Origin of the sequence: Listeria sp. PSOL-1 (assembly GCF_902806445.1) — a bacterium.
In the GTDB taxonomy this organism is placed as follows: Bacteria; Bacillota; Bacilli; order Lactobacillales; family Listeriaceae; genus Listeria.
In genome coordinates this window covers 1,787,812-1,903,154 of record NZ_LR760298.1, presented here as the reverse complement: position 1 = coordinate 1,903,154, position 115,343 = coordinate 1,787,812, and the positions used below count along the sequence as shown (strand labels likewise).

104 protein-coding genes, 2 pseudogenes and 1 other annotated feature (2 of these 107 only partly in view) are annotated in these 115,343 nt (G+C 36.6%); of the genes and pseudogenes, 84 read left to right on the top strand and 22 right to left on the bottom strand.

Annotated elements, in window-relative coordinates; all coding sequences use genetic code 11:
* The 23 genes from G6Q10_RS09170 to G6Q10_RS09060 all read left to right on the top strand — a co-directional run.
* Nucleotides 1–324: the end of an immunoglobulin-like domain-containing protein gene (locus tag G6Q10_RS09170; protein ID WP_163655325.1), read on the top strand. It extends 5,712 nt beyond the left edge of the window; only the last 324 of its 6,036 coding nucleotides appear in the window; the start codon falls outside the window, past its left edge; the stop codon is at nucleotides 322–324.
* A gap of 31 nt (nucleotides 325–355) precedes the next feature.
* On the top strand, nucleotides 356–826 hold the full coding sequence (locus tag G6Q10_RS09165) for a DUF4352 domain-containing protein (RefSeq protein WP_163655323.1): 471 nt from the start codon (nucleotides 356–358) through the stop codon (nucleotides 824–826).
* Nucleotides 827–863: 37 nt separating this feature from the next.
* On the top strand, nucleotides 864–1,562 hold the full coding sequence (locus G6Q10_RS09160; protein WP_163655321.1) for a YveK family protein: 699 nt from the start codon (nucleotides 864–866) through the stop codon (nucleotides 1,560–1,562).
* A 13-nt stretch (nucleotides 1,563–1,575) separates the two neighbouring features.
* On the top strand, nucleotides 1,576–2,238 hold the full coding sequence (locus G6Q10_RS09155; RefSeq protein ID WP_163655319.1) for a CpsD/CapB family tyrosine-protein kinase: 663 nt from the start codon (nucleotides 1,576–1,578) through the stop codon (nucleotides 2,236–2,238).
* Nucleotides 2,239–2,267: 29 nt separating this feature from the next.
* Complete coding sequence (locus G6Q10_RS09150; RefSeq protein ID WP_232057812.1) at nucleotides 2,268–2,906, top strand: sugar transferase; 639 nt, start codon at nucleotides 2,268–2,270, stop codon at nucleotides 2,904–2,906.
* Nucleotides 2,896–3,657, top strand: coding sequence for a WecB/TagA/CpsF family glycosyltransferase (locus G6Q10_RS09145; RefSeq protein ID WP_197914092.1), 762 nt, complete (start codon nucleotides 2,896–2,898; stop codon nucleotides 3,655–3,657). The genes G6Q10_RS09150 and G6Q10_RS09145 overlap by 11 nt, the downstream gene beginning before the upstream one ends.
* Nucleotides 3,641–4,168 (top strand): acyltransferase, encoded by a 528-nt coding sequence (locus tag G6Q10_RS09140; protein WP_163655315.1) that lies wholly within the window; start codon nucleotides 3,641–3,643, stop codon nucleotides 4,166–4,168. The genes G6Q10_RS09145 and G6Q10_RS09140 overlap by 17 nt, the downstream gene beginning before the upstream one ends.
* Before the next feature lie 4 nt (nucleotides 4,169–4,172).
* On the top strand, nucleotides 4,173–4,679 hold the full coding sequence (locus tag G6Q10_RS09135; protein ID WP_163655313.1) for a hypothetical protein: 507 nt from the start codon (nucleotides 4,173–4,175) through the stop codon (nucleotides 4,677–4,679).
* 65 nt (nucleotides 4,680–4,744) lie between these two features.
* Complete coding sequence (locus tag G6Q10_RS09130; RefSeq protein ID WP_163655311.1) at nucleotides 4,745–5,422, top strand: O-antigen ligase family protein; 678 nt, start codon at nucleotides 4,745–4,747, stop codon at nucleotides 5,420–5,422.
* Nucleotides 5,415–6,815, top strand: a complete 1,401-nt coding sequence (locus G6Q10_RS09125) for a lipopolysaccharide biosynthesis protein (protein ID WP_163655309.1) — start codon at nucleotides 5,415–5,417, stop codon at nucleotides 6,813–6,815. Before G6Q10_RS09130 ends, G6Q10_RS09125 begins: the two co-directional genes overlap by 8 nt.
* Nucleotides 6,812–7,882, top strand: a complete 1,071-nt coding sequence (locus G6Q10_RS09120; RefSeq protein ID WP_163655307.1) for a glycosyltransferase family 4 protein — start codon at nucleotides 6,812–6,814, stop codon at nucleotides 7,880–7,882. Before G6Q10_RS09125 ends, G6Q10_RS09120 begins: the two co-directional genes overlap by 4 nt.
* Nucleotides 7,883–8,730: 848 nt before the next feature.
* Nucleotides 8,731–10,491 carry an ABC transporter ATP-binding protein gene (locus G6Q10_RS09115; RefSeq protein WP_163655305.1) on the top strand — a complete coding sequence of 587 codons (1,761 nt, stop codon included), beginning with the start codon at nucleotides 8,731–8,733 and terminating at the stop codon, nucleotides 10,489–10,491.
* A 299-nt stretch (nucleotides 10,492–10,790) separates the two neighbouring features.
* Nucleotides 10,791–11,465: a cyclic nucleotide-binding domain-containing protein gene (locus tag G6Q10_RS09110; protein WP_163655303.1), complete on the top strand. Its 675-nt coding sequence runs from the start codon at nucleotides 10,791–10,793 to the stop codon at nucleotides 11,463–11,465.
* 36 nt (nucleotides 11,466–11,501) lie between these two features.
* Complete coding sequence (locus G6Q10_RS09105) at nucleotides 11,502–12,770, top strand: nucleotide sugar dehydrogenase (protein WP_163655301.1); 1,269 nt, start codon at nucleotides 11,502–11,504, stop codon at nucleotides 12,768–12,770.
* Between the two features lie 3 nt (nucleotides 12,771–12,773).
* The gene (locus G6Q10_RS09100) at nucleotides 12,774–13,220 is read left to right on the top strand and encodes a hypothetical protein (protein ID WP_163655299.1); all 447 of its coding nucleotides are present in this window, start codon (nucleotides 12,774–12,776) and stop codon (nucleotides 13,218–13,220) included.
* Nucleotides 13,221–13,437: 217 nt separating this feature from the next.
* Nucleotides 13,438–13,611 (top strand): hypothetical protein, encoded by a 174-nt coding sequence (locus G6Q10_RS09095; RefSeq protein WP_163655297.1) that lies wholly within the window; start codon nucleotides 13,438–13,440, stop codon nucleotides 13,609–13,611.
* 58 nt (nucleotides 13,612–13,669) lie between these two features.
* Entirely contained in the window at nucleotides 13,670–17,773 is a 4,104-nt protein-coding gene (locus G6Q10_RS09090; protein WP_197914091.1) for a SpaA isopeptide-forming pilin-related protein, read from the top strand.
* Nucleotides 17,774–18,176: 403 nt separating this feature from the next.
* On the top strand, nucleotides 18,177–19,643 hold the full coding sequence (locus G6Q10_RS09085; protein ID WP_163655295.1) for a catalase: 1,467 nt from the start codon (nucleotides 18,177–18,179) through the stop codon (nucleotides 19,641–19,643).
* 143 nt (nucleotides 19,644–19,786) lie between these two features.
* Nucleotides 19,787–20,887 carry a redox-regulated ATPase YchF gene (gene ychF, locus G6Q10_RS09080; protein WP_163655293.1) on the top strand — a complete coding sequence of 367 codons (1,101 nt, stop codon included), beginning with the start codon at nucleotides 19,787–19,789 and terminating at the stop codon, nucleotides 20,885–20,887.
* Between the two features lie 552 nt (nucleotides 20,888–21,439).
* Complete coding sequence (locus tag G6Q10_RS09075; protein WP_232057811.1) at nucleotides 21,440–22,819, top strand: DUF6020 family protein; 1,380 nt, start codon at nucleotides 21,440–21,442, stop codon at nucleotides 22,817–22,819.
* Nucleotides 22,820–22,889: 70 nt separating this feature from the next.
* The gene (locus G6Q10_RS09070) at nucleotides 22,890–23,111 is read left to right on the top strand and encodes a DUF2829 domain-containing protein (RefSeq protein ID WP_163655289.1); all 222 of its coding nucleotides are present in this window, start codon (nucleotides 22,890–22,892) and stop codon (nucleotides 23,109–23,111) included.
* The gene (locus G6Q10_RS09065; protein ID WP_163655286.1) at nucleotides 23,111–23,836 is read left to right on the top strand and encodes a 3-oxoacyl-ACP reductase; all 726 of its coding nucleotides are present in this window, start codon (nucleotides 23,111–23,113) and stop codon (nucleotides 23,834–23,836) included. The genes G6Q10_RS09070 and G6Q10_RS09065 overlap by 1 nt, the downstream gene beginning before the upstream one ends.
* Before the next feature lie 116 nt (nucleotides 23,837–23,952).
* A complete protein-coding gene (locus G6Q10_RS09060) occupies nucleotides 23,953–24,447 on the top strand; it encodes a QueT transporter family protein (protein ID WP_232057810.1) in 495 nt (164 codons plus the stop codon).
* A gap of 73 nt (nucleotides 24,448–24,520) precedes the next feature.
* On the opposite strand, the gene G6Q10_RS09055 is transcribed toward G6Q10_RS09060, so the two are convergent.
* Together G6Q10_RS09055 and G6Q10_RS09050 are read right to left on the bottom strand one after the other, a co-directional pair.
* Nucleotides 24,521–25,432 (bottom strand): helix-turn-helix domain-containing protein, encoded by a 912-nt coding sequence (locus tag G6Q10_RS09055; protein WP_163655282.1) that lies wholly within the window; start codon nucleotides 25,430–25,432, stop codon nucleotides 24,521–24,523.
* A 349-nt stretch (nucleotides 25,433–25,781) separates the two neighbouring features.
* Nucleotides 25,782–26,030 (bottom strand): hypothetical protein, encoded by a 249-nt coding sequence (locus tag G6Q10_RS09050; RefSeq protein WP_163655280.1) that lies wholly within the window; start codon nucleotides 26,028–26,030, stop codon nucleotides 25,782–25,784.
* Between the two features lie 81 nt (nucleotides 26,031–26,111).
* Here G6Q10_RS09050 and G6Q10_RS09045 point away from each other — a divergent pair, with 81 nt between their 5' ends.
* Nucleotides 26,112–26,711 (top strand): hypothetical protein, encoded by a 600-nt coding sequence (locus tag G6Q10_RS09045; RefSeq protein ID WP_163655278.1) that lies wholly within the window; start codon nucleotides 26,112–26,114, stop codon nucleotides 26,709–26,711.
* Between the two features lie 97 nt (nucleotides 26,712–26,808).
* Here G6Q10_RS09045 and gshAB read toward each other — a convergent pair whose 3' ends face one another.
* On the bottom strand, nucleotides 26,809–29,157 hold the full coding sequence (gene gshAB / locus G6Q10_RS09040; RefSeq protein WP_163655276.1) for a bifunctional glutamate--cysteine ligase GshA/glutathione synthetase GshB: 2,349 nt from the start codon (nucleotides 29,155–29,157) through the stop codon (nucleotides 26,809–26,811).
* 164 nt (nucleotides 29,158–29,321) lie between these two features.
* Between gshAB and G6Q10_RS09035 the strand changes: the two genes are divergently transcribed.
* The 5 genes from G6Q10_RS09035 to pbpD1 all read left to right on the top strand — a co-directional run bounded on the left by G6Q10_RS09035 (nucleotide 29,322) and on the right by pbpD1 (nucleotide 36,042).
* The gene (locus G6Q10_RS09035) at nucleotides 29,322–29,978 is read left to right on the top strand and encodes a DUF1129 domain-containing protein (protein ID WP_163655274.1); all 657 of its coding nucleotides are present in this window, start codon (nucleotides 29,322–29,324) and stop codon (nucleotides 29,976–29,978) included.
* 39 nt (nucleotides 29,979–30,017) lie between these two features.
* Nucleotides 30,018–30,542 carry an O-acetyl-ADP-ribose deacetylase gene (locus tag G6Q10_RS09030; RefSeq protein ID WP_163655272.1) on the top strand — a complete coding sequence of 175 codons (525 nt, stop codon included), beginning with the start codon at nucleotides 30,018–30,020 and terminating at the stop codon, nucleotides 30,540–30,542.
* A gap of 153 nt (nucleotides 30,543–30,695) precedes the next feature.
* Nucleotides 30,696–32,480, top strand: a complete 1,785-nt coding sequence (recQ, locus tag G6Q10_RS09025) for a DNA helicase RecQ (protein WP_163655270.1) — start codon at nucleotides 30,696–30,698, stop codon at nucleotides 32,478–32,480.
* Between the two features lie 7 nt (nucleotides 32,481–32,487).
* The gene (locus G6Q10_RS09020; RefSeq protein WP_163655268.1) at nucleotides 32,488–34,650 is read left to right on the top strand and encodes a DNA topoisomerase III; all 2,163 of its coding nucleotides are present in this window, start codon (nucleotides 32,488–32,490) and stop codon (nucleotides 34,648–34,650) included.
* 51 nt (nucleotides 34,651–34,701) lie between these two features.
* A complete protein-coding gene (pbpD1, locus tag G6Q10_RS09015; RefSeq protein ID WP_370519533.1) occupies nucleotides 34,702–36,042 on the top strand; it encodes a D-alanyl-D-alanine carboxypeptidase PBPD1 in 1,341 nt (446 codons plus the stop codon).
* A gap of 88 nt (nucleotides 36,043–36,130) precedes the next feature.
* Here the strand turns inward: pbpD1 and G6Q10_RS10180 are convergent.
* Nucleotides 36,131–36,338 (bottom strand): annotated as a pseudogene (locus tag G6Q10_RS10180) (IS3 family transposase).
* A gap of 23 nt (nucleotides 36,339–36,361) precedes the next feature.
* Nucleotides 36,362–36,583, bottom strand: a complete 222-nt coding sequence (locus G6Q10_RS10175; RefSeq protein WP_370519532.1) for a DDE-type integrase/transposase/recombinase — start codon at nucleotides 36,581–36,583, stop codon at nucleotides 36,362–36,364.
* 919 nt (nucleotides 36,584–37,502) lie between these two features.
* On the opposite strand from G6Q10_RS10175, the gene G6Q10_RS09005 reads away from it, so the two are divergent.
* The 9 genes from G6Q10_RS09005 (at nucleotide 37,503) to G6Q10_RS08965 (ending at nucleotide 52,581) form a co-directional block, all read left to right on the top strand.
* Complete coding sequence (locus G6Q10_RS09005) at nucleotides 37,503–37,709, top strand: hypothetical protein (protein ID WP_163655264.1); 207 nt, start codon at nucleotides 37,503–37,505, stop codon at nucleotides 37,707–37,709.
* Between the two features lie 551 nt (nucleotides 37,710–38,260).
* The gene (locus G6Q10_RS09000) at nucleotides 38,261–40,057 is read left to right on the top strand and encodes an adhesive domain-containing protein (RefSeq protein ID WP_163655262.1); all 1,797 of its coding nucleotides are present in this window, start codon (nucleotides 38,261–38,263) and stop codon (nucleotides 40,055–40,057) included.
* A gap of 173 nt (nucleotides 40,058–40,230) precedes the next feature.
* Nucleotides 40,231–43,389: an isopeptide-forming domain-containing fimbrial protein gene (locus tag G6Q10_RS08995; RefSeq protein WP_163655261.1), complete on the top strand. Its 3,159-nt coding sequence runs from the start codon at nucleotides 40,231–40,233 to the stop codon at nucleotides 43,387–43,389.
* Nucleotides 43,390–43,461: 72 nt separating this feature from the next.
* A complete protein-coding gene (locus G6Q10_RS08990; protein WP_163655259.1) occupies nucleotides 43,462–44,286 on the top strand; it encodes a class A sortase in 825 nt (274 codons plus the stop codon).
* Nucleotides 44,261–46,807 (top strand): YfhO family protein, encoded by a 2,547-nt coding sequence (locus G6Q10_RS08985; protein WP_163655258.1) that lies wholly within the window; start codon nucleotides 44,261–44,263, stop codon nucleotides 46,805–46,807. Before G6Q10_RS08990 ends, G6Q10_RS08985 begins: the two co-directional genes overlap by 26 nt.
* A complete protein-coding gene (locus tag G6Q10_RS08980; protein WP_163655256.1) occupies nucleotides 46,804–48,639 on the top strand; it encodes an LTA synthase family protein in 1,836 nt (611 codons plus the stop codon). Before G6Q10_RS08985 ends, G6Q10_RS08980 begins: the two co-directional genes overlap by 4 nt.
* Nucleotides 48,608–50,287 carry a glycosyltransferase family protein gene (locus tag G6Q10_RS08975; protein WP_163655254.1) on the top strand — a complete coding sequence of 560 codons (1,680 nt, stop codon included), beginning with the start codon at nucleotides 48,608–48,610 and terminating at the stop codon, nucleotides 50,285–50,287. Before G6Q10_RS08980 ends, G6Q10_RS08975 begins: the two co-directional genes overlap by 32 nt.
* A gap of 65 nt (nucleotides 50,288–50,352) precedes the next feature.
* Nucleotides 50,353–50,901 (top strand): cysteine hydrolase family protein, encoded by a 549-nt coding sequence (locus G6Q10_RS08970; protein ID WP_163655252.1) that lies wholly within the window; start codon nucleotides 50,353–50,355, stop codon nucleotides 50,899–50,901.
* Between the two features lie 696 nt (nucleotides 50,902–51,597).
* Nucleotides 51,598–52,581 (top strand): pectate lyase-like adhesive domain-containing protein, encoded by a 984-nt coding sequence (locus tag G6Q10_RS08965; RefSeq protein WP_163655250.1) that lies wholly within the window; start codon nucleotides 51,598–51,600, stop codon nucleotides 52,579–52,581.
* 119 nt (nucleotides 52,582–52,700) lie between these two features.
* On the opposite strand, the gene G6Q10_RS08960 is transcribed toward G6Q10_RS08965, so the two are convergent.
* Nucleotides 52,701–54,032, bottom strand: a complete 1,332-nt coding sequence (locus tag G6Q10_RS08960) for an Ig-like domain-containing protein (RefSeq protein ID WP_163655248.1) — start codon at nucleotides 54,030–54,032, stop codon at nucleotides 52,701–52,703.
* Nucleotides 54,033–54,292: 260 nt separating this feature from the next.
* Between G6Q10_RS08960 and G6Q10_RS08955 the strand changes: the two genes are divergently transcribed.
* Nucleotides 54,293–54,913 (top strand): acetyltransferase, encoded by a 621-nt coding sequence (locus G6Q10_RS08955; protein ID WP_163655246.1) that lies wholly within the window; start codon nucleotides 54,293–54,295, stop codon nucleotides 54,911–54,913.
* Nucleotides 54,914–55,075: 162 nt separating this feature from the next.
* Here G6Q10_RS08955 and G6Q10_RS08950 read toward each other — a convergent pair whose 3' ends face one another.
* From G6Q10_RS08950 to G6Q10_RS08940, 3 genes are all read right to left on the bottom strand, one after another.
* Nucleotides 55,076–56,155, bottom strand: coding sequence for a cell wall anchor protein (locus G6Q10_RS08950; RefSeq protein WP_163655244.1), 1,080 nt, complete (start codon nucleotides 56,153–56,155; stop codon nucleotides 55,076–55,078).
* 111 nt (nucleotides 56,156–56,266) lie between these two features.
* Complete coding sequence (gene pabB, locus G6Q10_RS08945) at nucleotides 56,267–57,976, bottom strand: aminodeoxychorismate synthase component I (RefSeq protein ID WP_163655242.1); 1,710 nt, start codon at nucleotides 57,974–57,976, stop codon at nucleotides 56,267–56,269.
* The gene (locus G6Q10_RS08940) at nucleotides 57,976–58,554 is read right to left on the bottom strand and encodes an anthranilate synthase component II (RefSeq protein WP_163655240.1); all 579 of its coding nucleotides are present in this window, start codon (nucleotides 58,552–58,554) and stop codon (nucleotides 57,976–57,978) included. Before G6Q10_RS08940 ends, pabB begins: the two co-directional genes overlap by 1 nt.
* Nucleotides 58,555–58,678: 124 nt before the next feature.
* Nucleotides 58,679–58,886, top strand: a binding site (T-box leader).
* Nucleotides 58,887–58,938: 52 nt separating this feature from the next.
* On the opposite strand from G6Q10_RS08940, the gene serS reads away from it, so the two are divergent.
* On the top strand, nucleotides 58,939–60,228 hold the full coding sequence (serS, locus tag G6Q10_RS08935; RefSeq protein WP_163655238.1) for a serine--tRNA ligase: 1,290 nt from the start codon (nucleotides 58,939–58,941) through the stop codon (nucleotides 60,226–60,228).
* 161 nt (nucleotides 60,229–60,389) lie between these two features.
* Here serS and G6Q10_RS08930 read toward each other — a convergent pair whose 3' ends face one another.
* The 5 genes and pseudogenes from G6Q10_RS08930 to G6Q10_RS08910 all read right to left on the bottom strand — a co-directional run bounded on the left by G6Q10_RS08930 (nucleotide 60,390) and on the right by G6Q10_RS08910 (nucleotide 76,401).
* Nucleotides 60,390–63,065, bottom strand: a complete 2,676-nt coding sequence (locus G6Q10_RS08930) for an alpha/beta fold hydrolase (RefSeq protein ID WP_163655236.1) — start codon at nucleotides 63,063–63,065, stop codon at nucleotides 60,390–60,392.
* Between the two features lie 129 nt (nucleotides 63,066–63,194).
* Complete coding sequence (locus G6Q10_RS08925; RefSeq protein WP_163655234.1) at nucleotides 63,195–63,476, bottom strand: acyl carrier protein; 282 nt, start codon at nucleotides 63,474–63,476, stop codon at nucleotides 63,195–63,197.
* On the bottom strand, nucleotides 63,464–67,792 hold the full coding sequence (locus tag G6Q10_RS08920; RefSeq protein ID WP_163655232.1) for a type I polyketide synthase: 4,329 nt from the start codon (nucleotides 67,790–67,792) through the stop codon (nucleotides 63,464–63,466). The genes G6Q10_RS08925 and G6Q10_RS08920 overlap by 13 nt, the downstream gene beginning before the upstream one ends.
* Before the next feature lie 208 nt (nucleotides 67,793–68,000).
* Nucleotides 68,001–72,608: pseudogene (locus G6Q10_RS08915) on the bottom strand (SDR family NAD(P)-dependent oxidoreductase); the annotation flags it as partial.
* Nucleotides 72,609–74,703: 2,095 nt separating this feature from the next.
* Nucleotides 74,704–76,401 (bottom strand): glycosyl hydrolase family 28-related protein, encoded by a 1,698-nt coding sequence (locus G6Q10_RS08910; RefSeq protein WP_163655228.1) that lies wholly within the window; start codon nucleotides 76,399–76,401, stop codon nucleotides 74,704–74,706.
* Nucleotides 76,402–76,715: 314 nt separating this feature from the next.
* On the opposite strand from G6Q10_RS08910, the gene G6Q10_RS08905 reads away from it, so the two are divergent.
* On the top strand, nucleotides 76,716–77,144 hold the full coding sequence (locus G6Q10_RS08905; RefSeq protein WP_163655227.1) for a hypothetical protein: 429 nt from the start codon (nucleotides 76,716–76,718) through the stop codon (nucleotides 77,142–77,144).
* Nucleotides 77,145–77,309: 165 nt separating this feature from the next.
* Here G6Q10_RS08905 and fsa read toward each other — a convergent pair whose 3' ends face one another.
* Nucleotides 77,310–77,957, bottom strand: coding sequence for a fructose-6-phosphate aldolase (gene fsa, locus G6Q10_RS08900; RefSeq protein ID WP_163655225.1), 648 nt, complete (start codon nucleotides 77,955–77,957; stop codon nucleotides 77,310–77,312).
* A 220-nt stretch (nucleotides 77,958–78,177) separates the two neighbouring features.
* Here fsa and G6Q10_RS08895 point away from each other — a divergent pair, with 220 nt between their 5' ends.
* From G6Q10_RS08895 to G6Q10_RS08850, 10 genes are all read left to right on the top strand, one after another.
* A complete protein-coding gene (locus G6Q10_RS08895) occupies nucleotides 78,178–79,098 on the top strand; it encodes an NmrA family NAD(P)-binding protein (protein ID WP_163655223.1) in 921 nt (306 codons plus the stop codon).
* A 1,080-nt stretch (nucleotides 79,099–80,178) separates the two neighbouring features.
* Nucleotides 80,179–81,525 (top strand): RNA polymerase factor sigma-54, encoded by a 1,347-nt coding sequence (gene rpoN / locus G6Q10_RS08890; RefSeq protein WP_163655221.1) that lies wholly within the window; start codon nucleotides 80,179–80,181, stop codon nucleotides 81,523–81,525.
* Nucleotides 81,526–81,864: 339 nt separating this feature from the next.
* On the top strand, nucleotides 81,865–82,911 hold the full coding sequence (locus tag G6Q10_RS08885) for a sugar-binding transcriptional regulator (RefSeq protein WP_163655220.1): 1,047 nt from the start codon (nucleotides 81,865–81,867) through the stop codon (nucleotides 82,909–82,911).
* A gap of 35 nt (nucleotides 82,912–82,946) precedes the next feature.
* Nucleotides 82,947–83,957 (top strand): type I glyceraldehyde-3-phosphate dehydrogenase, encoded by a 1,011-nt coding sequence (gap, locus tag G6Q10_RS08880; RefSeq protein WP_163655218.1) that lies wholly within the window; start codon nucleotides 82,947–82,949, stop codon nucleotides 83,955–83,957.
* 81 nt (nucleotides 83,958–84,038) lie between these two features.
* Nucleotides 84,039–85,229 (top strand): phosphoglycerate kinase, encoded by a 1,191-nt coding sequence (gene pgk / locus G6Q10_RS08875; RefSeq protein ID WP_163655216.1) that lies wholly within the window; start codon nucleotides 84,039–84,041, stop codon nucleotides 85,227–85,229.
* Between the two features lie 27 nt (nucleotides 85,230–85,256).
* On the top strand, nucleotides 85,257–86,012 hold the full coding sequence (gene tpiA / locus G6Q10_RS08870) for a triose-phosphate isomerase (protein WP_163655214.1): 756 nt from the start codon (nucleotides 85,257–85,259) through the stop codon (nucleotides 86,010–86,012).
* Entirely contained in the window at nucleotides 86,013–87,545 is a 1,533-nt protein-coding gene (gpmI, locus tag G6Q10_RS08865; protein WP_163655212.1) for a 2,3-bisphosphoglycerate-independent phosphoglycerate mutase, read from the top strand.
* A gap of 183 nt (nucleotides 87,546–87,728) precedes the next feature.
* Nucleotides 87,729–89,021, top strand: coding sequence for a phosphopyruvate hydratase (gene eno / locus G6Q10_RS08860; protein ID WP_163655210.1), 1,293 nt, complete (start codon nucleotides 87,729–87,731; stop codon nucleotides 89,019–89,021).
* 244 nt (nucleotides 89,022–89,265) lie between these two features.
* On the top strand, nucleotides 89,266–89,463 hold the full coding sequence (locus G6Q10_RS08855) for a hypothetical protein (protein ID WP_163655209.1): 198 nt from the start codon (nucleotides 89,266–89,268) through the stop codon (nucleotides 89,461–89,463).
* Between the two features lie 120 nt (nucleotides 89,464–89,583).
* On the top strand, nucleotides 89,584–90,066 hold the full coding sequence (locus tag G6Q10_RS08850) for a GtrA family protein (RefSeq protein ID WP_163655207.1): 483 nt from the start codon (nucleotides 89,584–89,586) through the stop codon (nucleotides 90,064–90,066).
* 5 nt (nucleotides 90,067–90,071) lie between these two features.
* Here G6Q10_RS08850 and G6Q10_RS08845 read toward each other — a convergent pair whose 3' ends face one another.
* From G6Q10_RS08845 to G6Q10_RS08820, 6 genes are all read right to left on the bottom strand, one after another.
* Nucleotides 90,072–91,007, bottom strand: a complete 936-nt coding sequence (locus G6Q10_RS08845) for a glycosyltransferase family 2 protein (RefSeq protein ID WP_163655205.1) — start codon at nucleotides 91,005–91,007, stop codon at nucleotides 90,072–90,074.
* A 118-nt stretch (nucleotides 91,008–91,125) separates the two neighbouring features.
* Nucleotides 91,126–91,701: a TetR/AcrR family transcriptional regulator gene (locus G6Q10_RS08840; protein ID WP_163655203.1), complete on the bottom strand. Its 576-nt coding sequence runs from the start codon at nucleotides 91,699–91,701 to the stop codon at nucleotides 91,126–91,128.
* Between the two features lie 46 nt (nucleotides 91,702–91,747).
* Nucleotides 91,748–92,728, bottom strand: a complete 981-nt coding sequence (locus G6Q10_RS08835) for a polyprenyl synthetase family protein (RefSeq protein WP_163655201.1) — start codon at nucleotides 92,726–92,728, stop codon at nucleotides 91,748–91,750.
* A 20-nt stretch (nucleotides 92,729–92,748) separates the two neighbouring features.
* Nucleotides 92,749–93,285, bottom strand: a complete 537-nt coding sequence (gene eetB / locus G6Q10_RS08830; protein WP_163655199.1) for a flavinylation system FAD exporter subunit EetB — start codon at nucleotides 93,283–93,285, stop codon at nucleotides 92,749–92,751.
* Nucleotides 93,286–93,318: 33 nt separating this feature from the next.
* Nucleotides 93,319–93,750: a NusG domain II-containing protein gene (locus G6Q10_RS08825; RefSeq protein WP_163655197.1), complete on the bottom strand. Its 432-nt coding sequence runs from the start codon at nucleotides 93,748–93,750 to the stop codon at nucleotides 93,319–93,321.
* 93 nt (nucleotides 93,751–93,843) lie between these two features.
* On the bottom strand, nucleotides 93,844–95,733 hold the full coding sequence (locus tag G6Q10_RS08820; RefSeq protein ID WP_163655194.1) for an FAD-dependent oxidoreductase: 1,890 nt from the start codon (nucleotides 95,731–95,733) through the stop codon (nucleotides 93,844–93,846).
* A 370-nt stretch (nucleotides 95,734–96,103) separates the two neighbouring features.
* On the opposite strand from G6Q10_RS08820, the gene pplA reads away from it, so the two are divergent.
* The 32 genes from pplA to rplQ all read left to right on the top strand — a co-directional run bounded on the left by pplA (nucleotide 96,104) and on the right by rplQ (nucleotide 113,663).
* Nucleotides 96,104–97,003 (top strand): extracellular electron transfer flavoprotein PplA, encoded by a 900-nt coding sequence (gene pplA / locus G6Q10_RS08815; RefSeq protein WP_163655193.1) that lies wholly within the window; start codon nucleotides 96,104–96,106, stop codon nucleotides 97,001–97,003.
* 296 nt (nucleotides 97,004–97,299) lie between these two features.
* Nucleotides 97,300–98,256 carry a 1,4-dihydroxy-2-naphthoate polyprenyltransferase gene (menA, locus tag G6Q10_RS08810; RefSeq protein WP_163655191.1) on the top strand — a complete coding sequence of 319 codons (957 nt, stop codon included), beginning with the start codon at nucleotides 97,300–97,302 and terminating at the stop codon, nucleotides 98,254–98,256.
* Between the two features lie 18 nt (nucleotides 98,257–98,274).
* On the top strand, nucleotides 98,275–99,075 hold the full coding sequence (locus G6Q10_RS08805; RefSeq protein ID WP_163655189.1) for an energy-coupling factor transporter transmembrane component T family protein: 801 nt from the start codon (nucleotides 98,275–98,277) through the stop codon (nucleotides 99,073–99,075).
* Between the two features lie 234 nt (nucleotides 99,076–99,309).
* Nucleotides 99,310–99,618, top strand: a complete 309-nt coding sequence (rpsJ, locus tag G6Q10_RS08800) for a 30S ribosomal protein S10 (protein ID WP_025729837.1) — start codon at nucleotides 99,310–99,312, stop codon at nucleotides 99,616–99,618.
* A 39-nt stretch (nucleotides 99,619–99,657) separates the two neighbouring features.
* The gene (rplC, locus tag G6Q10_RS08795; protein WP_163655187.1) at nucleotides 99,658–100,287 is read left to right on the top strand and encodes a 50S ribosomal protein L3; all 630 of its coding nucleotides are present in this window, start codon (nucleotides 99,658–99,660) and stop codon (nucleotides 100,285–100,287) included.
* A gap of 25 nt (nucleotides 100,288–100,312) precedes the next feature.
* Nucleotides 100,313–100,936, top strand: coding sequence for a 50S ribosomal protein L4 (gene rplD / locus G6Q10_RS08790; protein WP_163655185.1), 624 nt, complete (start codon nucleotides 100,313–100,315; stop codon nucleotides 100,934–100,936).
* Complete coding sequence (rplW, locus tag G6Q10_RS08785) at nucleotides 100,936–101,220, top strand: 50S ribosomal protein L23 (RefSeq protein WP_163655183.1); 285 nt, start codon at nucleotides 100,936–100,938, stop codon at nucleotides 101,218–101,220. Before rplD ends, rplW begins: the two co-directional genes overlap by 1 nt.
* A 43-nt stretch (nucleotides 101,221–101,263) precedes the next feature.
* Nucleotides 101,264–102,097 carry a 50S ribosomal protein L2 gene (gene rplB, locus G6Q10_RS08780; RefSeq protein ID WP_163655181.1) on the top strand — a complete coding sequence of 278 codons (834 nt, stop codon included), beginning with the start codon at nucleotides 101,264–101,266 and terminating at the stop codon, nucleotides 102,095–102,097.
* 89 nt (nucleotides 102,098–102,186) lie between these two features.
* Nucleotides 102,187–102,465 carry a 30S ribosomal protein S19 gene (gene rpsS, locus G6Q10_RS08775; protein WP_163655179.1) on the top strand — a complete coding sequence of 93 codons (279 nt, stop codon included), beginning with the start codon at nucleotides 102,187–102,189 and terminating at the stop codon, nucleotides 102,463–102,465.
* 21 nt (nucleotides 102,466–102,486) lie between these two features.
* Nucleotides 102,487–102,843: a 50S ribosomal protein L22 gene (gene rplV / locus G6Q10_RS08770; RefSeq protein WP_163655177.1), complete on the top strand. Its 357-nt coding sequence runs from the start codon at nucleotides 102,487–102,489 to the stop codon at nucleotides 102,841–102,843.
* Nucleotides 102,844–102,845: 2 nt separating this feature from the next.
* Nucleotides 102,846–103,502 (top strand): 30S ribosomal protein S3, encoded by a 657-nt coding sequence (gene rpsC, locus G6Q10_RS08765; protein ID WP_163655175.1) that lies wholly within the window; start codon nucleotides 102,846–102,848, stop codon nucleotides 103,500–103,502.
* Nucleotides 103,503–103,504: 2 nt separating this feature from the next.
* Nucleotides 103,505–103,939: a 50S ribosomal protein L16 gene (gene rplP / locus G6Q10_RS08760; protein WP_163655173.1), complete on the top strand. Its 435-nt coding sequence runs from the start codon at nucleotides 103,505–103,507 to the stop codon at nucleotides 103,937–103,939.
* Entirely contained in the window at nucleotides 103,929–104,120 is a 192-nt protein-coding gene (gene rpmC / locus G6Q10_RS08755; RefSeq protein WP_163655171.1) for a 50S ribosomal protein L29, read from the top strand. Before rplP ends, rpmC begins: the two co-directional genes overlap by 11 nt.
* 29 nt (nucleotides 104,121–104,149) lie before the next feature.
* Nucleotides 104,150–104,413: a 30S ribosomal protein S17 gene (gene rpsQ, locus G6Q10_RS08750; protein ID WP_163655169.1), complete on the top strand. Its 264-nt coding sequence runs from the start codon at nucleotides 104,150–104,152 to the stop codon at nucleotides 104,411–104,413.
* Between the two features lie 65 nt (nucleotides 104,414–104,478).
* Nucleotides 104,479–104,847, top strand: coding sequence for a 50S ribosomal protein L14 (gene rplN, locus G6Q10_RS08745; protein ID WP_163655167.1), 369 nt, complete (start codon nucleotides 104,479–104,481; stop codon nucleotides 104,845–104,847).
* 34 nt (nucleotides 104,848–104,881) lie between these two features.
* The gene (gene rplX, locus G6Q10_RS08740) at nucleotides 104,882–105,193 is read left to right on the top strand and encodes a 50S ribosomal protein L24 (protein ID WP_163655165.1); all 312 of its coding nucleotides are present in this window, start codon (nucleotides 104,882–104,884) and stop codon (nucleotides 105,191–105,193) included.
* 28 nt (nucleotides 105,194–105,221) lie between these two features.
* Entirely contained in the window at nucleotides 105,222–105,761 is a 540-nt protein-coding gene (gene rplE, locus G6Q10_RS08735; RefSeq protein WP_163655163.1) for a 50S ribosomal protein L5, read from the top strand.
* 29 nt (nucleotides 105,762–105,790) lie between these two features.
* Nucleotides 105,791–105,976 (top strand): type Z 30S ribosomal protein S14, encoded by a 186-nt coding sequence (locus G6Q10_RS08730; RefSeq protein WP_099222915.1) that lies wholly within the window; start codon nucleotides 105,791–105,793, stop codon nucleotides 105,974–105,976.
* 29 nt (nucleotides 105,977–106,005) lie between these two features.
* Entirely contained in the window at nucleotides 106,006–106,404 is a 399-nt protein-coding gene (gene rpsH / locus G6Q10_RS08725; protein WP_163655161.1) for a 30S ribosomal protein S8, read from the top strand.
* Between the two features lie 30 nt (nucleotides 106,405–106,434).
* Entirely contained in the window at nucleotides 106,435–106,971 is a 537-nt protein-coding gene (gene rplF, locus G6Q10_RS08720; RefSeq protein WP_163655160.1) for a 50S ribosomal protein L6, read from the top strand.
* 37 nt (nucleotides 106,972–107,008) lie between these two features.
* The gene (rplR, locus tag G6Q10_RS08715; RefSeq protein WP_163655158.1) at nucleotides 107,009–107,368 is read left to right on the top strand and encodes a 50S ribosomal protein L18; all 360 of its coding nucleotides are present in this window, start codon (nucleotides 107,009–107,011) and stop codon (nucleotides 107,366–107,368) included.
* 23 nt (nucleotides 107,369–107,391) lie between these two features.
* Nucleotides 107,392–107,895 carry a 30S ribosomal protein S5 gene (gene rpsE / locus G6Q10_RS08710; RefSeq protein WP_163655155.1) on the top strand — a complete coding sequence of 168 codons (504 nt, stop codon included), beginning with the start codon at nucleotides 107,392–107,394 and terminating at the stop codon, nucleotides 107,893–107,895.
* Nucleotides 107,896–107,911: 16 nt separating this feature from the next.
* Nucleotides 107,912–108,091 carry a 50S ribosomal protein L30 gene (gene rpmD, locus G6Q10_RS08705; RefSeq protein ID WP_163655153.1) on the top strand — a complete coding sequence of 60 codons (180 nt, stop codon included), beginning with the start codon at nucleotides 107,912–107,914 and terminating at the stop codon, nucleotides 108,089–108,091.
* A gap of 51 nt (nucleotides 108,092–108,142) precedes the next feature.
* Nucleotides 108,143–108,583, top strand: coding sequence for a 50S ribosomal protein L15 (gene rplO, locus G6Q10_RS08700; RefSeq protein ID WP_163655151.1), 441 nt, complete (start codon nucleotides 108,143–108,145; stop codon nucleotides 108,581–108,583).
* Nucleotides 108,583–109,878, top strand: coding sequence for a preprotein translocase subunit SecY (gene secY / locus G6Q10_RS08695; RefSeq protein ID WP_163655149.1), 1,296 nt, complete (start codon nucleotides 108,583–108,585; stop codon nucleotides 109,876–109,878). Before rplO ends, secY begins: the two co-directional genes overlap by 1 nt.
* A 64-nt stretch (nucleotides 109,879–109,942) precedes the next feature.
* On the top strand, nucleotides 109,943–110,590 hold the full coding sequence (locus tag G6Q10_RS08690) for an adenylate kinase (RefSeq protein WP_163655147.1): 648 nt from the start codon (nucleotides 109,943–109,945) through the stop codon (nucleotides 110,588–110,590).
* A 342-nt stretch (nucleotides 110,591–110,932) separates the two neighbouring features.
* Entirely contained in the window at nucleotides 110,933–111,151 is a 219-nt protein-coding gene (gene infA, locus G6Q10_RS08685; RefSeq protein WP_163655145.1) for a translation initiation factor IF-1, read from the top strand.
* 101 nt (nucleotides 111,152–111,252) lie between these two features.
* Nucleotides 111,253–111,366, top strand: coding sequence for a 50S ribosomal protein L36 (rpmJ, locus tag G6Q10_RS08680; protein ID WP_003156543.1), 114 nt, complete (start codon nucleotides 111,253–111,255; stop codon nucleotides 111,364–111,366).
* A gap of 19 nt (nucleotides 111,367–111,385) precedes the next feature.
* Nucleotides 111,386–111,751, top strand: a complete 366-nt coding sequence (gene rpsM, locus G6Q10_RS08675) for a 30S ribosomal protein S13 (RefSeq protein WP_163655143.1) — start codon at nucleotides 111,386–111,388, stop codon at nucleotides 111,749–111,751.
* A 32-nt stretch (nucleotides 111,752–111,783) separates the two neighbouring features.
* Nucleotides 111,784–112,173 carry a 30S ribosomal protein S11 gene (rpsK, locus tag G6Q10_RS08670; protein ID WP_163655141.1) on the top strand — a complete coding sequence of 130 codons (390 nt, stop codon included), beginning with the start codon at nucleotides 111,784–111,786 and terminating at the stop codon, nucleotides 112,171–112,173.
* Nucleotides 112,174–112,284: 111 nt separating this feature from the next.
* Nucleotides 112,285–113,229 (top strand): DNA-directed RNA polymerase subunit alpha, encoded by a 945-nt coding sequence (locus G6Q10_RS08665; RefSeq protein ID WP_163655139.1) that lies wholly within the window; start codon nucleotides 112,285–112,287, stop codon nucleotides 113,227–113,229.
* Nucleotides 113,230–113,255: 26 nt separating this feature from the next.
* Entirely contained in the window at nucleotides 113,256–113,663 is a 408-nt protein-coding gene (gene rplQ / locus G6Q10_RS08660; RefSeq protein WP_163655137.1) for a 50S ribosomal protein L17, read from the top strand.
* A 248-nt stretch (nucleotides 113,664–113,911) separates the two neighbouring features.
* On the opposite strand, the gene G6Q10_RS08655 is transcribed toward rplQ, so the two are convergent.
* Nucleotides 113,912–114,574, bottom strand: a complete 663-nt coding sequence (locus G6Q10_RS08655) for an MgtC/SapB family protein (RefSeq protein ID WP_163655135.1) — start codon at nucleotides 114,572–114,574, stop codon at nucleotides 113,912–113,914.
* Between the two features lie 125 nt (nucleotides 114,575–114,699).
* Between G6Q10_RS08655 and G6Q10_RS08650 the strand changes: the two genes are divergently transcribed.
* Nucleotides 114,700–115,343, top strand: partial view of an energy-coupling factor ABC transporter ATP-binding protein gene (locus G6Q10_RS08650; RefSeq protein ID WP_163655133.1) — the 5' portion only. 196 nt of this gene lie beyond the right edge of the window; only the first 644 of its 840 coding nucleotides appear in the window; its start codon is at nucleotides 114,700–114,702; the stop codon falls past the right edge of the window.

The window sequence follows — 115,343 nt, the reverse complement described above, 5'->3', positions numbered from 1 at the left end:
AGTGTTTTAGCTTACAATTCAGAGGGCGCATTAGTTGATACGAAATCAGTTACAGTTAAACCAAAAAGCGTTCCAACCGTAACGATCACACCTGATGCATATACGCTTAACACAAACAACGTCACAGGAACTTATACAGGCGGCATAGCACGAATAGCTTTACAAGTAGGCTCAACTGTTTATGGTATGGTTCCAGTTGCAGCAGATGGAACATTTAAATATTATGCTAAAAATATTATCACAAGCGCAACAGATGTTGTACAGGTTATCGCTTATGCTAACGATAATACAGAACTAGGTAGAAAAACAGTTACAATTAACTAACTTTATGAATTACGTTTGAAGGAGATTTAATATGAAAAAATTCCCGTTACTATTTATGCTGCTTGCTGCAATTATGCTAGTTACAGCATGTGGTCAAAATGAAAAAGCCGATAAGAAAACAACGGAAACAAACCATACAAAAAGTGTCAATGGCGTCGAAATGAAAGTTGAAAAACTAAAATTAACAGAGGATGGGGCAACAAAAAACCATCTTCTACAAATTGCTATGAAATTTAAAAATAATAACAAAACAAATTTCGGAATAGGTGCAGGCGATTTTAAGCTAAAAGATGCCGACGGTAAAGAATTAAAATTAAAAACCGAAGCTCCGAATTTTGGTGATGAGATCAAAAGCGATAAAGAGTTAACCGGGAATGCATATTTTATTGTCCCTAAAACGATAAAAACAGCAAAACTAATCTATCAGCCAGTTACTACGGTAAAGTCAAAGAAAAAGGAAACAGAAGTATCCTGGAATTTGACTTTGCCTGAGCTGGACTGATAAAAGCAGATGATTTACAGGGAGAAAAGTGAGACAGATGATGAATTTTAAAAGAATATTAACGTTGCTCAAGAAAAACATCTTATTTATCTGTGTATTAACAATGACAATGCTTGTGTGTATGAGTACGTATCTTTATTTTGCAACACCAGTATATGAAAACACAGTACAATTGCTTATTAACCAGACGCCAGTTACAAAAGATGGACTAAATAAACAAGCCATTGAAACCGATTTGCAACTAACAGATACGTATACAACGATTATTAAAAGCCCAAGGATCCTTACATTAGTAAAAAAGAAATTAAACAGCAAGTACACATTAGATGAACTATCAAACATGGTTAGCGTTGAGAACAAAACGAATTCGCAAATTATCTCTATTTTAGTAAAAAATGAAAGTAAACAACTAGCAGCAGATATAGCTAATGAGATAGCAACTGTTACAAAAGCAGAGATACCTAAAATAATGAAAATCAATAATGTCACGACACTTTCTCCCGCCTTAGCAACGGAAAACCAAAAGCCTGTAGCTCCTAAAAAAGCTTTTTTGCTTATTTTAGCTGCGGCTTTTGGCATCGTTGCTAGCGTTACGTTCATTTTAATTAAAGAGATGTTAAACCGAAAAATCAATACAACAAATGATATTACTGAATTACTTGATGTTCCTGTTATGGGAATGATCGGAAGCATTGCAAATAATGATGTAAAATCGAAACAACGCAAGAAGAAATAAGGAGATTGCAGTTATGAAACGAAATAATAAGAAGCAATTAATTTCTTACTACAGCAATAAGTCATATGTTACGGAACAGTTTAAAGCAATCCGCGCACAAATAGAATTCGCTTCTTTTGAAAAGGATTTTCAAGTGGTCTTAATTACTTCTCCTGAGCCAGAAAGCGGAAAAACTACAATTGCAGCCAATTTGGCAACTGTATTCGCTAAGCAAGGAAAAAAGACACTATTAATTGACGCTGATATGCGTAGACCAGCTGTTCATCGTATTTTTAATATGACAAATAGACACGGATTATCAGAACTAATCGTTACAAAAACTGCTGATGCACATGACTTTTACCGAGAAACAATGGTTGAATCGTTATTTGTTATGACAAGTGGGCTTATGCCACCTAATCCTAATGAACTTTTATCATCTAATAGAATGAAATCGATTTTGCAAGATTTGGCTGCGGAATTTGATCGAATTATTATTGATACGCCTCCAGTTTTAGCAGCTTCTGATGCACTTGTTCTTGCACCGAGTTTAGATGGGGTCTTACTTGTTTTAAGAAGTGGACATACACTTTATGAAAATGCTAAGAAAGTGGTTTCAGAATTAAAACAAGCTCGTGTTCCTCTGATAGGAGCCATTTTAAATGATGTAAAAGAAATTAAAAAATTTGAATACTAAATTATATGATTAGGCAAGGAGGAATTAAAATGAAGCTACCTTACCTAATGCTTGCTGAAAAAAAGGGTTATTTTAGAGCGAAGCGTTGGTTAGATATGGTTTTATCGTTTATTGGTATTGTTATACTTAGCCCAATTTTTATCATTGTGGCTCTAGCAGTCAAGTTAACGGAACCTAAAGCACCAGTTTTTTTTAAACAAGTAAGGGTTGGTAAAAATATGGTACCATTTACTATTTATAAATTTCGTACAATGGTCACGGATGCAGAAGGGCAATTGGCGGAACTTTTACCGCTTAATGAGGTAGAAGGAGCTATGTTTAAGCTGAAAAATGATCCACGTGTAACAAAAATTGGCCGCTTTTTGCGAAAAACAAGTTTAGATGAATTACCACAGTTATTCAACGTATTAAAAGGTGATATGTCACTTGTAGGACCGCGTCCACCTCTTGAGTCGGAAGTGGCACAGTATACATCCTATGAAAAACAGCGCTTAAATGTTTTACCAGGATGTACAGGGGTTTGGCAAGTTACAAAACGTAATAGTGCTCGGTTTAGTGAAATGGTTGAATTGGATTTGTTTTATATTAAAAACATGTCGTTATCACTAGATCTTAAAGTTATTTTTCAAACAATTTTAATTATGGTTGTGCCTAACCATGCGTATTAATGAAAGAATTTATTTGTTAGGTAGCAATTTAGATCTTTACACAAAAGAAGAATCTGTTCGCCGATTATGCGGGTTTATTGAAGATAGAAAAATGATACAACACGTAGTCATCAATGCAAATAAAATAAATTTAATGCAAACAGATACTGAGCTGCAAAAAATTGTCAATTCAGCGCCGATTATAAATGCGGACGGAATGTCAGTTGTTTGGGCAGCAAGGTTGTTAAAATATAATATTAAAGAACGTGTAACCGGAATTGATTTATTTGAAGAAATGGTCGCTATATGTGCTGAACGAGGCTATCGTCCTTTTTACTTTGGGGCAACGGAAGAAGTTGTTAAAGAAGTTGTAAATAAACATCAAGAAAAATATCCTTCTCTTAAAATAGCTGGTTATCATCATGGTTATTTTAAGGATTCAGAGTCAGTACAAATAGCTGAAATAATTAAAGCAAGTTCTGCAGATATTCTATTTGTTGCTTTTTCAAGCCCTAAAAAAGAATACTGGATTAATCAATATAAAGAAATTATGCAAGTACCTGTATCAATGGGTGTTGGTGGAAGTTTTGATGTCATTGCAGGCAAGACAAAACGAGCACCAATTTGGATGCAAAAACTTGGACTTGAATGGTTTTATCGACTCTTACTAGAACCACGGAGAATGTTCAAACGCTATCTATTTGGAAATTGTAAATTTATCCAACTTGTGATTAAAGAAAAGGTGAAACAATTATATGAAAAAAATAGCTAAACTTTGTTTTCTCTTATTAAATAAAATGCCAATGTCAAATAAATTTTGGTTTGGCAACTTCATTAAAAAAACAAAGGCGCGGCTTGGAAAAAGATTATTTGGCGAATGTCATCTTTCTAGTAATATTCGTCCGCATGTTAAGTTAGTTGGTATGGAAAATATTTTTTTGGGAACACATTCTGGCATAGGTGATGGAGCTCGTATTATCGCAAAAGATTCAGTTAAAATTGGCGATAATGTCCTAATGGCACCGGATGTTGTTATTTTGACAGAAAATCATGTAGTTGATCAAGAAAAAGAAATCCTTTTAAGTGGAACAGAAACAAAAAAAGTTGTTATTGGTTCAGATGTTTGGATTGGAATTCGTGTTATTATTTTACCCGGAGCAGAGATTTCAGATGGTTGTATTATTGCAGCAGGCGCAGTTGTTCCTGGTAAATATTATCCACCATATACCTATATTGGTGGAAATCCTGCTAAAGTCATTAAAAATCGTCGAACGGAGGAGTAAAGCAGTGGTTTTGTCAAAAAAAGCAGTTCAAATAACATTGTTGTTTATTTGTTTCTTTCCAGTAATTGACTGGTTAAACGGGTTTTTTATCTATTTAGGATTTAGTAGTTCAATCGGTAGTATGTACCGCTTAGCCTGCTTTTTTTTGTTACTTTTTATGATCATCAGAAAAGGTTTTTATTTTCGTAGTTATGATGTGTTTACGATATTACTATTCTGCAGTATTTGGCTGTTATCTCTTGCCCAAACAATTACTCTAGGGAATGATCAATCTTCTTTGGCCTATGATTTATCCAATCTTGTTAAATTATCGTTTTGGATTGGAATTCCTTATTTTGTTTATCAGAATAAAGAGCAGATTACAGCATCTTTTTTTGAAAGGCTTTTTATGATGATTAGTAGTTTTTTTGTTAGTGGTCTTCTGGTTCCTTATTTGCTAGGGATTGGTAAAAGCACTTATGTGGGTGCAGGATTCAAAGGTTTTTTTTTGCAACGAATGATACAGCAGTAGCACTAATTAGTACACTTGCTTTTATTGGTTGGTATATTCTCAGCCGATTAAGCAAGCTTAGTTTTTTGAAAATCATACTTTTTCTTGTCTTATATACGATGAATTTATTTGCACTCGTGATATTGGGAACAAAAATGGGCTTAATTATTGGGGTTATCGTGACACTTTTTTATCTTTGTCAATTTTTCTTGAAAAATAAATATGAAATTCCCGTTGTCGTTAAAGTGCTGAGTGGCTTATGGGGCGCTTTTTTCCTTTTTATCTTTGCAGATAAAATTAAATCTATTGTTTTAGAAAGTTTATCAGGACTTTTTATTAGGCTATCTTACTTTTATCAATTTTATGGTGGTCAAATTATACAGCTTATTACGAGTTCTCGACTAACTTTTTTAGATGAAGGCTGGAAGTACTTTATTAGTTCTGATCACTTAGGTCAATTTTTAATTGGCTATGGGTTTTCTTATCGCCTAGCTAATTGGGGTTCAGGCGATTATATTGAAATGGATTTTTTTGACAGTTTATTTTCATTAGGCCTTATTGGTTGGTTGTTGTTAACAGCTTTCATTTGTTATTTTGCAGTGATTGCTTGGAAGCAAAAGAGTATTTATAGTGGCATTTTTTATTTGCTTTTAATCTATTCTTTTTTTGCAGGACATGTTGCTTTTTCGGCGCTTTCGGCAACACTAATCGGACTTACTTGCGCGGGTATGAATTTATTGAAGAAAGTGGATAATCATGAATAAATTATTGACACAGTTTTTGAAATACAGTATCGGTTCTTTAGGTGCAGCAGCTTTAAATTTTTTAACGATTCCTATTGTTACGTACTTTATTTCACCAACGGAATATGGAAAGACAAGTATGTTTTTTTTGGTTCAAACCATTTTACTAAGTGTGATTTACTTAGGTTTTGATCAGGCTTTTGCTAGAGAATTTTATGAAGTCAATCAGTTGAAAAAGCTGCTTTTTAACGCGATGGCATTGCCTATTATTATTTCTTTTTGCTTAGTTTTTTTCCTTTTGACATTTAAAAAGCAAATCTCTACATTGCTTTTTTCAGATACAAATGCGGATGGCGCTATTTATTTACTTTGTTTAATGATTTTTGCTTTGATCTTTGAACGATTCTTATTTTTGCTTATGCGTGTAGAAAATAAATCACTAGAGTTTTCGTTCTTTAACATTTTAGTCAAATTCGCCATTCTTGTATGTACGTTGTTATTTTTAATTTTTCAAAGTCACACGTATATCGCTGCGATTTATGGCACAATTATTGGTCAATTAGTAGGGGATTCAATACTTGTTATTCGGAATTGGCGACTTTTTAGTGTTTCTTTTGCTTTATTTGATAAAAAAATATGGATGTCTTTGTTTAAGTTCGCGTTACCTATTTTTATCGCTACAGTGATATACAGCTCATTCACAGTTTTTGACAAAATTATCATTCGAGCTTTTAGCGGATTTGCTGCGTTAGGATTATATACAGCAGCATTTAAAGTGGCCAGTGTACTTCTTATCGTGCAAACGACTTTTGCTAACTTTTGGATGCCAACTGCTTATGAATGGTATAAAGAAAAGCGGCCGATTAAAGATTTTCAATTTGTTAGTGAAATCGTGTTATTGCTTATCTCCATTTTATTCGTCTTCATGTTGATGTTTAAAGATGTTCTTATTTTTCTTTTATCACCTGAGTACAAAGAAGCCAAATATATTTTTCCATTTTTATGCTTTTATCCACTGATGATGACACTAAGTGAGACAACTAATTTAGGCATTGTATTTTTAAAAAAGGGCTATTTAAATATTTTCGTTTCAACATCGGCTTTGATCGTCTCCATTATATTGAATTTGACACTTATACCTTCTTTTGGACCGATTGGAGGGGCAATAGCAACAGGTAGTTCGTATATTGTCTTCTTTTTTATCCGTACTTACTTTGCAGGACGCGCTTGGCAACCAATTAAGATAAAAAAACATATGATTATCATTCTTTGTTTATTGATTTTAGCGCTATGTAATGTTTTCATTCATGATACTTTATTCCTTGTAACCTTAGAAGTAGTGACGATTTGCATTATTATATTACTATTTTTACCTTTACTAAATTTAATTTGGAAACGAGGCTTTAACAAATGAAAATCGCGTTAATCTCAAATATGTATCCATCGAAAAAGTTTCCCGCATATGGTATTTTTGTAAAAAACCAGTATCAACTCTTGGAAAAAGATCATGAAGTGACATTGATCGTTATGCAGAAAGAACCTCATCATTTACGAAAATTAATTGCCTATATTAAGCACTATCTAAAAATTATTTGGCTGTTACTTTTTCAAAATTATGATCTAGTTTACGTTCATTATGCAACACATCATGCCATTCCGGTGTTGTTTGTTTCATTGTTGCGGCCAAAGTTGCGTATTCTTGTGAATGTACATGGTTCGGATATTTTGCCCAATACAAAAATTCAAATTATCTTGCAGTTTTTTAGTCGGCATTTATTTAGACGAGCACAGGCTCTTGTTGCTCCGTCGCTTTTTTTCAAACTAATTCTTGTAAAAAATTGGCATATTCCACGAAAGAAGATTTTTGTATCTCCTTCAGGTGGTATTAATCGTGCAGTTTTTTCTCCTGTTCAGAAGAAACCGATTAAACAGGCCTTTATGCTTGGTTATGTTGGCCGAATTGATCATGGTAAAGGTTGGGATGACGTACTGTATGGCTTTTATCATGCAATGGAAACAACTGATATAAAAGCAAAATTAATTATGGTTGGAAATGGCGCAGAAAATGAAGCTAAAAAAGCATTAATTAAGGAACTTCAATTAGAAGAACAAGTAATCTGTCATGATTTTTTATCACATCAAGAGTTAGTAGAGATCTATAATCAGTTGGATGTTTTTGTTTTTCCAACTTGTAAATATGAAAGTTTAGGATTAGTAGGTTTAGAAGCGATGGCGTGTGGCGTTCCAATTATTGGTACAAAGCGTGGAGGTTTGGCCACATATATGAAAGAAGACGTCAACAGCTTGTCTTACCCTGCTGGAAACAGGCAAGTTCTTGCAGAAAAATTAATTTATCTTGTTAAAAACCAAGATAAACTAGGAAAATTAAAGCAGGGCGCTCTAAAAACGGCAGCAGAATATGATAGCAAAGTTGTGCATCATCATTTCCTAACCTTTTTGAGACATACGTTTAGCCAATAAAAACTAGAGTATAGAGCACTTTATACTCTAGTTTTTATTTCATTTAAAAAGCAAAGGCGAAAATTGGGTTAATAGGCCAAAAATAGCGGTAATTGTTCATAAAATATTTACAGAATTTGCGCACAATTTTCCTTACAATAAATAGAGAAGGGAGGTAGATGAGATGGATTCCTTATTAAAGCTTTTTTCAAACACAAAACTTTTTACTAATGGCCAAATAAATTGGAACGTTGTAAAAGAATTAGTTGGATTTCTTTTTTAAATGATTAATTAAGAAAAACAAGGAGGTGAAAAAAATGAAACTAGCAGAAATTTTAAGCACTATTCAAAAATGGAAAGCAGATCTAATTAGCTACATTAATGGCTTATTCCAGTAATAAATCGTGTCAAGTCTTTTTTTTTGAGAATTAAGGCCTAAAAAGCAACAATTGTTCAAACTTAGTCTACAGATTTATTGCCAATAAAGAGATAAACTATAAATATAGCACAGGAGGTGAAACATAATGGAATTTTTAGCATTAGCACAAATTGTACTAGCTTACTTGATGAAATTTGCAAATATGACATCTTGATTTCACAACAAACACTTTAGGGGAGGTGAAAAGAATGGGAGTACTTCAAGGTATCGTAGTATGGATTGGCTTAGCAGTTGCAGGTCTTAAATCTGCATTTTTAGGTCTTATCAATATTCTTGTTTAGTTATTACAAAGAGATAAACGCTTAATGCGTTTATCTCTTTAACTAACACTTTTATTAAATAGTTAGATCGTACTTTTAGAACAATAAACTCAAAAGAAAGCTGTGTACAAATTTATTTTTGTATACAGTTCTTTAGTAAGGATGGAAAAATGAAAAGTCAAGAGAACAAGTACAGTTGGAAAGAATTCGGCAACTTAATTTCACAAAAAACAATTTCAAAACCACTATTTTGCATTGCGATCGTTTTTTCAGTTATATCAACTATCGTTTCGTTATTCGTTCCGCTTTTCGCTAAAAACTTTATCGATGGTTTTATGGGTAAAAATTTCAACTACATAATTGTTTTTTATCTATTAATCCTATTTATCGTACAAGTTATTTTAAGTGGGGTTTCGCTTTATTTGCTTAATTTAATTGGTTTGAAACTTGTACTAGCAATACGAAATAAGTTATGGAATAAGATTTTATTTTTGCCGATTCGTTATTTTGATAGTACTAACTCTGGGGAATTCGTAAGCCGGATGGTCAATGACACAGGTTTGATTAAAACGCTTGTTTCAGATCAATTTCCACAAATTATTAATGGGACGATTACATTAGTAGGAACAATAACCATCCTACTTGTTATGGATGTCAAACTTACAGTAATTTTATTTATTGCTATTCCTATTTTAATTTTATTTGTAGCGCCTCTTGGGAAAAAGCTATTTGCGATTTCAAAGGGACTACAAGCAGAAACTGCTGCATTTAGCACAAAAATTTCACAAGTAGTAAGTAATATTCGACTAGTAAAAGCAACAACATCCGAAGAAGCCGAGGTAAAAAGCGGAGAACGAGGTTTAAACAACCTTTTTCAATTCGGTAACCGAGAAGCGAAAATTAATGCAATTATTAGTCCGATAACTGTATTTGTTGTTATGGGTATTTTGGTGGGCATCATTATTTATGGTGGTGTTCGTGTCAATGCGGATACGTTAACAATCGGTACGCTAATTGCGTTTTTAATATATGTATTTCAATTGCTTGTTCCTATCACTGCTTTCGTTACATTTTTTTCACAACTACAAAAAGCAAAAGGAGCAACGCATCGTATTTATGAGATTATTAACGAAGATTCAGAAGAACTTCATCATGGAGGCACAATATCACTCTCAGATAAAAGCTTATCTGCAACTAATTTAACGTTTTCATATGATGGAAAACATCGAGTAATTGATGGCATTTCATTTGAAAGCAGCCCTGGAGAAATGATTGCTTTTGTTGGCCCGAGTGGTGCAGGGAAATCGACTATTTTTTCACTACTTGAAAGGTTTTACCAGCCAACTGAAGGCGATATTTTTGCTGGCGATCAGTCAATGAAAGGGATATCCTTAAATTCTTGGCGTTCACAGTTTAGTTATGTTTTACAAGATAATCTCTTATTATCAGGTACTATTCGTGAAAATCTTGTTTACGGACTAAAGCATGATGTGACGGAAGAAGAATTATGGCAAGCTTTGAAGTTAGCTTATGCAGCGGATTTTGTAGCTGAGTTACCAAAACAGCTAGAAGAAGAAGTTGGCGAACATGGCGTTAAACTTTCTGGTGGGCAAAAGCAGCGAATTACCATTGCTAGAGCGTTTTTGAGCAAAGCACAAATTTTGCTTTTAGACGAAGCAACAGCAAGTCTGGATGTGCGAACAGAGCAATACGTACAGAAATCATTATTAAACTTGATGAAGCAAAAAACGATTTTCATCATCGCTCATCGTATTGATACAATTAAACATTCAGATAAAATTATTTTTATTGACAAAGGTCGAGTTACAGGGCAGGGAACTCATGATGAATTGATTGAGAGCCATGAACTTTATGCTTCTTTTATACAAACACATTTTACAACTAAAGATGTTCAAGGAGCTAACGTCTAAATAAAACACACGATGAAAGTATTAAAAGGATATCACTATTGAGGTTTTTATTAGATAGTTGAATAAAATACTAAAAAGATATCCTTAGTGCTTTTCATTAAGTATTAAATTATATTCAATAAAGTAAAAAGCCTAAATTTCAATTTATAATTGATTATTTTTTGGGTTTTTAAAAGAAACAACATCAAATTGTGAACAAATTTAGGCTAAACATCTTAAAAATTGATAATTATAACCCTAAAAGGTCTTAATATTAAGGTCAATTAGCTATATTATTATTTTTGAGGAGGTGATTTAGGATGAACTTTTTTGAATTACAAGATTTGTTAGAAAAGGATAATGTGATCATTGATTACATTTTAGTAAAATGCCAATATAAAGAAAAATATGTAAAGGAACACCAACGCATTAAATTTGAAGAAAATAAAATTTACATTCAAAAATCGGGTTATTTCCAAATTACGTATATTGAAAATAAAGAAATGAAACAAATTTCTTTTAAGAATACGATTTGGCTGGGGCGTTTTTATCATAGTAAAAATAATTTAATCGTTGAAGCATTAACACCTGCAACGTTAATTGTTTTGGATACAGATGAAGTATTTGACCTTTTGGAAAAAGATAAGTTATTAGCACATCTATTTTTCCTGCTTTTAGCCCAAATCAGAGGTAACTTTGAAATGTTTGAGTTACAATTTCAATTTCGTCCTAAAGAAAGAGTGGTTCGTTTAATTAAGATTATTAGCGATAAAATGAATTGGGCCACGGAGACGGAGAAAGAATTACCAAGATTTTTTACAATGGATTTTGTAGCTGCTTGTTGCTGCTGTTCAAGAAAAGTTGTATCTAAAGCGCTAAAAGAATTGGCTTTAGAAGGAATTTTGGATATTTCAGCAAAACCATGGGTGATCTTAGATCCAGAAAAATTGGATAACTATACAACACGTCTACATCTTGCAGCTGTGAACGAGTAGAGGCTGAGGTTAAATGAATAGAAAAAAGGTGTTTAAATGAAAATAAACGTAATAGGTTTAGGTTATATTGGGCTTCCTACAGCGATGATGTTTGCAAGCTGTGGGCATCAAGTAGTAGGCGTAGACAATAACGCTGAAATCGTTCGAGAATTAGGTCAAGGGAAGATTCACATTGAAGAGCCAGGTGTAAAGGAAATTTTGCAATCAACATTAAAAAAACAGACCTTTAAAGCAGCTGAAAAGGCTGAAAAAGGTGATGTTTTCATTATTGCAGTACCAACACCAAACCGACAAGATGAGCTACATTCTTGTGATTTAAGCTATGTAACTCAAGCTGTTTTCTCAATTCTTCCATTTCTTGAAAAAGGTAATACGGTTATTATCGAGTCAACGATTGCACCGAATACAACAGCAAAGTATATTGCACCTATCTTGGAACAACAAGGTTTTTGTATTGGGGAGGATCTATTTCTGGTTCATTGTCCAGAACGAGTTCTTCCTGGAAAAATTATCAATGAACTAGTTTATAACAATCGTATCATTGGAGGCGTTACTCCAAATTGTACAAAACAAGGTAAAGCTATTTACCAAACTTTTGTTAAGGGAGAATTGATTGAAACAGACGCAACGACAGCAGAGCTTTCTAAGCTGATGGAAAATACATTTAGAGATGTTAATATCGCTCTTGCCAACGAGCTTGTTCAAATTTCTAATCACTTAGAGGTAAATGCTATTGAAGTTATTAAAATGGCAAACAAGCATCCACGTGTAAATATCCATCAACCTGGCCCGGGAGTTGGCGGACATTGCTTAGCCGTCGATCCCTACTTTATTATTGCTACAGCAGAACATGTATCGCCGCTTATTCAACAAGCACGAGCGATTAATTCAGCTATGCCAGCATTTGTTGTTCAAACGATTGAACGCTTACTAGATAGACCACCAACAAATGCTACAATTGCACTCTTAGGACAAGCTTATAAAGGAAATATTGATGATAAACGTGAGAGTCCAGCAGTTGAAGTTTTTCAATTATTGAAAGCACAAGGCTATAATTTAAAAGTGTTTGATCCACATATCTCAGATCCAAGTTACGAAGAGAGTTTGGAAAGCGCTACTGCGGGAACAGATTTAGTCGTTATCTTGACTGATCATACTGAATTTCTGAAGTTAAATACGATCAAGGTTACTGCACCAATTTATGATACACGGGCGTTTTTAAACGTTGTAGAGTCGCCTAATCTTATTTATAATTTTGGCAACCAGTATAAATACTCAAAAGAATTAGTTAACATAGGAGATTGATAAATGAAAAAGAAAGGTTTGTGTATACTTATGGCACTTTTTTCCATTAATACTTTGCTTGGTGGTTGTGGAGATTCTGAAAAACCAACTAAAAAAACAGAAACGCAAGCAAAAAAAGTAGATGTAGAAGATAAAAATGTAGCAAAAATTAAGAAACTGCTTAGTAAAAGCTTAGGTGATAATGCTTCAATAAATTATGTTGCCGACAAAAAACAATTTGACCTTATCGCAACAAGTGATCAGTTGAAACAGGCACTTACTAAAATCAAAGACGAAAATACTGGTGAAAAAGAATGGCAAACGCTTGTTCAAGCTTTTAAACAAATTTCACTGCAAATAAAAGCGGCCTATAAAGAAGATTACAGTGTTCGCCTAGCTGACCCTAATGATACCAAAGAATCACTATTAACGGTTCGTAATGGTGAAGTAATTTACAATTTTAAGAAGTAAATATAATTTATCCTGAATTTTTAGCCCTAGTGGTTAAGAATTCAGGCTTTTTTTATAGAAAGAACTTTAAGAATATAATAGGTGAAACAATTTTACTATTGTATACTGTAGATAACAGATGTATAATGAAACCACTTCGAGCGTGTTTTGCGGCATCTTATGTGAAATGACGTGCAATAACAGGACGTTTAGCCAGGTATTAGAAAGGGTGGATAGGATGAAAAGATCTCGTATTTTAACAATATTGGTGAGCTTAATTATAATTATCGGACAATTAAGTGGGTCTATCAGTGCCTTTGCAGAAACTAAAGGGCATGATATCACTACAAAGGATTTATTTTTTGAGGAAAATGGTAAAAAGATAGACCAATTAGATTTGACAAAAAAATGAAAAGAAAACAATTTCTTTTGTAACGACCAATCCGGATGACAAAGAAATTACAATTAATTTGCCAAAATCGGTTCAATTAGTACAAACTTCAAAAAAACAAAATGAAATTGTTGCTTATGACCAGGATAAAAATCAAGTTACCCTTCAACTAAAAGATCGTCGCAAAGTGGATTTGTCATTACAGGGGGTTACTGCGAGTAAAGGTCAAACAACACAGCCACTCTATGCAAAAACAACACGTTCTGATGGCATCAATTACCTATCAAAAGAGGTAAATGTTATTGTCTCTGAAAAAAACACTCCGCCTGTTCAAGCAAAACAACAAGTACGTGCTAGCAAGTATTCAGCCAAAATTACTTCCCCAAGTGAAGTAACAGTAGGTAGTGATATTACTTATGAAATTACAATAAATTCTGATGCGGTAACAATGGATCCGCTCAAAGGTGTTGAACTAACTGTTGAAATTCCAGAAGGGTTTGATTTTAGTACCCTTGCGGATAATCCTTATGTGGATTCGTATACGTATGATGCAGCTACACATAAAGTCGTGTTCAAGTTAAAAGATATTACAGATGGTGTAATTAGTTTTACTTTTAATGCGAAGACAGTAAATGATAATGATAAATATAATGGAATGCCCGCTAATGCAATGCTGAACGGAAATGATGTGGGAAATGGTGCACCTGATGAAAGTACAACAGAAACAACCATTGTTGGCGATGTGGATTATAAACCATCAAAGAACTTTACAACCATTCCAGGATCAGGGAAGCGTGCAGTTACGTATTCTTTTAATATTGTATCGTCTAGCGATAAAGGCCAATTTTCGACATGGAAACAAGTTATTACGGATAATATTCCTGCAGGTGCACAAATTATCAGCAATGAAGGTAAAATAGGTAAATGGGAAATTACTGGCAACGAAGCATCAGGTTGGCAAGCTGTATGGACATCGAATAAACTACACAAACCAGGAGAAGATTTAGGTAATGAAAAAGATTTTCCAACTTTGACGGTTTATTATCCAGAAGATCAATTTCCAAATGGAACACGTCCACCGGTTAATACAGCAGGTCTAAAAGTTTACGATAAAAATAACCAAGAATATGATGGCGGCCAGTCGGACACTCAAGGTCCAGAAATGTCAACAGGCACTGAAGAGGGTGTTGATGCTGATAAGCGTAGTGGGACGAATCAAGGTGGAGGCACATGGTATGATGGCATGTATAATCGTCATTTCCAAGTTGACGGAAGCTTTATTTCAACTTCAGGAAAAACAGCACGTGAACTTACAGTAGAAGATGAGCGTGATAAATACGCCAACAAGGATTTCTGGGATCGCGTAAATGTATATCAAGTTGATGTGATTTTTAATGCAAAAATGACATCTGCGGCAGCGGATTATCGTTTAGAGTATAAGAGTAACAAACATCTGTGGGAAGAAGCATTTTCTGGTAATACCGCAAAAAGCAGTAGTGCAGTCACTTTTCAACCAGCGGATTCTGTAGGTTACGGGACAGGTGATAAGCGCGTTACACTAGCAAAAGGGGAACGTGTTACAGGAATACGAGTAATCATTGGGAATCAATACGACGACTCAGTTAAAATTTCAAGTACGTCTGTTGCAACGCTTGATTTTTATTTGTATCCTTCTTATAATAGTCGCGAAACAAATACAGGCGGGGATGATAACAAGCTTTGGGATAATCATGCAAGCGTTCAAGGCTATTATGGAGTTGATGCACCGACTAATAACACAGTTGTTGGCTACGATGTTCATATAAAAAGAAATGTAAGCTTAGGAACGGCTATTAAAGCCCCTGCAACAATGAATGTAGGACAAGATAATCAGTATACTGCTTATATAAATAATCAGAGTGCTTCATTTGATTATAAAAATGCAATTATGAAAGTTGTGCTACCAGCTGGTATTTATTACGATAAAGCAAAAGGTGTTTCACCTGTAGCGCAAAATTCGGATGCACCATATAACTTACCAATTCCTAAACCAGGTTCTGGTGTAACGATTAGTACTCAAATGATAGCACCGACTGCAAATGATCCTCTTGGGCATCAGGTTGTTGTCTTTAAATTTAACGAGGTAATTCCAGCGATGAGATTAGCTGGGAATGGTACAGATAGGCATATTGAAGATAAGGGGTTTGGCTATAATATCCCTGTTCAAGTGACAAATGACGCTTATGTTAACAATCGTAACGGAGCGGATGCTACTTCTTGGGCAACAACAGAAGATCCAAACTTTAACGGTGTAGCATTTAATAATTATGCTAATTTACTTCATCAAGATGATTATAATTTTGATGCCACTCGTGATAAAATTGCGTGGGCAGTGGGAGAAAGCCAAATACTAACAAAAGGTGGATTATTATTAACTAAACTTGTTAGTAATGAGAGAGCCCCCTCTTTCACAACGGATCAATTAGCTTTTGCTAAGGATAAAATGCACTGGCAATTAAAACTCCAAAATGTCTTGCCAGAGGATGTAAGTAATGCTCAGGTTTTTGATAGGTTACCGCAAAAAGACGATGACAACGGCTTTTCAACGGAACTATCTGGCCCTGTTACAGGTATCCCAAGTGGAGCTACTGTTGAGTATTCAAAAGATGCAACCAGTGCCACAAATGGCTCATGGTCAAGTGATTGGCAAGGAGCAAAGGCTTTTCGTGTTACTATCCCGAAAGTAACTGCAAACCAAACCATCACAATGGATGTTCCTTTTGTTATCCCGAATGATGCAAAAGCACAAGACCAAATCAAAAATACAGCAACAGGTACAGGAGTTTATGATGGAGACAATGTTTCCTATAATTCAAACGAGGCAACAGTTTTAATTACAAATGGCTCAGTAGAACTGATAAAAACGGATAGTAAGACAAATGCTGCTTTACAAGGAGCCGTATTCGAACTTCAAGATGATACTGGCAAAACACTCCAGCAAGGCTTAACAACGGATGAAAACGGTAAGATAACAGTAGATGGATTAGCACCTGGAAATTATCAATTTATAGAAACTCAGGCACCGACTGGCTATGAGCTGGATCAAACGCCCGTGAAGTTTATTATTAAAGAAGACCAGACTACAGCAGTTCAAGTTAGCATGAAAAATAAATTAATTTCTGGCGGCGTTGTATTAACTAAAACGGACAGTCAAACAGGAGCTGTATTGCAAGGCGCGGTGTTTGACCTCCAAGATAGCACCGGCAAAACCCTGCAACGTGACTTAACGACAGATCAAAGTGGTAAGATTTCTGTGGACGACTTAGCACCAGGTGATTATCAATTTGTGGAAACCCAAGCGCCAACTGGTTATGAGTTAGATCAGACCCCAGTGAAATTTACTATCCAAGAGGGTCAGACAAGTGCGGTGCAAGTTAGTAAGGAAAACAAGTTAATCCCAGGTAGTGTTGTGTTAACTAAAACGGATAGCCAAACAGGAGCTACATTACAAGGAGCAGTGTTTGACCTTCAAGATGAAGCCGGCAAAACCCTGCAAAGTGGCTTAACAACAGGCCAAAGCGGTAAGCTCTCTGTGGAAAACTTAAGTCCTGGAAACTATCAATTTGTAGAGACTAAAGCGCCAACTGGTTATGAGCTAGATCAGACCCCAGTGAAGTTTACTATCCAAAAAGGTCAAACAAGTGTCGTGCAAGTTAGTAAGGAAAACAAGTTAATTCCAGGCAGCGTTTTATTAACGAAAATAGATAGTCAAACAGGGGCTGTACTACAAGGCGCGGTGTTTGAACTCCAAGACGGTACGGGCAAAACGCTTCAGCGTGATTTAACGACAGACCAAAGCGGTAAGATTTCTGTGAAAGACTTGGCTCCAGGAGACTATCAGTTTGTAGAAACTAAGGCACCAACTGGTTATAAATTAGATCAAACCCCAGTGAAATTTATCATTGAGAAAGGTCAGCCGGATGCTGTGAAAGTAATTGCAACAAATCAACGCCTAGGTAAAGATAAGGATCATTCAAAACCAAATCAACCGCCAACACAAGGCAATGATCCATCGAATAGTTCTTATCAAGGCACACTTCCTAAGACTGGCGACGGAGGATTTGATCTGTTAATAAGTCTTTTAGGCGCTTTAATCTTAGTAACATTAGGTTTTGGTATCTATAGGAATCGAAAAGTAAACTAAAAAACACCCCACTAATTCATTGTAAAATAAATTAGTGGGGTGTTTTTATTTAAGACAATAAAACACTCGCATGGTAAAAGGGAGAACCATGCGAGTGAAAAAGGGAGTTTTGAAAATCAACCATTCAAAAAAGGGAGTAAAAGAATGAGTTAATTTCAATTTATAAATATATAATAACGGTTTAAGTTTAAAATTTACTTTAGTTTATCTAAGAATTGCATGAGAAATATATTTGCAATTTTGTGTAAACTTTTATATAGGTGAATGATATCTGAAAAAATATAATCAATGACGATGTTTCCAAGACGCTGAAATCGGTTTGTTAACTAAAAACTTTGGGTATATTTAGAAAGAGTAATTTGACCATGAGATAGTCAATAGAAAGTAAAAACGGAGGGATAACATGACCGAGAAAAAGAATTTAACAACAAACCAAGGGACCCCTGTCGGTGACAACCAGAATTCAATAACAGCAGGAATAAAAGGTCCAACTTTACTAGAAGATTATGTTCTTATTGAAAAATTGGCTCATTTTGATCGTGAGCGTGTGCCTGAACGTGTTGTACATGCGCGAGGAGTGGGTGCACATGGTAAATTTATTACAAAGAGAAGTATGAAAAAGTATACGATGGCTGATTTTTTACAAGAAGAAGGAGAAGAAACGGAGGTATTTGTGCGAATTTCGACTGTTATACATGGCATGCATTCTCCGGAAACATTACGTGACCCCCGAGGGTTTTCCGTGAAGTTTTATACAAAAGAAGGAAATTATGATTTTGTTGGGAATAATTTGCCAGTTTTCTTTATTCGAGATGCAATAAAATTCCCGGATGTTATTCATTCACTTAAGCCAGCGCCAAATACGAATATTCAAGATCCAAATCGATATTGGGATTTCTTTAGCTGCAGTCCAGAATCTACGACAATGATTACTTATTTATTTAGCGACGAAGGAACTCCGGCATCTTATCGCGAAGTTCGTGGTTCGAGTGTCCATGCCTTTAAGTGGATCAATGCAGAAGGAAAAACGGTCTATGTGAAATTGCGCTGGTTACCGAAAGCAGGCATTGTAAATCTTTCTACTGAACAAGCTGCTAAAATCCAAGCAAAAGAATTTAACCATGCGACACGTGATCTTCATGAAGCGATTGAAAAAGGTGAATATCCGGAGTGGGATTTGTATATTCAAGTACTTGACCCTGCTGATTTGGATAAATTTGATTTTAATCCTCTTGATGCAACAAAAGATTGGTTTGAGGATGTTTTTCCATATGAATTTGTAGGGACGATGATTTTAAATCGTAATCCTGAGAACGTGTTTTCTGAAACCGAATCGGTTGGTTTTAATCCAGGTGTCCTTGTAAGAGGCATGCTTCCTTCTGAAGATCGTTTGCTTCAAGGGCGGTTATTTTCCTACTCAGATACACAGCGTCACCGCATTGGGCCAAACTACTTGCGTCTACCGATTAATCATCCAAAAGCAGAGGTAACAAATAATATGCGTGACGGTGCAATGCCAATTGGTCAGCCAACAAGCACTATTAATTATGAGCCAAACAGCTATGAATCAGAGCCAAAAGAAAATCCGGCATTTACAGAACCTGAGCAGGAGATCCGCGGCGATATTGTAGGCCGTCTAGCAGCTGAAAAACCAAATAATTTTGGGCATGCAAGAGAAGTTTGGCGTCGTTATTCTGATGACGAACGGAAAGCATTGGTTAAAAATATTGTAGAAGATTGGGAAACGGTACGCGACGATATTAAAATTCGCAATTTACGTAATTTCTACCAAGTCGAACCAGAATTTGCTGAACGTGTGGCTAAAGGAACAGGTATTGATTTAGAAAAGCATATTAGCGATTTAAAATAAGGAAATGGCTTTGAACTTTCATTTCGAGAAGTTCAAAGCTTTTTCTATCTATGCCAACAAGTCAATTTAAGAACAAGCTGGTTTTTTAGCTAAAAAACATTTATAATAAGAATTATCAATGAAAAAAGGAGCTAATAATTATTATGGCACTAACAGCAGGTATTGTTGGTCTTCCAAACGTTGGGAAATCAACACTTTTTAATGCAATTACAAAAGCCGGTGCAGAAGCCGCAAACTATCCTTTTGCAACAATTGATCCAAATGTTGGCGTTGTGGAAGTACCGGATCATCGTTTAAATAAATTAACTGAACTAGTTGAACCTAAAAAGACTGTACCAACCACTTTTGAATTTACTGATATTGCTGGTATTGTAAAAGGCGCAAGTAAAGGAGAAGGATTAGGAAACAAATTTTTATCACATATTCGTCAAGTAGATGCGATTTGTCATGTAACTCGCTGTTTTGATGATGAAAACATCACGCACGTTGAAGGGCGCGTGGACCCATTAGACGATATTGCGACTATTAATTTGGAACTGATCTTGGCTGATTTAGAAACAGTGGAGAAACGTATTGGACGCGTGGAAAAGCTAGCAAAACAAAAAGATAAGGACGCTGTTGCGGAGTATCAAGTCCTTACTAAATTAAAAGCGGCTTTTGAAGATGATAAACCAGCACGTGCGATTGAGTTTTCAGATGATGAAGAAAAAATCGTACGCAATTTGTTTTTACTTACTAGAAAACCTGTTTTGTACGTTGCAAATGTGAGTGAAGAGGATGTTGCAGATCCTTCTAGCAATAAGTATGTAAATCAAGTGAAAGAACTTGCTACAAGCGAAGGTGCTGAAGTTATTGTTGTTTGTGCGCGTGCAGAAGAAGAAATTGCGGAATTAGAAGAGGAAGATAAAGCTGAGTTTTTAGAAGCTCTAGGAATTGAAGAGTCTGGCTTAGATCAGTTAATTCGTTCGGCTTATTATCTACTAGGTTTGGCAACTTACTTTACTGCGGGCGTTCAAGAAGTACGGGCTTGGACTTTTAAAAAAGGTATGAAGGCTCCCGAATGTGCAGGGATTATTCACACTGATTTCGAGCGTGGCTTTATTCGTGCTGAGGTTGTTGCATATGATGCGCTTGTGGAACATGGTTCAGAACAGGCGGCTAAAGAAGCTGGGAAAGTTCGTTTAGAAGGCAAGGATTATATTATGCAAGATGGCGATGTCGTGCATTTTCGTTTTAACGTTTAATATAAAAATGTTTCACATGAAACATTTTACTCTGCGTAACCATTTGGTATGTTGCGCAGAGGTATTGGAGGAGGGGATATTTTGAGCTTTGTTAGAGAGAAGTGGTTTTTGATATCTAATATCATAGCATTTATTTGTTTATTAGGATTTTATAGGTATCAATTTATTAGTTTTTTAGTGCTAGTATCATTAGCAGCAATGGTATTTTTGTATTTCAGACAGCGTCACTCTTTAGTGTTCAATCCAGTATATTTTGTGGGATCGATATGGATCTCCGCTTTTTGGTTAGCTTCTACATACGTTAAAGCTAGTTTCACACCTCCCTTGGTTAGTATCCTTTATATTCTAGGGGCATTATATTTTCTTTCCTCGCTTTTTTATCTAGCCATATTAGAGCTTTCAAAGACATTTTCTAAGGGAACGGGAGAAAAAAGTGAAATACGTAAGCGTGAGTTATTTTTTTATGCAGGGATCCCTTTTGCTTCTTGGCTAATTTCGTTTTTAGCCTATTTCCCTGGGAAAATGACATTCGATTCATATTGGCAGTGGGGCATGACTCAAGGTTTACGTAGTTATAATGCGTGGCACCCAATACTTCATACTTTATGGATAAAAGCGACAACCCTTATTTATAATTCACCTGCAAGTTATATTTTTTCACAGATTATTGTTGTTGCACTTTGTGTTGGTTTTGCCATCTATACGTTAACAAAATTAGGTTTGCCAAAATTTCTAGCCTATTTACTTTCGCTTTTCTATGCACTTTGGCCGGTTATGATGTTTTATAGTGTGACGATGTGGAAAGATATTCCTTTTGCTGCATTTATTTTACTATTTACTACGCTATGGATTAAGGTCATCTTTTCAAAAGGAGCATGGCTGAAACGTCCAATAAATATGATAGCTATTATTTTGGTTGGATTTGTTGTTATTAATTTACGGAATAACGGATCTTTTGTCGTTATAGGAACGTTGATTATGTTTGTTATCTTTTTACGAGGTTTTCGGATTAGATTGGGTCTTATTTTGATCGGTGTGCTAGCGGTTAATATGCTATTTACGACCGTTATAAATAATATACTTCACGCAACTCCTAATCCGCTAAATCAAGCATTAGCTGTTCCCTCGCAGCAAATAGCAGCAACATTTTATAACAATGGAAAAATATCTAATGAATTAAAGGCTTATTTTACAAAAATACTCCCTGAAGAAAATTGGAAAAAGGATTATAACCCGTATACAGTCGATCCAATTAAACATGATGAAAAATATAATTCTAAACCAATTGATCAAGATTTCGGCTTATATATCAAAAATTGGGCTAAACTTATGAAAGATAATTTCACTATCTATGTTAAAGCTTATTTACACCAAACCAGCGCGATTTGGCGATATCAATCACCGAATCATCATAAAGTGTTTTTTGGGACAAAACAAGATCTAGAAAAAGCAAATTATGATGTTCGCGTTTTTGCGCTATATTATGGTGGCGGGAAAAACAATGACTATATTAACATGAGAGCCTATGCTAAATATAAAGACGATATAAAATTAACTGGGCAAACTGCTGTATCTTTTAATGAATATGTCAAGCATCGAGCTGAGACCTCAAAAGACACACTTGTTTCTGATTCAAAATTTAAGCTATATAATACTTTTTTAAATAAGCTATATGACAAAATACAAACAAGCGGGCAAAATATTTTCTTAAAAGGTGCTATTCCCTTGCTTCTTTTATTCCTCGCTTTTGTAGCTAATCTAAATCGTTCTAAAGGGGAGAATTGGTTGATCTTCCTCCCTATTGTCATTACAATTATTACGATTGCGATTGCTATGCCGGCAACAGATTTTCGTTATAGCTTCAGTTTCATCTTTACGGTTCCAATTATTTTGTTTGTCTCTAAATTACGCGCAAACCAAGATACTGTTTGATAAGGAAGAGAGGGCGCCGTCTTGTTAAGCGGTGCTTTCTCTAAAGTCTAAGATAAAGGAAGTGTTAAAAATGACATTCGAAGCCATCCTTCCGCTATTAAAAAAAGGAGAAAAAGTCATTCGTCGCGGCTTTTTTGGTAAAGAGCGCTATATTATTTTAGTAGAAGAAAAGAGTTTTCAAGGTGAAGAAGTATTGCCCTATTTTCTTATCAATGTAGAAGATGAAGGATTTGCTGTCTATACGCCTACGGTTTGTGATTTATTAGCGGATGATTGGGAAGTGGTTTCTTAGTGAGTTTTGCTGGGAAGTTGGTTTTTATTACTGGTGTTTCATCTGGGATTGGTGCAGCGCAAGCAAAGCAGTTTTTGGCAGAAGGTGCGATCGTTTTTGGTATGGATATTCAGCCAACTAAATTAGTGGATAAAAATTTCACTTTTTTTAATGGTGATGTATGCGTACTTACGGATATTCTCGCTGCTGTAAAAAAGGCGCGCGAGCTTGGTAAGATTGATATTTTGGTGAATACAGCAGGGATCTTAGATGATTATAAGCCGTCGCTTGAGACAGATGAAGCTTTGTTTGATTTAATTTTAACAACAAATTTAAAAAGCATGTATCGCCTTGTTAATGCAATTTTGCCTGATATGGTGCAAGATAAAAGTGGTGTAATCATCAATATGGCTTCGATTGCTGGTCTTGTAGCTGGTGGGGGCGGAGCTGCTTATACAGCAGCTAAGCATGCTGTTGTTGGATACACAAAACAATTAGCTTATGATTATTCAAAATATGGCATTCGAATTAATGCAATTGCACCTGGAGCGATTAAAACACCAATGAACCGTGGTGATTTTGAAAACGGAGGTGAAATCGCACGTCAAGTTGCTGCGGAAACGCCTGTTGAACGCTGGGGAGAACCAGAAGAGGTCGCGGAGTTAACGCTTTTTTTAGCGAAAAATAGTGCCGCTTTTATTCAAGGTATGGTGATTCCAATCGATGGTGGTTGGACAATAAAATGAAACAAGCTCAATCTTTGAGCGCTGTAGTACTTCAGTTGGTTTTTTAAACCCATCCTTTGACTACAGCTATTACTAAAATAGTTAACGCTATTTTACAAAGGAGAATGTATTTAAAAATGACGAATCAAAAAACACGGACGCTCGTGCAAATTGCACTTGTAGCGGCTTTATATGTTGTTGTAACTTTAGTATTTGCGCCAATTAGTTTTAACGTTATCCAAATTCGCTTTGCGGAGATGTTTAATTTCCTTGTGTTGTTTAATCGAAAATATATTGTGGCTGTAACGCTTGGTGTTCTCATCTCCAACTTGATGTCACCTTTAGGATTGGTTGATGTTATTGTTGGTGGAGGATCAACGCTTCTTATTTTGGGAATTGTCTATTTGGTGACAAAGCGAATTCATTCTTTATTGCATAAATTATGGGTTACGGTTGTGCTAGTCTCGTTATCAATGTTTACAATTGCTTTAGAGCTAGTCGTCTTGTTTGATTATCCGTTCTGGGGGACATATGCTGCCATCTTGTTGGGTGAAGCGATCTCTATGTCCATTGGAGCAGTGCTTATCTATTTGATTAATAAAAAAGTAAATTTAACACGGATATTAAGCTGATGAAAATCAGTTTTTAGATATGTAAAATGAGATTGTAGATACTAAAATTTGTTCTACAGTCTCTTTTTTTTCATTATTTATAAAAAACGATACATGGATCGCTAATTTCTTCTTCTAAGATATGTCCAGTTCGTTTTTGCCAATCTTGGCTTAGATCTTCAGCAATTTTAGTATGATGGAGTAGTCTTAAGGCAGAAATAATCTTGCTTACTTTAGCATGTAACTTTGTTTCTGCTTCACTTTTTTCAAGCCAAGCAATTTCAAGTAAACGGAATTTACATTCACAGATCAGTAGGCCGTTATTTTGAGCTAACGCTTGTTCTAGTGTTTTTTTTAATAATGGTTTTGTTTCCATAATTCTGCCATGAGTCCTTAGGAGCGTGCAGTAGTTGAACCAAGTAATTAGTTGTAATCTCGCTACATTTTTAAACGTGCGATAACGCTCTAACTCCTTAAATAAACGTTTTGCTAGTACATCTATGCTGGAGAAATCAAAGGCATAGATCACAAGGTTAACCACGACAAGTTCGCAGTAAGTCCACTGTTCTTTTTTGGCTAATTCGTTCCAGATCGGTTCGAGTAAAGTATGAAAATGTTGCTTTTTGTTAAAAAAAGGGTAAGCTTTTAATACTTGCTCTAAATAATTGTAAAAGGGAGATGGGTTTGTTGCCTTCTTAGTGTTAATGACTTCTAATAATTTTTGGATTTTCTTCGTATCTAAATTGCTTGAAAGCGCAAATAGTTGGTCTAATACTTGTTCTAAATCATTTTTCATAAAGTTATTTTGAATGAAAACAAATTCGTCTGGTAGAATATTCTGTTTTTCCAAAATGGCATTTAAATTCTTCTGGCTGATTTTTTGGAGATCATTTTCAACGCGATATGCATATTGTTCCGAAATGATCGTACCATAAAATTCTTTTACGGTAGCATTGGCATTTTTTCTGATTTTGCGTAAAGTTTCTCCAGTTTTCTTTGTTCTCATTTCTAACGTCCTCCCCATTTTATACCAATAAGTATAATTTTCCCAAAGCAGGTGCAAACATATGATACACTTATTTTTAGTTGGGGGATAAAGGAAGAATATTGCGCTTCGTAGCTTTAAAAAAAGCCATCCTATCATTGGCATATGAATAAACGGCTGTTACATGACAAATATTTTTTAAATTTACAAGAAATTAATGTTTTTTCTTTTCTCTCAATTATTTAGGGTTTTCTGAATTTACAGGTTAACCTTATCCTTTTAACCTTCCCGTTAAAATTCTTTAGACCCGCGGCTAGCTCTTGTTCTATTCTAAATGTATGTAGGTGCTTTAGCAGAAGGACGGAGCTAGTTAGTTCATTTTTTTCTTAAAATCGATCCCTTTGAATTCTATGTAGGCGAAAAAAGCGCCGACGATTAAGAAGATTATGGGAACAGCAAGGGTGTAGATGTTGATTACATTAAATGGTGAAACGTCAGCTTCTACAGTATCAATTTCTAGCAAATAAAACAAATTTTTCTGAACAATACTTAAAATTGCTAGGATGAAGATAGCGATTAAACCAACTGCAAAAGAAATAAAACTAAACAGCTTATACATAAAGACCTCTCCCTTTAAAATAGATAGTTTATACTATTTTATAATATACTAAATTTTTAATAAAGAAAAGGAGAAAGATCTATGCCTAGAAAAAATCGATTAAAAACTGTTTTAACAAAAGCTTTAATTACTATTTTGTCAGTAGAGGTATTATTAATTGTTCCGTTAAATGTACAAGCCGTTAAAAGCCCTAAAGCAAAGGAAATCATTACAGTTGGCGAAGAACCTGTTGTAAGTGATCTTCCAAATAATACTCCAGTGATTGAGCCTAGAGGAATCGTAACAAGCTGGCAAGTTAGTAAATCCTATGATGGGATGAATTATGGAGGTTGGGTCACTTATGGAAATAGAAAGAAAAGTAAATCCACGGGGACAATTGCTTTTACTGTAAAAACTAAAGTATATGCCTCTTATTCGGGTTCAGTTAAGGTAGGAATTAAAAAAGTTGAGGCAACACTAGGCTTCTCAGTTAGTAATTATAAAGAGTATTCAATGACTAATACTTGGAATTGTAAAAAGAATACAGAGTATAAAGTTCAGTATAGAAAACGCTATAAAACATATAAGGTTACTCAAAAACGTACAGATATAAATTCATGGACAGGACAAATATATACTAAAAAATATTATGTAACAGTTAAAAAGCCAGATGGCATTGACGTTAGAGTAGTAGAATCTTAAAATTTCAGCAATCCAAAAGAAGATTATGGCAAAGCCATAATCTTCTTTTCGCTATTCCTATTAAAAACAACACACGGAGCCATTGGATTTTATAATATTAATTAGATTCCGCAAATAAGTAATCAACAATCATATCACCAATTTTTCGCGCTTTACCTTGATAGGGAAAACAGTGCATGTAAACGGCTGGATTATAGTTTAATTCAATGACAGCAGCCTTTTCATAATCATGAGGGTTTGGTGGAACGATAATATCTACACCGCAAAAAGAAGCATCAACAGTCTGTGCGCACTGGACAGCTAGTTTTTTGTAAAAACTAGCCATTTTATCTGTAACATCAATGCTATCACCACCGGTACTAACATTTGAATTTTCACGGAGATAAACGATTTGGTTGGCACTTGGAACTGAGCTTAGATTTAAGTTTTGCATAGATAACATTAACGTTTCTTCAGGGCCCATTTGTATTTTTTCAAGTGGCTTAAGGTGATTTTCTCCGCGAAGAGGGTCGTTATTTTTTTGGGCGATGAGTTCTTTGATTGTGTGAAAACCATCTCCAGTGACGTTTGCTGGAACGCGGAGTAAAACAGCGACGGCTTTATCATCAATGACGAGGAAACGGTATTCATTTCCAGGGATAAACTCTTCAATAATAATAGCTGAATCATGGCTAAAAGCAATTTCTAATGCTTTGTGGTAGTCCTCTTTTGTGTAGCTTTCTTTAAAAATACTAATACCGATTCCAAAATTTGTTGATTTAGGCTTAATGACAATTGCTTGATCGGAAAATTCGTCGTAAGCTTGGAGCGCATCGGTAAGGTTAATGAAGCTTTTTCCAAAAGGTACACGAATATTATTTTCTGCAAGGATTTTCTTGGTGATCACTTTGTTTTCCATAAGTAAAACTGAAATATAATTATCATGCGCTGTTTTTGTGGCTTGTTTTACATATTCTATTTGCTGGTTTTTTATTAGACGGATAAAATTTTCTGAGCGATCAAGTACTTCTGTTTTAATGCCTTTTTTTATGGCTGATTGCATGACGATTTTTGTAGAAAGTTCTAGGTCCTCATAGCCGGATAGTTGGTAGGCTGTTGTTTCTGCTTCGGTTAAAGCTTTTTTTGCTTGGTTTAAGTGGTAAGCTAAAAAGCCTTCTTGTCTAACCTGTGTTTCTACGGCTGCAGCGATTGTTTTTTTCACATCTAATAAACGTTCTTTTTGTAAGTGAATCGTTTGGGTGTAATGTGAACGTTTATTGTCTGGTGCGAGGATCTGAGCGATGGTTAGCATTCGGTCTAATTCAGTGATGGCAGCTTCGACAAAATCTACTTTTTTACCATTGGATAATGTAATTTTAGGGTGGGCCAAACCATAAAGTGCAATTTCTTTTTCATTGTCATCTGCAATTTCTTGACGAATTTCATAAAGGTCGATTTTATTTGTTAAGATGCCGGTAATGAAAAAAAGCTGAATAAAATATAGTGTATCCTTGGAGATGCCATTTGCTTCAAGTGGATCTAAGTCAATCGCTCTAACTTCTAGATATTCCACACCATGAGTTGCAAGGCTATCTAAAGATTGATCTGTATGTCCATTCTTCAAACGAATCGGATTATAAAATTCGCGCATGCTATTGATTTTTCCATCTGCAATATGGTCTGCAATAGAAGTGATATAGCTATCGAATGTATCATAATTAATGTGAAGTGCAGATTTATTTTTATATCCATAAGGGCTATTTCTGAGGGATGTTGCGTCTTTCATTAGCGTTACGCCCTTTTCAAGAGATACTTCATTTGGTGTTGTTGTGTAGTCGTCGAGATAAATAGAACCAGCACCAGTTAAGTAGACGAGCAGCCAACGATTTTGCATAAAATATTTAGCAGCTTTTAAATAGATGCGATTTTGGAATGCATCAAAAGTTTCTGCTTCCTCTTGAAATTCTTTATAAAGTGCTTCAATTAATGGTTTTGGAAATGAAAAATTGTAATGAATGCCAGATAATAATTGAATTTTTTTGCCATATTCTTTTGCTAAATGTTCGCGGTAAAGACGATCTGGATGATCTTTTGTTTTATATTCCGCAATAGGTATTGCCGCTTCATCTGGCAATAAAGGTGGATTGCTATTTGGCCAAAGTAGTTCTCCATTTTCTAATGATAAGGAAATGATTTTTTGCAAATTCTCAAGAAACTGATAGACAGTGTCAATGGAATCGCAAACAGGTGTAATCATTTCAATTTGACTCTCTGAAAAGTCGGTTTTAATATAAGGGTTATCCTCTTTAGGGCCAAAAACTTCTGGATGAGGAGTTAAAGCTAATTCTCCTTCAGGTGTTACACGTAAATTCTCTTTTTCCAAACCAAAATGTCCCGAAAATAACTGTTCTTTTAAGTCAGGATTCTCTTGAATAAAGGTTAATAAATTTGTATCAGTATTTAGCATCTTTTCACCTCAACTGCGTGTTCTCATAGCCTAATCTTACAATAAAGCAAGTAAATAGTATATCATTTAGTTTGTGAAATTATTTTAAGGATATTTCAACTGTCAAAAAGCAATGAATTAAGTTATAATGAACAAATAAGAAACTTAGAGGAGGACAAATTTTAGTGGTAACAGAAACAGAAGAAATCAAACCGTCTTTGTCAGAACTAAAAAATAATTTGACAAAGCGTAATTTACAATATGTGCAAGAAGTGGAAAAGCATTTGCGTGATAAATATCCTGAAAAAGAGCAAGACAGCATCGTTTATGGGATGACAGAAAAAATCCTTGCCGAACAAAAAAGCGGGATAACAGCACGTAAATTATTTAATTTAACACCGACAGAATACGTGGCTTCACTTGATGTAAGTAAAGCGAGTATAGGCGACGTTGAAACGGGCAAGTGGTGGTTAGCTCTTGATGGTGGCTTGCTTGTGCTAGGTGCTATGATGTTGATTTCAGGGATTAGTGCTTTTTTCCAAGGTCAAACATTGGGAATTTTCGTACTTATTATCACTGGAATTATTGGTGGTTTTGCGATGCTAATTTTGCGTAAGTATGCTGCTGAGATGCGTGCTGGTAAAAAAGGCGGGACCTTTAGATATATTTTAGTGGCGATTGGGGTTATTGTGGCTTGGATGTTTATCATGACGCTTGTACAAATGAGTATTCCACCAGCAATTAATGTTGCTCTTGATCCAATGACAACAACGATTATTGGAGCATTTGTTTTAGCGCTTAAATTTTACCTTAAACGCAAGAAAAACATTCCTAACTTCTAAGGTATTTCCCGGGTAATAATTGGATATGAGGTGAATGAAGTGAAACTTACAGCGATACAAGATGATATTACACAGGAAAAAGTAGATGTTATCGTCAATGCTGCGAATTCTTCATTACTTGGCGGTGGCGGAGTTGACGGTGCAATTCATCAAGCGGCGGGACCAGAGTTATTAGCAGCTTGTAAACGAGTCGTTGAAGAGTCTGGGAGTTGCCCTGCTGGAGAAGCAGTGATTACTGCGGGTTATGATTTACCTGCTAAATATGTTATTCATACTGTCGGGCCTGTTTGGAAAGATGGGAAACAACAAGAGGCGAATAAACTAGCTTCTTGTTACTGGAAATCACTTGATTTAGCCGTTTCTAAACGATTGAAATCTATTGCTTTTCCTAATATTTCAACCGGTGTATATCATTTCCCAAAAGAAAAAGCAGCGGAAATTGCACTTTATACGGTAAAAGAATGGATTCAGTCTGAACCTAATACGACGTTAACAGAAATACGTTTTGTTTGCTTTGATCAGGAAAATTATGAGTTGTATCAAAAAATGCTGGACAGTGAATAAATTTAAAGTGTTTTGCCATTTTTATGGTAAGATACTTTTTTATTATTCGTTTTAAAAAGCAATATTTATAAGGAAAGTATAAGTTTTACAAAAAGACTTCATTTCACGCCCTAAACGCGCTATACTGGATTTAAGAATAAGGGAGGGGTTTTGATGTTAGTACAGGCTAAGGAAATACTTGCTAAACGTTTTGGCTTCGATGATTTTCGTAGCGGCCAAGAAGAAGTAATTAAACAGCTGCTTGCTTCTCAAAACACGCTAGCGATTATGCCTACTGGAGGAGGCAAGTCGCTTTGTTACCAAATCCCCGCATTACTATTTGAAGGTTTAACAATCGTTGTTTCACCACTTATTTCTTTGATGAAAGATCAGGTCGACGCGCTTCATTTGGCTGGAATTGAGGCTACGTATATCAACAGTACGCTTTCGGCCCAAGAAGTAAATAAACGGCTCCATTTAGCTAAGTCCGGGCATTTGAAGATGCTATATATTGCTCCTGAACGACTGGATACAGAAGGCTTTCATGATTTGCTTGAGTGTGCGGAAATTTCCTTATTCGCTATTGATGAAGCGCATTGTATTTCACAATGGGGACATGATTTTCGCCCAAGTTATTTGGCGCTGTGTGACTATTTGCGGCAAATGGAGCGGCAACCATTAGTCATTGCATTAACGGCAACAGCAACTGAAGCTGTTGCGAATGATATTTGCGAATTGCTTAGAATTCTTGAAAAAAATATAGTTAAGACGGGATTTGCTCGGGAAAACCTTGCTTTTCAAATAATTAAGGGACAGGATAAAGATCAATTTTTATTACATTATTTAAAAGAAAATGACTCAGAGTCTGGGATTATTTATGCTTCTACACGTAAAGAAGTAGAACGATTACAAGTTCTCCTAGAAAAGCAAGGCATTGCAGTAGGAAAATATCATGGTGGTTTGTCAGATCAAGAACGGAGCGCTTCGCAAGAACAATTTTCATACGACGACCTGCAAGTAATTGTTGCTACAAATGCTTTTGGAATGGGAATTAATAAATCGAATGTCCGTTTTGTGATTCATTATAATTTACCAAGAAATATGGAAGCTTATTATCAGGAGGCTGGCCGTGCTGGTCGTGATGGCCTTCCAAGTGATTGTATTTTACTTTTTTCACCACAAGATGCGCATATTCAGCAATTTTTGATTGATCAATCTGAACTACCTGAAGAACGGAAGCAGAATGAATATCATAAGTTGCGTCAAATGGTAGGCTACGGTTATACTGAAATTTGTTTGGAGCGTTACATTGTTAATTATTTTGGTGAAGAAGCGAACCATTGTGGGCGTTGTAGTAATTGCCTTGATACACGAGAAACGGTTGATATTACAACAGACGCACAAAAAGTATTTTCCTGCATCAAGCGGATGGGGGAACGTTTTGGAAAAATACTTATTGCTAAAGTGCTGACGGGTTCAAATGACCAAAAAGTAAAAACATGGCATTTTGATAAACTAAGCACATATGGTTTAATGAAGGAACGCTCGCAAAAAGATGTCTTACAGCTATTGGATTATCTAGCAGCAGAAAAGTATTTACAAGTTGTAAATGGCAGCCTTCCATCATTGTCATTAACAAACCAAGCTGTTAAAGTATTGAAAAATGAAGCTATTGTTTTGCGCAAAAAAGCAGTGGAGGCTACACGAGTAGCTATGGATGTCGATGTCGCTTTATTTGAGATGTTGCGGAACAAACGCCGTGAACTAGCAAGTGAATATCGTGTACCACCTTATATTATTTTTTCCGATGAAACGTTGCGGGAAATGTGTCGTTATAAACCGCAGACAAACGAGGAAATGTTAATGATTAAAGGCATTGGCGCTGCAAAATTAGAAAAATATGGAAAAGATTTTATGTTGTTATTACAAGAGGAAGTTATTTCGAAATCAGGAGGATAATCGATAAATGGGACGCATTGTAGTTTTAGCGGAAAAGCCATCAGTTGGTAAAGATATTGCACGTGTATTAAGTGCCAAAAATAGTCGAAATGGTTATATGGAAGGCTCAAAATATATTGTTACTTGGGCACTTGGACATTTAATCACGCTAGCTGATCCAGAACGCTATGATCATAAATATAAAACTTGGGATATGGCAGACTTGCCGATTTTACCGAAACAAATGAAGCTTGTCCCAATCAAAGAGACAAGAAAGCAATATGAAATTGTCAAAAATCTATTAAATCGTGCTGATGTTTCAGACATTGTGATTGCAACTGACGCAGGCCGTGAGGGTGAACTTGTTGCAAGGTGGATTATTGAATATGCTAAAGTCAAAAAACCATTGAAACGACTTTGGATATCTTCTGTAACAGATAAAGCCATTCGCGAAGGGTTTTCACGTCTTAAGCCGGGGAAAGAATATGAAAATCTATATTATTCAGCAGTAGCCCGATCAGAAGCCGACTGGATTGTTGGGATCAACGCGACTCGAGCTCTAACAACGAAGTACAATGCACAGCTTTCATGTGGACGTGTACAAACACCGACACTTGCGATGATTGCTAGCTTAGAAGATGAGATTCGCACATTCAAAGCGCGAGAATTTTATCAATTAGAAGCGATAACAGAGCGAGGCACTTTTCGCTGGGGCGAAGGGCAGACTTTTGACAAATTAAAGGCAGAGAATTTGCAGAAAAAACTAGCTGGTCTAAATTTAACGGTTAAAAGCGTTGATGTGAAAGAAAAGAAAACCTATGCGCCAGGTCTATATGACTTAACGGAGCTACAACGTGATGCCAACCAGCGATTTGATTTTTCCGCGAAAGAAACCTTAAATATTATGCAAACATTATATGAAAGACATAAGATTTTGACTTACCCACGGACAGATTCTCGTTTTCTTTCTACAGATATTGTACCCACGTTAAAAGAGCGCCTTTCTGCTTGTGGTATAGGAGAATACGCCAAGCCAGCACGAGCCATTTTGACAAAAGGTATTAAAGCAAGTAAATCATTTGTGGATAATAGCAAAGTAAGTGACCACCATGCCATTATCCCGACTGAAGAAACGGTTTCTTTATCTGATTTATCCGATCGTGAGCGAAAAATCTATGATCTTGTTGTGAAGCGCTTTTTAGCAGTTTTATCTGAGCCTTATGTTTTTGATGAAACAACAATTCAAGCAACAATCGGTTCTGAAGCATTTGTGTTAAAAGGAAAAATAGTGAAAGCGCGTGGCTGGAAAGCACTTTATGGTGATGAAAACGAGCAGGAAATCATCAGTAAGGTTCATGAAGGTGAGCAATTATCTGTCCAAAAAATAGCCTTACAAGTTGGCAAAACGAAACCACCTGCGCGTTTTAATGAAGCAACATTATTATCAGCTATGGAAAATCCAGCAAAATATATGCAGAGCAAAAATAAGGCGCTTGCTAAAACACTAGGTGAAACAGGTGGACTTGGCACAGTAGCAACACGAGCTGATATCATTGATAAATTATTTAACAGCTTTGTTATCGAAAAACAAGGCAAAGAAATTCAAATCACTTCAAAAGGTCGCCAACTCTTAGAACTTGCGCCTACTGGTTTAAAATCGCCTGAATTAACAGCGATTTGGGAGCAAAAGCTATCAAAAATAGCAAATGGTCAATTAGACGTTCGTCAATTTACAGCAGAAATGCGTGATTATGCTAAAAAAGCTGTAAATGAAATTAAACAAAATGATAAAAAGTTTCGCCATGATAATGTCACCTCGCAAAAATGTCCAGATTGTGGCAAATTAATGTTAAAAGTGAAAGGCAAAAAGGGCACAATGCTGGTTTGCCAGGATCGAGAATGTGGTCATCGTGAAGCTGTATCACGAGTGACTAACGCGCGTTGCCCCAATTGTCATAAGCGTTTAGATTTAAGAGGCCAAGGGGACAAACAGATCTTTACTTGTCATACATGTGGTTATCGTGAAAAATTAACAGCATTTAATGAACGTCGTAATAAGGAAAAAAACAAAAATGTTTCCAAAAAAGAAGTCGCAAATTACATGAGAAAATTAAATCAACAAGAAGACGAGCCTTTCAATAACCCAATGGCTGAAGCGCTAGCTAAATTGAAAGGGAATTTACCCAAGTGATAATCCTTAAAGTAAACAAAGAATCTATAAAGAGACAAAGGAGAAATTATTGTGAATAAATTTTTTAAAAGAATGAGTACTGCTTTTTTAGCTGTAACAGTTGCAGCAAGTGGCATTTTTGTTAGTCCCAAGGTAAGTTTGGCAGCGGGAGAACCGGATGTGAATGCAAATGCTGCAATGGCGATCGAGGCAAGTACGGGAAAAATACTTTATAAAAAAAATAGTGATCAGTTAATGGGCATTGCCTCAATGACTAAAACAATGGATGAATATCTCCTTTTTGAAAGAATTAACAATGGGAAATTAAAGTGGGATGATAAAGTGACCATATCCGATTATGCGCATGAAGTTTCTCAAGATCGCACACTTTCTAATGTTCCACTGCGTAATGGCGAAAAATATACGGTAAAAGAATTATATGAAGCGATGGCAATTTATTCAGCAAATGGTGCAGCAATTGCTTTGGCAGAAAAAATAGCGGGTAGCGAAGCCAAATTTGTTGAGATGATGAATAAAAAAGCAACGCAATTAAAATTAGGAAAACATAAATTTGTGAATGCAACAGGCCTTAACAATTCAGATTTGAAAGGAAAAGAGCAAGTCGGTAGTAAAAATGATGAAAATCAAATGACAGCGCAAGGGATGGCGCTACTTGCCAAAAAGCTGATTCAAAAATATCCTGATGTTTTAAAAACAGCAAGTATAACGAAAAAAGACTTTCGTCCGAATACCTCTGACCGCATTGCTATGTCAAACTGGAATTGGCTTTTACCAGGGCTAATTTATGGTCGTAAAGGTGTAGATGGCTTAAAAACTGGAACAACAGATTATGCAGGAATGTGCTTAACAGCTACGGCGCAACAAAATGGAATGCGCGTCATTACAGTTGTTCTTCATGCAAATGGCGGCAAAGGAAAGGGAAGCCATAATAGCGCTCGTTTTGATGAAACGAACAAAATGCTAGATTATGCTTTTAATAACTTTAAGGTAATGGATGTTGAATCTAAAAAGGCAGCAGTTAAAAATCCTGCTACAATTGACGTAAGTAAGGGGAAAAGTGGCACAGCAGATCTGGTTACTGCAGAAGCGGCAAAATTAGTTGTTCCAAAAGCGACAGATAAACCACAATTAGATAAAAAAGTAATTTTAGATAAGAAAGAAGTAGAAGCTCCTGTTAAAGGCGGCACAGAAGTCGGTAATTTAACGATCAAGTTAAAAGGCGGCGACAACTTAGGCTATATCGATGGGAGTCAAACAGCAAAAGTCCCAGTTGTTACAAAAGAAACGATTGAAGAAGCAAATTGGTTTGTATCAATGCTGCATTCGATTGGATCATTTTTTTCAGGAATAGGAAGCTATGTGGCGGATGGTGTTATGGGATGGTTTAATTAAGTAGAAGAAGCTGAGTGAATGTTGTTGACATTTGTTGTGCCCCCAAAAAGTTAGACTTTTTATAGAGTGGATTTTTCCACTCTATTTTTTATACTGTATAGGGTTTCCTTTGTTGGAACTCGACAGGACTTTGCCAGTGAAGTTTTTCTTTGATTCGTTCATGATTATAATACTTCAATGGCTTGTTTTAGCGCTTCATATGCATTATATACATGACCATAATAGATTTCTTGTTTCAAAAGCCCAAAGAAATTCTCTATCGGAGAATTGTCTAAACAATTGGCTTTCCGAGACATATTTTGGAAAATATGGTGCTTTTTTAACAAATACCCATAAAGCTTTCATCTGATAGGGCCCATCCTTGATCAGAATGAAAAATGCGACAATAAGGGTAACCATTGGTTTGAGAAATCGCTTTTTCTAAGTTTTCCATGATTCCCTCTGTATTCGGACGCTTGGAGATTCGATAACTAATGATTTCGCTATTATACATATCCATAAATGGATCTAGATAGAGTTTTTTTCTGCTGTAATTGCCCATCGGAATTCTTTTCAAACTACTTAAATTCTGTGGTACCCATAGTAAGGGTGTGACTCGCGAATCATCTGTAGTTCAATTCTCGATCTCTTGTGTTGGATTTATTCAGCCAAAATGTTTTTGCCAGTACATGCAGATCTATTTAGAGAAAATTAAGAATTTTCTAATGTATCTGTTAATCGGAATCTTTTTCGGAGGCTATGGATGATTTGTGCTGTTCGTTCCTTTTTCGTTCGCTCTCTAAACGGAGCTTCCTCAATTCTTTTAAATAGGCATTCTTGATTTTTAATATCCGATTTTCTTTTTCAAGTGTTTTTAATGGACTTCGCTCGCCGGGGGGGCTTCCTTTTCCTTTTGAGCGACGATCTATTCCTTGCGCACGATACTTTCTTACCCGATTAGAAGGAGCGTAAAGTCACGAATTCTTAATTGATTTGCTACTTCTTTCTTATTTGTAGATTGTTTCCAATCAGTTGTTTGTTGAAGAATTTAAAGTAAAGGATAAATTTAATGTGCAAGAGATAAAATTAAGACAATGTCTTATGAAGTTGAAGAGATTGAAATATAATCAGTTTAAACATCTAAAAGCTGATGTTTATAAATTACCTGTCAAAAAATAAGATATGAACTATTTTTTAATATGCCTAAACTCCTAGAATATAATATGTCTAATTAGTGAATCGGCATGATAAATTAGAATCAAATATGTCTAATTAGTGAATAATTATAATGATTATACTTTACTTTTTTGGATAATCTGTTATAGTTATCTGATGTTCCCTCTGTTTTTACAGGCCAATTTAAAAGCTTTATTTTGTACCTGTCTAAAATAAATGTTTGTTTGAAAGCAAACAAGGGATTGACAATCATCATGATGAGACAAGAGTGTAAACGAAAAAAATAATTTACTAGGAGGAAGAAAATGAATAAACAAACAAAATGGGTTTTAACGTTAGTCGGTGTATTCGTGGCTTTAGCACTTGTGATTGGTGGGGTTTTATTTATTAAAAACCAAGGAAATCAAGAAGCTAATACGACACAAAAGATTCATGTAAAGAGTAATGCTGCAAAAACATCTAAAGTGATGTCCTCAGAAGAAGCAGCTAAGTTAGATAAAGAAGGTAAATGATTTAGTTATTTGCGTTTTTAAGTTAATAAAAGGAAGATAGAGTCTTTTGCTTAAAAAGATATTTGTTTTAATACAATAATTTATAAAGAGGGCACGAACGATTCAGTTATATATTTGATAAATGCAAATATTATAATGATAGTAATTAGTTATCTGTCTGTTTTAACATGCTAATTTTTGAGTTTGGCTAAAATGAACGTTTGTTTGAAGACGTGGGTAAAACAGATAAAAGATTGACAATTGTTGTGACGAAGCAAGCCATTAAGAAGCTTAATCTATTAGAAGTGCTAAAATTAATGAACAAACAAAATGGATTTTGCCGTTAACTATTGTATTTGCAGCTTAACACTTTGTGATTGGTATTTTTTGGTTAGACATCATCAAGGGGAGCGATAGGCCAGTACAATTTTACGTTAAGGGTAATGGCAAAGACCTCTAAAGACAAGTCATCAGGAAAGGAAGCAAAAAATCGAAACAAAATTGTCATGTTTGTGTAAAAAAGTGAATTTAAGTTATTTCAGAACTTAATATTAGAAAGGGATTGGTAAATCTTGCCGTTTAAAAAAATTTTTACTATAATTGCTATCGTCCTATTGGTTATTTCTCAATTGCAAATTTTACCCGCTCTAGCGGAAATGCGTCCACAAGAAACAAGTGATTTGAGTTTGAGTTACTTAAAGCAACAAAAAGAAAAAACAATGGATGATCTCAAGTTGAATATCGGAGAACCCCTGACATTATATGTAGAGAGTAAAAACACGAGAGATAGTACTGTAGAAATCCCATTGGGGAAAAATATAGAATACAATAATAAAGTAACAGCGCAACTGAACAAAGATCGAAAAGATCTTACTGTTGCATATAGGAAAAAAACTAATACGGTGTACGTAAATTGGACGGAAAAAACGAAAGAACGAAATGTTAAACTACAAGTGCAAGCAACGAAAGAAGGTAGTAATCAGTTGTTTGTCGAATCGAAAAGAGATAAACTAACGTTTAAATCTAAGGAAATAAATGTCCAAACAATAGATAACAGAGCAAAAGAAAGTCGTGGAGCTGCTAAGTCTGATACTTTAGGGTCAGAAAATGAAATAAGTAAACATCCAAGCATTAGTAAAAAAGTGGATGCGTCGGCTGATTCAAAGGACAAAATAAGCAAAAACGCAATTTCCAAACAAGCTGTGACTAATAACTCACTTACTGCTACTGAATTTACGCAATTAACACAACGGAATGGAGTTATTGCTATTCCGAGTTTAGGTAGTGTATCAGCAGATTCAAAGTATTCATTTTGGCCGAATATAACTGAAGATACTACAGCCAGGGTAATAAGTAGTAATAATACAAATGCCACAGTATCTAGTCCTAAAAGTATCCCTATTGAGGTTCAAAATGGCGAAACGCAAAAAGCTAGTATAAGTATCCAATTTTCTAACATGGGATTATACAATGGGAAGTCTATAGACGTTATTGTAACAATAACGAATATTACTAACGCGAAGACGATAACGTTAACTGACATGGGTTTACTAGATGTTGTTGGGACAGGTGATTTTTACAAAATCACAACATCTGCAGATGTTTCAACGAAATTTTTATATACAGATACACAAGCACCTGCCACAATAACTGGGCATACAACATTTAATAATATTAATGAAGCAAAAACTGTTACTAGTGATCTAAATCAATTTGCGGATATTTATGCGATGGAAAATACAAAGGTTGGTTATGTAGATAATCCTGATGGAAGTACGACTTTAGGTGCGCTTACAGGGGGTTCGAAAAATACTCCTGACACGCAAGTGACATTAACGTTTGATAATTTGTCGGAATTAACCTATTCTTATAGCAGTAGCACTACTGGGTCAGGTAGCAAATTAAATACAGGATTTTTCAGTGAATATTCTTTAATTAATTTTCGCTTTGACAACCCTCCCGTTATGAAAGGAACTACGCTAGCCTCTTATCAGGATGCTATTACCAATAATAATGAGCTATATAGTATTAGACAAGTTGTGCCATTTGAAAATGATAACGGATATGTAACAGATTTTACAATGAGTAATGATATTAATACGGATTTTGATGTGAAAGCGTCAGATATTCGAGTAACGGATGTTTATGGGACGGATGTCACTGCAAATTTTGATATCGCAATAAATAATGGAACTTTGACAGCAAAAGCAAAAAATATTTCTAGTGCTGATTTTTACGATAACACTTATACAATTCATGTAGTTGGAAAATTAAAAAAAATGCAGATTACAGTAATTATATCAATAATAACGGGGATATTGCTATTCCAGAACAAGCTAACACCAATGTTGGGGACAGTGCTGCTTTAACATCTAATATAGATAATGTAATTATTCCATTAGCTGATGTTCAACCAACGGCAAAAAAAACATATGAAAATAAAACATCTACAGATGGAAAAAATTGGCCGGGGGACACTCTAGAGTTTACGTTAGATGCTACAAATGGTTCTCCAAATTCAGTTTTTTGGGATAATGTGGATTTGAAAGATACTTTACCAACTGGGTTAATAGTTGACACAAGCTCGTTTATCTTGGTATCACCGGATGGTAAAGAAACTTCGTTACCTTCTTCAATTTATAATGCAGCTAATAAAACAATTAAATCAGGACCTTATAGACTTTATGCTGATGAAAGTTATAAAATCAAATTTAAAGCAACTGTTGATGCCGTTTCAGCGGGGACAACTTTGACAAATACCTTAGATGTAGGAAATGGAACTGATAACGCATCTGACAATGTAGCTATTAAAATAGAAAGGCCGGGTTCAGACGCTTATCTAAAGAAAGCGGTGGATAACGAAACCCGTCAAAGTGGAACGGTAGTCGGAGACACTTTGAAATACACCATAGAAGCAGGGAATAAAAAAGCAGGTTCTTTATGGCAAAATGTTAGTGAGAAAGACGCGTTGCCAAAAGGACTAAGTGCTCCAACGAACATCATTCTAACAAAGGTAGATGGCACGACCATTAACTTGAAGGCTGAAGACGTGTACGATCCAGCCAGTCGGACCATCCGTGTGGATATCGGAGATATTGCCGGTGGTGAAAAAGCCACAGTAAGCTTTGAAGCCACAGTTACTCCAGAAGCAGTAGGCCAAAGTTTAGTCAACGTGGCCGAAGCCGCTGGTAACAATCCAGATTCAAATAGTACTGCTGGTAGCGAGGTCACAGCCACGGCTTATGGTTCAGTAAATGGCTCTGGTGGAAATGAACCAATAAAACCAACAAACCCAGAAGCCTACCTAAATAAAACGGTGGATAACGAAACCCGTCAAAGTGGAACGGTAGTCGGAGACACTTTGAAATACACCATAGAAGCAGGGAATAAAAAAGCGGGTTCTTTATGGCAAAATGTTAGCGAGAAAGACGTGTTGCCAAAAGGATTAAGTGCTCCAACGAACATCATTCTAACAAAGGCAGATGGTACAACGACTAACTTGAAGGCTGAAGACGTGTACGATCCAGCCAGTCGGACCATCCGTGTGGATATCGGAGATATTGCCGGTGGTGAAAAAGCCACAGTAAGCTTTGAAGCCACAGTTACTCCAGAAGCAGTAGGCCAAAGTTTAGTCAACGTGGCCGAAGCCACAGGTAACAATCCAGATCCAAATAGTACTGCTGGTAGCGAGGCCACAGCCACGGCTTATGGTTCAGTAAATGGCTCTGGTGGAAATGAACCAATAAAACCAACAAACCCAGAAGCCTACCTAAATAAAACGGTGGATAACGAAACCCGTCAAAGTGGAACGGTAGTCGGAGACACTTTGAAATACACCATAGAAGCAGGGAATAAAAAAGCGGGTTCTTTATGGCAAAATGTTAGCGAGAAAGACGTGTTGCCAAAAGGATTAAGTGCTCCAACGAACATCATTCTAACAAAGGCAGATGGTACAACGACTAACTTGAAGGCTGAAGACGTGTACGATCCAGCCAGTCGGACCATCCGTGTGGATATCGGAGATATTGCCGGTGGTGAAAAAGCCACAGTAAGCTTTGAAGCCACAGTTACTCCAGAAGCAGTAGGCCAAAGTTTAGTCAACGTGGCCGAAGCCACAGGTAACAATCCAGATCCAAATAGTACTGCTGGTAGCGAGGCCACAGCCACGGCTTATGGTTCAGTAAATGGCTCTGGTGGAAATGAACCAATAAAACCAACAAACCCAGAAGCCTACCTAAATAAAACGGTGGATAACGAAACCCGTCAAAGTGGAACGGTAGTCGGAGACACTTTGAAATACACCATAGAAGCAGGGAATAAAAAAGCGGGTTCTTTATGGCAAAATGTTAGCGAGAAAGACGTGTTGCCAAAAGGATTAAGTGCTCCAACGAACATCATTCTAACAAAGGCAGATGGCACAACGACTAACTTGAAGGCTGAAGACGTGTACGATCCAGCCAGTCGGACCATCCGTGTGGATATCGGAGATATTGCCGGTGGTGAAAAAGCCACAGTAAGCTTTGAAGCCACAGTTACTCCAGAAGCAGTAGGCCAAAGTTTAGTCAACGTGGCCGAAGCCACAGGTAACAATCCAGATCCAAATAGTACTGCTGGTAGCGAGGCCACAGCCACGGCTTATGGTTCAGTAAATGGCTCTGGTGGAAATGAACCAATAAAACCAACAAACCCAGAAGCCTACCTAAATAAAACGGTGGATAACGAAACCCGTCAAAGTGGAACGGTAGTCGGAGACACTTTGAAATACACCATAGAAGCAGGGAATAAAAAAGCGGGTTCTTTATGGCAAAATGTTAGCGAGAAAGACGTGTTGCCAAAAGGATTAAGTGCTCCAACGAACATCATTCTAACAAAGGCAGATGGTACAACGACTAACTTGAAGGCTGAAGACGTGTACGATCCAGCCAGTCGGACCATCCGTGTGGATATCGGAGATATTGCCGGTGGTGAAAAAGCCACAGTAAGCTTTGAAGCCACAGTTACTCCAGAAGCAGTAGGCCAAAGTTTAGTCAACGTGGCCGAAGCCACAGGTAACAATCCAGATCCAAATAGTACTGCTGGTAGCGAGGCAAATGTAACAGCAAAGGGGTCTGCGAATGGGCTAATAGTTCCAACCATCCCTGACGTATACGAGCACAAAACTGTGGATAACTTAACCCGTCAAGATGGTAAAACCGCTATAGGAGACACCTTGAAATACACGATTGAAGCAGGGAACAAAGAACCAGGATCCTTGTGGAGCGATGTCACTATTAGTGATAAGCTGCCAGTAGGTTTAAGTACCCCAAGTAAGATTGTGTTAACAAAAGTAGATGGCACAAAAGCAATACTCAAAGCAAGCGATGTATATGATACTTCAACACAAAAGTTAAAAGTAAATGTTGGAAATATTGCCGGTGGCGAAAAAGTGGCGTTGACGTTTGAAGCGAAGATAACTAAAGATGCCATAGGAAAGAGCCTTGTGAATATTGCGGATGCGAGTGGAATGAATCCAGATCATACGTCACAAGATATCTCAACCAGTGGATCCGTCACACCACCTGAAAAACAAGCAACACCAAAACCGCAACCAGCACATGTATTACCGCATACAGGAGATACTGATTTACCTTGGTTAGTCATAACTTCTCTTGTTTCAACTGGGCTTTATCTGGTTCGTCGTCGTAAGAAAAAGATTGCGTAAAAATAGATAGTAGACAAAGGGATAGAGATTAGCTATCCCTTTGTTCTTGTATTAAACAAAGGAGGTTTACCCATGTCAATCTGGTCAAAACGTTTAGGTTTTTTACTGCTGTTATTAGCGATCCTCTACGGATTAACCTTACCAGCAAAACAAATTTTATTAGGTTATGCAGAAAGTAATATCAATAACCTATCCGTATCTAAACAAGATATCAAGCAAAATCAGGAACAGAAAACTTTTCAAAATGATAAAACGATCCATCCTCCTTCTTTTACAGATAGCTTGCGAGCAATCCAAATACCGGATGCCGTAAAAAAACAAATTATAGGATATGTAACAGTGCCTAAAGTAGGGATTGATTTATCCATTTTATCCAGTACTACAGATGAAAATTTATGGTACGGAGCAACCACCTTTAAAAAGACACAAAAAATGGGAGGCATGAATAATTATGTGCTTTTTGGCCATCATATTCGTAGACCTCAAGCTTTATTCAGTCCTTTAGGAAAAGTTAAATTGGGAGATATTGTTGAAATAACAGATCTAAATAAAGTCTATACTTATCGCGTAGATCAGAAAAAAACAATCACTGATACAGATTGGCAAGCTGTTCAGGATCATAAGCAAAAAGAGATTACACTCATTACTTGTGATACAAGCTCGTCTACAAATAAACGCTGGGTTGTGCATGGCGTATTACAGAAAGTAACTGCGTACCAAAATGACAATCCAAAAAGTCATTCGTCATCAGCGAAAACAAAACACAATGCAGGACTCACACAATGGTATATCTACACTGGACTCTTATTCATTCTTCTTATTTTAGTTATTTTAAGTTGGTTATATCAAGAACGAAAATGGAGGAAAAAGCATGCGACAAATGTGGAAGGAAAATAGACAATTAGGGCTAAAGCTCCTTATAGCTTTTCTTATTCCGGTAGTATTACTTTTAATTTGGTATAGTTGGATGGGTTTTTACCCCATTTCCGATAAAAGTTTGTTAGTATCTGATTTAAAACAGCAATATCGTTCTTTTTTTTCATACTATCAACACCTTTTTTCGCTAAAACAATCGCCGTTTTTTAGCTGGGACTTTTTGGGCGGAAGTAATATGATTGGTAACATGGGATACTATTTGGGGAGTCTATTTAATTTGGTTCTATTATTTTTCCCCCATCAACTCTATTTTGGGATCGTTACGCTTCTTTTCTTGAAAATAGGAGCAACCGGTCTAACAACTTATTTACTTGTAAGAAAAATAAATCCTGCGCAAGTTCTTATGAATCTTGCGCTTAGTACAAGTTTTGCTTTATGTGGGATGGTCATAGGTTACTATTTCAATATTCTTTGGTTAGATGCCTTTGTCTACTTGCCACTTATTTTTATTGGATTACTTGATTTACTAAATAAGAAAAAAATCAGTTTCCTCTATATCATTTGTCTTACGCTATTACTACTCGCCAATTTTTATATGGCTTATATGGTAGGTTTATTCATGCTTCTCTACTTTTTAACCCAATTTTGGCAAAAGGAAAAGAGAAATGTTGAAGTATTACTTCGCTTTGTTTGGATGAATTTAATTGCCTTGGGATTAAGTGCTTTTCTATTAATGCCTACTGTTATTCAACTTCAGAAGGCTTCTACAAGTCATGCGCCGCTCCTTGCCGATTGGTTAAATCCATTTAAAGTCATAGCGAAGTTATTTAATGGTGTTTATTATCCAACAAATGTGATCTCTGATGATATTTATCCCTTTATTTATGCAGGTCTTTTTTGTTTTCTTTTAGTCATTCCTTTTTTCTGTATGAAAGCAATCAAATGGCAGCAAAAAGTTAGTTATGGGAGTCTACTTCTAATTGTAGGGTTTAGCTTATGCTATGAACCTCTGGGATTAGTTTGGCAAGGATTTAGCAAGCCTACAGGATTTCCGTATCGCTTTAGTTTTATTTTTAGCTTTTGTCTCATTCTGATTGCCGTTGAGGTACTTAAGTGTATTGAAAAAAAAGATATGAAGTGGATTTGGCTAAGTTTTGGTTGTATCTCTTTACTTTGGGTGATCCTTACTTTAAGTTTATCATCCATATCGTTTTGGTTGTGGGGAGGAAACCAAGGTTTACTTCTTCTTTTAACGCTTTTCATTTATTTATGGTTGCTAGAAGATAAAAAGAAACTCTTTGCCTTTTTATTATTGGGTACGATACTTATCGACTGCACAACAAATGCATGGCTGATGAGTCATAAAATGGGGGAAATCTCTGCTTTTCCGACATATTATTCAGACCAACATCAAGAATCTAACCCTAATCCTAATGTTTTACAAGCTTTGCGCCAAGATGAAGCAAAGAGAGAGCCGTTTGATAAGTATCAATCAACGTATCATATTTTTACAACAGACAACTTATTTTATGGTTTTCCTTCTGTTGGTGGTTTTACATCAATGCAAAGTAAAGATTATGGTAGCATGTTACAGAATATGGGATTTGAGACAACACGTGTAGCATCTAAAGCGGATAGTGGCACATTACTTTCAAATGATTTCTTAGGTGTTAATCGTTATATGCAAGCTACCTATATGTATAATGAAAGGATACCTAATGCACAGAAAGTCGTGAATGTAGGGGATGTTTCTATTTATGCTGCAAAAACAACGCGTGCACTTGGTATGCAATTGGCTTCACAAGAAGTAACGCCAGAGTGGGGCGATGCGCAAGAACAGATTATTAAATTAATGGGAGAACAACCTGATAAAGTTGCTCGCACAACTACGCCTAAGTTACTTCAAAAAAATGCAACGCTAGATGAAAGTCAGCAAGCATATACTAAAAAAGAAGGAACTAGCCAAGCTACTTTAACTTATCAACTACCCAAACAATCAAAAGATACAATCTCCTATATTTCTTTTTCATCTCCTTATTCATTGGATAAAATTACTTATAATTTATCTACCCAAGTGAAAATCCAAGCGCATGGATTCTGGAAACGAATTCTAAATGGGGAAAATAAAATTACAATCCAGTGGGACGGGGATCAACAGTTCCCAGTTTATGGCTTAAAGATTTTAACGATTGATACAAAAGCCTGGGAAGCCGTAGAAAAACGCGAAGCAAAAAATGATTTAAAAATTAAAAGCAAGGGCTTGAGCTCTTTTGAAGGCACTTGGGATGTATTGCCGAATAAAACTCCTGTGCTTAGAATTCCTTTTGATCAAGGATGGCATTACACATGGAACGGCAAACCTGTTAAGGCAAAACGCGTCTTAAGTGATTTAACTACCTTAGAATTACCTCAAGGAAAAGGGACGTTGAAAGGCTATTATCGTCCGCCTGGTCTTATGCTAGGTAGTATCATAAGTGGGCTAAGCGTGGTAGGATTACTAGCTTTCTATTTTTATTGGAAGAGGAGAAGGAAAAAAAGATGAAGTCAACAGTTTTAAAAGTTGTGGGAAGTAGTATAGGAAACATCATTTTATATCTTTTGTTAACAGCTAGCATTTATCCAAACGAAAGGATATCTGCTTTTCAGATTTTTGCTTTTGATCATTTACTTTCCACGCTTTTTAGTCTGTTGTTCTTAGAAATTTTATTTCTATTACTCTATTTAATAGTTCCTTATTTCTTTACACTTTTTGCAGTGTGGGTAGTCAGTTTTGTTTGGCTTATTTGGATTGGCGCTACTAAATTTTCGTATCGCTTAGAGCCGCTTTTTCCATCCGATTTTACTATGGGGGATCAAGTAGGAGATTTAAGTCATTTTGTATCTGCCAAAATCCTTATTTTGTTAATCATTATTACACTTGTTTTAATCGCTTGCGGAGTTTTTCTGGATTTTCGAGTAAAAGCAAACAAGCATTTGTCCTTGCGTTCTAAGCTTATTCTAAAAGGATGTGCGTTGCTTTTATTAGCCGGAATGGTATGGCAAAGTTATACGTTTAATTCAAGTACGTCCGTCCTACAAAAAATAGTCGATGATGTTATTATTGACTGGAATCCGGTTCATCAGGAAGGAAATTATAAAGCAAATGGTTATTTGCCAGGGTTTTTATACAATATGCCTAAAAAAAGCATGGAAAAACCAGCGAATTACTCTCGTCAAACGATGCAGCAACTGGTTAAAAAATACCAAAAAGTGGCAGAGAATTTAAATCAGAAGCGAACGTTTAATAACTTTCAAAATGATAATGTTATCTTTGTTATGAGTGAAAGCTTTAGTAACCCACTACGCTTAAGCGGTGTAACAGCACCACAAAACCTGATACCTTACACACAGGATATCGAGCAAAATAATATCGGTGGTAAAGTGTTATCTGCTGGTTATGGGGGAGGAACTGCTAACATTGAATTCGAGGCGCTAACAGGGTTTTCTATGAGTCTTTTTAAAGATCCTTCTATTGTGCCTTATCAGACGTTTGTTTCTTCTATGGCGAACTTCCCTTCTATTGTCCATGAATTTGATGAAAATGATTATACAACAACGGCAATCCATCCTTACAATACATCGATGTATAAACGAATGGAAGCCTATCCTAATTTAGGTTTTCAATCTTTTCTTAGCGACAAGCAAATGAAAGGGTCAGAGCATCTTGATAATAGCGAATATGCTTCTGATAGCTTTGCTTATCAACAAGCACTTCTTCAGCTGCAAAGTACAACAAGCCCTAATTTTATTCATCTTGTCACTATGCAAAATCATATGCCTTATTGGAATAAATATAACCAAGTAATTCCTGTTAGTATCAATGGGCAAGTAAATACTGAAGCTAGTAACTATGCAGAAGGAATTCACCAAACAGATACGGCGTTAAAACCTTTCATTCAGCAGTTAAATCAACTTTCAAAAGAAGTTATTGTTGTTTTTTGGGGAGATCATTTACCTGGATACTATGATGGCTATACTCAAAATATCAATGGGCCTCGAAAAATGCACGAAACAGAACTTTTCATTTATGATAATAAAAAACATGTCAAAGGAAACCTTAAAACAACAAGCCCAATTTATTTTGGGAATGAGTTAAAAAAATTAACAAACAGCAAATTAACTGTTTATCAAGCATTCCTTGAAAGCTTGAGAGCAGAAATACCAGCCTTTGATTCTGGTGTATACGTCGATTCTAAAAATAACACCGTCAAAGCTGAAGAGTTATCACGGGATGCGAAAGAAAAGCTTCAAGAATTAAAGCTATTTCAATATGATATTCTAGAAGGGAAAGGATTCGCTAAACATGATTTATTCAAAGTTCCTAGCAGCAATTAAAGCCAGACGATTTGTATTGTTACGTTCAGCCATCCTCTTTTTCTTTATCTGTTTGATTTTATATCTACAAATTTATATTTTTTGGGGCACAACAGATATCCGTATAGGAGATGATTTATATTTTCATATCAATCGGATCATGGGGCTTAAAGATGCGATTGCACACGCGACATTCCCGTTTTATATTAACCAATATTTTCTAAATGGTTACGGTTATGGCGTGAATTGGTTTTATCCAGAATGGTTCCTCTATCCATTTGCTTATGCATTAAACTTAGGCGTTTCATTTGCGGTTGCTTATAAGTGCTGGTTAATTTTAGTCGGGTTAGGGTCTTTTTATAGCATGTATGGTGTCATATTACGTTTATCCGGCAATCGGTTTGCGGCGATATTAAGTGGCATATTGTATATTTCATCCTCTTATAAATTAGTAGATACTTTTCAACGAGCAGCACTAGGGGAAGTGCTCTCGTTTATTTTCTTTCCTATTGTGTTATACGGTATCTATACATTGTTTTATCAAAAAGAGAGGAAAGCTTCCCCTCTTATTTGGGGAATGTTGGGTTTAATCGCTTCACATATTTTGTCTGTGATGATGGGAGCTTTTGTGATTCTCTTTTTCTTGTTTTGTTTCATTTGTCAAAAAGGAGCGAAGAAAAAAGCGTTTCTTTTGTTACTTGCAGCCGGAGTAAGCACATTATGTATCAGTGCATTGATTTGGATGCCCTTGCTAGAACAATGGACTTCGCAGCGTTTTCTTTTCCAAATTCATTCTTTTATTACGCCTGATTCAGCTGCGTATAGTTTTTCCTCTTTTATTGAAAGTTTAACTGGACAAAATGCAGGTGTGGGGATATTGCTTTTCCTTGGCATTCTTATTTTTAGCATTGCGTTAATAAAGCGACGCAGAGGGAGCCGGTTTGAATGGCATTGTCTATTATTGATGGGGCTTTTGCTTGTCATGACAACGCAGCTTTTTCCTTGGAAATCGCTATCGTTCTTGGACATCTTGCAGTTTCCTTGGCGACTTAATTTAATGATAACCGTTCTTGCATGTTTTTTAGTCGGCTTAAATTGGGAAAAAGTGGTCGAAAACATTCCTAAGTTCTTTCATCTACATGCGCTCGTATTCCTTGCAGTCTGCGCGTTCTTTTTACAACTTGTTCCAGTTGTCAGTGCATATCATCAAAGTACAATTGGCCAATTAAAGCTAGTTTCCGTACAAAAAGAGATAGAAGCACATCCCAATGATCTGGGTGCAGGACAAGAATATCTACCAGAAAATGCTTCTCTTTCTTCAATTGCTGCTACGAAACAAATTGAAACATTAGGAAAAGTAAACCTATCAAATCAAAAAAGAATAACGCAAGGGTATCAAGTTCATTATCAAGATGCGCAAAATGCTAGCATTATTTTCCCTCTTCTTTACTATAAAGGTTATACCATTCAACAAAATGGAAAAAACATTCCGATTCATCCTATCAGAGGCCAGGTTAGTTGTGTTGTGCAAGGTTCAGGTGACTTAAAAGTGGTCTTTACCGGCACATTCATCCAACATTTTTCCTTTTGGTTTAGCTTTTGCAGCTTACTTTTTTGGGGGATTTATGCAAATAGAAGAATAGCCCAAAGATCCAGACTAGATATTTAAACATCGCTTCCAGGATATGTTATGATAAAAGCAATCGCTGGCACTTGAAAGGAAGTAGGGAAATCATGACTAAATTATCTAGGGAAGTTTTTAAAAAAGCAGCACTAGTAATGATTGATTTACAATCTGGTATTTTTGCGCGAAATCCAAATTTGGAGCCTTATACAGTTGAAGATATCATTAGGCGAAACGTTGACCTTGCGCAAGTTTTTTCTGAAAATAAACTTCCAGTAGCACTTGTAACTGTGGGTAGGCCTAATTTTACGGAGGAAGAAAGAGCAATTTTTAGCACGATTGTTCCAGAGCTTGAGGTTTTTTTGAAAACAGACAAGGTTGAAACATTTATGAAATACGAACCAAGCGCTATGTCAATTGTAGAATTGAAAGATTGGCTGCAAAAAGAAGGCGTTGAAACCATTTTTCTATCAGGTGTCGTTACTTCTAATGGAGTTGCAGCAACCGCAGATGATGCGCATCAAGCTGGTTATCAATTGATTATAATTGAGGATGCAATGAGTTCAAAGAGCTCAGCTGATCACTATCAATATATTGAACAGCATTTTCCTGAGTATGCGAAAATAGTAACGACAGAAGATGTTATTGAAAGCATTTAATTTTAAGATCAGTGAGTCTAGGAGAATCTCCGATGCTCACTGATTTTAATATATCCAAATTTATTTTACCTATTAATGCTAGTTTTTGTAGGAAAAAATTCAATAGATTAGATTGTAAATAAATTTAACAATAATGCGAAATATATCGATAAAAATATGTATTTATTTATAAAAAAGTTAAATATTTGTTTTAAAAAAGCTTAAAAGCCTTGGGATAGCTAGGTTTATAAAACCTGTAATCATTGACATTTAGGTGCTAACTTTATACAATAAAATTAAGAAGTAGAAATAAAGATAGCAAGGAATAAAAACAACGAGAGGAGCTAGTGATAGGTAAAAGGAGACAATATTTAACTTTAAAACGAGATCAATGAAAAATAAAATCTTTGGATGCTATAAAAAATAAACGAGGGATTTATAATTTGTCGTATTATTCGGTTGGCAGAACTTCTTTTGAAAGAACAATAAGGTTTTTTTAAAAAAATAAATTGATTTTACAGACAATTTTAACTCGATTTTTAGTTATATTCTAAAAAGTTAATCCTTGCTCCTTTATAAACAGAGTCTACTTCGTTTGACTAAAAATTGGGCTTAAAAGACGCATCACATCCTAAAATAAGACAGATATCCTGTACACATTTATTTTGCATGTAGTAGCGTAGAGTAATAACAATGATAAAATGGAGGGAAATAACGATGAAAAAAGTAGCAGCAGTAATCTTAGTAGGAGTTTTAGCTTTGGGAGGCTTTTATGCTGTACCGGCTGAAACAGGGAAAAGTGCAAGTCAACATTCAACAAAGGCAGCAGGTTTAGATGCGACTGTAAAAGATTTTAAAGAGTTAAAAACAGCGCTTGAAGAAGATAATAATGTGACCAATATCTTTTTAGCGCAAGATATTTCACTTGATTCTGGAATCAAAATCAATCCAAAGAAACAAAGTGTCGTAATTAACGGGCAAGGAAATAAACTTACTGAAAAATCTAGAGGTGTTCATGGTACGATTTACGTCGATACTAATAATGCTGTCAAAGAAGTTTCATTAAAAAATATAAACATTGTTGGTAAAAACTTTTATGGACCTGTAAATGTTGATGATCATGTGAAAGGTGTAACTTTAAACTATGAAAACGTCAATTATGAAGGCCCACAATTAGTTCATAATGTACATGGCTTTGCTAATTTCTCTGGCGTATCTAAAGTGAAAATTGCTGAAGTATTACCAGATACTGATAGAGCTCAAGAATTTGTAGAAGGGTTAGGCGTGCAAATTGGAGGCAAGCTAGACGTTGAACATAAAGGGACAGTAGATAGCACATTTTGGTTTGGTTTAGGTAACGATTCAACACCTTATCTAAAAATAAAAGATAATGCAGATGTGTCCTTTGATGTTGCTTATGATACATTATTTTATGTAGATAACAGTGTAGCTCGTCCGCTTGATATTACTGTAGGCGAAAAAGCTAAATTGAAAGTAAACACAACAAGAGAGCTATTCCGTCTGGGCCATGCTGGTAGCTTCGAATTGTTACCTAACTCTACAACAAATATCGCACGTACAACAGCTAAAAACTCAAACCCAACATTAAAAATCCGTGGGGTAGTTCATCCAAGTTCTGGAGCAGTATTTAACATTAACCATGCACCAGAAACGAAAGCAGATATGATAAGCGGGATTTGATTTATTAAAAAAAGTAAATGATTATTCAAAAAACAAGTTTTCAAAAATCAGCATTTTGATTTTTGAAAGCTTGTTTTTTTGTAAGCTAAAAATTGATCGCGAGACACAAAGATTACCAATTAAAAACGTCTAAAAAACCAACCACTCAAACCTAAAAGTGCAAACCCGGCAAAAAGGATGCCAGTATCGCTAGAATCGCCTGTTTGTGGAAGTATGGGTTCGATGCGAACGATTAATTTTTGCCCAACATAAACTTTTTCTGTGTTTAAATGATTCCATTTTACAATTTGTGTTGTTGTTGTTTTAAAAGCTTGGGCGATAATGTTTAGTGTATCGCCTTTGTGTACGGTATAGTAATATATTTTTTGATCATCTTCAATAACGGTATCAGTTGGGGGCTCTTCTCCAGTTATGATGGCTTCTGCAGCAGAAAGACCTGGCACATCTTCGTTTTGATCTTCATCATGGGAATGCGTTGCTGGCTCAGCTGCAAGAGGAGGCGAGGGGTGACTTTCTCCTCGACCGTGTCCACCATGAATGTAATCATTGACGGTTGCATTGCGTGATTCTGGTTTAATATTATCGGAATGGAGCGTTGCATTGTTGCGGTAGCTAAAGTGATTACCGTCTATTTTTGTTTGATAAGTGATGACGACAGATTGATCAATAAGCGTACCTAAATGAAGTTGAAAGGCTTGATTGTTTACTGTTACTGTTTCATCTTTTTCGGAAATTGTTTTTTTATTTGCATTGCGATATTTGATGTGAACAGGATTAATTAATTTATGTCCTGCGCCAAGCGTGTCTACTAAATAAGCATTATCAATTTCAACTAGGGCATTGTTTACTGTTACCGTCCAGTTGATTAAGTATGGATTTTTACTATCTATACGCCCAGATTTATGGACTAAAGTTGGATTTTGGCCATTCCCACCGTTAGAATTTGTATTTTTGATAAGGACGTTTTTAACATCATAGCCACCATTTACTGGTAGTGAAATTTTATTTTCTTGATCTAGTTTAATTTTTGTTTGATCAAAAGTTGTCCAAAAAAATAAGGTTCCATGGATATTTGTATGGGTTTCAACAAAATCTGTGAAAGTGATGGTAACTTTTCCAGTTGCTTGGTCTGGGGTAACAGTTGCTACTACATTTCCGTTTTCATCTTGTAGTGAAAAAGGTGTTGAATTGGCCAATTTAAGCTGTTCAGGAAGCTGAAGTGTCATTGTTTCACCACTGTGTACTTGTTGATTAATTGCCCAATTATAACTTACCTTAACGCGATCTGTTTTTTTGAACGTATTTGTTTCTTTCCCGGCGTTGTTTTGTAAACTAACCATATTGAAAAATTCTGAACCATAATCTGTTGCTGCTTTTGCTGAAACATCAGGTAGTAGAATCATTGCTAGTGTGAGGATCATAGTTAGAAAAAGCGTAAAACCTTTTTTCATTTCAAATTCCCTCCTACTTAAATAACTGCTTTTATAGTAACAAAATTTTATAAGAAAGTATAAAAATGTGTTTATTGTTTTTTGGATGCTTGTTTCCTGTTTTAAAATGTAAAATTTATTTATATTAAATTGATCGCTTATATCTCTTTTTTTAGGATAAAAAGCCCAATTTATCTTAAAGCAACAGTTGCTCATTTTTAACGAATCATGTATGATAAATAGTAACGAAAAATTCATTTGTATGGTTTAGAAAGGAAAATATGAAAAATTTAATTATAATAGGCGATGGTGGGCATAGTAAAGTTGTGCAAAGCATTATAAAAGCTGCGGATAAATATAATATAATTGAAATCTGGGATGATAAATATACGGAATCTTTTTGCGAGCAAAATATCGTCTATAAGCAGATTGATGGAAAAAGTCCATATTTAACAGATCAAACAACTTTATTTTTTATCGCAATCGGGGATAATAACGTGCGTCACCAAAAAGTTCAATTCCTAGGTTGCCCTGAGAATAAGTATGCCATTATTATGCACCCTTCTGCTACGGTTGATCAAAGTGTGGAGCTTTATCCAGGAACGTTAATCATGGCTGGAGCAGTTGTACAATATGGTTCTTGTTTAAGTAGTCAAGTGATTGTTAACACAAGAGCAGTTGTTGAACATGATTGTAAGCTGGGCCGTTTTGCTCACGTGGCACCGAATGCTACGCTTACTGGCGGATCGCAAGTTGGCAATTTAAGTTTTATTGGTGCTGGAAGTGTTTTACTACCGCAAATTAAAGTCGCTGATCAAGTGATAGTTGGCGCTGGAAGTGTAGTGACAAAGGATGTGGAAGCAGGAAGTGTGGTCATGGGAAATCCTGCAAAAGTTAAGTAAAAGAAAAAAATTAAATTCTTTGTTTTTCAGGAATTAGCACCTGGCAAACGAAGAATTTTTTATTTGTTTATTAACTTTCTAGCTAATTATAGCTGAAAAAGATGGAGTTTTTATGAAATTTTTCAAAGAAAATAGTGGCAAGTCAACTCGCCACTGCTTCGGTCAACTACGCTTTTTTAAGTAAAGAGCTGTTACAAGGAGGCCAAGGCCTATACTCTCTGGATGATGGCGATCTCCAGTTTTAGGGAGTTGGGTAAATGTTGGCTTTTTTTTAAATGACGCTGTGGTAACTTTGTTTGTTGTTGGGCGTTTAGCTGTAGCATTTTTGCCATTATACGAATACTCAGCGATCGCACTAATTTCTTCCTGTTCTAGATCGATACTTTGGATATAAACGAGCTGCTTTTTTTTCAAAGGTTTTCTTTTTAAGTTAAGATGAAAGTTCCCATTATCAGTGGCAAGCGTTTTGGCTAGCAGTTTTTCACTCTTAGCATGAATAACAGCAACGACAGTATTAGGGCGGGTTTTACCATAGATGTTAGTAGCTGTAGATTTGGCTTTGTCAATTGTTGGGGCAGAATAATTAAATTCCAAATCCAGAAAGTCTGTCTCGTCTATCACTTCATAGTTGAGTGTTATCTCTGTTTCATTCCCTGATTTATCACGAACAATGATATCTACTGAGAATTTGCCGACTTTAGATGTATCAAGATGTGGTTCTCGATGAGCAAAGAAGATATCATAGTTATCTGAATTGTCGCTTACATTAACAAATTCGCCGGCATACCTTTCTTCGCCTAAGCTGAGAATATTTACTTTATCAATCAGTTTGATCTTAGGTTTTTGTGTATCTTGGACAGCATAGTTCACTGTGATTTCTTCAGATCTTGTCGCATTAATTGCTAGAATAGTCACGTTTTGTCTTCCTAATGAAGAGACGATTGGTTTTGTTTTGAAAGTTAATTTTACACCCGCTTCAGCGTTAACAAAAAGAGCTGGATTTACTTTGGTCTTGATTTCTATTCTTAGGTTTGTTTTGGCTGTAGCTAGCGGTTTAGCTTCTTGATTTTGTAGTTTGGCTGTGGCTGTGGTTTTGTTTGCTTTTTCCGGCTCTGGAAGTTCTTGTGAGATAGTGTTCGTTTTTTCGCCAGAATTTGTGGTTTCTGCAAAAACAGATGTTGGAAGTACAAGGCTTACAGACAAAACTAGAGAACTGCACAACATTTTTGAAATATTCTTCATTTGATTCTCTCCCTTTTCAATAGCGTATTAATTAAAACGCTTTCAAAATGATTTAAAAAAATAAAGTGCTGTACCTTAAAGTATAGCATATTTTTCGTAAGAGGGAGTTTGTTAATCCAACATTTTCATTTGAACAAACTCCCGTACGCTATTAAGTAGCCAGATGGATTTGGCTTTTTTTAGGTCAGTAGTTGTTATTATTTTTTCTTGTAAACGCTTTGTTTTAAGCAATTCTTGCCGAAAGACTCCAGGTAAAATTCCAACTGAAAGAGGTGGAGTGAAGTAGTCGCCATCTTGTTCGATCATAATATTTCCATTTATAAATTCAGTTATTTCACCACGTGTATTAAAAAGCAATGTTTCATCAGTATGTGATTTACGGCAGGATTCGTAGAAATCTCTTTTTGTAGTTTTGTGTGCTAAAAATTGGTGCTCAGCTATAGGATGATCAGCAAGTTCAAAGCTTTGCACATCATTTTTTGAAGCAATAGGATTTACATTAAGCTGTAAACTTCCATCTTTGGATAACACACTACGGAGTTTGAAACAATTGGTTGGGTGTTTTTTGGCTATCTTTTCCCAAGCTGTTTGAATCTCATGCTCTGAAAAATGAAAATTAAAATGCTGAGCACTTTTCTTCAAGCGTTGGTTGTGCAAGGATTGGCGCTTAATTTCACCATTTTCTAAACGCATGCTTTCGATTAAGCCAAACTCAGGGAAGGCATTATTTAGGACAGCTTTTTTAGCGTGTACTTCTTGATATTCTTTATTTGCGGTGGAGTCCCAGACAATTCCTCCACCAACGCCATACGTAACAGTTTGTTTTCTTTTATCAGCTATAAGTGTCCGAATAGGCACGCTAAAGATCATCTCATCATTAGGTGTAATATAGCCAATGGCACCGCAATAAACTTCACGAGGGCTTGTTTCTAAATCTTTAATCACATTCATTGTACTGATTTTTGGAGCGCCAGTAATCGAACCGCACGGGAAAAGCGCTTGAAAATACTTAAATAATGAAATCTCTTTTTTTATCGTAGCACGAATAGTAGATGTCATTTGCCAAACCGTTGGATAAGCTTCAAGCTCACAAAGTTTGGTGACTTTCACGCTTCCGGGAACAGCAATTCGTCCTAAATCATTTCTCAGTAAGTCAACGATCATGACGTTTTCAGCGCGGTTTTTTGGATCATTTTGCAACCAGTGAAAGTATTCATTGTCTTCTTGTTCAGTTTGTCCGCGTGTCGCTGTACCTTTCATTGGGCGAACGGTTATTTCACGTTGGCTTGCTTTGAAAAATAACTCTGGGGAAGCTGATAAAATTTGATAGTCATCTAAGTCGAGCAAGGCCGAATATGGAACATCACTGATTTGTTTTAATTGCTGATAATAGCCCGCCCAATTAGCATGGCTGGGATACTCTGTGTTTAAGCGGATCGTGTAGTTTACTTGGTAGGTATTTCCACAGGCAATTTGTTGCTTTATCTCATTTATGGCAGTTTGATAATCAGCAAAAGTGGTATCAAATTGAAATGAAAAAGGGTAGCTATCAGCAGGAAGATTTATTCCGCTCTCATAACGGTCATAAATGCCAAACCAGACAAGTGGTAAACTTGTATTTTCGTATGTTTTCATTTTTATATTAAAAGCAGGAGCGGCTTCGTAGCTAACATAACCAGCGATATATTTGCCTGATGCCTTTGCTGCTTCGGCTCGGGCGAAAATGGCTGGAATTTCTGCAAGTGAATGTGTTTGTAAAATCTCAATTGGTTTAGTGAAACGCTTTGAAATACCTTCAAAATCAAATTGTAACAGGCTCATTATCTGTTTCTCCCTTCAGCAAATTGTAAAAAATTAGCTAAGATTTGATGGCCATAGGTTGAAAGGATCGCTTCTGGATGAAATTGAACGCTCATAATTGGTAAAAAACGGTGTTCTAATGCCATGATCAACTGGTTATCTGTTTCTGCAGTAATCAATAAATTATTAGGTAATGTTTCACGTGGAACAATAAGCGAATGATAGCGCGTGACGGTAATTTTTTTGGGGATATCTTGGAATAATTTGCTAGGATAAGTCATCACTTCACTTGTTTTACCGTGAAATGGGGCAGGTGCTTTGATTATCTTTCCACCAAAATGATAAGCGATGATCTGGTGACCTAAGCAAATTCCAAGGATTGGCATATCAGTAGGAATTTTAGCTAAAAAGGCAAGCGTTTCTTTTTTCGTTTCAGGAGAACCGGGCCCTGGGGATAAAACAATGCCTTTATAATATGAAAAGTTCGTAATATGAGCGAGTTTTTCAGGATAAACAACGTCAACATTCGTCCCTAGCTCTAAAAAATATTGATAGAGGTTGTACGTAAAAGAATCATGATGGTCAATTAATAAAATCATTTTGTGAAATCCCCCTTTTAACCTACTTATTTCTTTTATAGCAGATAATCTTTATTTTAACAAGCTTAGCAAAAAATGCTTGTCAAATGTGGCAACATAAGTTAGAATACAAGTAATTAAACAAAGGAAAGCGTTGATGAGAACTAGTAATAAAGAGATCTTTCTAAAAGAGAGCAGATGGGTGGTGCGAATCTGCGAAAGAGCTTTATGAATCCATCTTGGAGTGAATAGTGACGAAGCTATTCCGGTTAGAGCCGTTAAATCAAAATGAAGCTGGAGACCCTTAGTGGTCTCAATTTAGGGTGGCAACGCGGTTAACTTCCGTCCCTTCTCTACAAAAGAGAAGAGGCGGGAGTTTTTTAATTTATAAAGGAGGAAGAAATTATGTTAGATGTTAAATTACTAAGAAATCAGTTTGAAGAAGTAAAAGCTAAGCTCACTCATCGTGGGGAAGATTTAGGTGAGTTTGAGAAATTTGGTGAGCTTGATAAACGGAGAAGAACATTGATTTTAGAATCAGAAAACTTAAAAAGCGAGCGGAATGAAGTTTCAGCCGAAATTGCAGAGCTTAAAAGAAATAAACAAAGTGCAGAGGCAAAAATTGAAGAAATGCGCGTTGTTGGCGATAAAATTAAGGCGCTTGATTTAGAATTAAAAGAAATTGATGAAAAACTAGAGCAAATTTTGATGTCAATTCCAAATATTCCGCATGAATCGACGCCAATAGGTGATTCTGAAGATGATAATATTGAGATTCGCAAATGGGGAGAAGTTCGTCATTTTGACTTTGAGCCAAAACCACATTGGGATTTAGGAAAAGCGCTTGATATTTTAGATTTTGAGAACGCTGCTAAAGTTACTGGCAGTCGCTTTGTTTTCTATAAAAAGTTGGGTGCACGGTTAGAGCGTGCCTTGCTCAATTTCATGATGGATTTACATGCGACAGAACATCAGTATGAAGAAATGTTACCTCCTTATCTAGTAAATCGCACAAGTATGACAGGAACAGGACAATTACCTAAATTTGAAGAAGATGCTTTTCTTATTGAAAAAGAAGATTATTTCTTAATTCCAACAGCGGAAGTCCCAGTAACAAATTATCATCGTGATGACATTTTAAAAGCAGAAGACTTGCCGCGTAAATATACTGCGTTTAGTGCGTGTTTTCGTTCTGAGGCGGGTTCAGCTGGTCGAGATACGCGTGGATTAATCAGACAGCATCAATTCAATAAAGTCGAATTAGTCCAGTTTGTTAAGCCAGAAGAATCTTATCAAGCGCTAGAAGCATTAACAGCTAACGCTGAAGAAGTCTTACGCCGCTTAGAACTTCCTTATCGTGTACTTAGTATGTGTACGGCTGATTTAGGCTTTACCGCAGCAAAAAAATACGACTTAGAGGTATGGATACCAAGTTACGGCGCGTATCGCGAAATTTCTTCATGTAGTAATTTTGAAGCTTTCCAAGCACGGAGAGCCAATATTCGTTTTCGTAGAGAAGCCAATGCAAAACCTGAGTATGTCCACACATTAAATGGTTCTGGACTTGCCATTGGGCGGACGGTAGCTGCGATCTTGGAAAATTATCAAGAAGAAGATGGCTCAGTGCAAATTCCAAAAGTGCTTCAACCTTACATGGGGGGCATTAAACGTGTGACTGCGGCATACGCAAAATAAATCGGTGACAAGTGTTCGCATTGAAGAAGTTTGCCAGACTTCCGGTTCTCACGTACAGTCGTACGCTCCGCTTCCGGATTCTGGCAAACTTCTTTAATACAAACGCTTTCGCTCGATTTGTTGTGTTCGAAATGTAGAACCTACGCTTTACAAGCTCTTGACTATTCGACTGTTAATGCTTCGATTGGATCTAATTTGGCTGCTTTTCGGCTTGGGGCTAAGGCTGCAAGTAGGTTAATGATGATGTTGATGACCACGCCAAATATGGCATGTCCAAGTGAAATTTGGATAATGTTATACGTGATATGTTCATAGCTGATCGGGTTAACAAGGGCTTGGGTAACAACTGCGCCAATAACTCCTAAAATAGAGCTGAAAAGTCCCAAAAAGAAAGCTTCTGATACAAATAGATAGCGAATATCTTTTCTTCTAGCGCCAAGTGCTCGTAAAATACCAATCTCTTTCGTTCGCTCAGAAACAGAGATATACAATACAACGATCACCATAATAGCAGAAACAAGAAGGGAAATGCCAGCGATTGCTGCTAAAACATAGACAGCTAGGTTAATATAAAGCGTGACGGTATCTAGAATTGCACCAACTCCTGTAATGGAATATTTTGCGTTCTTGCCTTCTTTAATATCCTTGATTTTATTTTGAACAGTTTTTACATTGGTGGTTTTATCAACTGAGATATTAATAAAGTTAGGTGTCAGTGTTAGGTTATTCGCCTTATACATTGATTCTAGTGTGGCATAGGAAATGGCTGAGCTACCTTGTTCATCTGAAATACCTGAAATGGTGAGTTCTGTAGAGATAATTTGGGGAACGTTATCAGAGTCTAAGGCCTGTAGCGATAATTTAACTTTTTTGCCAATTAATTTTTTATAATTTTTGTCGAGTTCTTTGGCTTTACCTTTTTCTAAAAGGATTTCGTTTTTCCTCGGCGACTTGCCTATTTTAATATCATTTTGTTTTACGCTGTCTGTAAGTGTTTGGAAAGTGGGCGTTTGCGTTTTGTTTTTTTCATAATTGAAAGTTGCTCCGCTGACGAACATTCCTTTTTGGACATTTTTAACGTGAGCTACTTTTTTAAGTTCATTCAAATCTTGATTGGCTATTTTTTCAGAAGGCTTTGGTTGCTGAGTATTTTCTGCTTTTTTCATGACTTGGAAAGAATTTGGATTCACCAATTCACCAATTTGTTGATTAATATAACCGTTTCCTCCCGAGCCTAAAGCTAACATCAAAATCACCGAAAAAATACCAATCGCTCCGCCTAAAGTGATAAGGAGATTTCTTTTAATATTGTACATAATATGGTTCCATGCCATTTTAATAAGGTTTGGAAAGGAAAGTGGTTTACTAATTGTTTTTTTTGGCTTTTTGATCGGATAAGGTTTTCGTAGTCTTTCTTCTTCTTCAACCTCTCCATCAGCGAGACGAACAATATAAGTCCCGTAATTCGCCACGTCCTTTGAATGCGTAACGACGATAACTAATTTTCCAGATTTAGCAATCTTTTTTAAAATCTCTAAGACTTCTTTCGTATTTTGAGCATCGAGTGCGCCTGTTGGTTCATCTGCAATAATAATCGTAGGATCATGCGCTAAAGCTCGGGCAATTGCTACACGCTGTTTTTGTCCGCCTGAGAGTTGATTAGGGTGTTTTTCCATATGTGCTTCCAAGCCGACTTGTTTTAATAAATCAGTTGCTTGTTTTATTTGTTCTTCTTTCGTTAGGTTTGTCATTTTTAGAGAAATTAACACGTTATCTAGTACATTAAGATAATTGATTAAGTTGAAAGATTGAAAAATGAAGCCAATGGTATTGCGGCGATACGCATCAAGTTCTTTTTCGGAGCTTTCTTTGATATTTTGGCCGCTTATGATAACTTCTCCTGAATATTTATTGTCTAACCCGCCAATGATATTCATTAATGTGGATTTACCACCACCAGATTCTCCTAAAATAGAAACAAATTCTCCATGTCCAATTTGTAAATTAACACCCTTTAGCACTGGGAATTCTTCTTTATTTAGATAATATGACTTTTGGATGTTATTTAATTTTAAGAAAGCAGGTTTATCTTGTTTGGAAAGAAAATTCGTTATTTTTTGGATAAGCCACTTGCCTTTTTTGACTGGGAAATTATGATCTCCAGCAACAAAGTTTAACTGAGAATGGGGGATGAGTTCTTTTAAGCGCTTGCCTGTTTGAGCAAATGATGAACGAGTCCCGTATAAAAGCAACACGGGTTTTTTGATCGCGCTAATTTTTTCTTCTGTCAGTAGTTGTTGGCTTGTTGAAATCGCTTCCTCTAAATGACCTTGTTGTAAGATTTTATCAATCTTTTTCTCTGCTCGTTCTGTTGATTTGTTGTTTATAGGGATTTTTGTTGATTTTTTATAGGTTTGAAGCATTTCTTTGCTGTTCAGCGTTAAGTTTTTAAAAAAGTCTTCATTGAAAAGAGGGGCGTCAATTAATGTTAGTGACTTTACTCGTGTTGGATAAGTTATCGCTGCATATAAAGCAGTTGCTGCTCCGTAGCTATAACCGATGAGTTCTGCACTGTTGACATGATAAAAGTCCATGATTTTGATCAGTTCTTCAGAAAGCGCTGCAATCGAAAACCCTTCTTCATTCCATTCACTCATGCCATGGCCTCTTAAATCATATAAAATAACGCGTTTTTTTTTGGCTAATTCTGGACCAATTGTCATGTAGTAAAGGGATAAGTTTGTAAAAAGCCCATGCAGCATAATGACAGTTTCTTCTCCAGATGGATTTAATTCTACAGTATGAATTTGTTTTCCTTTTATCTCAATATAATCCATTGTTTTCTCCTTGTATTTTTTCTAGTTGCTTACAGAAATGAATACTTTTTTTAGAATAAACGGAAGAGCTCAGTAAAAATGGCGAGCTCTTTCGTTTATTTTTAAGTCATGGTAGGGAGAAGAATCATGCTATTGATGGTCGATAATAAATGTTACAACATCTCCCACTGACATATTGATAATTTTTTTCATTGATTTTTTAGCAATCCATTCGACAAATTTTTTGTTCATATCATATTCTTTTTTTACCATTTCTGCAAAAGCAATAATTTGAATACTGTCCATTTCGAGATCTTGAACAAAGCGGCTGGACTCAGAGATTTCCACAAATTCCGCTACATCTTCTCCCAAAACGTCCACGATAAATGATGTTAGTTTTGCAAATACGGCTTGTTCATTTAAATTGTCCATCCCACTACGTACGCTCCTTCAATAATAGACGTTTGAATACAATCGTCATTTACGTATAATTGGTTATTTTCGACCTTTGTGACTTCGAACTTTTGTGGGTTTCCTTTTAATCCTGTTCCTGCTTTTTTAGCGCTTGCTTCTTTGGCTACCCAGAACCGAATGTAGTCTTCTGGCTGGTTACCTAGTTCATGAAGTAGGGCCCGTTCACTTTCGGTAAATGCTACTTTCAAGAAATCAGTATTTTTTGCTTCGATGCGTTCAATATCAATACCAATGACGTGATCTGCTACCATAGCTACGCCGATATTCTCTTTATGAGCCAATGAAACGTGGCATTCGTTTGCTTTCTCTTTACTATGTTCATGAATCGTTACGAAAGGTTTTCCTTGGTCATCATGGTCAGAAAAGATTTCGATTGGATAAAGCATCTTTTCTTTATCCTCTGCGATATAATGGCGCACGGCATCTTTTAAAGCAATTCGACTGATAAGAAACTGGCGCTGTAGTTTTGCAGATGTTAAAGCGTCGGATGTTTTTCGGTCTTTATCATTTAAATATCTTTTAGCAAGTAAGCCTAAAATGTTTTCTTGGTTTGTGTTGTTGAAAATGAATATCCCAGGTGCTAGTTGTTCTGCGAGTAGATTTTTTTGTGGTTTCAAGATAACGTACCAGACAGGCAATTGATTCTCAAACCGTTGACAAACAAAATCTTTTGCGACAGACCAGATTTTTCCTTCGCGTTTTAAAACCATATTTCCGGCGATGATAGATTCATTCATTCGTGTAATTTGCAAAGTATGTTCAAATAAACCTTGTTGATCAAATATGTCTTCATATAATGTCATTTCTTTTAACCGAACGGGGAAAGAAATCGTATTTTTCTTCGCCGTTAAATGTAAGAAGAGGCCAAGTTGTTGCCCCATAATATCAAGTAGAGAGCCTTTTCCTTCTTTTTTTTCAGCAAGGGTTTGCATCCCTTTTGAACATACTTTTAGTACTTCTTTACAAGAATGATACTTGGGTCCATGGAATGAAAATAAATCATAGAATTTTTCACTGGTATATGGTTCCATGATACTTTCACCAATATCGATTGCATGAAGATACTCTTTTGGTGGAGCTGACCATTGATCTGCAAAGACAAATTCTGCTTTTGCATAGGAACCAAGCCCTAGGAAGAGTGTGTCTTCTGATAACCATTTGCCTTTTACTTTTTCATCAAATGGTTTTTCTAAGCCGATCCATTGGTAAGCGGCGACGTTTTGGATTTTTACTAACTTTTTATCTGGCATTCGTTTTTTAGCGATCTCTGCTAATAATTCGATGGTCATGGTAAATGGTACTACAAGGTTTAAATCTTCTTGTTTATCCCACCACTCTGGTTGGCGCACGATAGAATGATCTACAAGGTAAGGGTGATCTTTAAATTGGAGTGTGAGTTGTTCTTCAAAAGGTGCTAGATCTTTTCCTTTTTTGTAATGAATCAGTGACTTCGTAGCGTTTTCTTTTCCAATGATCGTTTGTAATCGTTGTTCGAATAATTTTTCCATTTCTTGTTGAACTTTCACTGCGTCACGAATGTTATCGTCTACCATGGCTGAAATAGATGTTTTAGCGCTCTTCTTTTTAGAAAAACCAGCTTCTCCATACCTTTTCGTTACGGCTTCTTTTAATTCTTTCAAATCAGTGATAAATTCTGGTGCGCCCCGTGGAATGACAAGCAAATTATTATCTACTTGATATAAAGGTTTTACGCCTAAGAAAGCAGGGTCTACTTCTTTTCCTTCAATGAAGAGTAGCGCCTGGACTCTGCGAAGTTGATCTGCGCCGTCGCGAGTACTCACGTTTGCTTCTATTGTGCCAAACTCTTTGTCTTTTAAAATATCTTCTGCAAAATTGGTTAATGGGCCTCTCCCGATTTGGATGAAGACTCGTGCCTTTTCTTGTTCGTATAATTTTTCAATTAACCCACGGAAGTAGACCGGTTTAAATAGTTGCTCGGAAACTAATGCAGCATATTTTTCTTTTTCATGTGGCACGCGTTCGAGAGTGGTGGGGGACCAGACAGGGACTTTCCCTTCTTTTACTTCTACATATTCTAAGAACTCTCGGCTTTTGCTCATGCTTTTTGCAATGAGTGGAGTATGCCATCCTCCGCCAAAAGGCATTTTTGTATAAAAAATCTTTTGTTCATCAAGATAGGAACATAGCTTTTCTGCAGCTTCGTTTGTTCCGCTAAACATGACTTGGTTAGGGCAATTATCATTACTTAAGTAAAGATCTGGTATTTCAGCACACCATTTTTGTGTTTTCTCTAAACTAATGCCACTTACAGCAATAAGAGGATATTCAACGAGTTCGTCCCAATCCTGCATGATTTCGATCATTTTATTGCCGTTTCCTTCTGTCATTTGTGCATGTCGTACAGCTTGCCACTCACCGATGCTATGTCCTAAATACATATCTGCTTCAATCTTTAATTTATCAAGCGCTTGCTTTGTCAAGGAATTAGTAAAATCAGCGCGAATCGCAGCTTTGTCTTCTTCTTTATTGATATCTAGCGTATTAACTAGCTCTTCCATATAAGGAAGGTCGAAACTATTGCTTAAGGAATCTGTTTCACTTTCCCATTCTGGAGTAAATCCTGGGAACATAAAAGCAATCTTTCCACCGTTTGCTAGCATTGGTTTATTGCTATACCAAATATCAAAACGTCCACGCCAAGGTTTTTCTTTTTCAATGATCGAAAGGGCTTGTTTGATTTTCTTTTCTGTAGGTTCGAATAGGACAAGTCGATAATCGCCGCCTGTATTCGTATAATCGCCTTTTTTGATCTTCTCTATTAACTGTTCATTGCTTTTAGCGGAAATCATTAATGCTTCGCTGAAATAAGGTTTCTTTTTCTGCTGTTTTGAATTTATTGGTTCTTCATAAGCTGTAAGAATTGCATGGGCATTAATTCCACCAAAACCAAAGGCATTAACACCAGCGATAAGTGGTAGCTCATTTGCTTTCCAATCAATCGCTTCTTGTGGTGGCATGAAACGTGATTCAAACATTTCAGGTAATGGTTTTTCGCAGTGTAAAGTGGGTGGTATTTTTTTATGATAAAGGGAAAGGGCGGTTTTGATGATTCCAATCATTCCAGCAGCTGGCATAGAATGGCCGATGTTAGATTTAACAGAGCCTACATAAGCTTTCTTTTGAGTGTTATCGCCAAAGAATGTTTTTAATGTGGCAATTTCTGTTTTATCACCCACAATGGTAGCTGTACCATGCGCTTCTATATAACCTAATTCTTCTGGATTCATTCCCGCTTTTTTCCATGCTTTTTCTAAAACTCTTACTTGGCCTTCAACGGATGTAACCGTTACATGAGAACCAGCGCCATCACTACAAACAGCTGATTCTTTGAGTACTGCATAAATTCTGTCGCCATCTTCTTGTGCTTTTTTTAATGTTTTTAAAACAATAAATCCTCCGCCTTGGCCAATAAGTAGGCCATCTGCATCTTTGCTAAATGGAGCAATGACTTGTTTCCTGGACATCGCTCCAAGCATATCGAAGGCTCCCCAGAACATCGCGCTATGTCCACTGTGCATTCCTCCAGCAACCGCAATATCGCACTCGCCGCTGCGGAGTAAGGCCATTGAATGGTTAATTGCAACAATTCCGCTTGCACAAGCTGCATCAATCGTATATGCAGGTCCTTGCATGTCGAATTTATTTGCTACAAGTGAAGCTACCAAGTTAGGCATGGTACCAATAGCCATATCAGGTTGATAGCGGCCTTGTTTACTTTGATAGGCATCTTTTACTTTTTCCAAATCCTCATCAGTTAATTCGGGCAATGTGGACTTAAGAAGGGTGGTGAACTGTCTAGCCATCCGAACAATTTCAAGGCTGCGAAGGGGAACTACTCCTGAAAAATTCCCTTTTCCAATAATGATACTTCCTTTTTTAAGGGAAATTTCTTTCTCAAATACACCTGCATCGGCAAGAGCTTGTTCAGCTCCTGCCATTGATATAAGCTGATCAGGCTCGATTCCATCAGCTGCTACAGGTAAGATCCCGTATCGTAGTGGATCTACTTTAAATGCTTTGCTAAAACCGCCTCGTTTACAATAAAAACGGTCAATTCCATTAGGCGTTCCTTCAAAATGATAAGGGTCAATGACATCACTGGGAGCGTCTGTGATAAAATCTTTTCCCTGGGAGATTCCTTGCCAAAATTCTTCCACGCTATCTCCCGCTGGAGAAAAGACAGACATACCAACGATTGCAATATCTTGATCTGTTGTCTTTTTCTTAGACATGTATTTTCTCCTTTATCAATATTGTTTCAATGAAATGAGCCATATTTTCTTCCTCTCCAGCAATGGCTAGGACCCGTGCATTTTTTCCATAGAGGATTTCGTTGACAAAAAAGTCGCCGCCTTTATCTAATTCGATGAAGCTGATTCCTTTTTTGCGAAACTCATTTTCTAATCCTGCATCTACCATTCCTGCGCCTTTCCAAGGACCCCAGTTAAATGATTTGATAACTAAGGATGGGTTAGCCGCTTGGAAGTTTGTGATTGCCATATCCATAGCGCTGTTTCCAGAAGAATAATCACATTGTCCGGCATTACCAAATGCAGAGGACATCGAACTAAATAGCACTAATAATTTTAATTCCGTTGCTAGTTCATCCATGATTACTTGTAGTGGTAATACCTTTGTATCATAAACACGCTCAAAAGAAGTGAGCTCTTTGTTTTTGAATAATTTATCTTCTAAAATACCTGCTGCATGAATCAAGCCTTCAATTTTGCCAGATTCTTCTTTGACATTTGCTATCAAGTCTCGAAGTTCTTCTTGGTTTGTGACATCTGCTTTTTTATACGTTGCTTTTCCGCCATTTTTTTCGATTAAAGCCATCGCAGAAGCAATTTGTTTTGTTTTAAAAATTTCTTTTGTTTTTAATTCGATTTCTTTTGGTTGTTTCATGCCTTCTACGGTGATTAAATGCTGTCGAATTTCTTCGATGGTTTCTAAATCTTTTTGCGCTTCATTTATTCCATTAAATTCTGTTCTTCCAACTAATACGTAGTGACATGGGTATTTAAGAGCAAGTTTTGCGACTAGGTGAGGAGTTATACCTTGGGCACCGCCAAGTACTAAAACAACAGATTCCTGTTTTAATGTCACGAGTGTTTCGGTTGCTTCTTCCTCTTTTGATGTTATTTTTGGAACCACTTTGAAGCGTTCATTTGCTTCGTAAACAATTTCTGGATAAGTGTCTTCAGTGCATAATTCTTGTAGGATGATTTGGCTTAATTGTTCATTGTTTAAAGCATTCATTAGTGTGATTGAACAAAAGCTAACATCAGGATGTTCATGAACAAGTGCCTTAATAAAGCCAGTGAAACCTTCAGGGACTTCTTTACTTTCTTTGCTTAATGTATCATCAAGTGTAATAACCCATTCTAAGTTATTCATGTCAGCTTGTTTTAACAAATTGAATATTTGTTTTGCGCTTGTTTGCTCTTTATTTTCAATAGAATGAAGCATAATTAAACCGTTACTTTTAGCGAGATCCACTTTTTCCACTAAATCAGCCTTAGCTCCATGTTGGTTCAATGTCTCGATAACTTTTGCTCCTAGTGCTTTGTTTCCTGTAGCTATTGCTAATGTTTTGTCTTTGATGTGCGCACTTTCTATTTCAAGGATAGGGCTTGATACTTTTTCTAAAATCATCCGCACGACTTCATTTGATAACATATCCGTTTCTTTTTCAGTAGAAGTCAAATGGTCTAGAGCGGCTGCGCCTTCAAATTCTGCGGAACTTGAGGATGAAACAGTACCTTCAGAAACAGCTTTTCCAATTTCTTCTATCCAAGAAACAAGATCTCTAAATTTCTTAATCGAAATCATTTTTTCAAAGAAGGCATCCATTCCATCTTCATTTTCAGGTAGGGAAACACGCTCTCCTAATGCACCGACAATTTCCATTTTCTTGATGCTATCAATACTTAAATCGGCTTCTAGGTCCATGTCTAGGTCTAGCATTTCCATAGGATAGCCTGTTTTTTCACTAACAATTTCTAAAATGATCGTTGCAATTTCTTCAGAGGACAGGCTTGCAATCTCTGGAAGTCCATTTGCTTCTTCAACGGGTGCTGTTTCTGTATGTTCTATCAAGTTTTCATTTGTATCTAACACTTCAGGAGTGTTGTTGTAAGCAAATTGTCTGCGTTCTGTTGCTGTGCGGGGGGCAATTTCTGGACTTCCTAGATACCCTAGCATAACGTCTCTTTGGTCTTGAATCATGGCATTCATATTATCTAAATAGGCCATAACAATATTTTCAGGAGATCCCGTTTCTGAGTGATTTTTTCTTAAGCTGTGAAGTGAAAGGAGCTCGCCGTTTACTTGTTTGCCAGCATGAGCAGGTAATTCTCCTTTTTCTGGTGTTGCTGCTTTACCATCTACATTCCATACAGTTGCATTCTTTTTATATTTTTCCGGTTTTTCTAAATCAATCAACGTGACCTTCCTCCCTTTATACATATTTTCCATATTGATTGTTCGACCTGTTGCAATATACTTAGCCAAAGTTTGTAGGAAATAAGTGACACCATCTTCATTAGCACGTTCAACTTGAAGAGAAACGAACTCTTCTTTAGCCAGTGTTTGATTCACTAAGCTGGTAAGCGTACCTCCTGGACCAACTTCAATGAAAATACGTGCGCCGTCTTCGTACATTGCTTCCACTTCTTCAACAAAGCGGACAGGCTTTACGACATGTTCAGCTAGGCGTTTTCGAATGGCGGAAGTGTCCTTAGGATATACCTTAGAAGTAGTATTGGACCACACTGGTAAATTGGCTTTTTTAAACCTAACATTACTTAGGGCTTCGGCAAAATAATCTTGAGCCTTAGCTAATAGCGGGCTATGGAATGCGCAAGAAACATTAATTTCTGTGTATGAAAGGTTCAGTTCCTCAGCTTTTTTAATAAATGATTTCATTCCTTCTTGGCTTGCTGCGATAACGGTTTGTTGTGGGGAATTATAGTTCACTGCCCAAACTTCTTTTAGTCCTGCAATGATGTTTTCCATCGTTTCTTTATCCGTACGAACAGCCGCCATTTTTCCAGCATCCTCTGAAACTGAAGATAGGATAGCTGTTGCACGCTTTTCGCTTAATTGAAGGAGGTGATCTGTATCAAATACTCCTGCAAAACTTAATGCTGGAAGTTCGCCATAACTATGCCCGGCAACCATATCTGGTTGGATGCCAAATGAAGTCAATAACTGTGCAATCGCTGTGTCAACAATTCCAAGAAGAGGTTGCGCATTTTTGGTATCCTTTATTTTTTCTTGTTGAGTACGCTTTTCTTCTGGTGTGAAAGCTTGATCGGAAAACAAGATTTTTTCATAGCGTTCATTTCCTTTTAAAAGACGACGCAATTGCGGGAATACCATGAATAGATCTGCCGCCATATTGATGCGTTGGCTTCCTTGTCCAGAAAACATAAAGGCAATTTTGCCATCTATTTTCGTTCGTTTCTGAATACTTTCATCTGTTTTTCCTTCTTTAGCCATATTGATGCGAAGGAGGAGTTCTTCCCTTGTCTTAGCCACAATAACGTATTGAATGGTTTTCTCTTGACTATATTTAGAAATAGAGTAAGCAATATCTCTAAGCTTTAATTTATCGTTCATTGTGTAAAGCGCTTGGACTTTTTCCATTAATTCAACCGCTTCTTCGGGCGTTTCACCTGCAAAAACAAATAATTCAGAAGGCCAGTGCTCAATCGGAGTATCGATTATTTCTGTGTCATAGTTTTGAATAATCGTATGGAAATTTGTTCCCCCAAATCCAAATCCACTGATTCCTGCGATACGACGTTCTTCATTCCAGAAACTAGGCTTTTCAGTCCGGAAAGAAAACGGACTATGAGGAAAATAAGCTGCATTTGGCTGACGTAAATGAAGCGTTGGCGGGAATATGCCATAACGTACACTGTTAACAGCTTTCATTAATCCTGCTACACCGGCTGCACATTTTGTATGTCCGATTTGGGATTTTACCGAACCTAATTTAATACTGCCAGGCTTTGAACCATTATCTAAAAAGACATCTGTTAGTGCGTTTAATTCGATTTGGTCTCCAACGGCTGTTCCAGTACCATGTGCTTCGATTAGTCCAACGTCTAAAGGATTAACTCCAGCTTTTTCGTAAGCTTGTTCTAAAGCTTTTACTTGCCCTCTGCGACTTGGTGCTGTGAGGCCTAGGCTTTTACCATCGCTACTTCCACCAATTCCTTTAATGACAGCTAAAATTTTATTTCCGTCTCGTTTTGCGTCTTCCAAACGTTTTAAGACAACGACACCCACACCTTCTCCAAGTGCAATACCATCTGCGCTTTCATCAAAAGTAGCGCAACGACCTTTTTTAGATAAGGCAAAAGTACTGGAAAACATTAAAAAGTCATAGATGCTATTATGTAAGTCGGCTCCACCTAAAATGACCATATTAGCTTTTTCTGTTGTTAGCTCGGATAATGCAATATCTAAAGCGGCTAGTGAAGAAGCACATGCAGCATCTACTGTAAAATTACGTCCGCCCGTGTTCAAACGATTGGAAATTCTTCCTGCAATGACATTTGACAGCACGCCAGGGAAAGAATCTTCAGTCAGTCTTGGTAAAATTTCCTTTGCTTCTTCTGGTAATTCACCAAGCAATTGTTGTAATCCAGCTCGAGAACCATAAGAAGTTGCTAATTCTCCGGCACCTTGCGCACCAAATATCACAGAAGTTTCTTCAAAATTGTCCTCATCTAAATTGGTGTAACCAGCATCCTCCAATGCTCGCTTGGTAACAACAAGGCTTAATAATTGGACTGGTTCAATTGCTGCGAGAGATTGAGGGGTGATACCGAACTCTAACGCATCAAAATCATTTTTTCCTAAGAAACCGCCCCATTTAGAAACGACATGGTCTGTATCTTTTGTTTCCGGATCATAAAACATTTCTTTAGACCAGCGCTCATCAGGAATTTCTGTTATACAATCTCTGCCAAAAACAATATTGCTCCAATATTCTTCTTTATCTTCTGCACCTGGGAAAATACCAGCCATACCTACAATAGCAACATCAACAGATTTAGACTCTTGTGTTGTTTTTTCTGGGATAGCGATTTTAGCGGTCAGTTCTTTACTGCCTTGACTAATCATTTGATGTATTTCTTTGATAGAGCGTATTTTTTCACTAAAAGAAGTAATGGCTCCAGTCATAAATAGCCCGCTTTCAAGCTGTTCTTTTGTTGTTAACTGGATGAGTTCATTTTCTTTGCGCTCGATACCTTTTGCAGCAATTCGGAGTCTTCCTAGATTTAATTCTTCTAATTTAAGGAGTAATTCTCCTGAATCCAATTTTTCAGCAATCATCCTTGCTTTTTCTGCATTGAAAAAGTCTGTAAAAGTGGAGGGGACGCAACGAGTATCTTGTCCTTTACCAGATTTAAGAATCAGTGTTTGTTTTTTTTCTATTAACATTTTTTGGTAAGTACTTGTTATCGCTTTGCGCTCAACAATTTCATTAGAATACAAGTAAGCTGTTCCGCATAATAGGCCAACTTTTACATCCCTAACAGATAAAGGCGCTGTCATAATTTGGACAAAGGCAGCTGTCAAATCATCATGAATACCACCCGCAAAAAAGGCAGTAATTTCTGAAGGGGTACTAACTTTTAATATTTTGTTGATTTGTTTTTCCCACAAAATGGTAGAATAAATAGGGCCAACATGTCCGCCACTTTCTCTGCCTTCAAAAATAAAGGTTCGTGCCCCTTCTTTAAGGAACATCTCCAAAAGACTTGGAGCAGGGGTGTGAAGTAAAACTTTAATTCCTTCTTTTTCAAAGACTTTCGCTTGAGCGGGTCTCCCACCTGCGATTAGAACGTGTGAAGGCTTAGCTTTTAATACTAGTTGTGTTTGTTCCTCGAATTTTGAAGGATAAATAAACCCTAAAAGGCCCACGCCCCAAGATTTTTCACCTAACATTTCTGTTGTTTTTTCTAAAGCATCTTCTGCGACTTTCCCAGATAACATACTCATTGCAAAGAATGGTAAACCACCACCTAAAGCGACATCATTTAAGAATTCTGGAACATCACTGACACGAGCCATCGGGCCTTGGGCAATAGGATATCGTATACCAAATTCTTTGGAAAGTGCAGAATCTTCCCCAAATGGATCCCGTTGCTTCGCTTGTTTTACATGCGTAAAAACAGTCCGAGAAACGGCTTTTATTAAATATTTTAAATGTCTATATTCGCTTACTAAATCGCCAGCTAACAATATATCTTGTCCTAATGCTAACTTCTCTTTATTTGGAAGGATATAGAATTTATAATTATTTTCATCTTGAATTTCGTTTCCGCTTAAATGTCCAAGATGCTTTTTAACATCTGAAGAAACGGAACATTCTGGGAATAATGCTATTTGAGAATCCATGATTATTCCTGCTGCGCCAAGAGCACCATAAGCTGCTGCACTATGTATACCTACTCCACCTTGAACGAACACTTCCACTTCTTTACACAATTCGTTCATTTGCTGGAATAATAGAAAAGTAGTCTCTTTTCCACTTAAACCAGAACCTTCTGCCCCTTTAATAATTAATTTATTTTTTTTCTTATGAATGGCTTCTTGTGCTTCTTCCATAGAATGAATTTGCCAAACGACTTCTTGCTTTTTTCGCTCTGGAAAACCCCAGGGCTGAACAATAGTGGTTACATTTTCTGGTAAAGTAATGTCTGACATAGATAGGTCAGATAGACAAACACCAAATTGTTCTACTTTCATCGCTAATTCTTTTAGTGCTTCCCTTGCTATTTCTTTGTCCCTTCCTAGATGTAAAATAGGGAATCCGCCAGCTTTTTTGACTTCTGTTGCAAGCTTGACATCGGGTCTTTCAAAAGGAGTTACGATCCAAAAATGTAAATTCATACCTCATCTCAACTTTCTCTGTGATAGATTTAAAAAACTTGACCTATTTATATCAAATAGTAGTGTCTCTAAAATAATAAAAATGTAATGTTATTTTAGATTATTCTAAAAACAATACTATGAATAGCAAAAAAGAAGACCTATTTTAAAGAGGGAAGATTATAGAAAAGGTTTGGGGCATAATAGGATACCGAGAAGCAATACTGCCCCAAACTCTTCTAAAATAACTTTATTTAATTGTTACTTCTACACCTACTAAAACAGCAGATTGATCCTTGTAGCTTAATTGGATATAAACTTTTTGATTACCATGTTGATCCAGTACTTCAGGATTTAAGATTTCAGCTTTTGGCTTAGCTTCATCCTTATCATTGAGTTGTTCAACGAAATCATAAGGTGAAATCTGGTCGCCGCTTGAGATCGTTATTCCTGTTTTTGCTATAGGTAATGTATTTCGGACTGGAATGCTAGCATCTTTGTATAAATGATATTGATCCAGTTGTTTACTCGGGATAAGATCATCAAAGCTAATCGGCATTGATGAAAAATCGTTTTCCCCCCATTTTTCTGGTGTTAATTTACCATCTAAACGGTCATCGCGCGTATTCCCGCTAACAAAAGTATTTTCTCCTCTAAAGCCGCCAGTATCACTTGCAATAAGAAGTCCTCGTCTTTTATTTGCTGGAATGTTTTCATAATGTGTAAATTTATTATCAATAAACACACCATTTGCTACATGATCGTTTCCAGTATGTTGGTTATATTCAATTCCAATCGCATATTTCTCTTGCCAGTATTTCCAATCAAATTGGTTTCCACTGACAAGCCAATTGGATAATTCAGAGATAGGGCCTTCTTTATATGATTGACCTAGGCCATATTCAGGAGTACCATACATAATAATCCCAGTATTACGCAAATAATTATTCATAATCGTAATATTTCTACCAGATTTAAATTTAAAACCACCTGCAGGACCGTTTGCAAGGCCCCTTAAATGATTAGAAATCAGCTGAACATCTTGTGCTCCTCTTAAGTAAGTAGCATGATCGCCCGTGACTTCATGTGTATCTTCGTTATCGTAACTTTGATAAAAAAGGTTATTTCTAATTAAAGCTCCTTTTAACATGCTATAGGAGTTGATCCCTGTGGAAAAATAATTTTGCTCATTACCACCATGAATATCAACCTCTTGCTTTTCAATACTGTTTTGTAAATGTTTAATGGTTTCAATAACATCTGAACGACTAAAGCTTTTAATTGCATCTAATTCATTCAGCTTTAGGCCGAATAAGTTATCAATAACAGTAAGATCCTGCATATATTCATAGCGACTATTTGTTGAATAGCCACCCACATAAATCATTCGGTTATAATCTTCTGCTGGCTTAGAGTGCGTATAATCTCGCATAAAAAGATTATTCTTTATTTGTGCCTGATTAACTACAGATAGCTCAATCGGGTACTTTGTCATTAGGTTATAGAAAACGTTATTTTCTAGTTGCATCTCATCAACTAATCTAGCAAAAATATTCACGCCATCAAAATAAAGATTTTTAAAAGCAATATGGTTTGATTTGGCGTATTTCTGATCTTGGAAAGAGACAGGCGTTTTGGATGTGCTTTTAAAGACACTAGCTCCTGATTTATCCCCGATGACTTGCATATTTGAAGTGATATCTATAGATTGATTTATAATATAAGAGCCTTTTGGTATAAAAAGAGCATCTCCTTGTTCTGCTGTTATTTTCAATAAATATTGTAGTTTAGCTGATTGATCGCTTGAATCGTTTGGTACAAGAGCATGCTCTTTAAATATGGAGTGGCTTGTAGCATCTAGTTGTGTTGCGCGTGCGGTTGTATCTTCAATGCTTCCCAAAAATAATAATAAGCCAATAAAAAGTAAGTAAAATCCTATTTTTTTCATAAAAATCCCTCTTTCATTGTAACATATAAAAACTAGCTGTGATTGAGCTAGAAGATTTAAAATATAAATTTACTTATAAAATCATATCAAATTACTAGTGTAAGTAAATATATTTTTCAAAAATACATACAAAATACAAATCGGGTCAATTAAGTTCACATTTTAGACATATTTATATACAAAATAACTATAGCTTGTTGATTTTTTTCAACAAAAAAAGACTATAGATAGATATGTATCTAAAAAATTGTAATTTAGTTAACAGATACTCAACCAAAACACCATTCAAAAATTTAAGTAGAAAGGATGCAAATATGGTTAAACAAATTATTTACTTTTTAAAAACAGAAGATCGAAAAATCATTGATTATTGGTTCGCTACTTATTATATGTACTCCAAAGAATATGAATTAAGAAGAGAGTATCCTGAATACTTAATGAACAAAAGAGAAAGTATTCTATGGGCATTTCATAAAATTGAACGCAGCTTAAATCAGGGTTATTTAAACACAAGTGTCCTTTATCAAATTGGCGAAGATGCCAAGGACCTTGAAACGCCATTAGAAGACTCGATTGAGCAATGTAATCAGCTATTTATTGCTATTTTAGAATATCTATTTCAGCAAATTCATAAAAAACGAATCCAACCATCACAACAAGCATTATTTCATTTCATTATTTTACTCCATAAATTGGAATCTAAGGCAGATGGAAGCTTGATAAGCGGCTATTTGAGGCATTAACTTAAAGCATATTAAGATGAGGTTCGTAGACTCATCTTAATATGCTAAGTATTATTATTTACATAAAAAGGGGAGCTTTCAATGGGAGCGGGAAATAAATCAGATGCACTGATTCAAAAATAGAGCAGTTCTTTCTGTTGGTTTGTCCCTAGAGCCCCAATGATATTACTGTTTTTTAGACGCTTGATAATCTGCTAAGAATTTATCAATACCTATGTCTGTTAAAGGGTGCTTAAGCATTTGTTCAAAAACTTTATATGGAACTGTAGCAATATCCGCTCCTAATCTAGCACATTCGATAACATGAATCGGATGACGAATGCTCGCCGAAATGATTTCTGTTTGAATTTTATGCATTGCAAAAATTTCAGCGATTTCAGCAATTAATGTCAAACCGTTTGATCCGATATCATCAAGCCTGCCTAAAAAAGGTGAAACATAGGTTGCACCTGATCTTGCTGCCAGTAAAGCTTGCGTAGCTGAAAACACTAAAGTAACATTTGTTTTAATTTTCTCTGCGTTTAAAATATTTACTGCCGCTAAACCTTCCCCTGTCATTGGGATTTTGACGACCATGTTGGGGTGTATTTTGGCAATTTTACGTCCTTCTTCAATCATTTTTTCTGCTTCAAGGCTAACTACTTCTCCACTGATTGGACCGTCAACAATAGCTGTAATTTCTTGAATAACTTCATTAAAGTTACGTCCTTCTTTTGCAATAAGTGATGGATTCGTTGTCACCCCATCAATGAATCCCATTCTAGCTGCTTTTTTGATTTCTGCTACATTTGCGGTATCAATAAAAAATTTCATTCTTTTTCCTCCTTGAGAAAGCGTTTTCAAATAGATTATATACTAATGTGCTAAAGAAAGCTTGTATTTGCGATTTATAGTCGTAATAAGTTAGATAGATAACTGCATTTATAAGTTATGACCTGAAAATAATGAAACACTTTCATTGACAAAGATAGGTCTATCTTTTATAATTTGTTTTGCTATAAAGAATAGAGCTATCTTTTAAGGAGTGTTGATAATGAAATTAACTTTACTCGGTTCAGTTGGAAATATTAACCAAGTTGTTATACCAGAATTGGTGAAACAAGGACACGAAGTTACGGTGATTACTTCAAGTGAAGAGCGCACAGAAGCTATCAAACAATTAGGCGCGAAGCCAGCTGTTGGGACAATGCAGGATGTACAATTTTTAACAGAACAATTTACTGGTGCAGATGCGGTTTATTTGATGATTAGTGGAAATGCTGGTGCAGAGGACCTTTTCAAAGTGGCGGAAAAACAAGGCCAAATATTTAAACAAGCAGTGAAAGAGGCTAACGTGAAAAACGTTGTTGATTTAAGTAGTGTTGGTGCGGATGCGGGTGAAATTGCCGGCGCTTTATATGCGTATTATTTGATTGAAGGGGAGTTAAAGCAGTTAGATGATGTGAATATTGCTTTCGTTCGACCTGTGGGCTTTTATAATAATTGGTATGGAAATTTACAAACCATTAAAACGGATAAAGCCATCTATTCCAACATTGCAAAAGACCTTAAACGCGCTAATGTAGCCCCAGTGGATATTGCACAAGTTGTCTTGCCATTATTACTAGATACGCCTAAAGGGCATACCGTTCATTATGCGATTAGTGATCTATTTACAGGCGAAGAATTTGTTGCAGCATTAAACGAAGAGTTAGGTGAAGCAGATATTCGTTATGTTGAAATTAGTGATGAGCAGTTTAAACATTCACTCTCTTCAAGAGGTATACCTGAAAAAGTAATAGAGCATTTTCTACAAATGAATGAGTATGAACGCCAACCAGAAAAAGCATATGCTGATTTAAAAGCAAAGAACCCTTCATTTGGTAAAATTAAACTGGAGGATTTTATCAAGCAATTTGTTTATGCATTAAACAATCCAACAAATGCAAAAGCGAATACCATTGTGAGTGAATAAAAAAGTAGCGGTTGTAAATTAAATAGATCCATTCTTCCTTATGGAGAATGGATCTTATAAGTACGAGTTTAAACTGTTTGTTTTTCATTTTTGGAATGAAAAATTATTTAAGAGGAGCAAGTCCAAAAAATGCTAATAATCTTTCAAACCAGCTTTTTTTACCAAAATAAATTTGATTGATTTCTTTTTCGCTCACAAGTATCCCTCCCATTCTGATCATATTCATATTTCTATTTCATTATACTATAATTCGGGTTGAAACCGTGTGACGATTTATAGTCTTTTTCCTATAAAATCGGGTTTTTTACTTAATATCTTCTCTTGATTATTAATGCTAAGAAGCTATATCTGTATAAATTGAGGAATCGATGCAATGAATGTAGGAAAGCGTTTTATTTGGCTTAGTTAGTATAAAAGTTTATTAGGCTAGCGATTTGCCGAGTGCATTTTTTAGAAAGGAGACTGATTTACAGTAGAAAAGATGGTTATAAATAGTAAAATTCGCCATTCAAGTTTGAATGGCGAATTTTATGGCCAGAGTTATAAGTTTATCTCTAAATGAATGGCGGAATGATAAAAAGCGAAATGATCCAATTTATGATTTTATGTAGTGTGCTTAACATAAATATCCCTCCTACCGCTATCTATTTTTGTATTACATTTTCATTATATTCTAATATAGCTTAAAAATATGTGGAGGTTTATAGAAATTTTCTTATAAAAATTAATAAAAATGTTCATTTATTACAATTTTTTTCATTGACAAGAAAACTGGCCATCTAAATATCAAAAAAGCATGGAACATACTAGGCTACCTAAGAATATAGGCAACTTTGCGTGTGGAACAATGGGAATTTGTTCAGCAGGAGGAAGCTGCTAAACTTCAAATATCCATACAACAAAACCAAATAAGAGAAGCGAACACAGATGGCTAAAAAGTCTGGAGTTCGGTTCTCTTATTTGGTTTCATACGATAAAATATACTAAAAAATGAAGCGTTTTATAGGAATTAAAAATTACTCTTTAAAACAGCACATCTCATGTTATAATGAAGGAAGCAATATTTGGAGGCTTTTACCTATGAAATTAGAAACTAATTTTATCCAGAAACAAAAGCAACAGCAATCAATGAAACTTGTGATGACGCAACAATTATCACAATCTATTGCGATGCTCCAATATACAACAGTCGAGCTGGTAGCGTTTTTAGAGGATAAGGCACTTGAGAACCCACTAATTGAGGTAATTCCTGGTTCTGATGTAGCAACAGATTTTTCTTATGTAAAAAGAAATAATTATTCTAACACTGAAAACAACTTTCTTGACCAAGTAGCAGATACTCAAGCAACACTTGCTGATCAATTGAAAGAACAACTAACTTTAATGACGCTTCCACCATCTGAAAAAATGATTGTCCTTTATTTGATCGAAAGCTTAGACTCGTCTGGTTATCTTACGGTTGACCTAAAAACTGCCGGAATGGCTCTTCTTACGAGCGAAGAAAAGGTCTTTTATTGTCTTGAAATCTTGCAAAGTATGGAACCTGCAGGAATAGGGGCACGTGACGCTAAGGAATGTATTTTACTACAAATGAAAAGAAAAACAAATATTCCAGCATTTGCTTATAAAATCATAAATGACCATTTCCAGGATTTTGCTGCTAAAAAATGGAAGAGAATTGCTGTTCAATTACATATTGATCTGCAAAAAATTCAGGCGGTATCCGATTTTATCCAAACCTTGGTTCCAAAGCCCGGGGCCGATTTTGAAACGGAACGGATACAATACATTGTTCCTGACTTAATCCTTTATCAAAACAACACGGAATTGCAAGTATCGATTGCTACACAGTTTTTGCCGCAAATTCGTTTTCAACAAGAGTATTATCAAAACCTACACTCCACTCAGGAAAAAGATGTCCATCATTTTTTGAACGAAAAGGCCAAAGAATACAATTGGCTTAAACAAGGAATGGAGCAACGGGAAACAACATTAAAACGTGTGGGGACAGCAATTATTGCCCATCAAAAAAGCTATTTTACAAAAATAACCCCTTCGCTTAAACCGCTTACATTAAAGGAAGTTGCCTCGGAGCTTGCTATTCATGAATCAACGGTAAGCCGTGCTGTAAATGGCAAGTACATTGAGACTTCACAGGGGATTTTTGAGCTTAAAGCATTTTTTACATCTAGCCTAACAAGAAAAGATGAGCATACATTAGAAGAGGTTTCAAGCGCAGGTGTTAAGATGCTTATTGCTGAATTCGTAAGTCAGGAAAATAAAGCTAAACCACTATCTGATCAAAACATCGTGGATCTGCTTGCTCAGAAAAAAATTGCAGTTTCTCGCCGGGCGATTGCTAAGTATCGGTCGGAATTAAAGATCCCAGCTTCTTCTAAACGAAAACGCTATGATGAGATATCTTGATCATTAGCTGTAAGCATTTAAAAAATGAAATGTTTACATGCTAATTCTAAGTGGAATAGAATACTAGAGCTTTTGAATAAGGTTTTAAAAATGTCCGTTTAAATACTTGAAGAAAAAAGATATTGCTGTTACAATGAACAATGTAGGGTAAGTGAAAGTATAGCGATTAACTTCATCAGCAATAATCAAAAGAGAAAAGGGCAAAAATGAGAATAGGAAGCTGTGCGTCGTAGCTTCATTCAAATTAAAATTCCCGTATCTCTACTTTTTTTAGTTTTAACGGGACATGGAACGACTAAGTGGGTCGGATGACGTCCTGATTGGTGAGGAGCAATTTAAATGTCTGACTTAATCAACATTCAAAAAAAACTATTACCCGACGTTTTGAAGATCATGCAAAAACGCTATCAGATTTTGCGCTCCATTTATTTTGCAGAACCTGTTGGTAGGAGGACACTTGCTAGCATGCTTGGTATGAGTGAAAGAGTCTTGCGCAGCGAAGTTGAATTCTTAAAAACGCAGAGACTAGTAGATATTGCATCTTCTGGCATGACAGTTACAAAAGAAGGACTCGCTGTATTTCGTGATTTAGAAGGAATTATGAATCAACTTTCAGGACTACATTCACTAGAAGTAAAACTAGCTAAAAAACTTCAAATCGAAAAGTGCCTTGTCGTACAAGGAAATAGTGACGAAGCGCCATGGGTTCGTGAAGAATTGGGGCGTGTTGCTGTTAAAGAACTTGACGGTGCACTGACAGAAAAGCGGAATATTGTTGCTGTCATGGGTGGATCAACAATGGCGACATTAGCTGAGATGATGACATCAAACTTTGCAAAAGGCAGAGAACTACTTTTCGTCCCAGGACGAGGTGGGATTGGTGAAGATTTAGATAATCAAGCCAATACCATTTGTGACAAATTAGCAACGAAGACAGGAACAAAACATCGTGTGCTTTATGTACCCGAGCAGCTTGGTGAAGAGGCTTATCGTTCACTTTTAAAAGAACCTACAATTCAAGAAGGCTTGCAGCTTGTTCAATCAGCAAATGTGATTGTTCATGGCATTGGTGATGCGCTTACTATGGCGAAAAGGCGGCATACAGGCGAAGAGGTTATTAAAAAAATTACTGATCTCTCTGCTGTGGGGGAAGCATTTGGCTATTATTTTAATGAACAGGGCGAAGTAGTGCATAAAGTTTCGACATTTGGTCTGCAATTTGAAGATTTAGCTAGAATTCCACATATTATTGCAGTAGCGGGTGGGGCATCAAAAGCCAAAGCGATCAAATCATACATGAAAAGTGCTCCAAACAACACAATTTTAATTACAGACGAAGGAGCCGCACTTAAGCTTTTAAAAGGGAGTAAAACCCTTTTGAAATAAAAAATTTCACTTATTTTCAAGGAGGAAAATGACTTATGACAGTTAAAGTTGGTATTAATGGTTTTGGACGTATTGGACGTTTAGCTTTCCGTCGTATTCAAGAAGTAGAAGGAATTGAAGTTGTTGCAATCAATGACTTAACTGATGCTAAAATGTTAGCACATTTATTAAAATATGATACAACTCAAGGTCGCTTTAATAGCGAAGTTGAAGTGCATGATGGCTTCTTCAAAGTAAATGGTAAAGAAGTAAAAGTACTTGCTAACCGCAATCCAGAAGAATTACCATGGGGCGAGTTAGGTGTTGATATCGTTCTTGAATGTACTGGTTTCTTTACTTCAAAAGAAAAAGCAGAACTTCATCTTAAAGCTGGTGCTAAAAAAGTTGTTATTTCAGCACCTGCAACTGGCGATATGAAAACAATCGTATTCAATGTTAACCATGAAACACTTGATGGAACTGAAACAGTCATTTCTGGTGCAAGCTGTACAACAAACTGTTTAGCTCCTATGGCTCAAACTTTAGATGATAACTTTGGAATTGTTGAAGGCCTTATGACAACAATCCACGCTTATACAGGTGACCAAATGACACTTGATGGCCCACATCCAAAAGGTGATTTCCGCCGTGCTCGTGCTGCAGCTGAAAATATTGTTCCTAATTCAACTGGTGCTGCAAAAGCAATCGGTGAAGTACTTCCAAACCTTAAAGGTAAATTAGATGGATCTGCTCAACGTGTACCAGTTGCAACTGGCTCTTTGACTGAACTTGTAACGGTCCTTAACAAACCAGTAACTGTTGAAGAAGTAAATGCAGCAATGGAAAAAGCAAGCGATCCTGATAGCTTCGGGTATACAAGTGATGAACTTGTTTCTTCTGATATTAAAGGTATCACTTTTGGTTCATTCTTTGATGCAACACAAACAAAAGTAATGTCTGTTGGCGACAAACAATTGGTTAAAACTGTTTCTTGGTACGATAATGAAATGAGCTATACTGCTCAATTGGTTCGCACATTACAATACTTCGCTAAATTATTAAAATAATAAGTTCGAACTAAATAAATAAACGAATAGGCGGAGACAATCACTTGTTTCCGCCTGTTTTCCGAAACAGGAGGCTATAACATGGCTAAAAAAGTAGTGACTGATTTAAATTTAAATGACAAAAAAGTACTTGTCCGCGTTGACTTTAATGTACCAATGAAAGACGGAGAAATTACAAACGATAACCGCATTGTGGCTGCACTCCCTACCATCAAATATATTATTGAGCAAAACGGCAAAGCCATCTTATTTTCACACCTTGGTAAAGTAAAAACGGAAGAAGATAAGAAAGATAAGTCGCTTCGCCCGGTTGCAGAACGCCTCAGTGAACTGCTTGGCAAAGAAGTGAAATTCGTGCCAGTAACACGTGGAGCAGAACTTGAACATGCGATTAACGAAATGAAAGACGGAGATGTCCTTCTTTTTGAAAATACGCGTTTTGAAGATATTGATGGGAAGAAAGAAAGCGGCAATGATCCAGAACTTGGTAAATACTGGGCAAGTCTTGGAGACGTATTTGTTAATGACGCTTTTGGTACAGCTCACCGTGCGCATGCGTCAAATGTTGGCATTGCATCACATCTTGAATCAGCAGCTGGCTTCTTAATGGAAAAAGAAATCAAGTTCATCGGCGGTGTTGTTGAAAACCCTGATCGTCCACTTGTTGCTATTCTTGGTGGAGCTAAGGTTTCCGATAAAATTGGCGTTATTGAAAACTTACTTGAAAAAGCTGATAAGTTATTAATTGGCGGAGGAATGGCGTACACATTCATGAAAGCTAAGGGCTATGAAGTAGGGATTTCATTACTTGAAAAAGATAAAGTGGACCTTGCTAAGAGCTTAATGGAAAAAGCTGGTGACAAACTTGTTTTACCAATTGATACAGTCGTTGCGAAAGAATTTAGCAATGATGTACCATACCATACCGTTTCCTCTGATGAGATTCCGGCTGATGAAGAAGGTCTTGATATTGGTGAAAAAACCATCAAGCTTTTTACAGAACAACTTCAAGGCGCCAAAACAGTTATTTGGAATGGACCAATGGGCGTGTTTGAAATGAGCAATTTTGCTAAAGGTACAATTGGTGTATGCAAAGCAATTGCTGATTTAAAAGATGCGACAACAATTATCGGTGGTGGAGATTCAGCGGCAGCAGCAATGCAGCTTGGTTTCGCTGATAAATTCACGCACATTTCTACAGGTGGCGGTGCTTCCTTAGAATATTTAGAAGGTAAAGAGCTACCAGGCGTTGCAGCTATTTCCGATAAATAAAATAAATCTGAAAGGAAGTTTGATTTTATGCGTAAACCAATTATTGCTGGTAACTGGAAAATGAATAAAACAGCTGCTAAAGCGGCTGAATTTGTTGAAGAAGTAAAAGGCAAAATTCCTGCTAAAGATCTAGTTGAGTCTGTTGTTGCTTCTCCAGCACTTTTCTTACGCGATTTAAGCCGTTTAACAGAAGGAACGGATTTAAAAGTTGCCGCTCAGAACTGCTACTTTGCGGACGAGGGTGCTTATACTGGAGAAATTAGTCCACTTGCGCTAGCTGATTTAGGCGTATCTTATGTAATCATTGGACATTCTGAGCGTCGTGAGTATTTCCATGAAACAGACGAAGATATTAATAAAAAAGCACATGCCATTTTCAAGCATGGCATGACACCAATCATTTGCTGCGGGGAAACTTTAGAACAACGCGAAGCAGGTGAGACGAATTCTTGGGTACGTGGCCAAATTCATGCTGCGCTTCAAGGATTAACCGAAGAACAAGTGAAGCAAACAGTCATTGCTTATGAGCCAATCTGGGCAATTGGGACTGGTAAATCTTCTACAAGTAAAGATGCGAATGAAACATGTGCAGTTATTCGTGCTGAGGTTGCGGAAAGCTTTTCTAAAGAAGCAGCGGAATCTCTTCGTATTCAATATGGCGGTAGCGTAAAACCAGAAAATATCGCTGAGTACATGCGTGAATCTGATATTGATGGTGCTCTTGTAGGCGGCGCAAGCTTAGAGCCCGATTCTTTCTTAGCATTATTGGAGGCAGTTAAATAAATGAGTAAATCTCCTGTTGCAATTATTATTCTGGACGGTTTTGGACTTCGAAATGAGACAGTTGGTAATGCAGTAGCTCAAGCAAATAAGCCTAATTTTGATCGCTACTGGAGTGAATTTCCACATAGTGAACTTAAAGCATCTGGGCTTGATGTGGGTCTTCCAGAAGGACAAATGGGTAATTCTGAAGTTGGGCATACAAACATTGGCGCTGGCCGGATTGTGTATCAAAGCTTAACGCGTATTGATAAAGCGATTGAAGAAGGCGAATTCCAGGAAAATAAAGCTCTTAATAACGCATTTAACTATACAAAAGAACATGATTCAGATCTACACTTATTTGGGCTTCTGTCTGATGGGGGCGTGCATAGCCATATTAACCATTTAACGGCTCTTCTTGAAACCGCAAAAGATAAAGGTGTAAAAAATGTCTATATCCATGCGTTTCTTGATGGTCGTGATGTGCCGCCGCAATCGGCACAAGCTTACATCAAACAGCTACAAGAAGCCATTCAGCAATTAAATTATGGCCATATCGCTACGATTTCTGGACGCTTTTATGCAATGGATCGTGATAAGCGATGGGAACGTGTGGAAAAAGCCTACCGAGCAATCGCTTATGGCGAAGGTGAAAAATTCGCTGATCCACTAGAGCTTATTGAAGCGTCATATAAAGATAATAAAACGGATGAATTTGTTGTCCCGGCTGTTATCGCAAAAGATGATGCACAGGCGGCAACAATTAAAGATAATGACGCTGTTATTTTCTTTAACTTCCGTCCTGACAGAGCAATCCAATTATCCAATGCTTTTACGGATAAAGAATGGGAACATTTCGATCGCGGAGCTAAACATCCTAAAAACGTTAAGTTTGTGACGATGACACTTTATAATCCAAGCATTGATGCTGAAGTTGCTTTTGAACCGATTGAAATGAAAAATGTTATTGGTGAAGTTCTTTCAAATGAAGGATTAGCACAACTGCGCATTGCTGAAACTGAAAAATACCCGCATGTGACTTTCTTTATGAATGGTGGTCGAAATGAAGAATTTCCAGGTGAAAACCGAATTCTGATTAATTCACCAAAAGTTGAAACGTACGACCTTCAGCCAGAAATGAGTGCATATGAAGTAACCGATGCGTTGGTTAAAGACATTCAAGAAGATAAACATGATGCAATTATTTTAAACTTTGCTAACCCTGATATGGTTGGACATTCAGGTATGTTAGAGCCAACAATCAAAGCCATTGAAGCCGTTGATGAAAATCTTGGCCGCGTGGTTGATTTAATCCTTGAAAAAGGCGGCTCTGCGATAATTTTTGCTGACCACGGTAATTCAGAAACAATGTCAACACCAGAAGGAAAGCCACACACAGCCCATACAACAGTTCCTGTACCAGTTATTGTTACCAAAAAAGGTGCAACACTGCGTTCGGACGGTCGACTTGCCGATGTGGCACCAACCATGCTTGGCCTTTTAGGTGTGAAAAAACCAGCTGAAATGACTGGCGAAACTTTAATTAAAGAATAAAGACATTTTTACTTTTATTTTTAGAAAAACAAAGATACAATAAACTTATAATGAAATGTGGGCATGAGAATAAGTGAGAGTGCTTCCCGATATGTATTGAAGGATAGATGTTCATGTTTGCTCACATATATATTGGTGCTGTACCTCGTTTTATTCGAAGCCCCAACAAAGGAGAGAATTTTAATGTCAATTATTACTGAAGTTTATGCACGTGAAGTCCTTGATTCCCGTGGTAATCCAACTGTTGAGGTAGAAGTTTATACAGAAGCCGGTGCATTTGGTCGTGCGCTTGTACCAAGTGGCGCTTCTACTGGTGAATATGAAGCTGTAGAATTACGTGACGGCGATAAAGATCGTTATTTAGGTAAAGGCGTTTTAAAAGCTGTAGAAAATGTAAATGACGTTATTGCGGATAAAATTATCGGCTTTGATGTAACTGATCAAATCGGGCTTGATAAAGCAATGATCGATCTTGATGGGACACCAAACAAAGGTAAATTAGGCGCTAACGCTATCCTAGGTGTTTCTTTAGCTGCTGCTCGTGCTGCTGCTGACGAACTGGGCGTTCATTTATATGAATACATCGGTGGAACAAATGCGAAAGTTCTTCCAGTACCAATGATGAATATCTTAAATGGTGGAGAACACGCGGATAACAATGTTGACGTACAAGAATTCATGGTTATGCCAGTTGGTGCTCCTAACTTTAAAGAAGCTTTACGTATGGGAGCTGAAATTGTTCACGCGCTTAAAAAAGTTCTTAAAGACAAAGGCCTTAATACAGGTGTAGGTGATGAAGGCGGATTTGCACCAAACTTATCATCAAATGAAGAAGCGATTGAAGTCATTATTGAAGCGATTAAAGCTGCTGGTTACAAACCAGGGGATGAAGTAAAAATTGCAATGGATGCAGCATCTTCTGAGTTCTATAACCGTGAAACTGGTAAATATGAACTTAAAGGTGAAGGCGTGACTCGTACTTCTGAAGAAATGGTTACTTGGTATGAAGATCTAGTGAACAAGTACCCAATCGCCTCTATTGAAGATGGTTTAGACGAAAATGACTGGGACGGTTTCAAATTACTAACAGACCGTATCGGTAAAAAAGTTCAATTAGTAGGTGACGATTTATTCGTAACCAACACTGAAAAACTAGAACAAGGTATCGAAAAGGGTATCGCTAATTCTATTCTAATCAAAGTTAACCAAATCGGTACACTTACTGAAACGTTAGACGCTATCGAAATGGCTAAACAAGCTGGTTACACAGCAGTAATTTCTCACCGCTCTGGTGAAACCGAAGATTCTACAATCGCTGACATTGCTGTTGCAACAAATGCTGGTCAAATCAAAACAGGTGCTCCAGTACGTACAGATCGTGTTGCTAAATATAACCAATTACTACGCATTGAAGATAACTTACAAGATCTTGCTGTATATCGCGGCATTAATGCTTTTTATAACTTAAAAAAATAATGAACTAAGCTATTTGAAAAGAGGCTGGGATAACAATGATTGTCCCAGCCTCTTTTTTTATCTTATCGTTTTATAATTATTAGTGTACTTTATTGAATATTGGAAAGTAAATAAAAAAATTAGCTTTTAAAATTATTATCTCATTACCGGTATTAAATGTAGCAGCTTAATATGAATACGAACGAAGAACAAATGAATTAGTGGGATGGATTAATATGATAAATATCGGTTATTGGAGGAGTCTATGCAAGAATTTTTAATATTTACTAACAACCAAGGCGCGTTTATTGCGATATTCTGTGCATTTATAGGAATGGGATTATTAAATTCGAAAACAAGCCACAAAGGCCGTAGTTTCATTGCATGGTTATTTATTTTGATATCGGTTTTTTTCACAGCGGTTTTATTATTCATCTTAATCACAGGAAAACAGTATTTTTAAAACACGAAGATAGTGAACAGGAAACCCATCCACTATCTTCGTGTTTTTTTACTGTGGAAAACTAAAGATTGTGTGATAAAATACGAATAAGCTGAAATTTGAAAGGAAGTTTATATAAGCATGAAAAAAGAATTATTGCTATATTTGCTTTTTGGTATTTTAACAACACTCGTTTATTTTGTTGCTCGATTTGTAACGGTGAATCTTAGTGGGAGCTCTATGTTAGCTGTTATTATTGCTCAATCGCTCTCTATTATCTTTGCCTTTGTAACGAATAAAATTCTAGTATTTAGAGATGTTAGTATACAGTGGGTTGTTATTTTAAAACAGTTTTCGGTTTTTGTAATGGGAAGGATGTTTGTATTGCTTTTAGATGTTTTCATTACCTATTTTGCTGTTGAAAAATTCTCTGCTTTTTTTATTAAGATCTTGAAGCTGAATAATATTGATTACTCAGTTGGTTTATTTTCTTTTGGAACGATAAAAAAGTATTTTGGCAGTCCATTTCTAATAAACGAATTGATCTTTGCGTTAATTGTTCAGATCTTAGCGATTATCTTGAACTACATTATTTCTAAAAAAGTAGTTTTTACAAAAAAATAATTTATTTAAGAGGATTTCTTGTTGCTCTCTTCTCTGATAATAAAATTTGGTCTTCTTTTTGTTTCTAAGAAAATTTTGGCGATATATTTGCCGATAATGCCGATTGAAAGAAGCTGAATGCCACCTACTGCAAGAATAATTGCAACAAGCGAAGGCCAGCCACTTGTCGGATCCCCAAAAACTAGCGTTCTGATAATAATAAATAAAAATGCAACAAGCGAGGAAATAAATGAAACCGCCCCTAATACAGAAGCAAAGTTCAGTGGTGCTTCTGAAAAATTAACCAGCCCATCAATGCTATAAGAAAATAGCTTCCAAAAACTCCAACTTGTCTCTCCAGCTACCCTTTCTCGATTTTCATAAGAGATATAAATCGTGTTAAAGCCTACCCAAGAAAAGATCCCTTTGGAAAACCGATTATATTCAGTCACTTCTAAAATAGCATCAACCATTTGTCGGGTCATCAGCCGAAAATCTCTTGCACCATCAATCATTTCTGCATGGCCAATACGATTGATGATTTTATAAAACATTCTTGCAAAAAAGCTGCGTATTTTTGGTTCGCCAGTTCTAGTCGAGCGCCTTGTTGCAACACAATCAATATTTTTATCTTGGATCTTTTCGTACATTTCAATCAATAATTCTGGCGGATCTTGTAAATCGACGTCCATCACGGTAACCAGGTCACCTTTAGCTTTTAATAAGCCGGCATATAAGGCAGCTTCTTTCCCGAAGTTTCTGGAAAATGAGCAGTAATGCACGTGACTGTTTTCTTTACTTAATTGCTGTAATACTGTCAGTGTATTATCAGTGGAGCCATCGTTTATAAATATATAATCGACAGATACAGGTAACTGTTCTTTTATATTTTCTACCTCATCAAAAAAAATAGGTATGGCATCTTCTTCGTTAAAACAAGGTACAATAACAGATAAATTCATTTTTAATTTTTCTCCATTTCTTTTTGTACTATACTAATCTTTTATCACAATCTGCGAATCATGGTGCTTTTGCTGAATTATGACGTTGATTAAACAAACTCTTGATGTTCTCATTTTTTTAGATTAAAATGGCAGCTACTATTAATTCAGTGATCTGATCAGCTGTAACTTCTGTTTGAGTATACCAGCCGCTCTTTAACGCATGAATATAATTATAAGTAGTAGACATGATTAATGTACGCAAAACATTAATATTAATCTGTCTAAATTCGCCAGTTTCAATTCCGAGTTGTAGCAAGTCTTGGATTTTTTGATTGGCTTTATCTGTTTGTTTTTTCTTCAAATCAAGGTCAAGGGAATGTGTGTGTTTGATGAGTTCAATGATTTCGATGGACTCAGGGTGTTTTAGCGAAAAAGCAATGAGCGCTTTAATATTATTTCTTAAATTCTCAGCCATTGAGCTTTTTTCTGATAAAGATTTACTGACATAGACGCTCATTTCATGGATATGATACTGAAAAACTTGGAGAATTAAATCCTGTTTGTTTGCAAAATAAATATAGATATTTGATTGCGAAATACCTACTGCTTTGGCTACTTTTGTAGTGGAAAAATACTCGACACCATTTTCTACTAAAAGACGTGTGGCTTCTTTTATGATCATTTGGTATTTGTTTTGATCTTTTGTTTTCATAATAAGTAAATTTTACAGGAAAAGCCCAGCTAATGTCAATTTTTGCTTAAATTGATCTGGTTAAGATTTGGGAAGTGACTTCATAAAGTAAATCTTTGTGTGGACCGCTTGGAAGCTGTTTGATCGTTTTTAAAGCTTTTTTTGTATATTTACTAGCAAGAGCAAAAGATTGCTCGACACCTTGATAATGAGTGACTAAATCGGTAAGTCTAATTAAATCTTGCTGACCTAGAGCAGCTTTTTTTGTGAGTAAAGGAGCGAATTCAGCATGGTGGCCTTGCATGGCATAGATTAGTGGCAGTGAATAGACACCCTGTTTAACATCATTTAATACTGGTTTGCCAAGACTTGTATAGGTGCTTGTATAATCAAGTACGTCATCAATAATTTGAAAAGCCATTCCAAGATAATGGCCGAGATTCCATGATTTAGCGACGAGCGCGTGACTGGCTTGACTACTTTTTGCACCAGAATAGCAGCTTAATGCGAAAAGCTGTGCTGTTTTTCCAGAAATTCTTGTTAAATATTCGCGAACCGTGACACTTGTTTGATAACGTGTACGCATTTGATTGAGTTCACCTATTAGAATCTTTTCGATATTTTTGCTGTTGAATTCAATGTCATTCATTGAATCAGCGTACTTGGAAAGAATTTTGAAGCAAACGCAGAACAAATAATCTCCAGTATAGACGGCATAATTGTTGCCATAAAGCGTATGCAGTGTAGGTTCTCCGCGTCTAATTGGCGACTCATCAACGACGTCATCATGAATAAGTGTAGCCATATGTAAAACTTCAAGCGCAGCTGCAACAGAAATTGCACGATCGTGGTCATAATCAGGTCCGATTTGAGCAGAAAGAAGTGCATAAGCAGGACGCAGTAGTTTGCCACCAGCATGGATGAGATTTTTAATGTTTTTTTCAACATTCTTATCACGAATTTGAATGTTTTTTTCGATTGTTATTAAAACGTCTTGCAAATCTTTTTGAAGTGCAGGATAATTTTCCCACATCGGATGAAGTCGCATAATGAAACTCCTTTTTCGCATTATTTATTTAAAGCTTGCTTTGCTTCAAAAAAGTTGCGGAGTGTTTGTACATTTTGAAGTAAGTAATTGGCGGCAATACCAATCGCAATACCTGATAAAATACCAATAAATGAAAGAGCCGGAAGATATAACATGACATTCCATGAGCCAGCAATAAAACTTGCAACCATCAACTGTCCAACGTTATGTAAGATACCACCAGCTGTACTAACTCCGATAATACTTACACGTTTAGGTCCTAATTTTTGTACAAGCCACATGCCTAAAAAACTAAGAATCGCTCCAGCTGCACTATATAAAAAAGTGGATAAACTACCGCCTAAAAGGGTGGCAAGAACGAGGCGTATACAGATAATCATCAATGTATCTTTGGTTCTAAGTGTATAAAGGGAGATACATGTAATGATGTTTGCCAGTCCGAGCTTTGCGCCTGGTGCGAAGGCGAAAGGGAAGGGGATCGCGCGTTCTAGTAAACTAATGACTACTGCCTGAGCAGCCAAAAGGGCTATATAAATTAATCGCTTGTTTTTTGTCAAGAAATCGAGTCCTCCTTCAGGCTAAAAAGATAATTAGGAAGGAATGATGACATCATCGTTGCTATTATCTGAATCTCCAATGGCTTTTACTTCAATTAATAACTTATGTGGTAAACAAGTAATCGTTTCAGCGGGTTTATTTATAGCGCCCATCCGAATACAGACTTGGTCAGTGCAATTGGCAGCACTAATCTTAATCGCTTCATCATTTACTTCAATTGTATTAGAATCACCATCGTCTTGTTTTATTGTAAAGCTTTCTTTTCCTTTATGTCCAGTTAATTCAACTGTACGATATTTTTTTCCGTCAATTGAAATCACCGCAATAAGTTTTTGCTTTCCTTGAATGGGCTTTTCGTTTGCTTTAGAATAAGAAAAAATGGCTAGAGGTAAAAAAGAAAGTAAGATTAAGCAAATAATGATGATCACATCAAATGGTCGAATCATTTTAAGATAAGTCTTCAAATCTTTTTCCTCCTCTAAAGTTTTATTTCTAAAAAGAAGAGTATGAGAGATAAATTGATTTATCTCCCAGACTCTCCTTCTTTTTTTCCAAAATTATTTTCCACTATCTCGATAAACCGAGCGTGGTTTGCCGTACCACCAGTTTCCAAGGTGTTTTTGGAACCAAGGAACAACCCAATAATCAAAGCCGAAAGCACGTCCAGCACCATTTAACATCGCGATGGATGCAGGTAAAGCCCAGAATTTATCCCAACCAAGCATAGCACTGAATGTAAACATTGCTAGGAAGCCAATGCTACCAATGCTTGCTAACCATGTAAAAAGGCCAACGATAAGTGCAAGGCCAATGGCAAGCTCAATGAAAGGAACAACTTTTTGCATAAATAAAGCCATGCCTTGGTTTGGCATAATTAGTTTCATGATCCATTCGAACCAACCTGGCATATGATGCAGGATAGGTGTTGTAACGTTTTGAGCAGCTTCACCGGCAGCTTTCCCAGCAGCTTCACTTGCTCCGGAATTTGCAGCAGTTTGTAACCAATCAAATGGCATTTTTGAAGTTGTTGCAGTTAGCCAAGAGTCATTTCCAATCCCTTGAAAGACAGGTTTTAAGTTTGTTATGCTAACTTTGTCCCATGTTCCTTCACCATATATTTTAGCAAGGGCTTCGTCAACCCAGAACCAGCCAAGATAAATGCGCAGCGGTAAGCTCCATATCACATTACCGTAACGTGATGTCCAACCTCGGAAAATAGTGCGTTGATCTTTAATATGGAAGAATTCGTGAACAATATATTGCCACATGTAGTACCCACTATGAATACCGAAGAAATAGTAAAGATTAACCATATGTTTCATAAAAATAGCGAACCAACCAGATAAATGAAGATTGCCTAAGTGAGCTACACCATATTTTGCCCCAATAGAAACCATAACCCCATGGTATTTACCTTGGAAAGCTTCTTTTTCTCCACCACTAATTTCAGAAATAATGCTTTTAGCAGCAGTCATTCCGGTTTGTTCAGCAGCTTCAACAATTTGTGGTGTTGGTGTTCCTTCTGCTTCTTCAAAATAAGCAAGGTCACCAATGACATATGTGTTTTCGTACTTTTCAGCTTCCATATATTGATTCACTTTTAGACGACCAGCGCGAGCGGTTTCCATACCGTAATCTTTTGTATCGGAGTTAGCACGCACACCAGCTGTCCAAATAAGTGTATGTGTTGGAATTTCTTCGCCTGATTTAAGAACAATACTTTCAGGTTTTACTTCAACGATAGCGGCATTTTTCATGATCTTAATGCCTTTTTTAACCATGTACTTCTCAGCTTTTTCCGCGTCACGGCGATCTAGCATGTTAAGAATCGTTGGTGCAGCTTCTACTACAATAAGTTCGATTTCATCAGGATCAATCTTATTATCTTTTGCTAAACGAGCTTTCCACTCTAAAAGTTCCCCGACCATTTCAATGCCGGTAAATCCAGAACCACAGATGACAAATTTTAACATGGCTTTACGCTTTGCAACATCTTGCGTGCGACTTGCTGTTGTTACAATCGATTCGATATGATGTCTTAGTCTGACAGAATCTTCCCATGACCAAAGTGTGTAGCCGTTTTCTGCTACACCTGGCGTACCGAAATCATTTGGTTCTCCACCCATTCCGAGAATTAAGTAGTCGTAAGGATAGCTGCCATGTTCTGTTGTGACTATTTTTTTGTCGTGATCTACGTTTGTTACGTTATCGGTTACAAGGTTGACTTTTGTGCGATTAAATAAACGTCGAAGATCATATTGAATGGCTGTCGGTTCAACACGGCCACCAGCAACTTCATGTAATTCTGTCATCATTGTATGATAAGAATGACGATCGATTAGTGTAATATGGATAGATTTATCTTTCTTATATTTTTTGGCTAGTTTCTTAGCTGCATGTACACCTGCATATCCTGCTCCTATTAGAACAATATTTTTTTCAGGCATATGCTTTCTCAACTCCTTGTAATTTTGTTCACAAAAATAATGCGAAAGAACAGTAAAAATATGATTATGACTAACATAGTTTAACAGATTAGCGTAGGTGTGTCTACCTTATAAAGATAAATAGTAATAAAATACAAAGAGGTTATTTTGTATTGAAAAATGAATTATGATCAAAATAAAAACTTTTTTTGTATTATAAAGTAATTTTCTTCCGGCGTTGTTTTCAGAAGATTTATCGTATTTTGTGATTTAGAGAGTTATGGACAAAAAGTGGACGAGATGATATTATTTGTATGTATTAGTGATATCATTTTGTTAGTTTGTTTGTGATATCACGAGCATTTAATAAGCCAAAAGGTGGGGATGTTTCATGGAAGTAAAAAAAGTAGCAATGGGAGTAACTGCTGTTGTAGCGTCAAGCATGTTGCTTGTAGCTTGTGGCAACACTAATCCAACGTCAGACCAGAAAAATACAAACACAAGGCAAAAAAATACAGCAGATAAAATCACTAAAACAGACGGTACTTTAACAGATGGCACTTACAAGTTAGAAGAACAAAATGCTGACAAAAATGGTTGGAAAGCATTTATGTCTATGAAAGTAACAGATGGTAAAATTACAAAAGCAAACTACGATTACAAAGATAAAGATGGCAAATTAAAATCTGCTGACGCTGACTACGAAAAAACAATGAAAGAAAAAACAGGCGTTGGCCCTAAAGAATACTTAAAACAATTGAATGATGCTCTAGTGAAAAAACAAGCGGCTAACCAAGTTGCTGTTGTTGCTGGTGCAACACATTCTTCTAATACATTCAGAAATTACGCTAATCAACTAATCCAAGCAGCTCAAAAAGGCGATACTACAACAATTGAAATCAATAATGATGCTAAAATGAAAGATGGCAAATATTCACTTGAAGAAAAAAATTATGCACATAATTACCGCGTCGTTTTCACAATGGAAGTAAAAGATGGGAAAATTACTAAATCTGATTATAATTACGTAAACAAAGATGGCCAAAAGAAAACAGATGACGCTGACTATGAAAAAAATATGAAAGAAAAAACAGGTGTTGGCCCTAAAGAATATATCCCAGCCCTTAACAAATCGTTTGAGAAAAAACAAGAACCAGGAGAGGTAGATACAGTATCTGGTGCAACAGAATCTTCTACCCAATTTGTAACCTACGCTGCGCAACTTAAAAATGCAGCTCAAAAAGGTGATACATCTAAAATTGTAGTTTATAATAAAGTCGAATCTGAATGATTTTAAAGGATTGTACATGAAAAATCTTTCAGCTCTATTTTTAAGGAAATTCGATTTTAAAAATTAGCATAGGTTCTACATTTCGCATACGACAAATCGAGCGAAAGCGGTTTGTATTGAAAAGGTTTGCCAGAAGCCGGAAACAGAGCGTACAATTGTACGTAAGAACCGGAAGTCTGGCAAACTTTTTAAATGCGAGCGTTTGTCGCGGATTTATTTTGTTCATGTCCTAGGCTCTTAACCATCGCTGCGTTTTTTATCAAAGAAAATTCACCAATAAAAGGAGTTAAAAACGATTGAGCTTTTCAACTTTTCTTAAATTAGTAGAAATTCAAACTAAAATTGCCAGTGTTTTCCCCTTTATGATTGGGACATTGTTTGTCGTTTATCAATACCAGGTATTTGATTGGCAGAATACGCTTATCTTTTTTAGTTCGATGTTTATTTTTGATTTAACGACTACGGCAATTAATAACTATATGGATTACCGGAAAGCAACAGATAATCATAACTATGATTTTCGGAAAACAAGCAATGTTATTGGTAAATATCACATGAAGGCGCGAGCAGTTATTATACTTATTTTTACCATGTTTTTCAGTGCAAGCTTGCTTGGTATCTGGCTTTTGGTGCGGACGGACTTGCTTGTTCTTTTTATTGGGTTTGCTTGTTTTTGTGTTGGGATTTTATATACTTTTGGTCCTGTGCCACTTTCGCGTATGCCACTAGGAGAATTTTTTTCTGGTGTAACAATGGGGTTTGGAATTTTTTTCTTAGCAGTCTATGTCAATGCTTATGCCGCTGGAATTGCGAACCTCATTTGGCAAGGGGAATGGCTATTCCTACGAGTGAATGTGGTTGAGATTATTCGCATTGGTATTATTTCTTTACCATGTATTTTTACAACAGCCAATATTATGTTAGCTAATAATATTTGTGACTTAGAAGAGGACATCCGGAATCATCGCTATACACTTCCCTATTATATAGGAAGAAAAGCGGCTGTTTTATTGTTTAATATTTTGTATTATACTTCATTTTTAGCAATCGTGGTCGCTGTCGTCATTGATTTTTTGCACCCAATTATGTTATTATCGCTACTGATTGTTTATCCTGTTATGCAAAATTTAGCAAAGTTCAATCGAGAACAAGTAAAAGAAAGGACATTTGCTATTAGTATTAAAAATTTTATTTTAATTAATGCTACATTGGTGTTATTGATGGGAGCAAGTGTTTTCTGTTCGCTGTTTTAAAAGGAGGCTAGCTGTGGAATGATCGATAAGTTGATATTTGGACGTTATGTGCCAGGAGAGTCTCTCATTCATAAACTTGATGCACGGACGAAATTACTTGCTGGTATTTATTTCATTGGTATTTTATTTTTAGCGAATAATCTAGTTAGTAATGTTTTGCTAGTCTTATTTACGTTGTTTACTATGATGCTTACAGGAATTAAGCTGACCGCATTTATGAAGGGGATTAGACCGCTTATTTGGTTGATTTTATTTACAGTAATGATGCAAGTTCTTTTTACAATAGGTGGTACAGTTTATTTCACATGGGGACCGGTTGCAGTATCTTCTTTTGGGTTGATAAAGGGAACGTATATTTTTATTCGTTTTATTTTAATTATTATGATGTCAACGCTAGTTATGCTTACGACAACACCGATGGATTTAATGCGTGCAATCGAGTATTGGCTTTATCCATTTAAATATATCAACGTCCCAGTACAAGATGTTGCTTTAATGGTTTCTGTAGCTTTGCGATTTGTTCCTACTTTGGTGGAAGAAACTGAAAAAATTATGAAAGCACAACAAGCGCGAGGCGTGGAGTTTGGCGTAGGAAATTTGTTTCAACAAATGAAATCTGTTGTTCCAATTTTCATTCCGCTTTTTGTCAGCTCATTTAATCGAGCTGAGGATTTGGCAAATGCAATGGAAGCGCGTGGTTATCAAGGCGGGAATCAGCGGACAAAGTTTCACATCCTCCATTGGCATTTATTGGATGGTGCAACATTAATGCTTTTTCTTTTAATAACGATGGTGTTGGTTATGCTTCGAACTACTTGAAATAACTTTTTTGAGAAATTGGTTGATAACGAAGAGAAACACGTGTATAATAGATAAAGTGCAAATGGACGGGCACCCGTCTGCCCATTTTGCAAAAAACGCTCTATACTAAGGGCTCTAGATGTGATGAAGTGGAAGGTTGCTGACACACCCGGCCGCTTTGCCATGGCGGGTATTCAGGTAATTTCCACGGAGAATGTCTATTTTAAAAGTAGGCGAGAAGGAGGGAAAATAATGGCAAAACAAAAAATTCGTATTCGTTTAAAAGCATATGATCATCGTATTTTAGATCAGTCTGCTGAAAAAATTGTGGAAACTGCGAAACGTTCTGGTGCATCTGTATCTGGTCCGATTCCGCTTCCAACTGAGAAGTCAGTTTACACAATCTTACGTGCGGTTCACAAATATAAGGACTCACGTGAACAATTCGAAATGCGTACACACAAACGTTTAATCGACATCGTTAATCCAACACCACAAACAGTTGATAGCTTGATGCGTTTAGACTTGCCAAGTGGCGTGGACATCGAAATCAAACTATAAATCATTTTTTAAAATTATAATTAACAGGAGGTGTGACTCATGACCAAAGGAATCTTAGGTAGAAAAGTAGGGATGACACAAGTTTTCACTGAAAATGGAGAATTAATTCCAGTAACAGTTATCGAAGCAGGACAAAACATCGTGCTTCAAAAGAAAACAACTGAAACAGACGGATATCAAGCTGTACAAATCGGCTTTGAAGATAAACGCGAAGTTTTAGCAAATAAACCCGAAAAAGGTCATGTAGCAAAAGCCAATACTGCTCCTAAGCGCTTCATTCGCGAATTACGCGATGTTAACTTAGATGAGTATGAGATTGGTTCAGAAGTAAAAGTAGACGTATTCACAGCAAGTGACATCGTGGACGCGACAGGCGTATCGAAAGGTAAAGGTTTCCAAGGTGTAATTAAACGCCACGGACAATCGCGCGGCCCAATGGCTCACGGTTCTCGTTACCATCGTCGCCCGGGTTCAATGGGTCCAGTAGCACCTAACCGTGTTTTCAAAAATAAGCGTCTTCCAGGTCGCACAGGTGGAAATCAAACCACTATTCAAAACTTGGAAATTGTAAGAGTAGATGCAGAAAAGAACTTACTTTTAGTTAAAGGTAATGTTCCTGGTGCAAAAAAATCATTAGTTCAAATTAAAGCTGCTATAAAAGCTAAATAATTTATTTGGAAAGGAGGACTAACGAATGCCAAAACTAAGATTACTTAAACAAGACGGATCACAAGCAGGCGAAATCACTTTAAATGATGCTGTTTTTGGAATTGAGCCAAATACAGATGTTGTGACAGAAGTGATTTTGAGCCAAAGAGCTTCCTTACGTCAAGGAACTCATAAAGTAAAAACTCGTTCTGAAGTACGTGGTGGTGGTCGTAAACCATGGCGTCAAAAAGGTACAGGTCGTGCTCGTCAAGGTTCGATCCGTTCCCCGCAATGGCGTGGTGGTGGTACTGTATTCGGTCCAACCCCTCGTTCTTATGCGTACAAATTACCAAAGAAAGTTCGCCGCTTAGCTATTAAATCTATTTTATCTTCTAAAGTACAAGAAGAGAATCTAATCGTGCTTGAAGACTTAGCATTTAATGCACCAAAAACAAAAGAATTTGTTGCTTTCCTTAAAGGAATTTCTGTAGATACAAAAGCATTAATCGTCGTTTCTGGTGAAAGTGAAAATGTAGAGCTATCTGCACGTAACTTACAAGGCATTAAAGTTATTCCAGCTGAAAGTATCTCAGTATTAGAAGTTGCTCGCTACAATAAATTAATTGTGACAAAAGCAGCAGCCGAAAAGATAGAGGAGGTGCTTGCATAATGGATGCACGCGACATCATTAAGCGCCCAGTTGTAACTGAAGCATCTACAAGTGTTCTTGATGACAAGAAGTACACATTTGAAGTAGATACTCGCGCTACAAAAACTCAAGTAAAATATGCGATCGAAGAAATCTTTGAAGTGAAAGTTTCTAAAGTAAACATTATGAACTACAAAGGTAAAAAGAAACGCATGGGACGTTATGCTGGCTATACTAACAAACGTCGTAAGGCGATTGTTACGTTGACAGCTGAAAGTAAAGAAATCCAATTTTTTGAAGTTTAATTCAAACGTTTAGAATAAAAAAATCTAACGAGGAGGGAAAAACATGGCGATTAAAAAGTACAAACCTACCACAAACGGCCGCCGTCATATGACAAGTTCTGATTTTGCTGAGATTACAACAAGTACCCCAGAAAAATCTTTACTTCGTCCTTTGAAAAAGAAAGCTGGCCGTAATAACCAAGGTAAGTTAACTGTTCGTCATCACGGCGGTGGCCATAAACGTCAATACCGCGTGATTGATTTCAAACGTAATAAAGATGGCGTGCCAGGTCGTGTTGCTACAATTGAATACGATCCTAACCGCTCAGCAAATATTGCACTTATTCACTACGTTGATGGAGAAAAACGCTACATCATCGCAGCTAAAGGCCTAGAAGTTGGCCAAACCATTCATTCTGGAGCAGAAGCCGACATCAAAGTTGGTAATGCACTAGAACTTAAAGATATTCCAGTGGGTACTGTTATTCACAATATCGAACTTAAACCAGGAAAAGGCGGACAATTAGTTCGTTCAGCTGGTACAAGTGCTCAAGTTCTTGGTAAAGAAGGAAAATATGTCCTTATTCGTCTTAACTCTGGCGAAGTTCGCATGATCTTAGCTACTTGCCGTGCTACAATCGGTCAAGTTGGTAACGAACAACACGAACTTATTAATATTGGTAAAGCAGGTCGTTCTCGCTGGTTAGGCAAACGCCCAACTGTCCGCGGATCTGTTATGAACCCGAATGATCACCCGCACGGTGGTGGTGAAGGTAAAGCACCAATCGGACGTAAATCTCCAATGTCTCCTTGGGGCAAACCAACACTTGGTTACAAAACGCGTAAGAAAAACAATAACTCCGATAAATTTATCGTACGTCGTCGTAAAGGTAAATAATTATCGAGCAAGCTTAAATTTATTTTTTGGTAGCAGGACAGCACAGAGAGTTCTCTGAGCTTCCTGACTATACGAAAGGAGGTTCCGTCATGGGTCGTAGTTTAAAAAAAGGACCTTTTGTCGATGACCACTTAATGAAAAAAGTAGAAGTTGCTAGTGGCAGCGAGAAAAAACAAGTAATCAAAACCTGGTCTCGTCGTTCTACAATTTTCCCTAACTTTGTGGGATTAACAATTGCTGTATATGATGGACGTAAACACGTTCCTGTCTATGTTCAAGAAGACATGGTAGGTCATAAATTAGGTGAATTCGCACCAACTCGTACGTACCGTGGTCATGCGGGCGACGATAAAAAAACTAAACGATAATTCGAGAGGAGGATAATCCTAATGGCAAATGAAATAACAAGCGCTAAAGCCGTTGCCAAAACGGTTCGTATTGCTCCTCGTAAAGCGAGAATCGTTATTGATTTAATCCGAGGCAAGCAAGTAGGCGAAGCTATCGCTATTTTGAAGTATACTCCAAAAGCGGCTTCCCCAATCATTGAAAAAGTTTTAAAATCTGCTATGGCAAATGCTGAGCATAACTATGATTTAGACATTAATAACTTACTGATTTCTGAAGCTTTCGTTGACGAAGGTCCAACTTTGAAACGCTTCCGCCCACGTGCACAAGGTCGTGCAAGTGCAATTAATAAACGTACTAGCCACATCACAGTTGTGGTAACTGAGAATAAGGAGGGATAACATTGGGTCAAAAAGTAAATCCTATAGGTTTCCGTATCGGCGTCATCCGTGATTGGGATTCCAAATGGTACGCTAAAAAAGATTATGCTAACTTCTTACATGAAGATTTGCGTATTCGTGATTACATTGAAAAACGTTTAGCTGATGCTTCTGTTTCTCGTGTGGAAATTGAACGTGCCGCTAATCGTGTAAATATTACTATTCATACTGCTAAACCTGGAATGGTTATCGGTAAAGGTGGTTCTGAAGTAGAAGCACTTCGTAAAAACCTAAACGATTTAACTCAAAAACGTGTTCACATCAATATTGTTGAAATCAAACGTCCAGATCTTGATGCAAAACTTGTTGGTGAAAACATTGCACGTCAATTAGAAAATCGTGTATCTTTCCGTCGTGCACAAAAACAAGCAATTCAACGTACAATGCGTGCTGGCGCTAAAGGAATTAAAACACAAGTATCGGGTCGATTAGGCGGAGCTGATATCGCTCGTGCTGAACATTATAGTGAAGGAACTGTACCGCTTCATACTTTACGTGCAGATATTGATTATGCACATGTAGAAGCAGATACAACTTACGGTAAATTGGGCGTTAAAGTTTGGCTTTATCGTGGTGAAGTCCTTCCTGCTAAGAAAAACAATGTGGAAGGAGGAAAATAATAATGTTAGTTCCAAAACGTGTAAAATACCGTCGTGAATTCCGCGGCAATATGCGTGGACGTGCTAAAGGCGGAACAGAAGTTGCATTTGGTGAATATGGTTTACAAGCTATTGAAGCTTCATGGATCACAAACCGCCAGATTGAAGCTGCTCGTATCGCGATGACTCGTTATATGAAACGTGGCGGTAAAGTTTGGATTAAAATTTTCCCTCATAAATCTTACACTTCTAAACCAATCGGGGTTCGGATGGGTAAAGGTAAAGGTGCTCCAGAAGGATGGGTAAGCCCGGTAAAACGCGGCAAAATTATGTTTGAAATTGCAGGTGTTCCTGAAGAAGTAGCGCGTGAAGCACTACGCCTTGCAGCACACAAACTGCCGGTCAAAACAAAGATCGTAAAACGTGAAGAAATTGGTGGTGAAGCAAATGAAAGCTAAGGATATCCGTGAATTATCCACTACCGAAATTAAAGATCAAGAAAAAACGCTAAAAGAAGAGCTTTTTAACTTACGCTTTCAGTTAGCTACAGGACAGTTGGAAAATACAGCTCGTATTCGTGAAGTGCGTAAAGCAATTGCCCGCATGAAAACAATTGTTAAAGAAAGAGAACTTGCTTAAAAAGAAAATTGATAAGGAGGTTTTAATGTATGACTGAACGTAATCAGCGTAAAGTTTATACTGGTCGTGTTGTGTCTGACAAAATGGACAAAACAATCACGGTAGTAGTTGAAACATACAAAAAACATGGCTTATACGGAAAACGCGTAAAATACTCAAAAAAATTCAAAGCGCATGATGAAAATAACACTGCAAAAACTGGCGATATCGTCCGCATTATGGAAACTCGCCCACTTTCTGCAACTAAACATTTCCGTTTATTAGAAATCGTTGAAGAAGCAGTTATTATTTAAACTAGTAAATTAAGAAGTTTTGTTCATAATTTTTTACCCGTAATTTTTGGAAGGAGGGTGTCCTAATGATTCAACAAGAAAGTCGTTTAAAAGTGGCTGATAACTCTGGCGCGCGTGAAGTACTAACCATTAAGGTGCTAGGTGGATCAGGGCGCAAAACTGCAAACATTGGTGACGTTATCGTTTGTACTGTCAAACAAGCAACACCAGGTGGCGTTGTCAAAAAAGGCGAAGTTGTCAAAGCAGTAATCGTTCGTACTAAGAGTGGCGCACGCCGTGGAGATGGTTCTTACATCAAATTTGACGAAAATGCCTGTGTCATTATCCGTGATGATAAAGGTCCTCGTGGAACACGTATTTTTGGACCTGTTGCTCGTGAACTTCGTGAAAATAACTTTATGAAGATCGTATCTTTAGCTCCAGAAGTACTATAAAACCAAGCAACAAAATCAAGGAGGTGCTAGACTAATGCATGTCAAAAAAGGTGATAAAGTACAAGTTATTACTGGTAAAGACAAAGGAAAATCAGGCAAAGTACTTGCTGCGTTTCCTAAAAAAGACCGTGTAATTGTTGAAGGTATCAATATGGTGAAAAAACATACCAAACCTTCTAACATCAATCCACAAGGTGGGATTTTAAATGTTGAAGCACCAATTCACGTTTCTAACGTAATGCTTATTGATCCTAAATCCGGTGAACCTACCCGTGTAGGTTATGAAGTAAGAGGCGACAAAAAAGTCCGCATTGCTAAAAAATCCGGTGAAGCAATAGATAAATAAAAGAATTTAAGGAAGGAGGCAACATTACATGAATCGCCTTAAAGAACGCTATCTTAAGGAAATTACTCCTGCTATGATGGAAAAATTTAATTATCGCTCCGTAATGGAGGTACCAAAAATCGAAAAAATCGTAATCAACGTTGGTGTGGGTGATGCTGTAGCAAATGCTAAAGTTTTAGACAGTACAGTTGAGGAGCTTTCTTCAATTACTGGTCAAAAACCTGTTATCACTAAAGCGAAAAATTCTATCGCTGGCTTCCGTCTGCGTGAAGGAATGCCAATCGGCGCTAAAGTAACACTTCGCGGTGAGCGCATGTATGATTTCTTAGATAAATTAATCAATGTTTCACTTCCACGTGTACGTGATTTCCGTGGGGTTTCGAAAAAAGCTTTCGATGGCCGTGGAAACTACACATTAGGTGTAAAAGAACAATTAATTTATCCTGAAATTGATTACGATGATGTAACAAAAGTTCGTGGTATGGACGTTGTTATCGTTACTACTGCAAAAACTGATGAAGAATCCCGTGAGTTATTAACTCAAGCTGGAATGCCATTTCAAAAGTAATCATTAAAAATAAGTAGGGAGGCGAAGACGTGGCTAAAAAATCAATGATCGCTAAACAAAAGCGTGAACCTAAATACGCTGTGCAAGGCTACACACGTTGTGAACGTTGTGGTCGTCCGCATTCCGTTATTCGCAAATTCAAATTATGCCGTATTTGTTTCCGTGAACTTGCCTATAAAGGTCAAATTCCCGGCGTGAAAAAAGCAAGCTGGTAAGATAAAGTTTAAGGAAGGAGGATATACACATGGTGATGACAGATCCAATTGCAGATTTTCTAACTCGCATCCGTAATGCGAACATGGTTAAACATGATAAATTAGAACTGCCTGCATCAAAAATCAAAAAAGAAATCGCGGAAATTTTAAAACGTGAAGGTTTTGTACGCGACGTTGAGTATATTGAAGATAACAAGCAAGGCACAATCCGTGTTTTCTTGAAATACAGTCCAAGTGGTGAGCGTGTAATCACTGGTTTGAAACGTATTAGTAAACCTGGGTTACGTGTATACGCAAAATCAAGTGAGGTGCCTAAAGTACTTAATGGCTTAGGCATTGCAATCGTTTCTACTTCTCAAGGTCTTTTAACTGATAACGAGGCTCGCGCGAAACAAGTCGGCGGAGAAGTATTAGCTTACGTTTGGTAAAGAAAAGTAAAATACAAGGAGGTGCGCTAAATGTCCCGTATAGGTAATAAACCTATTACTATTCCAGCAGGTGTAACTGTTACGCTTAATGGAACTCAAGTAACTGTTAAAGGTCCTAAAGGAGAACTTGTTAGAGAGTTCAATCCTGATATTAAAATTAACATTGAAGGCGATGTAATTAACATTACTCGTCCATCTGAACATAAAACTCATCGTGCTCTTCATGGAACAACTCGTGCGGTCTTAAATAACATGGTTGTTGGTGTTTCTGAAGGGTATGAAAAAACACTTGAACTTGTCGGTGTAGGTTATCGTGCACAAAAACAAGGTCAAAAACTTGTTCTTAACGTTGGATACTCTCATCCAGTAGAATTTGTTGCTCCACAAGGTGTTGAAATTGAAGTTCCAGCAAACACACAAGTGATTGTCAAAGGTTTCAATAAAGAGCACGTTGGAGAACTAGCTGCAAACATTCGCGCTGTGCGTCCACCTGAACCATATAAAGGTAAAGGAATTCGTTACCAAGGTGAACATGTACGACGCAAAGAAGGTAAAACTGGTAAATAATGCCGCATAGGCTATTTAGAGAGAAGAGGTGAGTCGTGTGATTACTAAAATCGACAAAAATAAAGTTCGTAAAAAAAGACATGCACGTGTTCGTTCTAAAATCGATGGAACAGAAAGCCGTCCACGTTTAAATGTTTATCGTTCAAATAAACATATTTACGCACAAATCATTGATGATGTAAACGGCGTTACACTAGTTAGTGCGTCGAATCTAGATAAAGACTTCAGTTCAGCTGAATCCAAAGTTGACGCTGCAAGTAAGGTTGGAGCATTAGTTGCGAAACGAGCTTCTGAAAAAGGCATTACTACTGTCGTATTTGACCGTGGTGGATATCTTTATCATGGCCGCGTAAAAGCTCTTGCTGAAGCTGCTCGCGAAAACGGATTACAATTCTAAATCGAGAAGGAGGGAAAAATTACATGCCTGAAATTATTGATGGAAACAAATTAGAATTAGAAGAGCGCGTTGTTACAATTAACCGTGTTGCAAAAGTTGTTAAAGGTGGTCGTCGTTTCCGCTTCACAGCACTTGTTGTTGTTGGAGATAGAAATGGCCATGTAGGTTTCGGTACTGGGAAAGCACAAGAAGTTCCAGATGCGATCCGCAAGGCTGTTGACGATGCTAAGAAAAACATGGTATTTGTACCAACTGTAGGTACAACGATCCCGCATAGAGTTGTAGGACGTTTTGGTGGTGGAAATATTCTACTTAAACCTGCAAGTGCCGGTTCTGGAGTAACTGCTGGTGGTCCAGTACGTGCAGTCCTTGAGCTTGCTGGTGTGGCAGATGTTTCTTCTAAATCACTTGGCTCAAATACACCGATTAACATGGTTCGCGCTACAATTGATGGAATTAAACAACTTAAAAAAGCAGAAGACGTTGCAAAACTTCGCGGCAAATCAGTTGAAGAATTGCTAGGATAAGGAGGGAATTATCATTATGGCGAAATTAGAAATCACTCTAAAACGCAGCTTAATCGGTCGTCCCGAAACACAACGAAAAACAGTCAAAGCACTTGGCCTTGGCAAAACAAATTCTGTTGTTGTAAAAGAAGATAATCCTGCAATTCGTGGGATGGTAAATCAAGTTAGCCATCTTTTGGACGTTAAAGAAGTTTAAGCTTTAAAAGAATTAGTGAAATGAATTTGAATATAGGAGGAGGTGCTTGACATGAAACTACACGAACTTAAACCTTCAGAAGGTTCTCGTAAAGAGCGTAATCGTGTTGGTCGTGGTACAGGCTCTGGTAACGGAAAGACTGCTGGACGTGGACATAAAGGACAAAAAGCGCGTTCTGGCGGTGGCGTGCGTCCAGGTTTTGAGGGTGGGCAATTACCACTTTTCCGTCGTTTACCTAAACGCGGATTTACAAACATCAACCGTAAAGAATTTGCAATCGTAAATCTTGATGTTTTAAACCGTTTTGAAAATGGCACAGAAGTAACCCCAGAATTATTAATTGAGGCTGGGATTGTTAGCAATGCTAAGTCTGGGATCAAAGTTTTATCAACTGGATCACTTGAAAAGAAAATTACAGTGAAAGCAAATAAATTTTCTGCAGCTGCTAAAGAAGCTATCGAAGCTGCTGGCGGAAAAGCTGAGGTGGTCTAATGTTTCAAACGTTAGTAAACTTTTTTAAGGTCGCTGATATTCGGAAAAAGATCTTATTTACACTGGCTATGTTGATCATTTTCCGTGTGGCAACATTTATTCCAGTGCCAGGAGTAAATGTATCAGCACTACAACAAACAATGCAAGGTGGGATTTTTGGCTTCCTTAACACGTTTAACGGTGGAGCACTTAAAAACTTTTCCGTTATAGCGATGGGGGTTATGCCTTATATCACAGCTTCAATCATTGTTCAATTGCTACAAATGGATGTTGTCCCTAAGTTAACTGAATGGTCGAAGCAAGGTGAAATGGGTCGTAAAAAACTCAACCAATTAACACGTTATTTAACGATCATTTTAGGACTTATTGAAGCTTTTGGTATGGCAGTTGGCTTTAACCGAATTTCAGGTTCAACACTGCTGACTAATCCTTCTATCTTCCAATACATTCTTATTGCTATTGTACTGACTACTGGAACAATGTTCTTAATGTGGTTAGGTGAACAAATCACTGTAAAAGGTGTTGGTAATGGTGTTTCTATCATTATCTTTGCTGGTATTGTTGCTCGTATTCCTGATGGTATTCGTCAAGTTTACGTTCAGCAAGTTGAAGGTGCTGGAGATCAACTATTTCTTCACATCTTGGTATTAGCAGGTATTGCTTTAGCGGCACTATTAATCGTTGTTGTCGTGATTTACTTCCAGCAAGCACTGCGCAAAATACCAATTCAATATTCAAAGCGTGTAGCTGATAATAAGCAAGGCGGTGCACAAGCCACTCACTTGCCGCTTAAATTAAATTCAGCAGGTGTTATTCCTGTCATTTTTGCAAGTGCATTTATTATTACGCCACAAACGATTCTAGGTTTTCTTCAAACAGACAACCAAATCGTATCTGTTTTGAAAAATGTTTTTAACTATACAAAACCAATCGGCATGGTTTTATATGTTGTTTTAATTATCGCATTTACGTATTTCTACGCGTTTATTCAAGTTAACCCTGAAAAAGTGGCTGATAACTTGAAGAAACAAGGCGGTTATATTCCAAGTAAACGCCCAGGAAGAGAAACTCAAGCTTATCTTACTTCGGTTCTTTACCGCTTGACTTTTGTTGGCGCGATTTTCTTAGCAGCAGTTGCTGTTGTACCAACAATTGGAGCTACAGCATTTAACTTGCCACAAACGCTCGCAATCGGTGGTACAAGTCTTCTGATTGTTATCGGTGTAGCACTTGATACAACGAAACAGCTCGAAGGACAACTGGTAAAACGAAATTATCGAGGATTCATCAAATAACACGCGGTATCTGTTGGGGGTTTCCCGACAGAAACCATCCGTGTGTAAGTAAGGAGCGAATCAGTTGAAGTTAGTATTAATGGGACTTCCTGGTGCTGGTAAAGGTACACAGGCTGAGAAGATTGTTGAAAAATATAATATCCCTCACATCTCAACTGGGGATATGTTCCGTGCAGCAATGAAAATGAACACAGATTTAGGAGTAGAAGCTAAATCTTATATCGATAAAGGTAATTTAGTTCCTGATGAAGTGACAAACGGTATCGTTCGCGAACGTTTGGCCGAAAATGATGCAAAAAATGGTTTTTTGCTTGATGGTTTTCCGCGTACTGTGGAACAAGCTAAAGCACTTGAACAAATTTTAAGCGATCTTGGGACTGAACTTGATGCTGTAATAAACATCAATGTTGATAAGGATATTTTAGTAAAACGTCTTGCTGGACGTTGGATTTGCCCAACTTGTGGTAAGACTTATCATGAAATTTACAATCCACCTAAAACACAAGGTATTTGTGATGAGGATGGAAGCGAACTTTATCAACGCGAAGATGACAAAAAAGAAACAGTTGAAAATCGCTTAAACGTCAACTTAAAACAAACAGAGCCATTGCTCAATTTTTATAAAGAAACAGGTAAACTTCACAACATTAATGGTGAACAAGAGATTGACGACGTTTTCTGTGATGTGGAAAAAATTCTTGCTTCTTTTTAAGGAGAGCTGCTCTTGAGATTCCTTGTCAAAATTTATCCGTGCAAAACTTAAGTGTTTGTAGTATAATGGGTAATTGGCAGTGGAATAAATACGTTTTAGCAAATCATGATGAACGAGAGAACCGCCCCGTATTCTATCCAACCCATATGGAAAACTACTGAATTGTAAGTTTTTACTATTCTTCTGGATTTACGGATTTCACTTTACAGGTTTTCTAAATACTTTTGTCCCGCAGTTTTGTGCGGATTGGCGTTTAACGTTTTTTCATGTAAATAGAGTATTTACACCGAATAAAGCAAAACCCAAGTGATCCTAGTAAATAAAGAAGGAGGTAGCGAACGTATGGCAAAAGAAGATGTCATTGAAGTAGAAGGTGAAGTTCAAGAAACGTTGCCTAATGCGATGTTTAAGGTTAAACTTGAAAATGGTCATGAAGTGCTTGCCACTGTTTCAGGTAAGATCCGTATGCACTACATCCGCATTCTACCTGGTGATCGAGTAACAATTGAACTTTCTCCGTATGACTTAACACGCGGTAGAATCACTTATCGTTATAAATAATTTGCTCTTGAGACCTGAATTTATATACCGGTCTGGTTCGCCAGCTTAGTAAGTATCGGTTTATAGAGACATTTTCTCTAGTAAACAAGGAGGTATATTGAATGAAAGTAAGACCATCTGTTAAACCTATTTGCGAAAAATGTAAAGTTATTCGTCGTAAAGGTAAAGTAATGGTAATTTGTGAAAATCCAAAGCATAAACAAAAACAAGGATAATAAGGAGGTGCTTAGCTAAATGGCACGTATTGCAGGTGTGGATGTTCCACGTGAAAAACGTATCGTCATCTCTTTGACTTATATTTACGGTATTGGGAAACAAACTGCTCTACAAGTACTTAAAGAAGCAGGTGTTTCAGAGGATACTCGTACTCGTGATTTGACAGAAGAAGAATTAGGTAAAATCCGTGAAATCGTAGACCGTATTAAAGTAGAAGGGGATCTTCGTCGTGAAGTGAACTTAAACATTAAACGTCTAATCGAAATTGGTTCTTATCGTGGTATGCGTCATCGTCGTGGTCTTCCCGTTCGTGGACAAAATACTAAAAATAATGCTCGTACTCGTAAAGGTCCTTCTAAGACCGTTGCAGGTAAGAAGAAATAATTTAAGTTATTAGCAAAGGAGGTAGTTAGTGAATGGCTCGTAAAACGAATACTCGTAAACGCCGTGTGAAAAAGAATATCGAAAGCGGTATTGCACACATTCGTTCCACGTTTAATAATACAATTGTAACGATCACTGATATGCAGGGTAATGCAATTTCATGGTCAAGCGCAGGTGCATTAGGATTTAAAGGTTCTCGTAAATCTACTCCTTTTGCCGCTCAAATGGCTGCTGAAACTGCTGCAAGAACAGCGATGGAACATAACCTTAAAACTTTAGAAGTAACAGTTAAAGGCCCTGGTTCTGGTCGTGAAGCAGCAATTCGTGCCTTACAAGCAGCTGGTCTAGAAGTTACTGCAATCAAAGATGTAACTCCAGTGCCACATAACGGATGCCGTCCTCCAAAACGTCGTCGTGTATAACAAATAGCCGCATTTTTGACGACAAAAAGAGTGGTTTGTTCTGTCTGGAGAAAGGCAGAGGTTAGACTTTGGAACTAAGAAATAAGACGTTTTGAAGGAGGGTAAATTTGAATGATCGAAATTGAAAAGCCAAAAATCGAGACGATTGAGATCAGCGATGATGCCAAGTATGGGAAGTTTGTTGTAGAGCCACTTGAGCGTGGATATGGTACAACTTTGGGTAACTCCTTACGTCGTATTCTATTATCTTCACTTCCTGGTGCAGCAGTTACATCTATCCAAATTGATGGTGCATTGCATGAGTTTTCTGTAATTGAAGGTGTAGTTGAAGATGTGACAACCATTATCATGAATATCAAAAAACTAGCTTTAAAAGTTTATTCTGAAGAAGAAAAAACCTTAGAAATCGATATTCAAGGACCAGGTGTTGTTACCGCTGGAGATATTAATTTCGATAGTGATATTGAAGTTTTAAATCCAGATTTGCATATCGCAACGCTGAGTGAAAATGCTAAATTCCATGTTCGTTTGAATGCAGCTCGCGGCCGCGGTTACACACCAGCCGATCAGAACAAACGTGAAAGTATGCCTATTGGGGTGCTTTTGATTGATTCCATTTTTTCACCAGTTATCCGTGTCAACTACCAAGTAGAAAATACACGTGTTGGACAATTAACGAATTACGATAAGTTAACATTTGATGTTTTAACTGATGGAAGTATTAGCCCGGAAGAAGCTGTTTCTTTAGGTGCAAAAATTCTTTCTGAGCACTTAAGTATTTTTGTTAATTTAACTGATGAAGCTCAAAAAGCCGAAATCATGATCGAAAAAGAAGAAAGTCACAAAGAAAAAGTTCTAGAAATGACAATTGAAGAATTAGATTTATCCGTCCGTTCGTATAATTGTCTAAAACGTGCTGGTATTAATACTGTACAAGAACTAGCTGACAAATCTGTAGACGATATGATGAAGGTTCGTAACTTAGGACGTAAATCTCTTGAAGAAGTCCAAGTAAAACTTGCTGATTTAGGCTTATCTCTAAGAAACGAAAACTGATAAAAAAGTAAGGAGGGAAAATTTCTATGGGTTACAGAAAATTAGGTCGTACAAGCTCTCAACGTAAAGCTTTATTACGTGATTTAGCGACTGATTTAATTATCAATGAACGCATTGAAACAACTGAAGCACGTGCTAAAGAAGTTCGCAAAGTTGTTGAGAAAATGATCACTTCTGGTAAAAAAGGTGATTTGCATGCTCGTCGCCAAGTGGAAGCATTCATCCGCCATGAAGTTGCTGAAGTGAAACAAATCGAAAAAACAAAAAAAGATGGTTCAACTGTAAAAGTAAACCAACCAATTTATGCGTTACAAAAATTATTCAATGACGTAGCACCTAAGTATGCTGATCGTCAAGGTGGATATACTCGCATTTATAAAAAAGGCCCTCGTCGTGGTGACGGAGCACCAATGGTTATAATCGAACTAGTTTAATAGATAAAAGTGTAAGTAAAGCAGGTAGAGTGTCATGATAAGCCATGTTTTTTGGCCTTGTCTAGCTCTGTGTGCTCCTCTCATGTACGATATAGGGAGGAGCACAGGCTTTTTTTGTTTTTAATAAAAATAAGTTTGCCAGAAACCGGAAGCGTAACGTACGACTGTACGTGAGAACCGAAAGTCTGGCAAACTTATTTAATGAGAACTACAAGCGCTTGTCGCCGATTTATTTATGACTCTATTTTTTATTCCATTTTCTCAATTGTCAAATCAGGCAATTCCTGCATATAGTCAAACAACTTTGTTCCCTCTTGGTAAGTTTTAGCTTTTACGATGAAAGAAACACGAAAAACACTTGTATCACCAAAATAGTCTTTTTTAGTTTCATAATTTGTTATCCGAAAGCCCTGCTGCCTGGCAAAACGGGTGATTTTTGCTAAGTTAGCTTTATTGTCTGTTGAGTAAACTAAAGCTATACTATAAAGCCCCACAGATTTAAAAATAATACTTAAAAATTCTAAACCAACCAAAGTAAGAATAGTTGCACCAAAGCCGACTATGTACATTCCAGCACCGATCGCAAGTCCAATTCCAGAAGTTGCCCAGAGTCCTGCTGCAGTAGTTAAACCACGAACAAATTGTTTTTGAATAATAATTGTTCCAGCTCCGATAAAACCGATTCCACTTACGACTTGTGCAGCAACCCGACTAGGATCAACAACGATACCATTTTTCCCTGCAACTTGGCCGAAACCATACTGTGAAACAATCATGATTAAAGCGCTACCAAGTGAGACAAGGAAATGCGTACGAAATCCTGCTTCTTTCGCACGGAATTCTCGGTCTAGACCAATAATTGCTCCAAGAATGCTTGCCACTATGAGGCGCAGTAAAAAATCCCACCACATTATCTTCACCTCTTTATTATATATATCCCCTTAATCCCATGAAAACAAACATAAGGAGCCTTTTGCCCTCATCTTCTATTTGTAATATAATAAGAATTATCTAAGCTCATAAAAGAGGTGTAAGTATGCTAGAAAATCTTGTTCAATTTAAGAATGTTTCGTATAAATATGAAGAAGAATCTGTTTATGCGGTAAACGATGTCTCTTTTTCCGTAAAAAAAGGAGAATGGCTCGCGCTTGTTGGGCATAATGGTTCTGGCAAGTCTACAATCGCTAAATTATTAAATGGTTTATTATTTCCAGAAACTGGATTTATTAAAATCGGACATTTTGTCTTAAGTGAAAAAACAATTTGGGATATTCGCAGACAAGTGGGAATGGTTTTTCAAAATCCTGATAACCAGTTTGTTGGTGCAACTGTACAAGATGATGTTGCTTTTGGTCTGGAGAATCATGGTGTTCCTCATGACATTATGGTTCAACGTGTTCATAATGCTATTTCTGAAGTGGGAATGACAAATTATAAATTGCAGGAACCAGCACGGCTTTCTGGTGGGCAAAAGCAGCGTGTAGCTATTGCTGGTGTCATCGCGTTACAACCCAATGTCATTATTTTGGATGAAGCAACCTCTATGCTTGATCCTAAAGGGCGGAAAGAAGTGATGGAGATTATACGTATTTTGCGCGAGCGAGAAGAAGTTACTGTCATTTCAATTACACATGATCTTGACGAAGTGTTATCTGCTGACCGAGTTATCGTAATGAATCA

Coding starts and splice junctions, on each gene's coding strand:
- G6Q10_RS08905 (WP_163655227.1), top strand. CDS start 76,716: ATGGTTAAACAAATTATTTACTTTTTAAAAACAGAAGATCGAAAAATC.
- G6Q10_RS09005 (WP_163655264.1), top strand. CDS start 37,503: ATGAATAAACAAACAAAATGGGTTTTAACGTTAGTCGGTGTATTCGTG.
- recQ (WP_163655270.1), top strand. CDS start 30,696: ATGTTAGTACAGGCTAAGGAAATACTTGCTAAACGTTTTGGCTTCGAT.
- G6Q10_RS08955 (WP_163655246.1), top strand. CDS start 54,293: ATGAAAAATTTAATTATAATAGGCGATGGTGGGCATAGTAAAGTTGTG.
- rplB (WP_163655181.1), top strand. CDS start 101,264: ATGGCGATTAAAAAGTACAAACCTACCACAAACGGCCGCCGTCATATG.
- gap (WP_163655218.1), top strand. CDS start 82,947: ATGACAGTTAAAGTTGGTATTAATGGTTTTGGACGTATTGGACGTTTA.
- G6Q10_RS09085 (WP_163655295.1), top strand. CDS start 18,177: ATGACCGAGAAAAAGAATTTAACAACAAACCAAGGGACCCCTGTCGGT.
- G6Q10_RS08910 (WP_163655228.1), bottom strand. CDS start 76,401: ATGAAAAAAATAGGATTTTACTTACTTTTTATTGGCTTATTATTATTT.
- ychF (WP_163655293.1), top strand. CDS start 19,787: ATGGCACTAACAGCAGGTATTGTTGGTCTTCCAAACGTTGGGAAATCA.
- G6Q10_RS08885 (WP_163655220.1), top strand. CDS start 81,865: ATGTCTGACTTAATCAACATTCAAAAAAAACTATTACCCGACGTTTTG.
- secY (WP_163655149.1), top strand. CDS start 108,583: ATGTTTCAAACGTTAGTAAACTTTTTTAAGGTCGCTGATATTCGGAAA.
- G6Q10_RS09110 (WP_163655303.1), top strand. CDS start 10,791: ATGAACTTTTTTGAATTACAAGATTTGTTAGAAAAGGATAATGTGATC.
- G6Q10_RS09115 (WP_163655305.1), top strand. CDS start 8,731: ATGAAAAGTCAAGAGAACAAGTACAGTTGGAAAGAATTCGGCAACTTA.
- G6Q10_RS09105 (WP_163655301.1), top strand. CDS start 11,502: ATGAAAATAAACGTAATAGGTTTAGGTTATATTGGGCTTCCTACAGCG.
- rplC (WP_163655187.1), top strand. CDS start 99,658: ATGACCAAAGGAATCTTAGGTAGAAAAGTAGGGATGACACAAGTTTTC.
- rplW (WP_163655183.1), top strand. CDS start 100,936: ATGGATGCACGCGACATCATTAAGCGCCCAGTTGTAACTGAAGCATCT.
- rpsQ (WP_163655169.1), top strand. CDS start 104,150: ATGACTGAACGTAATCAGCGTAAAGTTTATACTGGTCGTGTTGTGTCT.
- G6Q10_RS09120 (WP_163655307.1), top strand. CDS start 6,812: ATGAAAATCGCGTTAATCTCAAATATGTATCCATCGAAAAAGTTTCCC.
- infA (WP_163655145.1), top strand. CDS start 110,933: ATGGCAAAAGAAGATGTCATTGAAGTAGAAGGTGAAGTTCAAGAAACG.
- gpmI (WP_163655212.1), top strand. CDS start 86,013: ATGAGTAAATCTCCTGTTGCAATTATTATTCTGGACGGTTTTGGACTT.
- G6Q10_RS08655 (WP_163655135.1), bottom strand. CDS start 114,574: ATGTGGTGGGATTTTTTACTGCGCCTCATAGTGGCAAGCATTCTTGGA.
- G6Q10_RS09060 (WP_232057810.1), top strand. CDS start 23,953: ATGACGAATCAAAAAACACGGACGCTCGTGCAAATTGCACTTGTAGCG.
- G6Q10_RS10175 (WP_370519532.1), bottom strand. CDS start 36,583: ATGGGCAATTACAGCAGAAAAAAACTCTATCTAGATCCATTTATGGAT.
- G6Q10_RS09160 (WP_163655321.1), top strand. CDS start 864: ATGATGAATTTTAAAAGAATATTAACGTTGCTCAAGAAAAACATCTTA.
- G6Q10_RS09095 (WP_163655297.1), top strand. CDS start 13,438: ATGAAAAGATCTCGTATTTTAACAATATTGGTGAGCTTAATTATAATT.
- G6Q10_RS08835 (WP_163655201.1), bottom strand. CDS start 92,728: ATGCGACTTCATCCGATGTGGGAAAATTATCCTGCACTTCAAAAAGAT.
- rpsS (WP_163655179.1), top strand. CDS start 102,187: ATGGGTCGTAGTTTAAAAAAAGGACCTTTTGTCGATGACCACTTAATG.
- rpmJ (WP_003156543.1), top strand. CDS start 111,253: ATGAAAGTAAGACCATCTGTTAAACCTATTTGCGAAAAATGTAAAGTT.
- G6Q10_RS08665 (WP_163655139.1), top strand. CDS start 112,285: ATGATCGAAATTGAAAAGCCAAAAATCGAGACGATTGAGATCAGCGAT.
- pgk (WP_163655216.1), top strand. CDS start 84,039: ATGGCTAAAAAAGTAGTGACTGATTTAAATTTAAATGACAAAAAAGTA.
- G6Q10_RS09020 (WP_163655268.1), top strand. CDS start 32,488: ATGGGACGCATTGTAGTTTTAGCGGAAAAGCCATCAGTTGGTAAAGAT.
- G6Q10_RS08820 (WP_163655194.1), bottom strand. CDS start 95,733: ATGCCTGAAAAAAATATTGTTCTAATAGGAGCAGGATATGCAGGTGTA.
- tpiA (WP_163655214.1), top strand. CDS start 85,257: ATGCGTAAACCAATTATTGCTGGTAACTGGAAAATGAATAAAACAGCT.
- rplO (WP_163655151.1), top strand. CDS start 108,143: ATGAAACTACACGAACTTAAACCTTCAGAAGGTTCTCGTAAAGAGCGT.
- rpsH (WP_163655161.1), top strand. CDS start 106,006: ATGGTGATGACAGATCCAATTGCAGATTTTCTAACTCGCATCCGTAAT.
- gshAB (WP_163655276.1), bottom strand. CDS start 29,157: ATGCTAAATACTGATACAAATTTATTAACCTTTATTCAAGAGAATCCT.
- G6Q10_RS09150 (WP_232057812.1), top strand. CDS start 2,268: ATGAAGCTACCTTACCTAATGCTTGCTGAAAAAAAGGGTTATTTTAGA.
- G6Q10_RS08975 (WP_163655254.1), top strand. CDS start 48,608: ATGATTTATTCAAAGTTCCTAGCAGCAATTAAAGCCAGACGATTTGTA.
- rpmD (WP_163655153.1), top strand. CDS start 107,912: ATGGCGAAATTAGAAATCACTCTAAAACGCAGCTTAATCGGTCGTCCC.
- rplN (WP_163655167.1), top strand. CDS start 104,479: ATGATTCAACAAGAAAGTCGTTTAAAAGTGGCTGATAACTCTGGCGCG.
- G6Q10_RS08855 (WP_163655209.1), top strand. CDS start 89,266: ATGCAAGAATTTTTAATATTTACTAACAACCAAGGCGCGTTTATTGCG.
- G6Q10_RS09055 (WP_163655282.1), bottom strand. CDS start 25,432: ATGAGAACAAAGAAAACTGGAGAAACTTTACGCAAAATCAGAAAAAAT.
- G6Q10_RS09100 (WP_163655299.1), top strand. CDS start 12,774: ATGAAAAAGAAAGGTTTGTGTATACTTATGGCACTTTTTTCCATTAAT.
- G6Q10_RS08805 (WP_163655189.1), top strand. CDS start 98,275: ATGATCGATAAGTTGATATTTGGACGTTATGTGCCAGGAGAGTCTCTC.
- G6Q10_RS08985 (WP_163655258.1), top strand. CDS start 44,261: ATGCGACAAATGTGGAAGGAAAATAGACAATTAGGGCTAAAGCTCCTT.
- pabB (WP_163655242.1), bottom strand. CDS start 57,976: ATGAGCCTGTTACAATTTGATTTTGAAGGTATTTCAAAGCGTTTCACT.
- G6Q10_RS09140 (WP_163655315.1), top strand. CDS start 3,641: ATGAAAAAAATAGCTAAACTTTGTTTTCTCTTATTAAATAAAATGCCA.
- G6Q10_RS08840 (WP_163655203.1), bottom strand. CDS start 91,701: ATGAAAACAAAAGATCAAAACAAATACCAAATGATCATAAAAGAAGCC.
- G6Q10_RS08965 (WP_163655250.1), top strand. CDS start 51,598: ATGAAAAAAGTAGCAGCAGTAATCTTAGTAGGAGTTTTAGCTTTGGGA.
- rpsE (WP_163655155.1), top strand. CDS start 107,392: ATGCCTGAAATTATTGATGGAAACAAATTAGAATTAGAAGAGCGCGTT.
- G6Q10_RS09165 (WP_163655323.1), top strand. CDS start 356: ATGAAAAAATTCCCGTTACTATTTATGCTGCTTGCTGCAATTATGCTA.
- G6Q10_RS08930 (WP_163655236.1), bottom strand. CDS start 63,065: ATGGATTATATTGAGATAAAAGGAAAACAAATTCATACTGTAGAATTA.
- G6Q10_RS09155 (WP_163655319.1), top strand. CDS start 1,576: ATGAAACGAAATAATAAGAAGCAATTAATTTCTTACTACAGCAATAAG.
- rpsJ (WP_025729837.1), top strand. CDS start 99,310: ATGGCAAAACAAAAAATTCGTATTCGTTTAAAAGCATATGATCATCGT.
- serS (WP_163655238.1), top strand. CDS start 58,939: ATGTTAGATGTTAAATTACTAAGAAATCAGTTTGAAGAAGTAAAAGCT.
- G6Q10_RS09045 (WP_163655278.1), top strand. CDS start 26,112: ATGCCTAGAAAAAATCGATTAAAAACTGTTTTAACAAAAGCTTTAATT.
- G6Q10_RS08845 (WP_163655205.1), bottom strand. CDS start 91,007: ATGAATTTATCTGTTATTGTACCTTGTTTTAACGAAGAAGATGCCATA.
- rplF (WP_163655160.1), top strand. CDS start 106,435: ATGTCCCGTATAGGTAATAAACCTATTACTATTCCAGCAGGTGTAACT.
- rplE (WP_163655163.1), top strand. CDS start 105,222: ATGAATCGCCTTAAAGAACGCTATCTTAAGGAAATTACTCCTGCTATG.
- rplD (WP_163655185.1), top strand. CDS start 100,313: ATGCCAAAACTAAGATTACTTAAACAAGACGGATCACAAGCAGGCGAA.
- rpsK (WP_163655141.1), top strand. CDS start 111,784: ATGGCTCGTAAAACGAATACTCGTAAACGCCGTGTGAAAAAGAATATC.
- G6Q10_RS08970 (WP_163655252.1), top strand. CDS start 50,353: ATGACTAAATTATCTAGGGAAGTTTTTAAAAAAGCAGCACTAGTAATG.
- G6Q10_RS08920 (WP_163655232.1), bottom strand. CDS start 67,792: ATGTCTAAGAAAAAGACAACAGATCAAGATATTGCAATCGTTGGTATG.
- eno (WP_163655210.1), top strand. CDS start 87,729: ATGTCAATTATTACTGAAGTTTATGCACGTGAAGTCCTTGATTCCCGT.
- rplX (WP_163655165.1), top strand. CDS start 104,882: ATGCATGTCAAAAAAGGTGATAAAGTACAAGTTATTACTGGTAAAGAC.
- G6Q10_RS08925 (WP_163655234.1), bottom strand. CDS start 63,476: ATGGACAATTTAAATGAACAAGCCGTATTTGCAAAACTAACATCATTT.
- G6Q10_RS09145 (WP_197914092.1), top strand. CDS start 2,896: ATGCGTATTAATGAAAGAATTTATTTGTTAGGTAGCAATTTAGATCTT.
- rpoN (WP_163655221.1), top strand. CDS start 80,179: ATGAAATTAGAAACTAATTTTATCCAGAAACAAAAGCAACAGCAATCA.
- fsa (WP_163655225.1), bottom strand. CDS start 77,957: ATGAAATTTTTTATTGATACCGCAAATGTAGCAGAAATCAAAAAAGCA.
- rplP (WP_163655173.1), top strand. CDS start 103,505: ATGTTAGTTCCAAAACGTGTAAAATACCGTCGTGAATTCCGCGGCAAT.
- G6Q10_RS08850 (WP_163655207.1), top strand. CDS start 89,584: ATGAAAAAAGAATTATTGCTATATTTGCTTTTTGGTATTTTAACAACA.
- rpsM (WP_163655143.1), top strand. CDS start 111,386: ATGGCACGTATTGCAGGTGTGGATGTTCCACGTGAAAAACGTATCGTC.
- G6Q10_RS08980 (WP_163655256.1), top strand. CDS start 46,804: ATGAAGTCAACAGTTTTAAAAGTTGTGGGAAGTAGTATAGGAAACATC.
- G6Q10_RS08960 (WP_163655248.1), bottom strand. CDS start 54,032: ATGAAAAAAGGTTTTACGCTTTTTCTAACTATGATCCTCACACTAGCA.
- G6Q10_RS08950 (WP_163655244.1), bottom strand. CDS start 56,155: ATGAAGAATATTTCAAAAATGTTGTGCAGTTCTCTAGTTTTGTCTGTA.
- G6Q10_RS08895 (WP_163655223.1), top strand. CDS start 78,178: ATGAAATTAACTTTACTCGGTTCAGTTGGAAATATTAACCAAGTTGTT.
- rpmC (WP_163655171.1), top strand. CDS start 103,929: ATGAAAGCTAAGGATATCCGTGAATTATCCACTACCGAAATTAAAGAT.
- G6Q10_RS08940 (WP_163655240.1), bottom strand. CDS start 58,554: ATGATTTTATTAATTGACCATCATGATTCTTTTACGTACAACCTCTAT.
- rplV (WP_163655177.1), top strand. CDS start 102,487: ATGGCAAATGAAATAACAAGCGCTAAAGCCGTTGCCAAAACGGTTCGT.
- rplQ (WP_163655137.1), top strand. CDS start 113,256: ATGGGTTACAGAAAATTAGGTCGTACAAGCTCTCAACGTAAAGCTTTA.
- G6Q10_RS09075 (WP_232057811.1), top strand. CDS start 21,440: ATGACTCAAGGTTTACGTAGTTATAATGCGTGGCACCCAATACTTCAT.
- G6Q10_RS09125 (WP_163655309.1), top strand. CDS start 5,415: ATGAATAAATTATTGACACAGTTTTTGAAATACAGTATCGGTTCTTTA.
- G6Q10_RS09070 (WP_163655289.1), top strand. CDS start 22,890: ATGACATTCGAAGCCATCCTTCCGCTATTAAAAAAAGGAGAAAAAGTC.
- pplA (WP_163655193.1), top strand. CDS start 96,104: ATGGAAGTAAAAAAAGTAGCAATGGGAGTAACTGCTGTTGTAGCGTCA.
- G6Q10_RS09050 (WP_163655280.1), bottom strand. CDS start 26,030: ATGTATAAGCTGTTTAGTTTTATTTCTTTTGCAGTTGGTTTAATCGCT.
- G6Q10_RS08990 (WP_163655259.1), top strand. CDS start 43,462: ATGTCAATCTGGTCAAAACGTTTAGGTTTTTTACTGCTGTTATTAGCG.